At 72.5% G+C, this 113074-nt stretch carries 108 protein-coding genes, 2 tRNA genes and 1 other RNA gene (1 of these 111 cut by a window edge); 51 read left to right on the top strand and 60 right to left on the bottom strand.

Features of this window, described 5'->3' with window-relative positions; translation table 11 throughout:
- Positions 1–1319: the start of a DUF5979 domain-containing protein gene (locus tag CLV34_RS17220; protein WP_100350674.1), read on the bottom strand. Its footprint begins 8398 nt before the window's first position; only the first 1319 of its 9717 coding nucleotides appear in the window; the start codon lies at positions 1317–1319; the stop codon falls past the left edge of the window.
- Between the two features lie 226 nt (positions 1320–1545).
- Here CLV34_RS17220 and CLV34_RS12685 point away from each other — a divergent pair, with 226 nt between their 5' ends.
- From CLV34_RS12685 to CLV34_RS12655, 7 genes are all read left to right on the top strand, one after another.
- Positions 1546–2076 carry a PH domain-containing protein gene (locus CLV34_RS12685; protein WP_100350673.1) on the top strand — a complete coding sequence of 177 codons (531 nt, stop codon included), beginning with the start codon at positions 1546–1548 and terminating at the stop codon, positions 2074–2076.
- Between the two features lie 22 nt (positions 2077–2098).
- On the top strand, positions 2099–2785 hold the full coding sequence (locus CLV34_RS12680) for a hypothetical protein (protein WP_170044682.1): 687 nt from the start codon (positions 2099–2101) through the stop codon (positions 2783–2785).
- The gene (locus CLV34_RS12675; RefSeq protein ID WP_245859211.1) at positions 2782–3255 is read left to right on the top strand and encodes a helix-turn-helix domain-containing protein; all 474 of its coding nucleotides are present in this window, start codon (positions 2782–2784) and stop codon (positions 3253–3255) included. Before CLV34_RS12680 ends, CLV34_RS12675 begins: the two co-directional genes overlap by 4 nt.
- A gap of 234 nt (positions 3256–3489) precedes the next feature.
- Positions 3490–4770, top strand: coding sequence for an inorganic phosphate transporter (locus CLV34_RS12670; protein WP_245859210.1), 1281 nt, complete (start codon positions 3490–3492; stop codon positions 4768–4770).
- A gap of 11 nt (positions 4771–4781) precedes the next feature.
- Positions 4782–5039 carry a hypothetical protein gene (locus CLV34_RS12665; protein ID WP_100350670.1) on the top strand — a complete coding sequence of 86 codons (258 nt, stop codon included), beginning with the start codon at positions 4782–4784 and terminating at the stop codon, positions 5037–5039.
- 245 nt (positions 5040–5284) lie between these two features.
- The gene (locus tag CLV34_RS12660; protein WP_245859209.1) at positions 5285–6271 is read left to right on the top strand and encodes a diacylglycerol/lipid kinase family protein; all 987 of its coding nucleotides are present in this window, start codon (positions 5285–5287) and stop codon (positions 6269–6271) included.
- A gap of 157 nt (positions 6272–6428) precedes the next feature.
- Positions 6429–7517, top strand: coding sequence for a fatty acid desaturase family protein (locus CLV34_RS12655; RefSeq protein WP_100350816.1), 1089 nt, complete (start codon positions 6429–6431; stop codon positions 7515–7517).
- Positions 7518–7577: 60 nt separating this feature from the next.
- On the opposite strand, the gene CLV34_RS12650 is transcribed toward CLV34_RS12655, so the two are convergent.
- The 6 genes from CLV34_RS12650 to CLV34_RS12630 form a co-directional block, all read right to left on the bottom strand.
- On the bottom strand, positions 7578–8369 hold the full coding sequence (locus CLV34_RS12650; protein WP_100350668.1) for a phosphatase PAP2 family protein: 792 nt from the start codon (positions 8367–8369) through the stop codon (positions 7578–7580).
- Positions 8366–9076: a phosphatase PAP2 family protein gene (locus tag CLV34_RS12645; RefSeq protein ID WP_100350667.1), complete on the bottom strand. Its 711-nt coding sequence runs from the start codon at positions 9074–9076 to the stop codon at positions 8366–8368. The genes CLV34_RS12650 and CLV34_RS12645 overlap by 4 nt, the downstream gene beginning before the upstream one ends.
- Positions 9077–9140: 64 nt before the next feature.
- Complete coding sequence (locus tag CLV34_RS12640) at positions 9141–9677, bottom strand: DUF6584 family protein (protein WP_157803837.1); 537 nt, start codon at positions 9675–9677, stop codon at positions 9141–9143.
- A gap of 13 nt (positions 9678–9690) precedes the next feature.
- On the bottom strand, positions 9691–9816 hold the full coding sequence (locus CLV34_RS17215) for a hypothetical protein (protein ID WP_281255198.1): 126 nt from the start codon (positions 9814–9816) through the stop codon (positions 9691–9693).
- Positions 9817–9830: 14 nt separating this feature from the next.
- Positions 9831–10817: an aldo/keto reductase gene (locus CLV34_RS12635; RefSeq protein WP_100350665.1), complete on the bottom strand. Its 987-nt coding sequence runs from the start codon at positions 10815–10817 to the stop codon at positions 9831–9833.
- Between the two features lie 98 nt (positions 10818–10915).
- Entirely contained in the window at positions 10916–11932 is a 1017-nt protein-coding gene (locus CLV34_RS12630) for an LLM class flavin-dependent oxidoreductase (protein WP_100350664.1), read from the bottom strand.
- Positions 11933–12009: 77 nt separating this feature from the next.
- Here CLV34_RS12630 and CLV34_RS12625 point away from each other — a divergent pair, with 77 nt between their 5' ends.
- Positions 12010–13014 (top strand): TIGR00341 family protein, encoded by a 1005-nt coding sequence (locus tag CLV34_RS12625; protein WP_100350663.1) that lies wholly within the window; start codon positions 12010–12012, stop codon positions 13012–13014.
- Between the two features lie 31 nt (positions 13015–13045).
- Here the strand turns inward: CLV34_RS12625 and CLV34_RS12620 are convergent, their stop codons facing one another.
- Positions 13046–13585: a GyrI-like domain-containing protein gene (locus CLV34_RS12620; protein WP_100350662.1), complete on the bottom strand. Its 540-nt coding sequence runs from the start codon at positions 13583–13585 to the stop codon at positions 13046–13048.
- A 52-nt stretch (positions 13586–13637) separates the two neighbouring features.
- On the bottom strand, positions 13638–14426 hold the full coding sequence (locus tag CLV34_RS12615) for an SDR family NAD(P)-dependent oxidoreductase (RefSeq protein ID WP_100350661.1): 789 nt from the start codon (positions 14424–14426) through the stop codon (positions 13638–13640).
- Between the two features lie 183 nt (positions 14427–14609).
- Between CLV34_RS12615 and CLV34_RS12610 the strand changes: the two genes are divergently transcribed.
- Positions 14610–15668 carry an RNA polymerase subunit sigma-70 gene (locus tag CLV34_RS12610; protein ID WP_100350660.1) on the top strand — a complete coding sequence of 353 codons (1059 nt, stop codon included), beginning with the start codon at positions 14610–14612 and terminating at the stop codon, positions 15666–15668.
- A 9-nt stretch (positions 15669–15677) separates the two neighbouring features.
- Here CLV34_RS12610 and CLV34_RS12605 read toward each other — a convergent pair whose 3' ends face one another.
- Positions 15678–15863: a hypothetical protein gene (locus CLV34_RS12605; RefSeq protein ID WP_100350659.1), complete on the bottom strand. Its 186-nt coding sequence runs from the start codon at positions 15861–15863 to the stop codon at positions 15678–15680.
- A 320-nt stretch (positions 15864–16183) separates the two neighbouring features.
- On the opposite strand from CLV34_RS12605, the gene CLV34_RS12600 reads away from it, so the two are divergent.
- From CLV34_RS12600 to CLV34_RS12575, 6 genes are all read left to right on the top strand, one after another.
- Complete coding sequence (locus tag CLV34_RS12600) at positions 16184–17878, top strand: MDR family MFS transporter (RefSeq protein WP_211289447.1); 1695 nt, start codon at positions 16184–16186, stop codon at positions 17876–17878.
- 23 nt (positions 17879–17901) lie between these two features.
- Positions 17902–18318 (top strand): MarR family winged helix-turn-helix transcriptional regulator, encoded by a 417-nt coding sequence (locus CLV34_RS12595; protein WP_211289446.1) that lies wholly within the window; start codon positions 17902–17904, stop codon positions 18316–18318.
- An 89-nt stretch (positions 18319–18407) separates the two neighbouring features.
- Positions 18408–19793, top strand: a complete 1386-nt coding sequence (locus CLV34_RS12590; RefSeq protein ID WP_100350657.1) for a threonine/serine exporter family protein — start codon at positions 18408–18410, stop codon at positions 19791–19793.
- Positions 19794–19886: 93 nt separating this feature from the next.
- On the top strand, positions 19887–21422 hold the full coding sequence (locus CLV34_RS12585; protein WP_100350656.1) for an MFS transporter: 1536 nt from the start codon (positions 19887–19889) through the stop codon (positions 21420–21422).
- 107 nt (positions 21423–21529) lie between these two features.
- Positions 21530–22144, top strand: a complete 615-nt coding sequence (locus CLV34_RS16750) for a TetR/AcrR family transcriptional regulator (RefSeq protein ID WP_100350655.1) — start codon at positions 21530–21532, stop codon at positions 22142–22144.
- Entirely contained in the window at positions 22141–23874 is a 1734-nt protein-coding gene (locus CLV34_RS12575) for an MDR family MFS transporter (protein WP_342747226.1), read from the top strand. The genes CLV34_RS16750 and CLV34_RS12575 overlap by 4 nt, the downstream gene beginning before the upstream one ends.
- A gap of 182 nt (positions 23875–24056) precedes the next feature.
- Here CLV34_RS12575 and CLV34_RS12565 read toward each other — a convergent pair whose 3' ends face one another.
- From CLV34_RS12565 to CLV34_RS12545, 5 genes are all read right to left on the bottom strand, one after another.
- Complete coding sequence (locus CLV34_RS12565; protein WP_100350652.1) at positions 24057–24989, bottom strand: ABC transporter ATP-binding protein; 933 nt, start codon at positions 24987–24989, stop codon at positions 24057–24059.
- On the bottom strand, positions 24986–25831 hold the full coding sequence (locus tag CLV34_RS12560; RefSeq protein ID WP_100350651.1) for an ABC transporter ATP-binding protein: 846 nt from the start codon (positions 25829–25831) through the stop codon (positions 24986–24988). Before CLV34_RS12560 ends, CLV34_RS12565 begins: the two co-directional genes overlap by 4 nt.
- Complete coding sequence (locus CLV34_RS12555; RefSeq protein ID WP_100350650.1) at positions 25828–26916, bottom strand: ABC transporter permease; 1089 nt, start codon at positions 26914–26916, stop codon at positions 25828–25830. Before CLV34_RS12555 ends, CLV34_RS12560 begins: the two co-directional genes overlap by 4 nt.
- 61 nt (positions 26917–26977) lie before the next feature.
- The gene (locus CLV34_RS12550) at positions 26978–27574 is read right to left on the bottom strand and encodes a TetR/AcrR family transcriptional regulator (RefSeq protein WP_100350649.1); all 597 of its coding nucleotides are present in this window, start codon (positions 27572–27574) and stop codon (positions 26978–26980) included.
- Between the two features lie 10 nt (positions 27575–27584).
- Positions 27585–28361, bottom strand: coding sequence for a DeoR/GlpR family DNA-binding transcription regulator (locus tag CLV34_RS12545; RefSeq protein ID WP_170044680.1), 777 nt, complete (start codon positions 28359–28361; stop codon positions 27585–27587).
- A 30-nt stretch (positions 28362–28391) separates the two neighbouring features.
- On the opposite strand from CLV34_RS12545, the gene CLV34_RS12540 reads away from it, so the two are divergent.
- Genes CLV34_RS12540 through CLV34_RS12530 form a run of 3 tightly spaced genes read left to right on the top strand, consistent with a single transcriptional unit; the run spans position 28392 to position 32051 of the window.
- Entirely contained in the window at positions 28392–29588 is a 1197-nt protein-coding gene (locus CLV34_RS12540; RefSeq protein WP_245859208.1) for an MFS transporter, read from the top strand.
- A gap of 59 nt (positions 29589–29647) precedes the next feature.
- Positions 29648–30637 (top strand): phosphotransferase family protein, encoded by a 990-nt coding sequence (locus tag CLV34_RS12535; protein WP_100350648.1) that lies wholly within the window; start codon positions 29648–29650, stop codon positions 30635–30637.
- Entirely contained in the window at positions 30624–32051 is a 1428-nt protein-coding gene (locus CLV34_RS12530; RefSeq protein ID WP_100350647.1) for an MATE family efflux transporter, read from the top strand. The genes CLV34_RS12535 and CLV34_RS12530 overlap by 14 nt, the downstream gene beginning before the upstream one ends.
- Here CLV34_RS12530 and CLV34_RS12525 read toward each other — a convergent pair.
- The 4 genes from CLV34_RS12525 to CLV34_RS12510 form a co-directional block, all read right to left on the bottom strand.
- Entirely contained in the window at positions 32027–32389 is a 363-nt protein-coding gene (locus CLV34_RS12525) for a VOC family protein (protein WP_100350646.1), read from the bottom strand. The genes CLV34_RS12530 and CLV34_RS12525 overlap by 25 nt on opposite strands.
- 92 nt (positions 32390–32481) lie before the next feature.
- Positions 32482–33354: a CPBP family intramembrane glutamic endopeptidase gene (locus CLV34_RS12520; RefSeq protein ID WP_211289445.1), complete on the bottom strand. Its 873-nt coding sequence runs from the start codon at positions 33352–33354 to the stop codon at positions 32482–32484.
- A gap of 131 nt (positions 33355–33485) precedes the next feature.
- Positions 33486–34184 carry a response regulator gene (locus CLV34_RS12515; RefSeq protein ID WP_100350644.1) on the bottom strand — a complete coding sequence of 233 codons (699 nt, stop codon included), beginning with the start codon at positions 34182–34184 and terminating at the stop codon, positions 33486–33488.
- A complete protein-coding gene (locus tag CLV34_RS12510) occupies positions 34181–35287 on the bottom strand; it encodes a sensor histidine kinase (protein WP_100350643.1) in 1107 nt (368 codons plus the stop codon). The genes CLV34_RS12515 and CLV34_RS12510 overlap by 4 nt, the downstream gene beginning before the upstream one ends.
- Positions 35288–35371: 84 nt before the next feature.
- Between CLV34_RS12510 and CLV34_RS12505 the strand changes: the two genes are divergently transcribed.
- Positions 35372–35977 carry a sugar O-acetyltransferase gene (locus tag CLV34_RS12505; RefSeq protein ID WP_100350642.1) on the top strand — a complete coding sequence of 202 codons (606 nt, stop codon included), beginning with the start codon at positions 35372–35374 and terminating at the stop codon, positions 35975–35977.
- Between the two features lie 11 nt (positions 35978–35988).
- Positions 35989–36735, top strand: a complete 747-nt coding sequence (locus CLV34_RS12500; RefSeq protein ID WP_100350641.1) for a VOC family protein — start codon at positions 35989–35991, stop codon at positions 36733–36735.
- Here the strand turns inward: CLV34_RS12500 and CLV34_RS12495 are convergent.
- The gene (locus CLV34_RS12495) at positions 36722–36970 is read right to left on the bottom strand and encodes an SRPBCC family protein (protein WP_100350640.1); all 249 of its coding nucleotides are present in this window, start codon (positions 36968–36970) and stop codon (positions 36722–36724) included. The two genes, CLV34_RS12500 and CLV34_RS12495, sit on opposite strands and share 14 nt — an antisense overlap.
- Between CLV34_RS12495 and CLV34_RS12490 the strand changes: the two genes are divergently transcribed.
- Positions 36953–37567, top strand: coding sequence for an MOSC N-terminal beta barrel domain-containing protein (locus tag CLV34_RS12490; RefSeq protein ID WP_245859207.1), 615 nt, complete (start codon positions 36953–36955; stop codon positions 37565–37567). The genes CLV34_RS12495 and CLV34_RS12490 overlap by 18 nt on opposite strands.
- A 384-nt stretch (positions 37568–37951) precedes the next feature.
- Here the strand turns inward: CLV34_RS12490 and CLV34_RS12480 are convergent, their stop codons facing one another.
- Positions 37952–38230, bottom strand: coding sequence for a hypothetical protein (locus CLV34_RS12480; RefSeq protein ID WP_100350639.1), 279 nt, complete (start codon positions 38228–38230; stop codon positions 37952–37954).
- Positions 38224–39747, bottom strand: a complete 1524-nt coding sequence (locus CLV34_RS12475; protein ID WP_100350638.1) for an SDR family NAD(P)-dependent oxidoreductase — start codon at positions 39745–39747, stop codon at positions 38224–38226. The genes CLV34_RS12480 and CLV34_RS12475 overlap by 7 nt, the downstream gene beginning before the upstream one ends.
- Before the next feature lie 383 nt (positions 39748–40130).
- On the opposite strand from CLV34_RS12475, the gene CLV34_RS12470 reads away from it, so the two are divergent.
- From CLV34_RS12470 to CLV34_RS12460, 3 genes are all read left to right on the top strand, one after another.
- Positions 40131–41117: an aldo/keto reductase gene (locus tag CLV34_RS12470; protein ID WP_100350637.1), complete on the top strand. Its 987-nt coding sequence runs from the start codon at positions 40131–40133 to the stop codon at positions 41115–41117.
- Between the two features lie 65 nt (positions 41118–41182).
- Positions 41183–42166: a cold shock domain-containing protein gene (locus tag CLV34_RS17210; protein WP_100350636.1), complete on the top strand. Its 984-nt coding sequence runs from the start codon at positions 41183–41185 to the stop codon at positions 42164–42166.
- Between the two features lie 83 nt (positions 42167–42249).
- Entirely contained in the window at positions 42250–42831 is a 582-nt protein-coding gene (locus CLV34_RS12460; RefSeq protein WP_100350812.1) for a GNAT family N-acetyltransferase, read from the top strand.
- A 24-nt stretch (positions 42832–42855) separates the two neighbouring features.
- Here CLV34_RS12460 and CLV34_RS12455 read toward each other — a convergent pair whose 3' ends face one another.
- From CLV34_RS12455 to CLV34_RS12445, 3 genes are read right to left on the bottom strand one after another with little or no spacing between them, the layout of a single operon-like run.
- The gene (locus tag CLV34_RS12455) at positions 42856–43863 is read right to left on the bottom strand and encodes an ABC transporter permease (protein WP_157803835.1); all 1008 of its coding nucleotides are present in this window, start codon (positions 43861–43863) and stop codon (positions 42856–42858) included.
- A complete protein-coding gene (locus tag CLV34_RS12450; RefSeq protein ID WP_100350634.1) occupies positions 43860–44756 on the bottom strand; it encodes an ABC transporter ATP-binding protein in 897 nt (298 codons plus the stop codon). Before CLV34_RS12450 ends, CLV34_RS12455 begins: the two co-directional genes overlap by 4 nt.
- Positions 44753–45151, bottom strand: coding sequence for a GntR family transcriptional regulator (locus CLV34_RS12445; RefSeq protein ID WP_245859206.1), 399 nt, complete (start codon positions 45149–45151; stop codon positions 44753–44755). The genes CLV34_RS12450 and CLV34_RS12445 overlap by 4 nt, the downstream gene beginning before the upstream one ends.
- Before the next feature lie 225 nt (positions 45152–45376).
- On the opposite strand from CLV34_RS12445, the gene dnaK reads away from it, so the two are divergent.
- From dnaK to CLV34_RS12420, 5 genes are all read left to right on the top strand, one after another.
- Positions 45377–47257, top strand: a complete 1881-nt coding sequence (gene dnaK / locus CLV34_RS12440) for a molecular chaperone DnaK (protein WP_100350633.1) — start codon at positions 45377–45379, stop codon at positions 47255–47257.
- Complete coding sequence (locus CLV34_RS12435; RefSeq protein WP_100350632.1) at positions 47254–47916, top strand: nucleotide exchange factor GrpE; 663 nt, start codon at positions 47254–47256, stop codon at positions 47914–47916. The genes dnaK and CLV34_RS12435 overlap by 4 nt, the downstream gene beginning before the upstream one ends.
- A gap of 31 nt (positions 47917–47947) precedes the next feature.
- Positions 47948–48964 carry a DnaJ C-terminal domain-containing protein gene (locus tag CLV34_RS12430; protein ID WP_100350631.1) on the top strand — a complete coding sequence of 339 codons (1017 nt, stop codon included), beginning with the start codon at positions 47948–47950 and terminating at the stop codon, positions 48962–48964.
- A gap of 22 nt (positions 48965–48986) precedes the next feature.
- Complete coding sequence (locus CLV34_RS12425) at positions 48987–49403, top strand: heat shock protein transcriptional repressor HspR (RefSeq protein ID WP_100350630.1); 417 nt, start codon at positions 48987–48989, stop codon at positions 49401–49403.
- 151 nt (positions 49404–49554) lie between these two features.
- The gene (locus CLV34_RS12420; RefSeq protein WP_100350629.1) at positions 49555–49863 is read left to right on the top strand and encodes a DUF1540 domain-containing protein; all 309 of its coding nucleotides are present in this window, start codon (positions 49555–49557) and stop codon (positions 49861–49863) included.
- A gap of 139 nt (positions 49864–50002) precedes the next feature.
- On the opposite strand, the gene CLV34_RS12415 is transcribed toward CLV34_RS12420, so the two are convergent.
- On the bottom strand, positions 50003–50773 hold the full coding sequence (locus CLV34_RS12415) for a hypothetical protein (RefSeq protein WP_100350628.1): 771 nt from the start codon (positions 50771–50773) through the stop codon (positions 50003–50005).
- Positions 50774–50898: 125 nt separating this feature from the next.
- On the opposite strand from CLV34_RS12415, the gene CLV34_RS16590 reads away from it, so the two are divergent.
- Positions 50899–54891, top strand: coding sequence for a sigma-70 family RNA polymerase sigma factor (locus tag CLV34_RS16590; protein ID WP_170044678.1), 3993 nt, complete (start codon positions 50899–50901; stop codon positions 54889–54891).
- 75 nt (positions 54892–54966) lie between these two features.
- Here CLV34_RS16590 and CLV34_RS12395 read toward each other — a convergent pair whose 3' ends face one another.
- Together CLV34_RS12395 and upp are read right to left on the bottom strand one after the other, a co-directional pair.
- Positions 54967–55647: a winged helix-turn-helix domain-containing protein gene (locus CLV34_RS12395; RefSeq protein ID WP_100350625.1), complete on the bottom strand. Its 681-nt coding sequence runs from the start codon at positions 55645–55647 to the stop codon at positions 54967–54969.
- Between the two features lie 292 nt (positions 55648–55939).
- Positions 55940–56575: a uracil phosphoribosyltransferase gene (gene upp, locus CLV34_RS12390; RefSeq protein WP_100350624.1), complete on the bottom strand. Its 636-nt coding sequence runs from the start codon at positions 56573–56575 to the stop codon at positions 55940–55942.
- A gap of 138 nt (positions 56576–56713) precedes the next feature.
- Between upp and CLV34_RS12385 the strand changes: the two genes are divergently transcribed.
- Positions 56714–57202 carry a nucleoside deaminase gene (locus CLV34_RS12385; RefSeq protein ID WP_245859224.1) on the top strand — a complete coding sequence of 163 codons (489 nt, stop codon included), beginning with the start codon at positions 56714–56716 and terminating at the stop codon, positions 57200–57202.
- A 19-nt stretch (positions 57203–57221) separates the two neighbouring features.
- Here the strand turns inward: CLV34_RS12385 and CLV34_RS16450 are convergent, their stop codons facing one another.
- Complete coding sequence (locus CLV34_RS16450; RefSeq protein WP_157803834.1) at positions 57222–57785, bottom strand: collagen-like protein; 564 nt, start codon at positions 57783–57785, stop codon at positions 57222–57224.
- A gap of 242 nt (positions 57786–58027) precedes the next feature.
- Positions 58028–58948, bottom strand: coding sequence for an NAD-dependent protein deacetylase (locus tag CLV34_RS12370; RefSeq protein WP_100350809.1), 921 nt, complete (start codon positions 58946–58948; stop codon positions 58028–58030).
- 162 nt (positions 58949–59110) lie between these two features.
- Between CLV34_RS12370 and CLV34_RS12365 the strand changes: the two genes are divergently transcribed.
- Both CLV34_RS12365 and CLV34_RS12360 read left to right on the top strand, forming a co-directional pair.
- Positions 59111–59200 (top strand) — tRNA-Ser (locus CLV34_RS12365).
- Positions 59201–59325: 125 nt separating this feature from the next.
- Positions 59326–59559, top strand: coding sequence for a hypothetical protein (locus tag CLV34_RS12360; RefSeq protein WP_100350621.1), 234 nt, complete (start codon positions 59326–59328; stop codon positions 59557–59559).
- On the opposite strand, the gene CLV34_RS12355 is transcribed toward CLV34_RS12360, so the two are convergent.
- The 5 genes from CLV34_RS12355 to CLV34_RS12335 all read right to left on the bottom strand — a co-directional run bounded on the left by CLV34_RS12355 (position 59522) and on the right by CLV34_RS12335 (position 64546).
- Entirely contained in the window at positions 59522–60673 is a 1152-nt protein-coding gene (locus tag CLV34_RS12355) for a tyrosine-type recombinase/integrase (RefSeq protein WP_157803833.1), read from the bottom strand. The two genes, CLV34_RS12360 and CLV34_RS12355, sit on opposite strands and share 38 nt — an antisense overlap.
- 99 nt (positions 60674–60772) lie before the next feature.
- A complete protein-coding gene (locus tag CLV34_RS12350; RefSeq protein WP_100350619.1) occupies positions 60773–60994 on the bottom strand; it encodes a helix-turn-helix transcriptional regulator in 222 nt (73 codons plus the stop codon).
- Positions 60995–61045: 51 nt separating this feature from the next.
- Entirely contained in the window at positions 61046–62566 is a 1521-nt protein-coding gene (locus tag CLV34_RS12345; protein ID WP_100350618.1) for a replication initiator, read from the bottom strand.
- A 16-nt stretch (positions 62567–62582) separates the two neighbouring features.
- Positions 62583–64109 (bottom strand): FtsK/SpoIIIE domain-containing protein, encoded by a 1527-nt coding sequence (locus tag CLV34_RS12340; protein WP_157803832.1) that lies wholly within the window; start codon positions 64107–64109, stop codon positions 62583–62585.
- Positions 64110–64111: 2 nt separating this feature from the next.
- Positions 64112–64546 carry a plasmid replication, integration and excision activator gene (locus CLV34_RS12335; RefSeq protein ID WP_100350616.1) on the bottom strand — a complete coding sequence of 145 codons (435 nt, stop codon included), beginning with the start codon at positions 64544–64546 and terminating at the stop codon, positions 64112–64114.
- A gap of 136 nt (positions 64547–64682) precedes the next feature.
- On the opposite strand from CLV34_RS12335, the gene CLV34_RS12330 reads away from it, so the two are divergent.
- Both CLV34_RS12330 and CLV34_RS12325 read left to right on the top strand, forming a co-directional pair.
- On the top strand, positions 64683–65522 hold the full coding sequence (locus CLV34_RS12330; RefSeq protein WP_100350615.1) for a winged helix-turn-helix domain-containing protein: 840 nt from the start codon (positions 64683–64685) through the stop codon (positions 65520–65522).
- Positions 65519–66187 (top strand): HAD family hydrolase, encoded by a 669-nt coding sequence (locus CLV34_RS12325; protein ID WP_100350614.1) that lies wholly within the window; start codon positions 65519–65521, stop codon positions 66185–66187. Before CLV34_RS12330 ends, CLV34_RS12325 begins: the two co-directional genes overlap by 4 nt.
- A 14-nt stretch (positions 66188–66201) precedes the next feature.
- Here CLV34_RS12325 and CLV34_RS12320 read toward each other — a convergent pair whose 3' ends face one another.
- Both CLV34_RS12320 and CLV34_RS12315 read right to left on the bottom strand, forming a co-directional pair.
- Positions 66202–67554 carry an HNH endonuclease gene (locus CLV34_RS12320; RefSeq protein WP_157803831.1) on the bottom strand — a complete coding sequence of 451 codons (1353 nt, stop codon included), beginning with the start codon at positions 67552–67554 and terminating at the stop codon, positions 66202–66204.
- Between the two features lie 32 nt (positions 67555–67586).
- On the bottom strand, positions 67587–68408 hold the full coding sequence (locus tag CLV34_RS12315; RefSeq protein WP_281255201.1) for a DNA adenine methylase: 822 nt from the start codon (positions 68406–68408) through the stop codon (positions 67587–67589).
- Between the two features lie 183 nt (positions 68409–68591).
- Here CLV34_RS12315 and CLV34_RS12310 point away from each other — a divergent pair, with 183 nt between their 5' ends.
- On the top strand, positions 68592–69926 hold the full coding sequence (locus CLV34_RS12310) for a site-specific DNA-methyltransferase (RefSeq protein ID WP_211289444.1): 1335 nt from the start codon (positions 68592–68594) through the stop codon (positions 69924–69926).
- A gap of 425 nt (positions 69927–70351) precedes the next feature.
- Here CLV34_RS12310 and CLV34_RS12305 read toward each other — a convergent pair whose 3' ends face one another.
- The 4 genes from CLV34_RS12305 to CLV34_RS16440 all read right to left on the bottom strand — a co-directional run bounded on the left by CLV34_RS12305 (position 70352) and on the right by CLV34_RS16440 (position 75398).
- A complete protein-coding gene (locus CLV34_RS12305) occupies positions 70352–70603 on the bottom strand; it encodes a PASTA domain-containing protein (RefSeq protein ID WP_100350611.1) in 252 nt (83 codons plus the stop codon).
- Between the two features lie 770 nt (positions 70604–71373).
- Positions 71374–73641: a hypothetical protein gene (locus tag CLV34_RS12300; protein WP_100350610.1), complete on the bottom strand. Its 2268-nt coding sequence runs from the start codon at positions 73639–73641 to the stop codon at positions 71374–71376.
- A gap of 201 nt (positions 73642–73842) precedes the next feature.
- Positions 73843–75225, bottom strand: a complete 1383-nt coding sequence (locus CLV34_RS16445) for a glycosyltransferase family 2 protein (RefSeq protein ID WP_157803830.1) — start codon at positions 75223–75225, stop codon at positions 73843–73845.
- Positions 75222–75398, bottom strand: a complete 177-nt coding sequence (locus tag CLV34_RS16440) for a hypothetical protein (protein ID WP_157803829.1) — start codon at positions 75396–75398, stop codon at positions 75222–75224. The genes CLV34_RS16445 and CLV34_RS16440 overlap by 4 nt, the downstream gene beginning before the upstream one ends.
- A gap of 172 nt (positions 75399–75570) precedes the next feature.
- Between CLV34_RS16440 and CLV34_RS16435 the strand changes: the two genes are divergently transcribed.
- Together CLV34_RS16435 and CLV34_RS12290 are read left to right on the top strand one after the other, a co-directional pair.
- Entirely contained in the window at positions 75571–76695 is a 1125-nt protein-coding gene (locus tag CLV34_RS16435; protein ID WP_157803828.1) for a sensor histidine kinase, read from the top strand.
- Positions 76692–77375, top strand: a complete 684-nt coding sequence (locus CLV34_RS12290) for a response regulator (protein WP_100350608.1) — start codon at positions 76692–76694, stop codon at positions 77373–77375. Before CLV34_RS16435 ends, CLV34_RS12290 begins: the two co-directional genes overlap by 4 nt.
- A gap of 6 nt (positions 77376–77381) precedes the next feature.
- Here the strand turns inward: CLV34_RS12290 and CLV34_RS12285 are convergent, their stop codons facing one another.
- From CLV34_RS12285 to CLV34_RS12270, 4 genes are all read right to left on the bottom strand, one after another.
- Entirely contained in the window at positions 77382–77702 is a 321-nt protein-coding gene (locus CLV34_RS12285; protein WP_100350607.1) for an STAS domain-containing protein, read from the bottom strand.
- A 123-nt stretch (positions 77703–77825) separates the two neighbouring features.
- Complete coding sequence (locus CLV34_RS12280; RefSeq protein WP_157803827.1) at positions 77826–78926, bottom strand: chitinase; 1101 nt, start codon at positions 78924–78926, stop codon at positions 77826–77828.
- A gap of 158 nt (positions 78927–79084) precedes the next feature.
- Entirely contained in the window at positions 79085–80671 is a 1587-nt protein-coding gene (locus CLV34_RS12275; protein WP_100350605.1) for an AMP-binding protein, read from the bottom strand.
- A 133-nt stretch (positions 80672–80804) separates the two neighbouring features.
- Positions 80805–82160 carry a glycosyltransferase 87 family protein gene (locus CLV34_RS12270; RefSeq protein WP_100350604.1) on the bottom strand — a complete coding sequence of 452 codons (1356 nt, stop codon included), beginning with the start codon at positions 82158–82160 and terminating at the stop codon, positions 80805–80807.
- A gap of 76 nt (positions 82161–82236) precedes the next feature.
- Here CLV34_RS12270 and CLV34_RS12265 point away from each other — a divergent pair, with 76 nt between their 5' ends.
- Entirely contained in the window at positions 82237–83181 is a 945-nt protein-coding gene (locus CLV34_RS12265) for an LLM class F420-dependent oxidoreductase (RefSeq protein ID WP_100350603.1), read from the top strand.
- 253 nt (positions 83182–83434) lie between these two features.
- On the top strand, positions 83435–86338 hold the full coding sequence (locus CLV34_RS12260; RefSeq protein ID WP_100350602.1) for a discoidin domain-containing protein: 2904 nt from the start codon (positions 83435–83437) through the stop codon (positions 86336–86338).
- A gap of 86 nt (positions 86339–86424) precedes the next feature.
- Here CLV34_RS12260 and CLV34_RS12255 read toward each other — a convergent pair whose 3' ends face one another.
- The 9 genes from CLV34_RS12255 to CLV34_RS12215 form a co-directional block, all read right to left on the bottom strand.
- Positions 86425–87072 (bottom strand): GNAT family N-acetyltransferase, encoded by a 648-nt coding sequence (locus tag CLV34_RS12255; RefSeq protein ID WP_100350807.1) that lies wholly within the window; start codon positions 87070–87072, stop codon positions 86425–86427.
- A gap of 58 nt (positions 87073–87130) precedes the next feature.
- Positions 87131–87772 (bottom strand): LytR C-terminal domain-containing protein, encoded by a 642-nt coding sequence (locus tag CLV34_RS12250; protein WP_157803826.1) that lies wholly within the window; start codon positions 87770–87772, stop codon positions 87131–87133.
- A gap of 57 nt (positions 87773–87829) precedes the next feature.
- Positions 87830–88132 (bottom strand): type II toxin-antitoxin system VapB family antitoxin, encoded by a 303-nt coding sequence (locus CLV34_RS12245; RefSeq protein WP_100350600.1) that lies wholly within the window; start codon positions 88130–88132, stop codon positions 87830–87832.
- 64 nt (positions 88133–88196) lie between these two features.
- Positions 88197–89819 carry an ABC transporter permease gene (locus tag CLV34_RS12240; RefSeq protein ID WP_100350599.1) on the bottom strand — a complete coding sequence of 541 codons (1623 nt, stop codon included), beginning with the start codon at positions 89817–89819 and terminating at the stop codon, positions 88197–88199.
- Positions 89816–90796: an ABC transporter ATP-binding protein gene (locus CLV34_RS12235; RefSeq protein ID WP_100350598.1), complete on the bottom strand. Its 981-nt coding sequence runs from the start codon at positions 90794–90796 to the stop codon at positions 89816–89818. Before CLV34_RS12235 ends, CLV34_RS12240 begins: the two co-directional genes overlap by 4 nt.
- Positions 90797–90831: 35 nt before the next feature.
- On the bottom strand, positions 90832–92049 hold the full coding sequence (locus CLV34_RS12230; RefSeq protein ID WP_100350597.1) for a sensor histidine kinase: 1218 nt from the start codon (positions 92047–92049) through the stop codon (positions 90832–90834).
- Positions 92050–92081: 32 nt separating this feature from the next.
- Positions 92082–93821, bottom strand: coding sequence for a SulP family inorganic anion transporter (locus tag CLV34_RS12225; protein WP_211289443.1), 1740 nt, complete (start codon positions 93819–93821; stop codon positions 92082–92084).
- Positions 93822–93924: 103 nt separating this feature from the next.
- Positions 93925–95718 carry a carboxypeptidase-like regulatory domain-containing protein gene (locus CLV34_RS12220; protein ID WP_100350596.1) on the bottom strand — a complete coding sequence of 598 codons (1794 nt, stop codon included), beginning with the start codon at positions 95716–95718 and terminating at the stop codon, positions 93925–93927.
- A gap of 231 nt (positions 95719–95949) precedes the next feature.
- Positions 95950–96035: transfer RNA gene (locus CLV34_RS12215), tRNA-Ser, on the bottom strand.
- 151 nt (positions 96036–96186) lie between these two features.
- Here CLV34_RS12215 and add point away from each other — a divergent pair.
- Positions 96187–97218 carry an adenosine deaminase gene (gene add, locus CLV34_RS12210; RefSeq protein WP_100350595.1) on the top strand — a complete coding sequence of 344 codons (1032 nt, stop codon included), beginning with the start codon at positions 96187–96189 and terminating at the stop codon, positions 97216–97218.
- Between the two features lie 17 nt (positions 97219–97235).
- Positions 97236–97332, top strand: an RNA gene (gene ffs / locus CLV34_RS12205) — signal recognition particle sRNA small type.
- A gap of 20 nt (positions 97333–97352) precedes the next feature.
- Here the strand turns inward: ffs and CLV34_RS12200 are convergent.
- Positions 97353–97979 carry a TetR/AcrR family transcriptional regulator gene (locus CLV34_RS12200; RefSeq protein WP_100350594.1) on the bottom strand — a complete coding sequence of 209 codons (627 nt, stop codon included), beginning with the start codon at positions 97977–97979 and terminating at the stop codon, positions 97353–97355.
- An 89-nt stretch (positions 97980–98068) separates the two neighbouring features.
- On the opposite strand from CLV34_RS12200, the gene CLV34_RS12195 reads away from it, so the two are divergent.
- The gene (locus CLV34_RS12195; protein WP_100350593.1) at positions 98069–99511 is read left to right on the top strand and encodes an MDR family MFS transporter; all 1443 of its coding nucleotides are present in this window, start codon (positions 98069–98071) and stop codon (positions 99509–99511) included.
- A gap of 46 nt (positions 99512–99557) precedes the next feature.
- Here CLV34_RS12195 and ppk2 read toward each other — a convergent pair whose 3' ends face one another.
- Positions 99558–100412: a polyphosphate kinase 2 gene (ppk2, locus tag CLV34_RS12190; RefSeq protein WP_100350592.1), complete on the bottom strand. Its 855-nt coding sequence runs from the start codon at positions 100410–100412 to the stop codon at positions 99558–99560.
- Between the two features lie 366 nt (positions 100413–100778).
- Between ppk2 and CLV34_RS12185 the strand changes: the two genes are divergently transcribed.
- From CLV34_RS12185 to CLV34_RS12175, 3 genes are all read left to right on the top strand, one after another.
- Entirely contained in the window at positions 100779–103505 is a 2727-nt protein-coding gene (locus CLV34_RS12185; RefSeq protein WP_100350591.1) for a DNA polymerase III subunit gamma and tau, read from the top strand.
- 40 nt (positions 103506–103545) lie between these two features.
- On the top strand, positions 103546–104145 hold the full coding sequence (gene recR, locus CLV34_RS12180; RefSeq protein ID WP_100350590.1) for a recombination mediator RecR: 600 nt from the start codon (positions 103546–103548) through the stop codon (positions 104143–104145).
- A 106-nt stretch (positions 104146–104251) separates the two neighbouring features.
- Positions 104252–104785 (top strand): DUF5063 domain-containing protein, encoded by a 534-nt coding sequence (locus CLV34_RS12175; protein ID WP_245859222.1) that lies wholly within the window; start codon positions 104252–104254, stop codon positions 104783–104785.
- A gap of 57 nt (positions 104786–104842) precedes the next feature.
- Here the strand turns inward: CLV34_RS12175 and CLV34_RS12170 are convergent, their stop codons facing one another.
- Together CLV34_RS12170 and CLV34_RS12165 are read right to left on the bottom strand one after the other, a co-directional pair.
- Positions 104843–106105 (bottom strand): ABC transporter permease, encoded by a 1263-nt coding sequence (locus CLV34_RS12170; RefSeq protein ID WP_100350589.1) that lies wholly within the window; start codon positions 106103–106105, stop codon positions 104843–104845.
- Entirely contained in the window at positions 106102–107085 is a 984-nt protein-coding gene (locus tag CLV34_RS12165; protein ID WP_100350588.1) for an ABC transporter ATP-binding protein, read from the bottom strand. Before CLV34_RS12165 ends, CLV34_RS12170 begins: the two co-directional genes overlap by 4 nt.
- A gap of 211 nt (positions 107086–107296) precedes the next feature.
- Between CLV34_RS12165 and CLV34_RS12160 the strand changes: the two genes are divergently transcribed.
- Positions 107297–108067: a sulfite exporter TauE/SafE family protein gene (locus CLV34_RS12160; protein ID WP_100350804.1), complete on the top strand. Its 771-nt coding sequence runs from the start codon at positions 107297–107299 to the stop codon at positions 108065–108067.
- On the opposite strand, the gene CLV34_RS12155 is transcribed toward CLV34_RS12160, so the two are convergent.
- A complete protein-coding gene (locus CLV34_RS12155) occupies positions 108064–108651 on the bottom strand; it encodes a hypothetical protein (RefSeq protein ID WP_100350587.1) in 588 nt (195 codons plus the stop codon). The two genes, CLV34_RS12160 and CLV34_RS12155, sit on opposite strands and share 4 nt — an antisense overlap.
- A gap of 193 nt (positions 108652–108844) precedes the next feature.
- On the opposite strand from CLV34_RS12155, the gene CLV34_RS12150 reads away from it, so the two are divergent.
- The 3 genes from CLV34_RS12150 to CLV34_RS12140 are packed head-to-tail and all read left to right on the top strand — an operon-like array spanning position 108845 to position 112322.
- Positions 108845–110179 carry an aspartate kinase gene (locus CLV34_RS12150; RefSeq protein WP_211289442.1) on the top strand — a complete coding sequence of 445 codons (1335 nt, stop codon included), beginning with the start codon at positions 108845–108847 and terminating at the stop codon, positions 110177–110179.
- A 33-nt stretch (positions 110180–110212) separates the two neighbouring features.
- On the top strand, positions 110213–111334 hold the full coding sequence (locus CLV34_RS12145) for an aspartate-semialdehyde dehydrogenase (protein ID WP_100350585.1): 1122 nt from the start codon (positions 110213–110215) through the stop codon (positions 111332–111334).
- 40 nt (positions 111335–111374) lie between these two features.
- Positions 111375–112322 (top strand): Fic family protein, encoded by a 948-nt coding sequence (locus CLV34_RS12140; protein WP_100350584.1) that lies wholly within the window; start codon positions 111375–111377, stop codon positions 112320–112322.
- 18 nt (positions 112323–112340) lie between these two features.
- On the opposite strand, the gene CLV34_RS17010 is transcribed toward CLV34_RS12140, so the two are convergent.
- Entirely contained in the window at positions 112341–112685 is a 345-nt protein-coding gene (locus tag CLV34_RS17010; RefSeq protein WP_100350583.1) for a hypothetical protein, read from the bottom strand.
- Between CLV34_RS17010 and CLV34_RS17350 the strand changes: the two genes are divergently transcribed.
- On the top strand, positions 112575–113074 hold a 500-nt coding region (locus tag CLV34_RS17350), incomplete at its 3' end, for a helix-turn-helix domain-containing protein (RefSeq protein WP_425436243.1). The two genes, CLV34_RS17010 and CLV34_RS17350, sit on opposite strands and share 111 nt — an antisense overlap.

Below are 113074 nucleotides of genomic sequence, written 5' to 3'. Positions count from 1 at the left end.
GCGCCCGCGGGCCAGGCGGCGTCGTCGGTGAAGCCACCGAACGTGAGGCCCTGGGCGGCGAGGTCGGGCTCCCCGTCCGTGGGCTCGGAGATCACCATCTCGGAGACCGGACGGTCGCCCACCACCGGGCGGATGGTCGCGGTGGTGGAGTCGCCCGCGAGCAGGTGGTCGTCGTCGAACTCCTTGGTGGTCTGGACGGTCGGGGGCTCGCTGATGATGTCGACGGCCGCGTCGTCGGTCGCGGTCGCGTCCCCGTCGTCCGACGTCACGTCCGACTGCGCGGTGTTGGTGACCGTCTCGGTCGTCCCGTCGGGGATGTCGGCCACGTCGTCGCGCGTCTCGGTGGCGAGGACGATGTTCGCCTCGCCGTCGATCGGGATGCCGTCCGGCCCCGTGAACGTGAACGTGAGTCCGTGGACCTCGTCGAGCGGGACTCCCGCGAGCAGCGCGTTCGGGTCGGACGGGATCGGGGACACCGGGTCCAGCGTGGTGACGGTGCCGTCGGCGTCCGTCCAGGCGACCTGGACGGTGTCGGCACCGTCGGGCGGGGTGAACGACGAGATGCCCGTGAGGGCGAGGAGCGCGAAGGGGTCCGCGCCGTCGTCGGACGGGTCGGAGACGACGAGGGAGTCGACGGCCTCGTTCGACGTGTTCGTCGCGTCGATCGTGAAGCTCACGGGCTGGCCGGGTACGGCGGGGACGGAATCGGTGCTCGCGGTCTTCGTGACCGTCGTGGCGATGTCCGGCTCGACGTCGATCTGGACGTCCGCCGTGTCGGAGTCGGAGTTGCCGCCGTCCTGTGTGACGTCCGCCGTGTTGGTGACGGTCCCGTTGTAGTCGGCGGTCGCGTCTGCGGGGACCCGCGCACGGATCGTGATCTGCGCCGTGGTGCCCGGTGCCATGCCGGGGTTGCCGTCTTCCTGGACCTGTGTCGCGTCGACGACGACGTGCGTGCCGCCGTCGCCGTCGCTCCCGGAGAGGTCATACGTGCCACCACCGGCAGCGCTGACCTGGACGGCGTCGTCGCCGTCCAGCACGAGCGGAGGCGGGAGCGTGTCGGTCAGCTCCGCACCGGCGCACGGTGAGGACTGGCACGTCACAGCGACGGTGAAGGTCATCGTCTGTCCCGGCGCGTACGGACCGGGGCTGTCCACGCTCTTCGTGACCTCGAGCGTCCCATTCACCGCCTCGGCCGGCGCGAAGAGCACCCCCGCAAGCGTCAGCGGCAGCGCCAGCGCGAACGCCAGGACGGACGAGATCAGCGCGCGCGAACCGCGCGACAGGCGGGTGTGGTGCGGTGAGCTGGCCCTTTTCGACACGTGTTCCCCAGACGACGGTCCTGCGACCGGTCCCCGAGATCCGGCCGTTTCCTGACCACTCTCACCACAAAAGGGCAGGTCCACAACCGGAAGCGGGGGCGAATGGTACGGCCGCGCCGACATGATCCCTTTCCGTGACCCTGCGGCACGCCGGAGGCCGTTCGTCGTGCGATCCGTGCCGGCTCGTCACGTTCCCGCCGGCGCGCGCGTCTGGAAGGATGCCGCCATGACGCTGCAGGACAAGCACCTGGCCCCCGACGAGCACGTCGTCCTCGAGCTGCGTACGCACGCGAAGGTGATGTTCTGGCCGATGATCGTGCTCGTCCTCCTGGCGGCGGCGGTCGTCGCCGGGTGGGTCCTGTGGCCCGGCGCGGGGGCGTGGGTGGTGACCGGCGTCGTGGTCGTCGCGGCCGTGATCTGGGTCGGCGCCCCGTGGCTCCGCTGGATGAGCACGTCCTACACGGTGACCAACAAGCGCGTGGCGACGCGCTCGGGCCTCGTTGCGCGCAAGGGCCGTGACATCCCGCTCTACCGGATCAACGACATCTCGTTCGACCAGGGCCTGCTGGACCGGGCGTTCGGCTGCGGGACGCTGATCATCGCGGACGCGAGCGAGAAGGCCGGCATGAGCCTGCACGACGTCCCGGACGTCGAGGCCGTCCAGGTGCGCATCCAGGAGCTCCTCTTCGCGCACGACGACGGCACGGACGACGGCGAGCACCCGCCGACAGAGCCCCCGCACGGCGCGCGACGCTGATGTTATCAGTTATGATAATTCTGTGACGGAAGTCAGTGGCCAAGATGTCGACGATCTCCTGGAGTCGGCAGCCCGGCTCCAGGAGCTGGTGCCTGATGCCGTTCTCGTCGGCGGCAGCGCAGCCGCGTTGTACGCGCACCACCGGTTCTCGCTCGACCACGACCACGTCGTCGCACACCTCCGCGACCGGTTCGACGCGGTGCTCGAAGCACTGGAGCGTGAGGGCGACTGGATCACCAACCGGGTGACGCCAGGCACGATCATCCTCGGCGAGCTGGGTGGCATCGAGTCGAGGGTGCGCCAGCTCATCCGGACGAGGCCGCTCGAGGTCGAGGAGGTGCGTGTCCGCTCCGGCCGAGCACTCCGGGTACCGACCATGGACGAGACGCTGCGCATCAAGGGCTACCTCGTGGTCAAGCGCAACCAGGCTCGCGACTACCTCGACGTGGCGGCGCTCGCCGACGCCGCGGGCCTCACGCACGCGGGTGCGGTGCTCGCCCAGATCGACGACTACTACGCGGACGGCGTGCACGACGAGTCTCCCGTCGCATCGCAGCTCGCTGCACAGCTCGCCGACCCCCGGCCGCGTGACGCGAGTGTCGTCCGGACCTTCGCGTCCTACAAGGGTGTCGCGCCGAAGTGGCAGCGCTGGGAGAACGTCGTGGAGACCTCCCAGGTGCTGGCGGACCTCATGACAGGAGGGCAGTGACCGTGCTCTGCTTCCGGAACATCGACGTCTCCCCGGACGACCCGGTCGAGGCATGGGGCTTCGAGGGCCTTCTCACTGCGGTCGAGCGGGGTTCGCTGCCGCACTGGCGACGCATCGTCGCGGCGGTCCGGCGCGACCCGCAGGGCAAGGTGGCGACCGAGCTCGAGGAGGTGCTCGCCGTCGCTCAGCGCGAGGGCGTGGTGGATTCCCTCCAGCGCAACCTGGCCCGAGCCCGCGCGGGGGACGAGGCCCTGGTCGCGGCTCGCGTGCGGCGCGCGGTGATCCGGTCCGACACCACGGCGAGCGCCCTCGCGCGAACAGTCGGCACCTCAGCGTCGCGCATGTCCACCTACGTGTCCGGCAAGGTGACGCCGTCCGCCGCGCTGCTCGCGCGCATCGAGCGCACAGCCGACGCCCTCGCGCTCGACTCGTACGCGCGAGCGAAGAACGCGGCCCGACCGCACCGCTGACGCCGGTCAGCGCTGCGTCAAACGCTCCCGTTCTCCGGGGTCAGACGCAACCGTTCTTCGGATCGTGGGTCCCGTCGGCGCCCTGGTCCGCGCACAGCCCGCCCCGACCTCCGCGACACGCCGATGCGCGACACGCCGGGTCCAGGTGAACATCAGGTGAACGACGACCGAAAGGTCGCCCCAGATGTCACCGAAGGGTTCCCGGGCGTTCTCCCGCACCTCATAGTTGTCGCCGTGACAACGACCCTCCCCCTCGTCCTCGTCATCATCACCGCACTGTCCTTCGACTTCACGAACGGCTTCCACGACACCGGCAACGCCATGGCGACGTCCGTCGCCACCGGTGCCCTGAAGCCTCGCGTCGCCGTCGCGATGTGCGCCGTCCTCAACCTCGTCGGAGCCTTCCTGTCGCTCGCGGTCGCCGCGACCGTCGCCAAGGGCCTCGTCGACGCGGACGTGGTGACGCTGCCCGTCGTCCTCGCCGGCCTCGTCGGCGCCATCACCTGGAACCTCGTGACCTGGCTCAAGGGCCTGCCGTCGAGCTCGTCGCACGCCCTCGTGGGCGGCGTCGTCGGCGCGGTCCTCGCCGCGGTCGGGACGCACGGCGTCCTGTGGTCCGGCCTCGTCTCCAAGGTCCTGCTGCCCGCCCTGCTCGCGCCGCTCGTCGCGATGCTGGTCTCCGCGACCGGCACCTGGATCACCCACCGCGTCACCCGGGGCGTGCCCGAGGGCACGACCCGCCGCGGCTACCGGTTCGGCCAGATCGGCGGCGCCGGCCTCATCTCCCTCGCGCACGGCACCAACGACGCCCAGAAGTCGATGGGCATCATCCTGCTGGCCCTCATCGCGGGCGGGAAGGTGTCGCAGGACGCCGGAGTGCCGCTGTGGGTCGTGGGCTCGTGCGGCCTCGCGATGGCCGCCGGCACCTACCTCGGCGGGTGGCGCATCATGCGCACGCTCGGCAAGGGACTCACCGACGTCGACCCGCGCCAGGGCATGGCCGCCGACACCGCGTCCGCCGCGATCATCATGATGTCCGGCCACTTCGGCTACTCGCTGTCGACGACGCACGTCGTCTCCGGCTCGGTGCTCGGCACCGGCCTCGGTGCCCGCCGCACCGTCCGCTGGTCCGTCGCCGGCCGCATGGTCGCGGGCTGGGTCGTCACCCTCCCGGCCGCCGCCGCGGTCGCAGCGGTCTGCTACGGCATCGAGCACCTGTTCGGTGCCGCCGGCTCCGTCGTCGTGTTCGGTCTCCTGCTCGTCGCCTCCGGCGTCATCTGGAAGCTGTCGCGGCGCGACGCCGTCGACGCGTCCAACGTCAACGACGAATGGGTCGGTGCGACCGCCAACGCGGCCGCCGACGCCCCCGTCGTCGTCATGGCCGACGCCGCCGGGATGACCGACGTGCTGACCGACATGCCGGCCGACGCCCCTGCGGTGTCGTCCGCGAGCCAGCACACCGCCGGCAGCCAGCCGTCCACGACGCCCGCCCCGCGCCCGTTCGCGACGGTCTGAGGAGGACCACCATGAGCCAGTACATCGACCTCGCCGCCCTCGGTCGCGTCGTCCTCGTGTCCCTGCTCGTCGGCGCAGGGCTCCCTGCCCTGTTCGCCGTCGGGATCAAGATGCTCGCCCCCGCTGCGCCACCGCAGCAGGGCGCACCGGGCACCGCCGTCGCCGCCACCCGTCCGTCGCCCGCGCGCCTGCTCGTCGCGAGCGTGTGCTTCGGCATCGTCCTCGCGGCGATCGCCTGGGGCGTCTGGTACATCGCGGCAGGGAGCTGAGCACTCACAGAACTCGCCGGCCCGCTGAGCCGGGCCGGCGGCACGAACCTCCCGGCGGTGCGGAAAAGGGGTCACGGACCCGCCGACCACTCACCGGTCACGTGGGTCACGTGGCACGAGGGGCCGCACCGCCGGGAGTACCTCGTTGCGCAGGGCGTTCCGGCCGCCCGACGCGCCGGGCGCCGCAGTCGTCGTCCGGGCGGCCGCGGCGGGCGACGGGCGGCGCCATGCCCCATGATCGGGCAGTGCCCACGACACCCCCGACGCCCGCGCCCCGCCAGAGCGTCCAGGACGACGACGCCGTCTCCCGCCGCCGAGACCTCCACGTCGACGCGCCCCCGGCGTCCGTCGCCGTCGTCCTCAACCCGAACCGGCTGAGCGACCCCGACGCGCTGCGCTCACGGATCGCGGAGCGTCTCTCCGACGCCGGCTGGCCCGAGCCCGTCTGGCTGGAGACGACGGCCGACGATCCCGGCACCGGGCAAGCCCGGCAGGCGGCGGAGGACGGCACGGAGGTCGTCCTCGTGTGCGGCGGCGACGGGACCGTGCGTGCCGCCGTCGAGGGACTCGTCGGGACCGGCACGGCTCTCGGGATCCTGCCCGGTGGCACGGGCAACCTGCTCGCCGGCAACCTCGACATCCCCACCGATCTCGACGACGCCCTCGACGTCGCGCTGAGCGGCGACCGCTGCCGGATCGACGTCGGCGAGGTCGACGGCATGTCCTTCGTCGTCATGGCCGGGATCGGCCTGGACGCCGCGATCATGGACGACGCCCCGACGCGCCTGAAGAACGCCGCCGGGCCGGTCGCCTATGTGGTGTCCGCGCTCAAGCACCTGTTCGACGACGGGCTGCACGTCGAGGTCGTCGTGGACGACGGCGAACCGCTGCGGCGGCACGCGCGCACGGTCGTGGTCGGCAACGTCGGGCGGCTGCAGGGCTCGTTGGACCTGCTGCCCGACGCCGAGCCGGACAGCGGTGTCCTGGAGGTCGCCGTCCTCGCACCCCGCACCCTGTGGCACTGGTTGCGCCTGCTCGTCGGCGTCGCGCTCCGGCGGCGTCACGTGCGGGAGCGGGAGGTGCTGCGCGGGTCGCACGTGGTGGTCCGGGCGCACCGGCCCGAGCGTCGCCAGGTGGACGGCGACGTCATCGAGTCGTCGGCGACGCTCGACGTCACGGTCCGTCCAGGGGCGCTGACCGTCTGCGTGCCGTGCGGGTGCGAGACGTCCTGACGCCTCAGGGTTCACCTCCCGGCGTAACCCCGTAGGGGTTTCGCCGGTGCCTGCGCGCGTAGTGTCGAAGGCACCACCCGGGCGGTGCACGAGGTGCCGCGTGCCGGCGTCGGTCGGTCCGGCGGGCCGGGTGGGTTCCGACCGATCGGAGGGCGTCATGGGCGACGCACAGGTTCTGGCACCCGCGGAGCAGCCGCCCGGCAACGCTCGGCGGCGGATGACGAACGACTACTCGGCCCTGGCCGCGATGGTGCGGCCGACGGGCCTGATGCGTCGTCGGTACGGCTACTACTGGACCCGGCTGGTGCTCACGGTGCTCGCGTTCGCGGGCGTGTGGACCGCTGTCGCGCTCGTGGGCGACTCCTGGTGGCAGCTACTGGTCGCCGCGGTGATGGCCGTCGTGCTGACCCAGCTCGCGTTCCTCGGCCACGACGGTGCGCACCGTCAGATCTTCCGCTCGCGTGCCTGGAACGACTGGACCGCGCGCGTCGTCGCGGGCGGCTTCGTCGGCCTCAGCTACGGCTGGTGGACCGACAAGCACGATGCCCACCACAGCGCCCCGAACCAGGTGGACGCGGACCCCGACATCGGCGTCGGCGCGATCGCGTTCACCCGAGAGGTGATCGAGGAGCGCCGCGGGCTGCGGCGGTGGTGCGCCGAGCGCCAGGGCTGGTTCTTCTTCCCGCTGCTCATGCTCGAAGGCCTGAACCTCCACGTCTCCAGCGTGCGCACCGTCTTCGGACGTCGGCCGCTGGCGCACCGCGGCGTCGAGGCGTCCCTCGTGCTGGCGCGCATCGTGCTCTACCTGGTCGTGGTCGTGTGGATCATGCCGGTCGGGCTGGCAGCCGCGTTCGTCGGCGTCCAGCTGGCGTTGTTCGGCGTGCTGCTCGGCGGTGCCTTCGCGCCCAACCACAAGGGCATGCCCATCGTCCCGCGTGACGCGAACCTCGACTTCCTCCGACGGCAGGTGCTGATGTCTCGCAACATCCGTGGTGGTGTCGTCGTGGACTTCCTCATGGGCGGGCTCAACCGTCAGGTCGAGCACCACCTGTTTCCCGGGATGCCGCGCCCGAACCTCGCACAGGTGCAACCGCTCGTGCGGACCTTCTGCGAGCGCCTCGGCGTCTCGTACACGGAGGTGGGGCTCGTCGCCTCGTACCGGATCGTGCTCGGGTACCTCAACGACGTCGAGCACCGCATGACCGAGCCGTTCACGTGCCCCGTCGCGAGCGCGTACGGGCGGTGACGCCCGGAGGAGCGGCGACGGGTCACCACCGCCGCGGCGGGGCGCCGACCGACGGGCGTGTCAGGCGGACGGCGACCTGACGGGCGCGGGCGCCGCGCTCGCGGTCACCTGGGGGTCCGTGGTGCGCCGGGCCCCGGCGGTCTCGGGCGTGCCGTCGGACGTGCTCTCGCGCACGTCGCGCCGCAGGTAGCGCCACGCGAGCACGGCGCACACGCTCCCGTTGAGGAGTCCGACGGTCACGTCGGTCGGGGCGTGCATGCCGCGGTAGAGGCGTGCGGTCGCGACGCACAGCGGCACCAGCAGCACGAGCACGGTCAGGGTCCGGCGCAGCACGGTGTGCTGGATGCGCTGGAACACGAGCGCGAGCGTGACGTACAGGGCGGTGCTCGCGGAGGTGTGGCCGCTCGGGAAGCTCGACGTCGGGGGCGAGACGTCGAGCTTCTCGACGTCCGGGCGCGTGCGTCCGACGAGCGTCGCGGACGTCACGAACACGAGCGCCTGCAGGGACAGCGCGAGCGCCGGCACGAGGGAGAACCACCACTGGCGGGTGCGCCAGAGCAGCACGAGGCACACGACGACGCACACCCCGATCGCGTACCCCGTCGAGCCCACCATGCTGAAGAACCCCGAGACGGCGGTCAGCGACGCCGTGCGCTGCTGGACGAACCACCGGTCGACGGCGTCCTCGCCGCGGAGCTGGTCGAAGACGTGGACGATGACGAGGCCGGTCGCGGCGACCAGCACCCACCAGACGACCGCCGGCGCGAGGGCGCGCACGGCGACGTCCCGCAGCGCGGCCTTGACGGGGGGACGGCTCTGGTCGATCTCGTAGCGGTGGACGAACCGGTTCACGGGGCTCCTCGGTGTGCGGCGGGGTCGGCAGGTTCGGCAGGTTCGGCAGAGTGGTCGGGGAGCGGGTTCCACCCGCTCCACCCGAGGTAGGACGCCCCGGCGAGCGCGCCGCCGACCAGGACGCCGGCGACCACGTCCGACGGGTAGTGGACGCCCAGCAGGACGCGGTCGGCGCCCGTGAGGACGATCAGCGTCCCGGCGGCGACGGGGACGATCACGCGCCCGCGCGGGCCGAGCAGCGGCCACACGAGCAGGGTGAGCGTCACGGCGGTCGCGGTCATCTGCGTCGTGTGGCCGGACGGGAAGCTCGACCCGGGGGCGTGCGCCACGGCGTCCTCGACGACGGGCCGGGCTCGACCCACGAGCGTCTTGAGCCCGATCTGGACGCCCCAGGCCACGAGGATCGTGCCGAGCGCCCACAGGGCGCGCGACCGCATCCCGTAGCGACGCCACACGGCGACGCACACGACGACGCCGCCCAGCACGACCCAGCGGACGTTGAAGACTTCCTGCCAGACGAGGAGCGCGTCGTGCGCTGCGGGGTGCTCGCGGGTCCAGTCGGTCGCCGCGCGGATCACCTTCTTGTCGCGCTCGACGACGACGTCGGACTGCGCTCGCACCAGGTAGGCGAGGACCGCGACGGGGGCGGCGAACAGCAGACCGAAGCCGGCGGCCCGCAGGAGGGCGTGTCGTCGGTGGCGGTGCATCCCGGGAGGCTATGCGAGCGCCGCCCCCGACGCCCGCCGGGACGGACGCGTCAGCCGGACCGGGTCAGGACCCGATCAGGAGCCGGGCGCCGTGCACGACGAGCCACGCCACCCCGACCACGGCCGCGCCGACGAGCCCCGCCAGGGCGACGAAGATCAGCCCGACGCCGACGCAGCCGGCGGTGTCGCGCAGGCTCGTGGCGGGCCAGGGCGGGTCGTGCGCCATCGGTCCCTCGAGGGTCACGCTCCTGTGCTCGGACGCCGTCGCCGCGTCGACGAGGGCGGTGAGTCGCGCCGCAGCGACCGGTCCGGCGACGTCGACCGGGCCGCGCCACTGCATCGACCGCATCCGGAGGAAGGGGTCGGGGTAGCACCGCTCGAACGCGGCGACCTCGCGCGGGTCGCGCTGCTCGGCGAGGTAGGACCAGCGTCCCGCCTGGGCGGCGTCGCCCCCGCGGCGGTAGGCCTCGGCGAGCGCGAGGCGCAGGTCGAGCCGGTCGGGGCACGACCGCACCAGGCCGCGCAGCCGTCTCCGAGCGAGCGCGGTCCGGCGCGCGGCGAGCTCCGCCTCGGCAGTTCGGAGGGTCTCTGGCCACGGCACGCGGCAGAGCATCTCAGGGTCCGGTGGTCGGGTGCACCTTTCCGGTGAGGCCCGCGCGACCGATCTCCTGGACGGACTCGCGCAGCGCTCGTGCTGCGGCGTCGGCGTCGGACGCGCGCAGGTTGCCGTAGCCGAGCACCCGCGAGGAGACCGTCAGGCGGCGTCGAGGCGGGCACGGACGTCGGCGTCGAGCTCGAGGTCGGCGGCGCCGAGCAGCTCGTCGAGCTGCTCGACCGAGCCGGGACCGATCACCGGGACGACCGGAGCCGGGCCGCCTGTCATCCACGCGAGGGCGACCTGGTTCGGGGTGGCGCCGAGCTCCTGGGCGACGTCGCGCAGCCGAGCGCGGCGCTCGTGCGTACCGGGGTGGTCGAAGCCGTCCCACAGCGGCTTGTCGTCGCGGGTCAGGGCGCCCTGCATGAGCGGGGAGTAGGCGACCACGGTCAGCGGATGCGTCCCCTCGGCAGTCGCCGCGCGGGCGTAGTGCAGGAGCTCGTCGGACGCGACGTTCGTGCGGCCGGGCTGCGGCACCGGGTAGAGGTAGCTGTGCTGCTGCTGGACGAGGCCGTACGGGGTGACGCCCTGGCGGACCGCCTCGGCACGCGCCTCGACGACCCGGTGGAGGGCGACGTTCGAGATGCCGGTGATCCCGACGAGCCCCTCCGCCTGGAGCTTCCCGAACGCTCCCACGGTCTCGCTGAGCGGGGTGTCGAGGTCGTCGACGTGCCCGTAGAGCACGTCCACGTGGTCCAGCCCGAGGGCGGTGAGGCTCGCGCGGGCGGCCCGGTCGACGGTCGATGCCGACAGCCCCTCGAAGTTGGTCGGCGGGGTGCTCGAGAGCGGGAGCGCGGGGTCCTTCTTGGCGGCCCCGACCTTGGTCGCGACGCGGACCCGGTCGCGCGCGCCGCGGTCGCGGAGCCAGCGCGCGAGCACGCCCTCGCTCCCGTGCGCGCGGCCGTCGGGCGTCCACTCGCCGTAGTTGTTGGCGGTGTCGAGGAACGTCCCGCCGGCGTCGACGTACCGGTCGAGGATCGCCCGGGCCGTCGCCTCGTCGGTGCGGTTGCCGTAGTGCATGGTGCCGAGGCAGAGGACCGAGACGTCGAAGCTCGTGGTGCCGTCGGACAGGGTGCGGTAGCGCATGGGGTTGCCCTCTCGTGGTCGGACCTCCACCGTACGGACGAGCGGCCCGGGGCGACAGGCCGATCCGGCGGGACTCGACCAGGCCAACGCGCTCGCGATCAGGCGCCGGGGGCCCATCCCAGCGCGGGGCCGAGGCGCTCGGCCATGTCCGTGAGGATCTGCACGTAGTCGTCGTGCGCGAACGTGAACGGGAGCGCGAACGCGACCTCGTCGACCGCCCGGAACGCCGCACGGGCGCGCAGCCTCTCCGCGATCTCGTCGGACGGCCCGACGAGGTCGGGGGCGAACATCATGCGGGCGGGGCCCTGCGGCTCGCGGGTGCGGGGCAGGCGCGACGCAGCGTACTCCTCGTAGCGGGCGCGCTGCTCGTTCGTCGCCGAGTCCGTCGGCACGACCACGAGCCCCTGGGACACCCGGGCGGCGGCCCCGGCAGGGTGCGCGGCGCGGAACGCGTCGATCTGCGCCCGCTGCGCGGTGTCGAAGTCGTCGGACGCCTCGGCCTTCACGACGCTGCTGGTCAGCAGGTTCAGGCCGTGCTCGCCCGCCCAGCGCGCCGACCGCAGGCTCGCGGCGCCGTACCAGACGCGGTCGACCAGCCCGGGCGCGTGCGGCTCCACCCGCTCCGAGAACGTCTCGATGCCCTGGGTGCCGGAGAACGACGACGCCCGCCGGCCACGGAGCAGCCCGAGCAGGCGCTCCACACGGCCGTACGTGAAGTCCTCCGACGCGGCGCTGTCGGGGTAGAGCGCGTCCTTGACGTCGTCCCAGTGGGCGGGCGGCCCGATGCTGACGCCCGGGTTGAGGCGTCCGTCCGCGAGCACGTCCACCGTCGCGAGGTCCTCGGCGTACCGGAGCGGGTTCTCCCAGCCGAGCGGGGTGACCGCGGTGCCCAGCTCGATCCGCGTCGTGCGCTGCGAGGCGGCGGCGAGCACCGTGAGCGGCGACGAGATGCCGTGCTGGAGGTGGCGGTGCCGCAGCCACGCCGAGTCCAGCCCGAGACGTTCGCCCAGCTCGATCAGGGCGAGCGTCGACTCGTGCCCGGCCCGCGGGCTCGCCGGGTCGAACAGCCCGATCGTCAGGAAGCCGAGCCGGCGCAGCGGGAGTCCCGAGGTCATGCGGTCACCCTACTGACGCGGTGCCACGCCCGGGGTGTCGTGGCGGCCCGCGTCGCGCTGCGTGGGACAGTGCGCAGATGGCGCGCAACGTGCTCGGTGCTGTCCTCCCGGCGTCGCAACGCAGGACGCTCGACAACCTGTCCGACGAGCTCGACCTGGGTGCCGGGGACGTCGCGTCGAAGCGGTCCGCCTTCTGGACCATGCTCGTGCTGTCGGCCGTCATCGCGTCGGCCGGCATCGTCTCGGACTCCACCGCCACGGTCATCGGCGCCATGATCATCGCGCCGCTCTCGACGCCGATCATGGGCGTCGCGATCGGGCTCGCGCGAGGGTCGTCCGCGACCGTGTGGCGGTCGCTCGGCTTCGTCGCGGGCGGCATGGTGGTCGTCGTCTCGATCGGCGTGCTCGTCGCGTGGCTCCTGCCCAACGACGCGAACATGCTGACGAACTCGCAGGTCACCGGCCGCACCTCGCCCGGCCTGTTCGATCTCGTGTCGGCGCTGGCGACCGGGTTCGCGGGGTCGGTCGCCCTGGCCCGCCGCGACGTCGCGGCGGTGCTGCCGGGGGTCGCGATCGCGATCTCGCTCGTGCCGCCGCTTGCCGTGGTCGGCGTCTGCCTGGGGTCGGGCGCCCCCGTCTCGGCGGCAGGTGCCCTCGTCCTGTTCCTGTCGAACCTGCTGTCGATGGTCCTCGCCGGCACCCTCGTCTTCACCGCCGCGGGCTACACCGTGGAGGCGCTGCGGCGACGCGAGCACCGCCGCGCCTACACGGCGATCACGCTGCTGCTCGTCCTCGTGACCGTGCCGCTCGTGGCGAACGCGGTGCTCACCGGGCTCGTCTCGAACGCGGCGCACCACACCGAGCAGGTCGCGACGCAGTGGGTCTCCGCCGTGCCGGGCGCGGAGGTCACCGACGTCTCGGTGGTCGGGCGGGACGTGCAGATCGCGGTCAGGACCCCCGACGGAACCGTGCCGCCCACGGACGACCTGCTCACCGCCCTCGACGGCGAGCTCGTCGACGGCTTCCACGTCAGCGTCGTCACGACGCAGGGAGCCACCGTCGACGTCGGCACGACCGACTGACCGGGGCCGACGCGGGGACGGCAGCCCGGCGTCAGTCGGCGAGCCGGAACGCGAGCTCGGTCTCCCAGCGGTCCATGTCGGGCTCGTCGCGCGGGTCGGTGAGGTACCACTCGATGCGAGAACCCCACACCTCCCCGTCGTCGCCAGGTGCCGCGTCGAAGGTGAGGCCCTGGCTGGCCGCGTACCCGAGGAACGCCCCGGTGGCCGCCTCGAGCGAGTCGGGGTGGCCCACGTGGACGACGGTGAGGTACCGGCCGGCCGGGATCTCCCCGAGCTCCAGACCGTCGGGGGCGGAGAGGGAACCGGTCCCCGGGTCGGGGCCGAGGACGGGCACCCCGGCTTCGACGACGAGCGCCCGTTCCATGTCGATGACGCGGTACCGCAGGAGCGGCGGGCCGGCGAGTGCAAGACCGGCGTCGAGCGCGTCGCCGACCACGCGTCCCATCTCGTGCGCCAGCTCGTTCAGGCCGGCCATCGGAACGGTGCGGCTGAGGTAGACGTAGGGGAGAGCGGCACGCTCGTCCACCCGGTAGGTGCCGGGCGGCGCGCCCGCGGTCGAGTAGGTGCTCATGCCCTGGTTGACCGCGGGGGCGCCCCGAACTCGTCGGCTGCTGCTCGCGGGTTCAGTCGTCCAGGCTCCCCATCGTGAGGTTCACGATGGTCCCGGTCATCCCGCTCGCCCGGTCGGACGCGAGGAACGCCGCGACCTCGGCGACCTCCTCGACGGTGGACGACCGTCTCGGGTGCGTCGACCCGGCGAGCCGCGCGACGAACTCGTCCCAGGTGAGCCCCGACGCCGGCTTGGCGGCGAACACGGCCGCCATGGTGGGGGAGTCGGGGATCGCGTGCGGGCGCACCCCGACCACGCGCACGCCGCGCGGGGCGAGCTCGAGCGACAGGTCGCGGACCATGGCCTCCTTCGCGGCCTGCGCCGGCCCGTACCCACCGTTGAGCGGGGAGCCGGCGCGGGCGGGCAGGGCGCTGACCGTCATGATCACGCCGGAGCCCTGGGGCACCATGCGCCGTGCCGCGAGCCGGGCCGTCACGAACCAGGTGCGCGCGTAGGTCACGACGGGCAGCAGGAACCGGTCGACGTCGAGGTCGGTGAGCGGGCTGCCGAGCACCGACCGGTCGGACAGGCCGACCGCGTTGAACGAGACGTCGACGCGCCCGGCGGCGGCGACCACGTGGTCGAGGTGGGCGTCGACGGCGTCCTCGTCGAGGGCGTCGACCTCGGCGGCCTCAGCGCGCCCGCCCGCCTCCTCGATCGCGGCGACCACCTTCTCGGCCGGGCCGAGGCGGTGGCCCGTGACGAACACCCGGGCGCCCTCGCGCGCGAAGGCGCGGGCGACCGCGCCGCCGATCGTCCCGCCGCCTCCGTAGACCACCGCGACCTTGTCGTCGAGCAGCATGATGCGTCCTTCCGTCGGTCCGCCGGACGGTCCCGACGGTGTGCGCTGGTGCAGACACCGCCGTCGCGCCAGAGTGGGCGCGGGCCAGCAGCGCGAATCGGCAGGGCGCTCGCGCCCCGTTCGACGGCCGGGCGGTGTCCGTACCCGTGCGCGCGTGGGGCGCGCCGGACCAGAGGGAGCGGGATGAGCATCGAGGACGCGGCGACGGATGTGCTGGAGCGGGCGCGCGGAGGGGACGAGACGGCGTTCGAGCGGCTGGTGCGACCGCACCGCCGTGAGCTCCAGGCGCACTGCTACCGGATGCTCGGCTCGTTGCAGGACGCCGAGGACGCGCTCCAGGAGACCCTGCTCGCCGCGTGGCGCGGTGTCGGCGCGTTCGAGGCGCGGTCGTCGGTGCGCACGTGGCTCTACCGGATCGCGACGAACCGCTGCCTCAACGCGCGGCGGGCGGCGGGGCGTCGTCCGCCGGCGGCCTGGGCCGTCCCGGGGCTCGAGCCACCTCCGCCGACACGGTTCGGGGAGGTCGCGTGGCTGGAGCCGGCGCCCGCGTCCTGGACGGACGGGCTGACCGACGTCTCTGCCGGTCCGGCCGGCCCGGAGGGTCGGTACGTCCAGCGCGAGACCGTGTCGCTCGCGTTCGTCACCGCGCTCCAGCAGCTCACCCCGCGCCAGGCCGCCGTGCTCGTGCTGCGCGACGTGCTGGGGTTCCCGGCGCGCGAGGTCGCAGACCTGCTCGGCACGTCGACCGAGTCGGTGACGAGCGCGCTCAAGCGGGCGCGGGCGGGGATGGGTCGGTACCGCGAGACGGTCGCGGGACGGGAGCCGTCGCCGGCCGCGGGGTCGCATCGTGAGGACGCCGTCGCGGCCCGGTTCGCGGCGGCCTACGTCGCGGGGGACGTCGAGGGCGTCGTCGCGCTGCTCACCGACGACGCCTTCATGGCGATGCCGCCGGTGCCGTTCGAGTACGTCGGGCGCGCGGCCGTCGGGGCCTTCTGCGCGGCGCTGTTCGCGATGCCGCGCGAGCTCGGGCTGGTGCCGACGCGGGCGAGCGAGCAGCCGGCGTTCGGGCAGTACGCCCGGATGGACGACGGGTCGTGGCGCGCGGCGGGTCTGGTCACCGTCGCGCTCGCGGGCGACCGCGTCTGCGAGCTGTCGCGGTTCGACCCCGCGCTGCTGGAGCGCTTCGGCCTGCCGTCGACCCTCCCGGCGGACGACGCGCGGGTCGTCCGCCGGGGTCGTTGAGCCGTCGCGTCAGGCGCGGGCGCTCAGGTGGGCGACGACCGCGTCGGCGGCGCGGTCGATGCCGTCCGCGAAGCGCGTGGTCTCGTCGCCGTGCAGGAGCGGTGCGCCCCAGACCTCGGTCGCGACGTTCGACGCGATGAGGCTGGCGATCTCGTCGCGGAGGGTGTCCTGCGAGGAGGTGATGGTGTCGGTCATGACGGCGTCCCTTCGGATGGTGTTTCTCGGTGGGGGCACGCCGTTGTGTCGCAGTGCTCTTCCAGGGTAGGACGGCGCCGCGGTGCGTGGGCGGGAGGGTGACGCAGGTCTCGCGTGACCTCCGACACGCCCCAGAAGATTGCCTGTAGCAATCAGATGCGATTATGGTTACCCAACGCAATCAATCTGCGGAGACCGGTCCAGCGACGCATCGGCACGTGACCGGGCAACCCCCGGCGCACCGCGCACCCCTGACCCCACCGTCCCGCAGCCCCGCACCCGGGGTGATCGGGCACGGCCCTGCCCTGCGAGGAGCACCCATGTCCGACACGCCCGTGTCGACGCCCGCCGGAAACACCGTCGCGCCCACCGTCCACCCTGCCGCCGACGCGCCGATGAGCCACCGCCAGATCATGGAGGCGCTCAGCGGCCTCCTGCTCGGCCTCTTCGTCGCCATCCTGTCGTCGACCGTCGTCTCGAACGCGCTGCCGACGATCATCTCCAGCCTGCACGCCAGCGAGACCGCCTACACCTGGGTCATCACGGCGACGCTGCTCGCGATGACGGTGTCCACCCCGATCTGGGGCAAGCTGTCGGACGTCATGAGCAAGAAGCTGCTCGTGCAGCTCGGCCTCATCGTCTACGTCCTGGGCTCCTGCCTCGCCGGGATCTCCCAGAACGCCGGGACGCTCATCACCGCCCGCGCCATCCAGGGCATCGGCGCCGGAGGCCTCACCGCCCTGGTGCAGACGATCATCGCGACGATGATCCCGCCGCGCGAGCGCGGCCGGTACGCCGGCTACATGGGCGGCGTGTTCGCCCTCGGGACCATCGCCGGACCGCTCATCGGCGGCGCGATCGTCGACACGTCGTGGCTCGGCTGGCGCTGGTGCTTCTACGTCGGCATCCCGTTCGCGCTCATCGCGCTCGTGGTGCTGCAGAAGACCCTGCACCTGCCCACCGTGAAGCGCGCCGTGAAGATCGACTGGGCGGGTGCGACGCTCGTCGCCGCCTCCGTCTCGCTGCTGCTCGTCTGGGTCTCCTTCGCGGGCAACAAGTACGACTGGATCTCCTGGCAGACGGCCGCCATGGTCGGCGGCTCGATCGTCCTCGGCGTCGCGTTCGTGCTAGTGGAGCGCCGGGCCGCCGAGCCGATCGTCCCGCTGCACCTCTTCGCGAACCGCAACATCACCCTGGCCGTCGTGGCCTCCCTGCTCGTCGGCATCGGCATGTACTCGGGCACGACGTTCCTCAGCCAGTTCTTCCAGCTGGCCCGCGGCGACTCGCCGACGGCTGCCGGCCTGCTGACGCTCCCGATGATCATCGGGCTCGCCGCGATCTCGCTCGTCTCCGGCCGGTACATCACCCGCACGGGGACCTGGAAGCCGGTGCTGGTGCTCGGCGGCGTGGTCACCGTCGTCGGCCTGGTCCTCATGGGCACCGCCCGCGCCGGCACGAGCTACGGCCTGCTCGCGCTCTACATGTTCCTCATCGGCGCCGGCCTCGGCATGACGATGCAGAACCTCGTGCTCTCCGTGCAGAACCAGGTGGAGCGCAGCGAGCTGGGCTCCGCGAGCGCGTTCGTCGCGTTCACCCGCACCCTCGGCGGGGCCGTGGGCGTCTCGGCGCTCGGCGCCCTCCTCGCCACCAAGGTCGTCGACTACGTGACCGACGGGCTGGCGCAGGCCGGCATCCCCGCGGGCGCCATGTCGGGCGACAGCGTCCCGAAGGTGTCCACGCTCCCCGAGCCGGTGCGCGGCATCGTCGAGAGCGCCTACGGCCACGGCGTCGCCGACACGTTCCTGTGGGCCGCCCCCTTCATGTTCCTCGCGCTCGTCGCGATCGTGTTCATCAAGGCGGTGCCGCTGCGCACCAGCAACGACGAGGCCGTGGTCTCGCCCGTCGAGGAGCTGGCCGCGGACGCGGGCGTCGCCCTCATCGAGGAGGACCTCGCGGGCGTCGCTGCCGACGAGCCCGTCGCCGCCGGCGCCCCCGGCCGGCACGTCAAGGGCTGAGGCCGACGCCCACCATGGACGGCATGGACGCCGTCGAGCGGGAGCTCGCCCTGCTCGCCCGTCGCTCGCGCAACGCGTCACGCCGGATGGCGCGGGACGTCCACCCTGACGTCGACGCCGCCGCGTACGGCCTGCTCGCCCGGCTCTGGGAGGCCGGCGCGGGCAGGCCGAGCGAGCTCGCCGCACACTTCGGCGTCGGGAAGCCGACCGTCGCCCGCCAGCTCGCGTGCCTTCAGCAGCTCGGGCTGGTCGAGCGCCGGCCCGACCCCGAGGACGGCCGCGCGCACCTCGTCGACCTGACCGAGCAGGGTCGCGGTCGGGTCAGCGTGCAGCGCGAGGAACGGCAGGCCGTGCTGCGGGACCGGTTCGGTCAGTGGTCGGACGACGAGCTCGCCGAGCTCGTGCGCGTGCTGGCCCGGCTCAACGACGTCCTCGTCTGACGGGTCCGACGACTGCCGCGGTCGGCGCCCGGTCACGAGGTCGCGGGTCCGGTCGCGCGGCCGGGCGCGGGCTGCGAGAGCATCGACGCATGTCCGACGTCCCGCCCGAGCACGGAGCGCCAGAGCCTGCACCGCCGCCGACGGTGCACGGGCCCGTGGTCCGTCGCCCCGACTGGCGCGACCGGTTCGTCCGGGCGCTCACCGAGGGGCGCCGGCGGCCCGGGCCCGCACCCGTCGACCCGCCGACGAGCGAGGTCGACCCGGACCTCGTCCCTCTCCTGACCCGCCTCGGCGCGGGCCTGCTCGACGCGGGCCAGGCGACCAACGAGGTCGAGGACGCGCTGCGGCAGGTCTCCCACGACCGGGGGGACACCGAGATCAGGTCGTTCGTGGTGCCGACCGGTGTCCTGATCCAGGTCGACGAGCCTGCGGGCGTGCGCACCTACTACGAGGGGTCGACGGGCAGCGGGTTCCGGCTCGACCAGGTCGCCGCCCTGGACCATCTCGTCGACGACCTCTCGGCCGACCGTGTGGGCCTCCACGACGCCCGCATGCGGATGGCAGCCATCGAGGTCTCACCGCCACGGTTCGGTCCGGTCGTCGCGGTGCTCGGGCACGCGCTCCTGTCGATGGGATTCGCGCTCTGCCAGCAGCCGACGCTCTCGGCCGTGCTCGGGGTGGCGCTGCTCGGCGCGCTCGTCGGCGCGGCGCGGGTCGCGGTGCCGGGGGGAAGCTCGATCGCCACCGCGCTGCCCGTCCTGGCGTCGTTCGTGGTGACGCTCCTCGCGATCGGCGTCCTCGGACCCTGGCTCCACGCGGGGGCGATCGACCTGATCGTCCCGCCGCTGATCAGCCTGCTGCCCGGCGGCGCGCTCACGACGGCGACCCTCGAGCTCACGCACAACCAGATCGTCTCGGGGGCGAGCCGGCTCGTCTTCGGCCTCGCCCAGCTCCTGCTGCTCGCGTTCGGCGTCGTCGCCGGGATCACCGTGCTCGGAGCGCCCGACCACACCGTGGGCGAGTTCCTCCCGGCCTGGGTGCCGTACGTCGGCGTCGCGCTCGTCGCCTGCGGGGACGTGCTGTACCAGTCGGCGCCGCGCCACTCGCTCGGCTGGATCGCCCTGACCCTCTACGCGGCCTTCGTCGCGCAGGCCGTGGGAGCCGTCGTGCTCTCGCCGCAGCTCTCGGGGTTCCTCGGCGGCTTCGCGCTCGTCGTCGTGGCACGGCTGATCGCCCGTTCGCCGGAGCGTCCGTCGCGCCTGGTCACCGCCCTGCCCGGCTTCTGGCTGCTCGTGCCGGGCAGCCTGGGGTTCCTGGGAGTGTCCGAGGTGATCACCTCGGGGGCCGAGGCGATCACCCAGCTCGTCGACATGGTCCTGGCGCTGTTCTCCATCGCGCTGGGCATCCTGACCGGGACAGCGGCGTCCCGGCAGGCGTCGACCATCACGCGCAGCCTCACCGGTCGCCGGCGCTGAGCACGGCTCGTCGCGACGTCTCGCCGCTCGTCCGGCAGGCTGGGGACGACACCCGCGCAGGTGTCGTCCGGACTGCCCGTGGGGAGTGCTGCCGTGACCGCTGAGACATCCGCCGTCGGGCGGGACGCCGCGAAGCAGCCGTCTGCCAAGAGCGTCATGCTCGTGATCGCGCTCGCCGTCCTCGTGACGTCGTCGGCCGCGAGCAGCCTGAACCTCGCGCTGCCGTCTGTGGCGGAGAGCACCGGCGCGACGCAGACGCAGATGCTGTGGATCGTCGACGCGTACACCGTCCCCATGGCGGGGCTCCTGCTCGCAGCCGGCGCGTTGGGCGACCGGTACGGCCGCAAGCGGGTGCTGCTCACCGGGCTCTCCCTGTTCGGCGTGGCGGCCCTCGTCGCGTGCTTCGTCGACGACCCGGGCGTCCTCATCGCGTGCCGCGCGCTCATGGGGATCGCCGGCGCTCTCGTCCTGCCGACCACGCTGTCGATCATCACCACGACGCTGCCGCCCGAGCGGCGCGGCACCGCCGTCGGCACGTGGAGCGGTCTCGCGGGTGCCGGCGCGGTGCTCGGCATGTTCGCATCGGCGTTCCTGCTGCAGTTCTTCGCCTGGAACTCGGTGTTCGTGCTGACGGTGGCGCTGGTCGTCGTCGCGGTGGTCGGGGCGGTCCGGGTGCTCCCCGACAGCCGGTCCGAGGACGAGTCCCGGCTGGACCTCCTGGGCGCGCTGCTGTCGCTGCTCACGATCGCGGCGCTCGTCGTGGCGCTGCTGGAGGGGCCCGACCGCGGGTGGACCGACGGGCTCGTCCTGCTGCTCTTCGCCGTCGGCGTCCTCGCGGGCGCGCTGATGGTGTGGCACGAGCTGCGCACGCCCCATCCGATGCTCGACCCGCGCTGGTTCACGATCCGCGGCGTCGAGACCGGTGCGGTGACGAACCTCGTGCTGTCGATGGCGGTCTACGGGTTCATGTTCCTCACGACCCAGTACCTGCAGTTCGTCGGCGAGTTCACGCCGCTCGAGGTCGTGTGCACCATGGTGCCGTTCGCTCTCGTCATGATCCCGCTGTCCCGGGTCACGCCCCGCCTGAGCGTCCGGTACGGCGCCAAGGCGACGATGACGACGGGCTTCCTGGTCGCGGCGGCCGCGTTCGCCGCCTGCCAGCTGCTCACGGTGGACGTGCAGGTCGTGCTGGTCCTCGCCGGGCTGATCGGTCTGGGCGTCGGGATGGCGGCCGTGTCGCCCCCTGCGACGGCCGCGATCGTGCAGTCCCTCCCGGCGGAGCACCAGGGGGTCGCGTCCGCCATCGGTCAGACCGCGCGCTCGGTGGCAGGTGCGCTGGGCGTCGCGCTCATCGGCGCGCTGCTCAACTCCGGGTACGCGTCGTCGCTCGGCGACCAGCTGCCGCCGCAGGCGCCACCGGACGCCGCGCACGCCGTCGAGGCGTCGATCGCCGCGGCGAACGCGATCGCCGACCAGGTCGGTCCGAAGGGGCAGGCGCTCAGCGACGCCGCTGCCCACGCGTTCGTCGACGGGTACGGCGACGCGCTCCTCGGCGCGCTCGTCATCGCGCTGGTCGGTGCGGCCTACGCCCTGTGGCGCGCCCCGGGGCGTGCGGCCACCGTCGACTGACCCGCCTGCTCGTACCTCCCGCTCGCCGGTCGGCGTCCCTCCGCGTGTGTCACGGCTCACGCGGAGAGCCCTGACGTCGAATAGTGCAGACATGCAATAATGCAGGTGTGCAAGTACATTCCCTCCGCGAGCGCAAGCGCCTCGAGACGCGTCGTCGCATCGCTGACGCAGCCCTCGACCTCGCGCTCGAGCACGGCCTCGACGGCGCGACCGTCGAGGCGATCGCCGCGGCCGCCGACGTCTCGCCGCGCACCTTCTTCAACTACTTCGAGACCAAGGACGACGCGCTGCTCGGCATGCCCGACGCGCGCGACACCGTCGACGTCGTCGCGCGCGTCGTCGCGGCAGCCGACGGGCTGACGCTGCGCGAGGTGGCCGTGCGCCTCCTCGTCGAGCGGATCGGTCCCGGCTTCGACGCCGAGGCGCGCCACGAGCAGCGGCACGAGCTCGTCCACCGTCATCCGCAGCTCTTCGCGACCGCGTTCCGTCGCATGGCCGACGCCCAGGACGCGTTCGCGTCCGCGGTGCGCGCCGTCGCGACGCAGCGGGCCGTCCCGCAGGACGCCGGCCCGGCCTGGGCCGACGTCCTCGTCGCTGCAGCGGTCGGTGCCGTCCGCGCCGCAGCCAAGGAGCAGGCAGCCTCCGACGCCGGGCTGCCCGTCAAGAACCTCGAGGAGCGCGCGAACGCGCTCCTCGCCAGTGCATGGGAGAACCTCCAGTGACCAGCAAGAAGCCTCTGCTGCCGCAGGCGTCGTCGGCGTCGTCCGCATCCCGGGTGTCATCGCCCGCGACGACCGCGACGACACCCCCGGACGAGACGTCGCACCGCGGCGTGCTGCTCGTCTTCTCGGGCCTGCTCATCGCGATGCTGCTCGCGTCGCTCGACCAGACCATCTTCTCGACCGCGCTCCCGACGATCGTCGGCGAGCTGCACGGCGTCGAGCACATGGTGTGGGTGACCACCGCCTACATCCTGGCGTCCACCATCGTGATGCCGGTGTACGGGAAGCTCGGCGACCTCGTGGGGCGCAAGTGGCTGTTCGTGGGCGCGATCTCGATCTTCCTCGTGGGGTCCGTGATCGGCGGCCTCGCGCACAGCATGCCGACGCTCATCGCCGGGCGTGCCGTCCAGGGCCTCGGCGGCGGCGGTCTCATGATCCTCGCGCTCGCGATCATCGCGGACGTCGTCCCGGCGCGGGAGCGCGGCAAGTACAACGGGATCATGGGCGCAGTGTTCGCGGTGTCGTCCGTCGCCGGCCCGCTGCTGGGCGGCTACTTCACCGAGGGGCCGGGCTGGCGCTGGGCGTTCTGGATGAACGTCCCCCTCGGCGTCCTCGCGATCCTCTCGGCCGTGAAGTTCCTCCACCTGCCGCACCGCGCGACGGCGAAGCCGCGCCTGGACTACGCGGGCATGGTGCTCATCGCCGTCGCCACGACGTGCGTCGTCCTCACGACCACCTGGGCGGGCTCGACGTACGACTGGGCCTCGCCGCAGATCGTCGGCCTGCTCGTCGGTGCCGTGGTCGCGGGTGTCGCGTTCGTGCTCGTCGAGCGTCGTGCGGCCGAGCCGGTCATGCCGATGGACCTGTTCCGGAACCGCAACTTCAACCTGGCAACGGTGGGCGGCCTGCTCGTCGGCATCGCGATGTTCGGCGCGATCGCGTACATGCCCACCTACCTGCAGATGGTGACGGGCGCGTCGGCGACGAAGGCCGGCCTGCTCATGATCCCGATGATGTTCGGGCTGCTGCTGACCTCGACGATCACCGGCGCGCTGATCTCCCGCACGGGGAGGTACAAGTGGTACCCGGTGGCCGGGATGGTCGTCACCGCGGGGGCGCTGCTGCTCATGTCGACGATGACGCCCGACATGGCCGTGTGGGTCATCTGCTCGTTCATGGCGCTCATGGGCGTCGGGCTCGGCATGACGATGCAGAACCTCATCCTGGTCGTGCAGAACTCGTTCTCGATCAAGGTCGTCGGGACGGCGACGTCGTCCAACAACTACTTCCGCCAGATCGGGGCGTCCATGGGCTCCGCGATCGTCGGCTCGGTCTTCGCGAGCAACCTCGCGAACCTGCTCGCCGAGCGGATGCCGGCATCCGCGGCGGCCGGCGCGGGGAGTGCGAACGACTTCACGCCCGAGGCCGTCCACCAGCTGCCCGCTCAGGTACAGGACGTCATCGTCGGTTCGTACAACGACGCGCTGACGCCGATCTTCCTGGTCATGGCTCCGCTGGCCCTTCTCGCGGCGGTGGTGCTCGCGTTCATCAAGCACAAGCCGCTCGCGCAGCGCATCGAGCGGGAGGCGGTGAGCGAGGCGCTCGAGATCGACGGCGCGACCCACCAGGCGCTCGAGCCGGTGCTCGAGGTCACGGCCGGAGGGGCCGAGGCCGCCGAGCCCGCAGACGAGGGTGCAGGACCCAGCAAGGTCGGCGCCGGCGCGGTCTGACGCCTCGCTGGGGTCAATGCCCGTCAGGCGCGGCGGCCGGGCGGGCGCGGCGGCCCAGCTCGGCCGCTGCCAGCAGCAGGAAGGCCGTCAGCAGCAGGCTCGCCACCATCACCGTGACGAGCACCTCGGGGGTGTCGATGAACGAGGTGCCGGCGATGAGCAGCGCCGCCGACAGCGCGACGCTATCCCGAGTGTGCGCGCCGGTCGTCCGCGGCGGGAGCCGCCCCGCTCGCCCGGTCGGCGTCACCCTCGCGCGCCAGAACGAGCATCCGCTCCTCGATCGTCGCCGGGACGCTCTCGACGTCGGCACGAAGCCCGGCGGCTGCGAGCAGCGCACGGACCTCGCCGGGCGCGGCGTCGGCGACCCGGACGGCGCGACCGTCGAGGATGACCGCCACCCCGGCGGCGTCGAGCGCCGTGAAGGCGGCCGCCCAGTCGTCCGTGCGCACCGCGAGCGCGCGCGTGTCGCCGATGACGTCCTTCTCGCTGCCCTGCGCGACGAGCCGGCCGTGCGACATCAGGAGCAGGCGGTCGCACTGCTGCGCCTCCTGCATGTAGTGCGTCGTGACGAGCACCCCGACCCCGGCGTCGGACTGCTCGCGGATCGTGTCCCACAGGCGCGCGCGGGCCAGCGCGTCCACCCCCGACGTGGGCTCGTCGAGCAGGACGGCGCGCGGACGGTGCGACAGGGCGGCGACGAAGGCAGCCTGCCGCTGCGCGCCCAGCGGCATCGACCCGACGAGGACGTCGGTGTAGCGGGCCAGGTCGTCGTCCAGGCGCGGGACCGGCGTGCCGTAGGTGCCCGCGACGAACTGGAGGTTCTCGAGCAGCGTCATGTCGCGGTACAGCCCGAGGTTCTGGGGGACGTAGCCGATGTTGCGGCGCCGTTCGCGGTTCGGAGGACCGCCCAGCAGGCGCACCGTTCCCTCGCTCGTGGGCAGGAGGCCCAGCAGCATGCGCATGAGCGTGGTCTTCCCGGCACCGTTCGCGCCGAGCAGCCCGACGACCTCGCCCGGCTCGACGGTCATCGTCACGGCGTCGACGGCGGTGAAAGACCCGAAGCGACGGGTGACGGCGACCGCCTCGACGGCCGCGCGGTCCTCCGGGGCGCTCATGAGGCGGTCCCCGCGTCGGTCCTGCCCACTTCCTCAGCGCGGTGGACGAGCGAGAGTGCGATCACGATGTCCTCCAGGTCGGGTTCGACGCGTTCGAGGCCACCGGGCGGGTCGTCGCCGGGCCAGTACTCGTGCCGGGCCCGGCCGCGCCGCCACGACCACTGCGGGCGGACCGCGAGCTCCGCGCGGGTGACGGCGCCCGTGAACCCGGCACGTACCTCGTCCCACGAGCCCTGCACGAGCACCCGCCCGCCGTCGAGCACGACGAGGTGCCCGGCCCGCTCCGCTTCGTCGAGGTAGGTGGTCGACATCACGACGGCGGCACCTGCGGCGGCGGTCTCGGAGATCATGCGCCACAGGTCGATGCGGCTGACGGGGTCCACGCCGGTGCTGGGCTCGTCGAGGACGACGAGGTCGGGCGTGTGCACGATCGCCATGCAGAACCCGAGCTTGCGACGCATGCCGCCGGAGAGCTGTGACGCCAGCCGGTCCGATGCGGACGTGAGGTCGGCGCCGGCGAGGAGGTCTGCGCGCCGGGCGGCGAGCGTCTCGCCCGACAGGCCGTACACACCGCCGGCGAAGTCCAGGTTCTGCGTGACCGTGAGGCCCGCCCAGCTCCCCGCCGACGCAGGCAGAAAGCCGAGCCCTGCCTTCGCCGGGGCCCGCACCACGCCGGAGTCGGGGAGCACCTCGCGTACGAGCGTGCGCAGCAGGGTGGTCTTGCCGGCGCCGTCCCCGCCCACGACCGCGACGACGGTTCCTGGCCGCGCCTCGACGGTGACGTCGTCGAGCGCTGAGATGTCACCGAAGCGAACCGTGACCGATTCGACGCCCGAGGTCATGCCGCACCACCGGTCGTCGGCGTCGCCCCGGCGGCCGACGACGTCGGGTCGTCGGTCGTGCGGTTCTTCTTCGCACGGCGTTCGGGGGCGAGGTCGCGGCGGAACCGCAGGGTGGCCGCCGTGAACACGACGACGGCCATGAGGGCGAGGACGACGAGCGGCAACCACAGCGAGCTGATCGGCGCGCCGCGGAGCATGATGCCTTGCGAGAGCATCGTGAAGTAGGTGAGGGGCAGCAGGTAGCCGATCCATCGGACTCCGGCCGCCATCGCTTCGAGCGGGAAGATCATGCCGGACAGCAGGATCTGCGGCATGAGGACGAAGAAGGCGGTCTGGATCGCCTGGCCCGCTGTCTGCGAGATGGTCGAGATGAAGACGCCGATCCCGAGCACGACGAACAGGAAGATCGCGGCACCGAGCGCGAACGTCAGGACGTTGCCGTTGAACGGGACGTCGAACAGCCACATGCCGAGCAGGGTGACGACCGTCATGTCGAGCGCCGCCAGCAGGAAGTACGGGGTGATCTTGCCCAGGATCACGGTGCTGGGCTTGATCGGCATGACGGCAAGCTGGTCGAGCGTCCCGGCCTCGCGCTCCCGGACGAGCCCGATGCTCGTGATGATCGTGCCGATGAACGTCAGGATGAGGCCGATGATGGCGGGCACCATGACCCACGCGGTCGTGAGGTCGGGGTTGAACAGGATGTCGACGTCGACGTCCTTGCCGGACGTCTTGAGGGCGGCGACGCTCGACTGGGCGGCAAACAGGTTGGAGCCGTCGACGAGCGCCTGGACCGACGACCCGCCGGTGACGAGCGCGACGTCGACCCTGTCGTCGCGCAGCAGCTCCGTGGCGTCGGCCTTGTCGTCGCCGGGTTCGACCGTCGTGACGTCGAAGTAGTCGGGCAGGGCCTTCGCGACCTGCTCGGCCTGCGGGCCGACTACCGCTGTCGACACGCTGTCGACGTAGAAGTTGGCTGCGTATCCGAAGATCACGAGGAGCAGCAGGGGGAGCGCTACCAGGAGCGCGACGGTCCGGCGGTCGCGGACGAGCTCACGGAACTCCTTGACGATCATCGCCTTCATGGACAGCACGCTAGGGCCGCGCGGCCCGTTCTTCAACCGTTGTTGAACGACGGCGTGTCCGTCAGCTGTCCGCGGTGTCGAGGTGCGCCTGCACAGCGGGTGCGACGCGGGCGACGAGCTCGTCGAACGGCAGCGCGACCATGACGGGAAGTCGCGCGACGTAGCGCGTGACCGCGACACCGGCGAGGTGGCTCATCGCGAGCGCGAAGCCAACGGTCCGCCCGGCGACCAGCGCCGCGACCGTCGGGCCGCCGAGGAGCGTCGAGATCAGGGTCCGCACCCGGTCGGACGCGGCCTCGCTGCCCAGCGCGGACCGGGTCAGGACGAGCATCTGGCCGCTCGTCGCCGGGTCCTCCCAGAGCGACAGGTAGGCACGCGCGAGCTGCTCGCCCTGCTGCTCCGCCGGTGCCGACAGCGCAGATGCCACAGCGTCCGGGCCCTCGTGCGGGAGCTCGAGCGTGGCGGCGAACAGACCGTCCTTGCTGCCGAAGTAGTACGCGACCAGCGCGACGTCGACGCCCGCGTCCGCGGCGATCGAGCGAAGCGTCGTCGCCCGCAGCCCGCCCGACCCGAACCGGCGTCGCGCCGCAGCGAGGATGCGGTCACGGTTCGCGCCGTCGCGCGCGCTCGGCTGCCGCGCAGCCCGGTCGGTCGGCATGGTCGCGATCCTAGGCACAGGGCACGTCACGCACGTCGATGCCCAGCTCGCGCGCCTCGTGCGCGACCGTGACGGGCACGCCGGTGCTCACGACGACGTCCAGGTCCGCGAGCGTGCCGAACCGGTAGGCCGCGGTCCGGGCGAACTTGTCGGCGGTGGCGACCAGCACGACCCGCTGCGCTGCGGCGATCGCTGCCCGCTTGACCTGGGCGTCGTCCCACTCGGCGACGGTGAGGCCGCTGTCGGGGTCGGCGGCGCACGCCCCCAGGATCGCGACGTCGAACCGCATGCCGCGCACGGCCTCGAGGGCGGCCGCGCCCGCGAACGTGAGGTCGTCGGTCCGTAAGGTCCCGCCCGGGACGACCACCTGGTTGCCCGGCTTCGACGCGAGGGCGGCCGCGGCGTGCAGCGAGAGCGCGAGGGCGGTCACGCCGACGCCGGCGAGCTCGCGGGCGACGGCGAGCGCGGTCGTCCCGTTGTCGACGAGCACGGAGTCGCCGGGGCGCACCAGCGTCGCGGCCTCGCGGGCGAGCGCGTGCTTGGCGTCGGCGTCCTCGGTCTCCCGGAGACCGAAGGGGTACGGGGTGCCCCGCGTGGGTGCGGGGGCGGCCCCGCCGCGGACACGCCGGACGGCGCCCTGCGCGGCAAGCTCGGTGAGGTCGCGCCGGATCGTGACGGGGGAGAGCCCGGTGAGCTCGGCCAGCTCGGCGATCGTCCGTGTCGTGCCGACGCCCGAGCCGCCGCCGACAGCCCGGATGATCACTCGGTGCCGTTCTGATCGTTGCACGTGATCATTGTGGCTCCTAGCGTGCGCGGCGTGACGACCGAGACGCAGACGACGACCGGGGGCCTGCGCCCCGCCCTGGGCGTCGGGACGATGTTCGCGAGCAACGGCGCGGTGTTCGCGGCGCTCCTGCCGTGGTACCCGATCATGGTGGACCGCCTGCACCTGAGCCCCGCGGAGTTCGGGTTCGTGGTGGCGTCGTTCGCGGTCGGGGCGCTGGTGTCGTCGGCTCTGCCCGCGCCGCTCATCGCCCGCTTCGGGCCGGTCCGCGTCGCGGTGGTGGGCACGGTGCTGCTGGCGGCTGCGATCGCGAGCGCGGCGTGGGCGCCGAGCGCCGCCTGGTTCGCGGTCGCGATCTTCCTCGCGGGCTTCTTCGACGCCGTCGTCGACGTCGCGCAGAACGTCGCGGGCATCCGGGTGCAGGACGCGGTGGGCCGCTCGATCCTCTCGTCGATGCACGCTCTGTGGAGCCTCGGCGGTGTGGCGAGCGGTGCGCTGTCCACCGCCGCCGCGGCGAGCGGGCTGAGCATGCGCGGCTACCTCGTCGGGGTCGCGGTGGTGTGCGTCGGTCTGGTCGCGCTCGGCGGCGTCCTCATCGGGCCGTGGGCGAGCGCCCCGGAGCAGGCGCCCGAGCCCGCGGACGACGCGCCTGCCCGCGGACGCGTGTGGCGCACGGCGCTGCTCGCGGCGCTGCCCCTCGTCGTCATCGCGATCTGCGGGACCATGGTCGAGGACGTCGCGAACAACTGGGCGGCGCTCGCGGGCGTCCGGATCGGCGGGCTCTCGGTGGGCGTCGCGGGCCTCGCGTTCACGGTGACGATCGGCAGCCAGTGCGTCGGACGCTTCACGGGCGACCTGCTGATCCACCGGTTCGGCCGGTCCCGGGTCGCGTTCGTGGGTGGCGTCCTCATCGCGGTGGGCGGGCTCGTCGTCGTGACCGCGCACTCGCCGGCGGTGCTGTTCGTCGGGCTCGCGCTCGCCGGGTACGGGTCGGCGACCCTGGTGCCGAGCGCGCTGACGGCAGCGGCGCGGCTCCCGGGGGTCAGCCAGGGTGCGGGGGTGACGATCGTCAGCTGGCTCATGCGCGTCGGCTTCCTCGTGACGAGCCCGATCATCGGCTCGATCGCGGGTGCCGTCGGGCTGCGGTGGGGGCTGTGCACGCTGGTCGTCGTCGGCGTCGCGGCGGTCGCACTGTCGGGGGCGCTGCGGGAGCGACGCACCGTCAACTAGAGTGTCGAATCGATTCGATCCTGTCGTCCGACGAAGGACGACCGACCCAGGAGCACGGCGTGGAGAGCATCACCAAGAACCGCCAGACGTACGACACCCTCGCCGCCATGGTCGAGCGTGCGTACGGCCCCGACGCGGTGCCGACCGAGCCCGACGGCTGGGCCGACGAGCTCGGCCACGGCTGGTTCAACGTCGCCTACCGGATCCGGCTGCGCGACGGCCGCGACGTCGTCCTGAAGATCGCGCCGCCGCCCGGGGTCGAGGTCATGACCTACGAGCACGGCGCGATGGGCATCGAGCTCGCGTCGCTCGCGATGATCACCGCGCAGACCGACGTGCCGGTGCCCCCGGTGCACGTCGCCGACACGTCGTGCGAGCTCGTCGACGCGCCCTACTTCTTCATGCCGTTCGTCGACGGCGACAACCTCGGCATCGTCAAGGACACCCTCGACCCCGCCGTGCGCGAGGACTGCATGGAGCAGCTCGGCACCGCGAACCGCGAGCTCAACAGCATCCGGGGCGACTGGTTCGGCCCGGTCGCCGGCCCCGGCCACACCACCTGGCGTGCCGCGTTCGGGCAGATCATGGACGACGTCCTCGCCGACGGCGAGCGCCGCCGCGTCGACATCGGCCACTCCTACGACGACGTGCGCGCCGTCGTCGCCGCCCACGCGGACGCGCTCGACGCCGTCACCGAGCCGCGGTTCGTCGAGTGGGACCTGTGGGACTCGAACGTCATGGTCCGCGACGGGAAGATCGCGTGCATCATCGACCACGAGCGCGCCCTGTACGGCGACCCGCTCATGGAGGCGGGGTTCGTCGGGACGCAGCTGCCCGCGTTCGGCGACCCGGCCCCCTTCGTCCGCGGCTACGGCTGGGGCGAGCTCACCGAGAACGAGACGGTCCGCCGCCGGCTCTACTGCCTGCACCTCGTCCTCATCATGGTGATCGAGACCGTCTATCGCGGGCACACCGACACCCAGCAGTACGACTGGGCGCGGGGACAGCTCGACGAGACGCTCGCGCTGCTCGGGCATGGCGCCGCCTGACGACGCCCCCGGGCGGCCGGCCCGCGACGCGCCGGCCGTCCGACCCGGCACCGCCGCTGCCGCGCTCGGGACGCAGCCCGTCGGACGCCTGCTGTGGCACGCGTGCTCCCAGACGACGCTGTCGGTCGGCGTCTACGGGATCTACGCGCTCACCAACGCGTGGTTCGTCGCACGAGGCGTCGGGGCGACCGCGGTGGCCGCGGTCAACCTCGTCGCCCCCGTGCTCCTCGGGCTCGGTGCGGTCTCGACCGCCGTCGGGGTGGGCGGAGCGTCCCTGGTGTCCCGCGCGCTCGGCGCCGGGCGAACCGAGCGGGCAGCCGTCGCCGCCGGCAATGCGTTCGCGGTGTTCTGGGCGGCTGCTCTCGCGACCACCGTCGGCGGGCTGCTGCTGCTCGACCCGCTGCTCGCGCTCCTCGGCGTCGACGCCGCCACCCATGACCTCGCCCGGGACTACGCGGTCGTCCTGCTCGCCGGTGCGGCCGTGTCGACGGGCTTCTCGTCGCTCGTGCGCGCGGAGGGCCGCATGCGGTTCTCGACGATGCTGTGGGTCGTGCCCGTCGTCGTGCAGATCGTGCTCGACCCGCTGTTCATCTACGGGATGCACCTCGGCGTCCGCGGGGCCGCGCTGGGGACCGTGGGCGGGCAGGCCGTGTCCGCCGGGATGAGCGTGTGGTTCTTCTTCGTCCAGCGCGGGCGGCCCTATCGCGTCGGGCTGCGCGAGCTGCGCCCCCGCGCGGCCGTCGTGCGCGCGCTGTTCGGCGTCGGCGCGCCGTCGTTCCTCGCGGGCTTCGGGGCGACGCTGCTCACGGTGCTCGTCAACACGAGCCTGTCGCACGCCGGCGGGGCCGCGGGGGGAGCGGTCGCGCTCGCCGCGTACGCGGTGTGCGCGCGGCTCCAGACGTTCGCGACCATGCCGCAGGTGGGCATCAGCCAAGGGCTCCAGCCCGTCGTCGGCTACAACGCGGGCGCCGGGCTGCGTGCGCGCGTCGGACGCGCGCGCACCCTCGCCCTGCGCTCGACCGTCGTCTACAGCGTCGCCGTCGCGGTCGTCCTCGTCGCGCTCGCCCGGCCGCTCGTCGGTGTGTTCGTGGACGCCCCCGCGGTCGTCGACACCGGGGCGGACGCGCTGCGCGTCCTCGCGGTGGGCATCGCCGCGGCGGGAGTCGCGCCGCTCGTCTCCGCGTACTTCCAGGCGATCGGGCGCCCCCGACCGTCGTACGTCATCTCGCTCGGCACGCTGCTCGTGCTCAAGGTGCCGCTCGTGGTCGTCCTCGGGCGGCTCGGGGTGATCCAGACGTGGGTGGCGCTCGCGGCCGGCGAGGCGGCGGCGGCCGCCGTCGCGCTCGTCGTCCTGCGGCGGCTCGTCGGCCGAGACGCTGCGGCGGCGCGTCAGACCTCGGTCGTCCCCTCGTAGAGCCCGATCGCGTTGCCGTCGGCGTCGGCGATCACGGCCCACCAGCTGGTGTCCGTGATCTCGGACTTCGCCATGAGGACGGTCCCGCCGAGCTCGGTCGCCTTCGCGAGCGTGTCGTCGATCGAGTCCACCTCGACGTAGCTGCGGGGCTGCGTGAACCCCTCGCTGCGCGGGGCGAGCCCACCGCCGCTGATCTGGTTCGGTGCCCGCCACATGGGGTAGCCCTCGAAGCCGGGCGGTGCCGCGATCTGCCAGCCGAACAGGCCGCTGTAGAACTCCGTCGCCGACGCGAGGTCGGTGACGGGGATGTCGATGTGCGTGATGTCGCCGTGTGCCATGACGCCTCCACCGGTCGGGACGGACGTCGGTGCCCGCCGTCCTCAGCGTAGGACGACGGGCACGGCGGCGTGAGGGCAGGGTCCGGGCAGGTTCAGGCTCGGCGTGGGCGGGGCACGATCCGGCCGCGCCGGTGCGCGACGACGAGGAGCAGGACCGTGACGAGCGAGCACACGACCACCGCGACGACGCCGGCCTCGGGGCCGAACGTGCCGCCCGTGAGCCACGTGGCCCCAGGCGTCTCGGACCGCACGAGCCCGTCGGTCGGACCGTCCCCGGAGCCGATGGTGCCGAAGACACCGACGGTCGTGGCGTTCCAGCCGAGATGCAGCCCGATCGGCAGCCACAGGTTTCCGGACGCGACGTACGCCGCGCCGAGCATGAGCCCCGCCTCGATGGCGACCGCCACGGCGCCGGCGAGCGTCGCACCGGGGTTGAGCAGGTGGATCCCGCCGAACAGCACCGCCGACGTGGCGAGCGCGACGACTGTGCCCCACCGCTCCTGGAGCAGCCGGAGCACCACCCCGCGGAACAGGACCTCCTCCGTCACGGCGACCGCGCACATCGTCCCGACGACGGCGACCGCGCCGCCCACCGAGCCCCACCCGGTGATCCGGTAACCGCCGGCGAGCGCGAGCCCGCCGATCATGACTGTCGCGAGCGTGCACCCGCCCGAGACGCCGCGCAGCAGCGTGGACCGGCGATGCGTCCGGGGCAGGTCGGTGGCCTCGTGCCCCTCCACGCGGCGCACGGCCACCCGGTAGAGCGCGAGGACGAGGACGCCGAGGAGCGGTCCGACGACGAGGCCGGCCACGGGGTCGTCCAGCGCCGCGGCGACCGCGTTCACGGCCAGCATCACGACGAGGAAGCCGGTGACCATCGCGGTGACGCGCAGCCCTCGTCGTCGCGTGCCGGGACGTCCTGGGGTGGTCGGGTGGATGGGGTGGGTGCTCGCCGTGCTGGTCATGATCGCGCTCCTGTCGGGTCGTCGTGCCGTCGACGACGACGCTACGGAGCGGTGGGGTGCGCGGGCATCGCCCTGGTGGGGACACCTGCGGTAGCTCTCGCGGGGGATGCGGCGTCCCGGACGATGCCGGGTCAGGCCGGGTTCGCGAGGCCGGACCGGTGCGCGAGCACGACGGCCTGCACACGGTCCCGCAGGTCCAGCTTGGTGAGGATCCGCGAGACGTACGTCTTGACGGTCTCAGTGCTGATGACGAGCGCGGCGGCGATCTCGGCGTTCGACAGCCCGTCGGCGATCAGCACGAGGACCTCGCGCTCGCGGGCGGTGAGCGCGCCGACGACGTCGTCGTCGGAGTGCGAGGGACGGACGCGTTCCGCGAACCGTCCGATGAGCTTCCGCGTGATCGCGGGGGACAGGAGCGACTCCCCGGCGGCGACGGTCCGCACGGCGTCCAGGAGCTGTGCGGGTCGCGCGTCCTTGAGCAGGAAGCCGCTGGCGCCGGCGCGCAGCGCGTCGAAGACGTGCTCGTCGAGGTCGAAGGTCGTGACGACGAGGACCTTGACCGGGTCGGTCGCGCCCGGCCCGGCGATGCGGCGGGTCGCCTCGATGCCGTCGAGCACCGGCATCCGGACGTCCATGACGACGACGTCGGGCCGGAGCCGCTGCGCGAGCCGGACCGCCTCCTGGCCGTCGGAGGCCTCGCCGACCACGGTCATGTCGGGCTGGGCGCCGAGGATCGTGACGAAGCCGGTGCGGACGAGCTCCTGGTCGTCGCACACCAGGATGCGGATCAGCGCGCCCCCGTCGACGGGGGCGTCGGTGGGGCCGGTCATCCCGGCACCCGTGCGCGGACGAGGAACCCGGTGCCGTGCGGCGCGGCGGTCAGCTCTCCGCCGACGAGGTCGACCCGTTCACGCAGCCCGATCAGCCCGCGTCCCGAGCCGCGTCCCAGCCCGGGTCCGTCGGTGCCCTCGGTCGTGACCTCCACGGTGACCTCCTGCGCTCCGTAGGTGATGGCGACGCGCGTCGGAGCGCGCGGTGCGTGCTTGATCGCGTTGGTCAGGCTCTCCTGGACGACGCGCGTGACGACGAGGCCGGGTGCACCCGTCAGCGGCCGCGGGTCGCCGTGCTCCACGAGGTCTACCGGCTGGCCGGCGGCGGCTGCCCGCTCGACCAGGGACCGCAGGTCCGTGGCGGCGGGGTCGTCCATGGGCTCGGGGCCGTCGAGCGCCCCCAGCAGGACCCGCAGGTCGGCGAGCGCGGCGCGGCCCTCGTCGGCGATCGTCTCCAGGCCGGTCCGGGTGCGCGCGGGGTCGTCGACACCGTACTGGGCGGCTTCGGACTGCACGACCATGGCGGTGACGTGGTGGGTGACGACGTCGTGCAGCTCGCGGGCGATCCGACGCCGTTCGGCGTCGACGGCCGCGCGTTCGGCGTCGTGCCGACGCTCGACCCCCGCGTCGGCGCGCACCCGGGTGAGGGCGCCCGTGGCGAACAGGGCGGCGAGGAGCAGGCCGAAGACGACGAAGTCGCCGGCCGTCACCGGCGAACCCGCCGCCGACAGTCCGGCGGCGAGCAGCACGTAGGCGGCGAGGGCGGTCAGCGCGGTGACCCGACGTCGGCGCTGTCCCGGCATCGCGCCCGCTCCCACCAGCGCGACGAGCAGCCCCAGGGCGGCGAAGGTCGTCGGGTAGCCGAGGAGCTGGTCCACCGAGAACGCCACGCCGACCACCGCAAGACAGGTCGCAGGCCGTCGCCGCACGGCGGCGATCGGGGCGCCCTGCGCGACGATCAACAGGGCCCCGAAGGCGTCGAGCGGTCGGTCGTGCAGCTCGCCCAGGTCGACGCCCTGGTGCGCGATCCCGGGGACGAACGAGAGGCCGACGAGCAGCGCGGCTGCCACGGCGTCCCACCGGTAGCGGCGCACCCCCTCCATGTCCCGGCACGCTACCGGACGCCCGTTCGGGCGGGCCGCACCGCCCGAGCGGTGGGAGTTGGTGACCGTCCCTAGGCTCGTCCCATGACTGCTGAGGACGGCGCGGACACCAGGACCATGCGTGAGCGGATGCTCGCGGGCGACGACTACATCGCGGACGACCCGGAGATCGCGGCCGACATCGTCCGCCGGGCCGAGCTGCAGCACCGCATCAACGCGCTGCACCCGCTGGCCGACGACGAGCGCCGCGCCCTGTTCACCGAGCTGCTCGGGGGGTTCGGGGAGGGCGCGGACATCCGGCCGCCGTTCGTGTGCGACCTCGGCTTCCAGACGCGCATCGGCGCCCGGTCGTTCGTCAACTACGGGATGGTGTGCCTGGACGTCGCGGCGGTGACGATCGGTGACGACGTGCTCATCGGGCCGAACGTGCAGCTCCTCACCCCGACGCACCCGATCGCTCCCGAGCCGCGCCGCGCGAAGTGGGAGGGCGCCAAGCCCATCACGATCGGTGACAACGTGTGGCTCGGCGGCGGGGTGATCGTCTGCCCGGGTGTGACGATCGGCGAGAACACGGTCGTGGGGGCGGGGTCCGTCGTGGTGCGGGACCTGCCGGCGAACGTCGTCGCGGTCGGCAACCCCGCGCGCGTCGTCCGGACGCTGGGCGAGCCTGAGGGCACGGCCGGCGCCTAGGGTCGACAGCTATGGCGACGCGGCTGGTACAGGTCAACGTCAAGGCGCGCGACGAGGTCGCGCTCGGGCAGTTCTGGGCGGACGCGCTCGGGTGGGGCACGTCGAGCGAGGGCCCGGGCGTGATCAACGTCGAGCCGCCCGGTCTCGACTGGCCGGACCCGCGTGCGCTGTTCGTGGACGTCGTCCGCGTGCCCGACCCCGAGACCGTGCGCTACCGGGTGCACCTCGACCTCGCGACGTCGTCCGCCGAGCACCATGCCGCGCTCGTCGCGCGGCTCGTCGGGCTCGGGGCGGCCCCCGTCGACATCGGTCAGGGCGACGTCCCCTGGACGGTCCTCGCCGACCCGGAGGGCAACGTCTTCTGCGTGCTCGAGCCGCGGGACCTGTACGCCGACACCGGACCGGTCGCGGCCGTCGTCGTCGACTGCGACGACCCTCGTGCGCTCGCCCGGTTCTGGGCCGGCGCAAGCGGCTGGACGGTGCACGAGGTCGACGACGAGCACGCCTCGCTGCGGTCGCCGGCGGGTGTCGGCCCGTACCTCGAGCTGCTCCGCGCGCCCACGGGCGACTCGCGCCGCTGGCACAACCGCGTCCATCTCGACGTCAAGCCCGAGGCCGACGACGACCAGGACGCCGAGGTCGCGCGGCTGCTCGCCCTCGGGGCGGTGCGCGCCGACGTGGGGCAGGGGGACGACGTGTCCTGGGCCGTCCTGGCCGACCCGGAGGGCAACGAGCTCTGCGTGCTCAGCCCAGGCTGACGGCGCCGCGCCCGTCGTCGCTGTCGTCGGCGGAGAGCTGCGCGGCCAGGCGCTCGCGGTAGTGGGGGACCAGCTCGCCCCATCGTGCGGCGATGTCGCAGCGCGCACGGCCGGCCAGGTGCGCCGCCAGGTCTTCGACGTGGGTCTGCCAGCCTGCGCCATATTCGGCGAGCTGACGCAGGGGGACACCTCGCTCCTCGACGACGAGGAGGGTTCCGTGATCGAGCGCCCGCACGTGGCACCGGACGTCCTCGCGGTCCGCACGGTCGCCTTCACCCCCGTGAAGGGCATGCGCCACCTGCCGCGGCCGGACGCGACGTTCGACGCGCACGGGCCCGTCGACGACCATCGCTGGTGCGTCGTCGACGTGGACCGTCGCCGCGTCCTCAAGACGGTGCAGAGCCCGGCCCTCCTGGCGGTCGAGGCGCGCCTCGACGGCGACCTGCTGGAGCTCGTCCTGCCGGACGGCCGCGTGGCCTGCGCCGCCCCGGAGCGGGCAGGGGAGACGGTGACGTGCAGCTACTGGGGTCGGCCGGTCGAGGTCGCGCTCACGCAGGGGCCGCACGCGGCGCTGCTGTCGTCCTGGCTGGGGCGTCCGGTGCGGCTCGCCGAGGCACCGCGGGGCGGCGTCGTCTACGGCGCGCCGCTGCGCCGTCGTCGACCTCGACCCGTTGACCGGGCGACGTGGCGCGCGGATTCTGCACGCCCTCGCCGGTTACCGGCGGACGAACGGTGCCGGCGAGCCGTGCTTCGGCGTGTCCGCGGAGGTCGTCGGCCCCAGTGCTCCGACGGCGGAACCGGCACCGTCACGCCGATGATGCGCGGAAACTAGCCTGGACCGTAGGAGAACCACGGTGTCGATCGACGACGAGCTGCTCCGGCTCGCGAAGACGGCTGCTGCAGCGGGGTGAGGCCCTGGGGTCGTACGTGGAGGAGGCCTTGCGTCGCCAGCTGGCCGACGTGTCGGCGCGGCGTGCACGCGTGACCCCGCCGGTGTTCGACGGGGGTGGCGGGCCACACCCGGGGATCGACCTGACATCGAACGCGGCGCCCGCGGACGTGATGGACGACAAGCTCCCCCTCGTGAAGCAGCGGTGAGCGCCTACCTCGCGGCGTACTCGATCGCGCTCGGGGCGCGCCTCGCGACCTTCGACCGGGACTTCCGTCGGTTCCCGCACCTGGCGACGGTCGAGCTCACGGGTTGACGCTGCACGGCTCAGGCGAGCGCGCGCGCCTTCCGGGTCGTGGCGTCGACCCCGCGCAGCACGCGCGACGTCGTCGTGGCTCCGTCGTGCCTGGCCTCCGACCGTTCGGCCAGGCGGCGAGCCAGCCACCCGACGAGCGGGACGAGGACCGCGAGCACCACGAGCGTTCGCAGGCGCAGCTTGAGCAGCTTCCACATGGTCGGACCTTCCGTCGGGTGCCGGTCCTCGACCGTAGGCACGGCCGGGCCGCCGACGCCCGCCGGGGTCACGACGCCGGGCAGCCTCACCACTGGCTGGGCGCGTAGTCCTTGAGGAAGCAGCCGTACAGGTCCTCGCCGGCCTCGCCCCGGACGATCGGGTCGTACACCCGTGCCGCCCCGTCGACGAGGTCGAGGGGCGCGTGGAACCCCTCCTCGGCGAGCCGCACCTTGGTGGTGTGGGGGCGCTCGTCGGTGATCCACCCGGTGTCCACGGCCGTCATGAGGATGCCGTCCGCGAGCATCTCGGACGCGCTGGTGCGCGTCAGCATGTTGAGCGCGGCCTTGCTCATGTTGGTGTGCGGGTGCCCGGCGCCCTTGTAGCCGCGCGAGAACACGCCCTCCATCGCGGACACGTTGACGATGTACGTCCGGCGGGCAGGCGACGCGGCCATCGCCCCGCGCAGGCGGCTGATGAGGATGAACGGCGCCGTCTGGTTGCAGAGCTGGACCTCGAGCAGCTCCATCGCGTCGACCTGCTCGACCGTCGCGACCCAGCTGTTCGTCGTCGTGACGTCGGGGATCAGCCCGCCCGCGTCGATCGAGGTGCCCGCGACGAGGCGCTCCAGGCTCGCTGCCTCCGCCGTGAGGGACTGCGCGACGAGCTCGTCCGCGGACGCGCGCGCCGCGTGCTCGATCGCGAGCGTGGGGCTCGTCAGCTCCGTCACCGACCCCGCGAGGGCGCGGGGGTGCGCGTCGCTCGTGTGGCCGAACGTCGTGATGAGGCGCTCCGCGTCGGGCGCGAGGGGCGCCTGCTCGGCGTCCGCGATGCGCGTGTACGCGCCGGGGGACCGGCGCACCGTCTGCGCGGCGTTGTTGATCAGGACGTCCAGCGGGCCCTGCGCGGCGACGTGGTCGGCGAGTGACACGACCTGCGCAGGGTCGCGCAGGTCGATCCCGACGACGTGCAGCCGGTGCATCCAGTCGGCGGCGTCGTCCATGGCGCTGAAGCGTCGGACGGCGTCGCGCGGGAACCGCGTCGTGATCGTCAGGTCGGCGCCGTCGCGCAGCAGCCGCAGCGCGATGTACATGCCGATCTTCGCGCGCCCGCCCGTCAGCAGCGCGCGCCGGCCGGTGAGGTCGGTGCGGGCGCCGCGCTTGGCGTGGTGGGTGGCCGCGCAGGACGGGCACAGCTGGTGGTAGAACGCGTCGACGACCGTGTAGTCCTGCTTGCAGACGTAGCACGGCCGCGCGCGGCGCAGCGTGCCGGCGACGGCCCCGGTCGTCGCCGAGGAGATCGGAATCCCGTTCGTCTCGTCGTCGATGCGCCCCGGGCTGCCCGTCGCGGTCGCGGCGACGACCGCCGCGTCCGCCTCGTTGATGACACGCCGCCGCTCGGTCCGCCGGTGCTTCTTCGCCGCCTTGAACAGGCTGGACGCGCCGCGCCGCGCCGCCGCGTGCTGCGGGTGCGTCTGCGGCAGGACGGCCACCTGGTCGATGACGCGGAGGAACGTCGCGAAGTCTGCGGGGTCGATGCCGGCACCGGTCTCGGTCTCGTCCGGGGTCACGTCGGTGGAGTGGTCCGCCGACGCGGTCGTGTGCGCGCTCATGCGGCGTCCGTCCTGCGGGGTGGGGGGAAGCTCTCGCGATACCGCGGGCCCCTTCCATGGTACGTGGGCCCCGAGGGGGAGGGAGCGGGCGAGCCCCGTCGCCGGCCAGGCCCTCGTCCGGTACGAGCGGGGTGGGCGTCGACGCGGTCGGAACCACGCGGTCGGCCGCCGGTCGGAACGCACCAGGTGCTTGACGCGAGCAACAGTGGGTCGATTCTCCGGCGGGAGCTCGCGTGGTCTGCCTACCACGCCGGGGCACCACGAGGGAGGCCCTGACGCACCCCGGACCACGGGGACCTGCCGCGTCCGGACGCGGCCGCGTACGTTCGGCGGTATCGCTCGACGACATCGCTGGACGACCGGACGACCACGGAGGACGAACCATGCACACCCGAACCCTCGGACAGGGCCTCGAGGTCTCAGCGGTCGGCCTCGGAGCCATGGGCATGTCGCAGAGCTACGGCCCGAACCCCGGTGGACGCGACGACATGGTCCGGGTGCTCCGCTCCGCGGTCGACCTCGGCGTGACGTTCTTCGACACCGCCGAGGTGTACGGGCCGTACGTCAACGAGGAGCTCGTCGGCGAGGCCCTCGAGCCGGTGCGGGACGAGGTCGTCGTCGCGACGAAGTTCGGCTGGCGGATCGAGGACGGCCGCAGCGTGGGTCTCGACAGCCGCCCCGAGCAGGTCCGGGCCGTCGCGGAGGCGTCGCTCCGCCGCCTGCGGACGGACGTCATCGACCTCTTCTACCAGCACCGCGTCGACCCGGACGTCCCGATCGAGGACGTCGCGGGGACGGTCGGCGAGCTCGTCGCGGAGGGCAAGGTACGGTGCTTCGGGCTGTCGGAGGCGTCGGCCCGCACGATCCGTGCGGCGCACGCGGTGTTCCCGGTGACCGCGGTGCAGAGCGAGTACTCGCTGTGGACGCGCGACCCCGAGGCCGAGGTGCTGCCCACGCTCGCGGAGCTCGGCATCGGGTTCGTCCCGTTCAGCCCGCTCGGCAAGGGATTCCTCACGGGGACGGTCGACGCCGCGACGGCGTTCACGGACGGCGACATCCGGTCCACGATCCCGCGGTTCACAGCGGAGAACCGCGACGCGAACCGCGCGCTCGTCGAGCACGTCACCGCGCTCGCCGCACACCGGGGCGCGACGCCCGGGCAGGTCGCGCTCGCGTGGCTGCTCGCGCAGCACCCGTGGGTCGTGCCGATCCCGGGGACGCGGCGGACGTCCCGCATCGCGGAGAACGCGGCCGCGACGGCAGTCGCCCTGTCCGCGGACGAGCTCGCCGACCTGGACGGGCTGGCCCGCCGCGTGGGGGTGCAGGGCGACCGCTACAACCCCGTCCACATGGGGTACGTGAACCGGTAGGAGCGCCCGGGCCGGCTCGGGGGACAATGGGTCTCAGCACTTTCTGCCGAGACGAGGAGTCTTCCGTGCCCCAGGGAACTGTCCGATGGTTCGACACCGACCGAGGGTTCGGGTTCATCGACCTCGGAAACGGTGAAGAGGACCTGTTCGTCCACGCGTCCGAGATCGTCGGCGACGACGGCCCGAAGCAGCTCCGCGAGGGGCAGGCCGTCGAGTTCGAGGTCGGCGAGGGCGATCGTGGACCGCAGGCCCGCCGTGTCCGCGTGACGGGCGAGCGGGCGTCCGACGCGACGCTGGGCGTGCTCGGCACCGTCAGCTGGTACGAGCCGGCCAAGGGCTACGGGTTCGTCAACCCCGACGGCGGCGGCGCGGAGATCTTCCTGCACAGCTCCGCGATCGTCGGCGGCGGCGTGGTCTCCGAGGGGCAGCGGGTCGCGTTCCTCGTCGTCCCCGGCGAGAAGGGTCCGCAGGCGGACCACCTGCTCCCGCTCGGCGCGGACGCGGGCCGGAGCGCCGCCCAGTCCGACGGCGCCGACGGCACGGTCTCGTGGTGGGACGACACCAAGGGCTTCGGGTTCGTCGTCCCCGACACGGGTGGCGGCGACGTGTTCGTCCACGCGAGCGCGCTCGGGCGCGGACTGACCGAGCTCTTCGAGGGTGCGCGCGTGACGTTCGACGTCGTCGCCGGCGACAAGGGTCCGAACGCCCGCAACGTCGAGCTCGTGCGTGGCTCCGGCCCGCGCGGTGGCGCTGACCGCGGCCCGCGCGGTGGCGCTGACCGCGGCCCGCGCGGTGGCGCCGACCGCGGCCGGCCGGGTCGCCCCGGGGCGTCGGGCGGCGGTCCGGTGCGCGGTGGCCAGGGCGTCGTCGCGCGGTACGACGAGGAGCGCGGCTTCGGCTTCATCACCCCGGACGCCGGGGGCGAGGACCTGTTCGTGCACGTGTCCGTCGTGCGCGGCAACGAGGTGCTCGAGGCGGGCGACCGCGTCCGGTACAAGGTGCGTCAGAGCGACCGTGGGCCGCAGGCGGACGGCGTCGAGATCATCTGAGCCCTACCCCGTCGCCGCCGTGCGCCCGGACCGGCACGTCAAGAGCGTGCCGGTCCGGGCGCTCGCGGGCGGTGCTTGCCGCCGTGGACACCTACCTGCAGACCGAACGCGTCACCCTGCGTCGCTTCGGCATCGACGAGGCCGACCTGCTGATCGAGCTCGACAGCGATCCCGCGGTCATGCGCTACCTCTCCGGCGGGGCGCCGACGCCGCCGGAGCTCTACCGCGACGGGGGTGTCGCCGGCATCGTCGCCAGCTACGACCGGTGGGCGGGCGCCTTCGGTCTCTTCGCCGCGTACGAGACGGCGGACGACGCCTTCGTCGGGTGGTTCTGCCTGCGCCCCGAGCGCGACGGGCCCCTCGACGAGGTCGAGCTCGGGTACCGGCTGCGCCAGGCCGCGTGGGGCAGGGGCCTGGCCACCGAGGTGTCCGCGGCCCTGCTCGCGAAGGCGTTCACCGAGCTCGACGTCCGCCTGGTGTGGGGCGAGACGATGGCGCTGAACCACGCGTCGCAGCACGTCATGGAGAAGGTCGGGATGGTCGTGACGCAGACGGTCGAGACGCCCGAGGACATGCTGGCGGTCGAGGGCGCCGAGCTCGGCGGCTTCCGGTACGAGATCACCAGGGAGCAGTGGGACCCGGAGCAGGGCGCGCGGCGCCCCTGAGCTGGCAGCCACGGTGCTCCGCGCTCAGGTGATCCGGTGGCGCACCCACCACACGCACAGGCCCACGGCGACCGCGGCGAGCGCGACCAGGATCCCCGTCTCGACGAGCTGGAGGTCCCAGAACCGGCTCGCGGGCTGGTAGGTCACGTCCTGGCGCAGGCCGAGCGAGTCGACCCAGTCCATGCACTGCTGGCCAGGGAGGCGGCGGTCGCACTGGGTCGGGTCCGCCGGCCCGACGAAGAGCGCACCCTGGGGGGTGAGGGTGCGGTTCGTGAGGACGAGCGCACCCTTCTGGGCGAAGTTCGCGACGACCTCCATATGACCGCCGTTGGTCTCGGAGAAGGTCTGGAGGTCGGCGAGGTCGAGCGGCACGTTGGCGTGCACGGGTGGCACCAGGTGCGGGCGGAGCCAGAGAGAGAACGTGAGCATGAGCCCGCCCACGACCGCGAACGTCGTCGCCATCGCCGGCACGGTGCGCCGCACGACCGCTCCGAGGAGCGCGCCGACCGCGACGGCCAGTAGCGCGTAGCCGACGGGGACGATGCCGCGTGCCAGGTAGACCCCGGGCTGGAGCCGGCCGCCCTGGGCGGCGTCGAGGGGGTTGGCCCACCAGGTGAGCGCCAACGACGCGAGACCGGCCGCCACGGCTGCGGCCCCGAGGGCCAGGCCGAGCCGGGGCAGGAGCCACCGGGTCCGCGGGACGCTCTGGGTCCAGGCGACGCGGTAGGTGCCGGTCTCGAGCTCGCGAGCGACGAGTGGCGCGCCCCAGAACACGCCCGCGAGGATCGGGAAGCCGACCATCGCGAGCGCTCCGATCGTGTACGTCGCGCCCGTGAGTCCCGTCTTCGCGTCGGCGAGGAACGACCGGGACAGGTCGGAGCACCGGCCGCCGGTGCAGCCCGCGATCCCGCTGTCGGCGTAGGTCTGCGCGAGGTGCGGGCCGGTGGCGACGGCGAGGAGCGCGAGGCAGGCGAGCACGACGAGGGTCACGTAACCCTGGGCGCGGAACAGGCGCCAGCTGAGCCAGGTCATCGGACGGCCTCCGCAGGCGAGTCGGGACGCGGTGCCGGTGATGCGGCTCGGGCCATGTACGCGAGCACGACGTCCTCCATCCCGAGGGGTTCGACCTGGGTGCGGTCCCCGACGACGGGCAGCGCGCTGCGCACGACGACGGTCCGGTGCCGGTCCGTGCCGGTCGAGTGCACCAGCTCGGCGCCGGGCGGCAGCTCGTCGAGGTCCCGGGCGTCGCCGGTGAGCCGGTAGTGGGTGCCGGTGACCTCGTCGAGGTCGGCGGCGAGCTGCACGTGCGAGCCGGTGAGCACCACGACGTGGTCGCAGACGCGCTCGAGGTCGCTCACGAGGTGCGACGACAGCACGACGGACGCCCCGTGGTCGACGACGTGCGTCATGAGCCCCTGGAGGAGCTCGCGTCGGGCGAGGGGGTCGAGGCTGGCGGCGGGCTCGTCGAGGAGGAGGAGCTCGGGGCGCTTGGCGAGTGCGAGGGTCAGTGCGAGCTGCGCCCGCTGGCCGCCTGAGAGCCGACCTGCCTTCTGGCGCGGGTCGAGGGCCAGGTCGTCGATCCGGCGCTCGGCGAGCCGGTGGTCCCACCGCGGGTTGAGGCGGCGGCCGAGCTCGAGGTGGTCGGCGACGGTGAGGCCGGCATAGGTCGGGGCGTCCTGTGCGACGAACCCGACGCGGGCGAGCTGGTCGGGGCTGCAGGCGGGCGTGTCGCCGAGCACCTCGATCTCGCCCGACGTCGGCCGGATCAGGCCCGCGGCAAGGTTGAGCAAGGTGGACTTGCCGGCGCCGTTGGGCCCGACCAGTGCGACGACGCGCCCGGCGGGGATCTCCAGGGTGCACTCGGCGAGCGCCGTCCGCCGTCCGTACCGCTTCGTGAGGCCGCGGGCCGTGAGCGCCGACGTCACGAGGTCACCCGGAGGTGCTCGCGCAGGGTGCCGTGGACGAGCGCCTCGACGCTCTCGTCGTCGAGCCCGGCCTGCTGCGCGTCCTCGATCCAGCGCACGAGCCCGGCGCGGAGCCGCACGTACGAGGCCGCGGGGACGTCGCCCGCGAGCGAGCCGGTCACGAAGGTGCCGAGGCCCGGACGCGGGGTGACGAGCCCGGCGTACTCGAGCTCGCGGTACGCCTTGTGCACGGTGTTGGGGTTGATCGTGACCGTCGAGACGACCTCGCGGACGGTCGGCAGCTGGTCGCCCTCGCGCAGGAGGCCGAGCCGGAGGGCGTGGCGCACCTGTTGCACGATCTGGAGGTAGGGCGCGACGCCGGAGGCGGCGTCGAGGTGGAACCGGATCATCTTCATCCCATTCTGCTAGAACACTAGGACAATAGAACGACACGCCTGGCCCGGGCAAGACCGCCCCCGACGTCCTGGAATACCCGTGCTTCGAGCAGGGTTGAGTGAAGCAGACTCAACTTTGTGCGACCCTGGCTTGCATCCCGTCCGGCGCCGCGCTTACGTTGAGTGCAGCAGACTCAACCCGCCCGCGGCCCCTCGCGCCGCAGGCTTGCACAGGAGGCAGAACACATGGCACGAGCAGTCGGTATCGACCTGGGCACCACCAACTCGGTCGTCGCGGTCCTCGAGGGTGGCGAGCCCACCGTCATCGCGAACGCCGAGGGTTCCCGCACCACGCCGTCGGTCGTCGCGTTCTCCAAGGCCGGCGAGGTCCTCGTCGGCGAGGTCGCGAAGCGCCAGGCCGTCACGAACGTCGACCGCACCCTCTCGTCCGTCAAGCGCCACATGGGCACGGACTGGACGACCGAGATCGACGACAAGAAGTACACGGCGCAGGAGATCAGCGCCCGCATCCTCGGCAAGCTGAAGCGCGACGCGGAGGAGTACCTGGGCGAGCCCGTCACCGACGCGGTCGTCACGGTCCCCGCATACTTCAACGACGCCGAGCGTCAGGCCACGAAGGACGCCGGCCAGATCGCGGGCCTCAACGTCCTGCGCATCGTCAACGAGCCCACCGCGGCCGCGCTCGCCTACGGCCTGGAGAAGGGCAAGGAGGACGAGCTCATCCTCGTCTTCGACCTGGGCGGCGGCACGTTCGACGTGTCCCTCCTCGAGGTCGGCAAGGACGAGGACGACTTCTCCACCATCCAGGTGCGTGCGACGTCGGGCGACAACCGCCTCGGCGGCGACGACTGGGACCAGCGCATCGTCGACCACCTCATCAAGCAGGTGAAGAACGGCACGGGCGTCGACCTGTCGAAGGACAAGATCGCGCTGCAGCGTCTGCGTGAGGCGGCGGAGCAGGCCAAGAAGGAGCTCTCCTCGGCCACCAGCACCAACATCTCGATGCAGTACCTGTCGATGGGCGAGAACGGCCCCGTCCACCTGGACGAGAAGCTCACCCGTGCTCAGTTCCAGCAGATGACGCAGGACCTGCTCGACCGCACCAAGGCGCCGTTCCACAAGGTCATCGCGGACGCCGGCGTGTCCGTCTCCGAGATCGACCACGTGGTCCTCGTCGGCGGTTCGACCCGCATGCCGGCCGTGTCCGAGGTCGTCAAGGAGCTCACCGGCGGCAAGGAGCCCAACAAGGGCGTCAACCCGGACGAGGTCGTCGCCGTGGGCGCCGCCCTGCAGGCCGGCGTCATCAAGGGCGACCGCAAGGACGTCCTGCTCATCGACGTGACCCCGCTCTCCCTCGGCATCGAGACCAAGGGCGGCGTGATGACCAAGCTCATCGAGCGCAACACGGCCATCCCGACGAAGCGCTCCGAGGTCTTCTCGACCGCCGAGGACAACCAGCCGTCGGTGCTCATCCAGGTGTTCCAGGGCGAGCGTGAGTTCGCGCGGGACAACAAGCCGCTGGGCACGTTCGAGCTGACCGGCATCGCGCCGGCGCCGCGCGGCGTGCCGCAGATCGAGGTCACCTTCGACATCGACGCGAACGGCATCGTCCACGTCGGCGCCAAGGACCGCGGCACCGGCAAGGAGCAGAAGATGACGATCACCGGCGGCTCCGCGCTGCCGAAGGACGACATCGACCGCATGGTCAAGGAGGCCGAGGAGCACGCGGCCGAGGACAAGAAGCGTCGTGAGGACGCGGAGACCCGCAACCAGGCCGAGGCGTTCGTGTACTCGACCGAGAAGCTGGTCAACGAGAACAAGGACAAGATCCCGGCGGAGGTCGCGACCGAGGTCGAGGCCGACATCGCCGGTGTGAAGTCCGCGCTCGAGGGCGAGGACGCCGAGGCCGTGAAGTCGGCGCACGAGAAGCTCGTGGCGTCGAGCCAGAAGATCGGCGAGGCGCTCTACCGCTCGGCCGAGCAGGAGCAGGCCGCCGGCGCGACCGGCGCTGCGACCGACGACGCGGCTGCCGCGGCCGGGGCGTCCAGCGCTCCGGACGAGGACGTCGTCGACGCCGAGATCGTGGACGAGGACGAGTCCAAGTGACCGACGAGAACGCGTCGTTCCACTTCAGCGACAAGCGTCGCATCGACCCGGAGACGGGCGAGCCGCGCACCCCCGCGTCCGACGCTGCGGCGTCGGACGCGGGGGCCGCCCCCGACCCGGCGGCTCCCGAGCGCGGCGCCGCTCCCGAGGGCGCGGCCACGGGCGGCGACCCGCTCGAGGCGCTCGACTTCGAGCCCTCGGACGACGCGCTGGCCGGTGTGGACTCCGCGCTGGCCGCCGCGCAGGCGGAGGCGACGGCCCACCTCGACGCCCTGCAGCGTGAGCGTGCGGAGTTCGTGAACTACCGCAACCGCGCCAAGCGGGAGGCCGAGGCGGCGCGCTCGCGCGGCGTCGAGGACGTCCTCGCGTCCCTGCTCCCGGTGCTCGACGACGTCGAGCGTGCCCGGGCGGCGGGCGACCTCACGGGTCCGTTCGCGGCGATCAGCGAGAAGCTCGACGCGGCGCTCGCCAAGCACGGCGTCGAGCGGTTCGGCGCCGTGGGGGAGGAGTTCGACCCGAACCTCCACCACGCGCTCATGCACCAGGCGGACGCGGACGCCACGACGACCAGGATCAGCCAGGTCGTCGAGCCGGGCTACAAGGTCGGCGACCGGGTGTTCCGGCCGGCGAACGTGCTCGTCGTCGGCCCGCAGGACTGACCATCACGTACACCTTCAGGAGGGAGACGCCATGACCGGGCAGGACTGGTTCGACAAGGACTTCTACGCGGCTCTCGGCGTCCCCAAGGACGCGGACGACGCCGCGATCAAGAAGGCGTACCGCAAGCTCGCGCGGCAGTGGCACCCGGACCAGAACCCGGGTGACGCTGCCGCCGAGGCGAAGTTCAAGGAGATCGGCGAGGCCTACGCGGTCCTGTCCGACTCCGAGCAGCGCCAGCAGTACGACGCCGTGCGCGCCATGGCCGGCGGCGGGGCCCGCTTCAGCGCGGGTGCCGGCGGCCGTGGCGGCTCGGGCGGCTTCGAGGACGTCTTCGGCGGCATGTTCGGCGGGAGCGGCGGGGGCCGCACGCGCTACTCGACAGGTGGCGCGGGCAGCCCCGACCTCGACGACCTCCTCGCCAACATGTTCGGTGGCGGGGGCATGGGTGGCGGCGGTCGCCGGCAGGCCGGCTTCGGCGGCCCGCAGGTGCAGCGCGGCCAGGACATCGCCGCGTCCACCACGCTCGCGTTCCGCACCGCCGTGGAGGGCACCGAGACGACGTTCGACGTAGGCGGCCGGTCGGTGCGCACCCGCATCCCCGCGGGGGTGCGTGACGGGCAGAAGATCAAGCTCGCGGGCAAGGGCCAGGCCGGCATGAACGGCGGCGCGGCGGGCGACCTCGTCATCACGGTGCGGGTCACCCCGCACCCGGTGTTCTCCCTCGACGCCGCCGACCCGAGGAACCTGCGCATGACGGTCCCCGTGACCTTCGCGGAGGCGGCGCTCGGCACGACGCTGGAGGTCCCGACGTTCGACGGCGAGACCGTCAAGGTCAAGGTGCCGGCGGGAACCCCGTCGGGGCGCACCCTGCGGGTGAAGGGACGCGGCGCGACGACGTCGAAGGGCGCGGGCGACCTGCTGGTGACCGTGCAGGTCGTCGTCCCGCAGAAGCTGTCCAAGGCGGCCAAGGCGGCCGTCGAGACGTTCGCCACCGAGACCGCGGGCGACGACGTCCGGGCGGACCTCGCCGCACGCGCGGCCCAGTAGACCGCGGTCGGGAGGAGGCGTCGTGCGTGACGACGAGCCACAGTTCGTGATCTCGGAGGCTGCGGCGCTCGCGGGGATGCACCCGCAGACTCTGCGCCAGTACGACCGCCTCGGCCTAGTGTCGCCACGGCGCGCGGTCGGGCGGGGGCGCCGCTACTCGTTGCGCGACGTCGCGAAGCTGCGAGAGGTGCAGCGCCTGTCCCACGAGGAGGGCGTGAACCTCGCGGGCATCAAGAAGATCATCGCGCTCGAGGAGCGCGTGGAGCGCCTCGAGGCGCTGCTCGAGCTGCTCGCGACGCGGGCCGAGCCGGGCCGGAGGGTGTTCACGGCAGGCTCGACGGGCGACGTCGTCATCGTGCCCCGCGGACGACGTGCGGCCCGCGCCACGGACGAGCGCGCGGCGCTGGTCCGGTGGACGCCCTTCCCGCCCGGACGCTGAGCGGGCGACGCGGCCCAGATTAACGAACCGGTTGCATTGCTAATTAAATACAGAAATACATTCTGGTAAGGCAGTACTACCTTGCTAGCGAAATGCATTTCACGGGTTTAGTGTCGAGGGAAGACGTCCGGTCCGACCCCAGGAGGAACCCATGGCCACCCTCGAGATGCCCCAGGTCTCCGAGTGCTCCGTGCTCGGCTGCTCGTACAACGACCACAGCTCCTGTCACGCCGCTGCGGTCACCATCGGCGGCAGCGCCGCCGGCGAGGCGCAGTGCGCCACGTTCATCCCCCTCGACGTCAAGGGCGGTCTGTCGAAGGTCATGACCTTCGTGGGCGCCTGCCAGCGTGCCGACTGCCAGCACAACGACAAGCTCGAGTGCAACGCCGCGTCGGTCAAGGTCGGCCCCGGAGCCGTCGACGAGAAGCACGCGGACTGCCTCACCTACCTCGCCCGCTGACCGTCCGGGCTGGCCCGGACCTCCGGCCCGCCCCCCGGCGTCACCCTCCCGGCCCCCCCCGGAACCCCCCGCAGCACGGGCCCCCGACCCGATGGTCGGGGGCCCGTGCTGTGCGTCCAGAGGCCTCGGGCGGGTGGCCTCAGGGCGCGAGACTGCCGAAGAACGCGTCGAGCTCGTCGGCGGACTCCGGCAGCGGCTGCACCCACGCGCGCGGCGGACGGCGCAGCAGCGCGCTGAGCCCGTGGTCGACGGCCGCGCGGTCCACCGCGTCCCGCACGTCCCGCACGCGGTCCCCGAGGCGGTCGTCCCGTGGGACGAGCGCCAGGTACACGCCGTGCGACGCCACCGCGGTCGGGACGTCGGCGCCGAAGGCCCCGCGCATCACCTCGCCCATCGCCGCCGCGCGTGCGAGACGCTCCATCCGGTCCAGGCCGTCGACGAGCACGTCGACCACCACGAGGGCGTGCGTCCTGGCGGCGGACGTCCCGGCGACCGCGGCCGCCCCGTACGTCTCGCGCAGCCGGACCGTGAGGTAGGCGGACGTCGGCAGCCCCGACCAGGGGTCCACCGTCTCGCCTGCCTCCTGTGGAGCGGCGCTGCCCTCGGCCCAGCCGACGCTCACGGCACGCACCACGTCGAGGTTCGGTTCAGACCCGTGCGCGGTGAACAGGCAGGTGACGTCGTCGATGGCCTCGCCGACCCCGACGCCCGCCGCACCGCGGGCCTCGCCGAGCCGGTGGGCCGCGCCGTACAGCGGTCTTCCGTCGACCAGGCACTCGGACAGGGCGTCGACCGCAGGGTGGTACCAGTCGCCCTCGCGCAGCCACACGGACCCCAGCGTGGCGTCGCGCCACTGGGCGCGCAGCTGGTGCGCCGCGGTGTCCAGCGGCGGCAGGTCGAGGTGGCTCACAGGGAAGAGACGCTACAGGGCGGCATCTATGACGCGGTTCGAGCGGGTGAAGACTCACGCGGCCGAAAGCCCTAGGATGCAGACACAACCGCCCGGGCGCGAGCGCGCCACGACGAGGTACACGCATGACGGCGATCGAGCAGGACTGGGGGACCGCGAGCGACGCGGAACTCATCACTGCTGTGCGCGCGGGCGACGGCGAGGCCTACGGCGAGCTGTACGAGCGGCACGCCGGCGCCGCGAAGATCGTCGCCCGCCAGTACACCGCGAGCGCCGCCGACGCTGACGACGTCGTCTCCGAGGCCTTCTCCAACGTCCTCGCGGCGCTGCGCTCCGGCCGCGGCCCCGACGTCGCGTTCCGCGCCTACCTCTTCACCACCGTGCGCAACACCGCGCGCAGCGCCGGCGTCGCCGGCAGCCGCACGCGTCCCACCGACGAGACCGAGATGCTCGAGGCCGCTCTCGGGCACGAGGGCTCGACGGAAGAGCCGGCGCTCGCCGGGTTCGAGCGCTCGGTCGTCGCGCGCGCCTACCGCGGGCTCCCGGAGCGCTGGCAGGACGTCCTCTGGTACACCGAGGTCGAGGGCATGACGCCCGCACAGGTCGCGCCGCTCCTCGGGCTCACCGCGAACGGTGTCGCCGCGCTCGCCTACCGCGCGCGTGAGGGCCTGCGGCAGGGCTACCTCCAGGAGCACCTGACGTCGAGCCCCGCCGCGGAGTGCCGCAGGGTCAACGGTCTCCTCGGCTCGTACGTCCGTGGCGGCCTGGCCAAGCGCGAGACGGCGCACGTCCAGGGGCACCTCGACGACTGCGACGACTGCCGGATGCTCGTCGCGGAGCTCGGTGACGTGTCGCGCGGCATGCGCGGGATCGTCGCACCCCTCGTCCTCGGCCTCGGTGCGCTCGGCATCGTCGGCCAGGCGCTGCCCGTCGGCGGCGGCGCCGCGTCCGGCGCCGCGGGTGCGGGCGCCGCGTCCGGTGGCGCCGGAGCATCCGGCGGTGTGGGAGCCTCCGGTGCCTCGGGGGCGTCCGGTGCGGGCGCGGCAGGCAGCGCGGGGGCCGCGGGCTCGGCCGGTGCGGCGACCGCGGGGGCCGCGACCGCGGGCGTCGGCGTCGTCGGGGCAGGTGCCGCGGGCGCGACCGGGCTCGCGGCGTTCCTGGCCGCCACACCGGTGCTCGCCGTCGTGGCGACGGTCGGCGTCGCGGCCGCGGTCGGGCTGGGCGTCGCCGGCGCGCTGGGCGTCTTCTCGAACGACCACGACGACGCGCCGCGGGTGGCCGAGGTCGCGCCCACGGTCGCCACGGCCGCGCCCACCGAGACGTCGACGGCGGCCCCGTCGCCCACGAGCAGCCCGGACCTCACCTCGCCCGCGACCGTGGCGCCCACCTTCCCCGCCCTGGACGGCCCCGTCCTCCTGCCCCCGCCGGCCGTGACGCCCCCGGCGACGGCGGCTCCGGCGACCGAGCCCACCACCGAGCCGACCTCGACGCCGGCCGCACCGGCGCCCGCGCCGACCACCGACGCCCCGCCGGCGCCGCCGCAGACCACCCCGGGACCCACGGACGAGCCGACCGCGTCGCCCAGCCCGAGCTCGTCGCCCAGCCCGAGCTCCAGCCCCACGACCCCGCCCGCCCCGGACCCCGCGGCGGTCTCGATCAGCGCCGACGACGTGCCGACGCTCGACCTCGACACCGACGGCACGCTGAGCCTGACCGCGTCCAACTCGGGGGGCGAGGCGGCGGACGACGTGAGCGTGAGCGTCGGCCTCCCGGCCGGCGTCGTCGTGGCGTCCGCGGACACGACGTTCGTCCCGACGTCCGGTGGTGCCGCGCGCGGGGCCGTCTCGTTCTCCGTCCCGGAAGTGACGGCCGACTACGAGTTCCAGTGCGTCACGGTCGGCTCGGCCGAGGCGGCCGCGGTCTGCACGCTGCCGACGCTGCCGGGACACACCACCGCGTCCCTGCGGCTCACCGTGCACCTCACGGACGACTTCCAGTACGTCGACGGCAGCGGGAGCTCGTTCTCCTGGAAGCTCTCCGTCGGCCAGAAGGAGGTCAGCAGCTCCGGTGCGGACGACGCGCCGCGCTTCACGGTGAGGCGTCCGGTGCTGAGCGTCGACGTGACGAGCGCTGCGTCGGCGTACCTCCCGCTGAGCGGGACCTCGGGCAGCACCACGGTCACGCTGCGGAACAGCGGCAACCAGGACGCCACCAAGGCTGCGGTCGTCCTCGGCGTGCCCGACGGCGTGAGGATCACGGGAGTCACGGACGGCTCGGGTGCCGCCTGGAGCGGGTCGGGGACCTCGTGGTCGCGCAGCGGAGGGACGGTCGCGCCCGCACCGAACCCGAGCGCCGGGTCGGACGGGACCACGGCGCTCACGATCACGTTCGCCCGGGTCGGGACGGTCGATCCGCAGGCCGTCCTCCAGGTCGGCAGCACCGGGTACGCGGCACGCCAGCCCACCGCAGGTGGCCAGCAGGTCGCTCTCCAGGTCGAGCCCGAGTGGCACGACGACCTCCAGGCGCGGGCGCAGTGCTCCCCGAACGACGGCAGCCCCGCCGTCGGCGTGTTCTACCTGAACGAGAACTCCTTCGCGGTGACCGCGCAGCCGGACGTCGACGGCACGGCCGCGCAGTCCGTCGAGGCGGACAAGCAGGCCTACTGGTGGATCCCGCTCGACTCCGCCGAGGCAGGCGTGGTCCGTGTCCGGCTGTCCGGCCCGACGCTCGTCCACGGAGTCCGGACGACCACGCTGACCGTTCCCTACGAGGCCACGGACTGCGTCGCGTCGACCCCGACACCGACGCAGACCCCGACCCCGACGCAGACCGCGACCCCCGACTGGAGGTCGTCCGTCACGACCGAGACGCAGTGCTCGGCCACGGACGGCACGCCTGCGGTCGGCGTGTACTTCACGAACGAGAACGACTTCTCTGTCAGCGCGCGCGTCCGGACGGCCACGGCCGAGGCCGTGACCCTCGCGCCGGGGGTGAGCGGGTACTGGTGGGTGCCGCTCGACTCGGGAGCGGCCGGGACCCTCGACATCGACGTGTTCGCGGTCCCCGACGGGACGTCCTCGTTCCAGGGGTCGACGACCGTCACCGCGGCGTACGCCGCTGCCGACTGCGCCCCGACCACGCCCACGCCCAGCTCCACGCCGACCGAGCCGTCGCCCACCCCGACGACCCCGTCGACCACCCCCACGCCCACCCCGACGGACCCGTCGGGCGCGGACTGGGGTTACCGGCTCAGCGTCAAGGCGCAGTGCTCGACGACCGACGGCTCGCCCGCCCTCGCGGTCTACGTGGCGAACGACGGACCGACCACGATCCAGGTCCGGCCGTTGCTCGACGACCCTGCGGCGGACTCCCGCACCGTGGCGCCTGCCGCCGCGGCGTACTGGTGGATCCCGCTGGGCTCGGGTGAAGCGGCGACGGTCCAGGTCCGCGTGTACGAGTGGCTGGGCGGCCGGGGGTACTCCACGACCGAGAGCGTCGCGTACGACGCGGCGGGGTGCGAGACCCCGACCCCGAGCCCCACCGCGTCGGAGTCGCCCACCCCGACACCGACGCAGACGACGCCCACTCCCACCCCGACGACGCCCGCGCCCACCCCGACCCAAACGACGCCCACTCCGACCCCCACGCCCACGGTCGTCGCCCCGACGTGCCGGTCCGACCAGTGGTCGGCGACGGCGAGCTACGGGCCCGGGACCGTCGTCCGCTACGGGGGCACGTACTACCGTGCGAAGTGGGTGACGGGTGCCGGCGACGTGCCCGGCACGCAGTTCGGGGCGTGGCAGAAGCTCGCCGTCGCCCCGAGCAGCACGCCGCGGGCCTACGACTCGTCCGCCTGGTACGTCGCAGGTGACGTCGTGGCCGCGGACGGCTCGTGGTGGATCGCGCGCTTCGACACGCCGTTCGGTGCCCCGGGAGCCCGGTCGTCGACGTGGCAGCGCTACCCGACGACGGTCGGGGCCTGGGACGCCCGCACCGCCTACGGGTGGACCGACGTCGTCGAGCACGACGGGCGCCTGTGGTTCGGGGCGTACTGGTCGAAGGGCGTGACGCCGGACGCGACCCCGTTCGGTCCGTGGCGGCCCGTCACGACCTGCTGAGCGGTCCTTGAGCGGGCGGTTCCGCTGGCCCTCGTGCGCGCCGGCGGTGCCGGTCGCTGAGGGACGGCGCCGGTGTCAGTCGCGCAGGACGACGTCGGCGGTCGTCGCGAACCGGTAGCCGACGCCGCGGACGGTCGTGATGACGTGCCCGACGTCGACCTTCTCGCGCAGCCGGCGCACGTGCACGTCGACGGTGCGGGTGCCCTCCTGGACCGGCGCGCCCTGCCACACGGACGCCAGCAGCTCCTCGCGCGTGACCGTCCGTCCGCCCTGCCGGGCGAGGTGCACGAGCAGGTCGAGCTCCTTGACGGTGAGGTGCACGCGACGGTCGTCCACGACGACCTCACGGGCGGCGGCGTCGATGACGAGCCGCGGCACGCCCGAGACGCGCGCGAGCCGCTCGTGGAAGGTGCGGACGTCGTCCCGGTGGAGGCCCGGGGTGGTGTCCCCCGTGGACGTCCGGGCCGCGTCGCGCGGGATCGTGGTCGTGCGGGGCTCGGCGAGCCGGACCGACGTGTAGGTCTCTGCGTCGGGCAGGAGCTCGCGGGCGAGCTCTGAGAGCGTCTCGGCGAGCTCGACGATCTCTTCACCGTCAGGGGTGCCGTCGATGCCGACGTAGAGCACGAAGCCGGGGCGGCCGCCGGCGCTGGTGCCGCGGGCGCGGGGGCCGGCCTCGCGGCGCTCGTCGCGGACGGGGGCCGGGCGGGGTGTCGCGGTGCGGGGGTGCGCGGGACGGGAGGGGGAGACGATCGTCATCGGAGGACCTCGTGCTGTGCAGGGCCGCGGTGCGGCCGGTGCCGGCGTCGCCGGCGGGGCGTCTGGGTGGCGTCGAGGACGCGAGGGGAGGTGCGGCTGAGCAGGTCAGGCGCAACAACAGACGCGGGGGCACAGGCACATGACGACGACGGCTGCGGGGCGCAGCGCGGTGGTCGACGAGGTGCTCACGAGTGCGAGAGTGGCACGTCCCAGAGGGCGGGCCAAGACGAGACCGTGGATGTCTCGGATGGTGGGACGTCGTGACGGACCGGTGCCCGTCCGTCGCGACGGGTCAGACGACGCCGTACAGGCGGTCCCCGGCGTCGCCGAGTCCCGGGACGATGTAGCCGTGCTCGTCGAGATGGTCGTCGACCGCCGCGACGACGACGGTCACCTCCGCGCGGTGCCCGACGGCCTCCTCGACGGCCGCGAGGCCCTCTGGCGCCGCGAGCAGGCAGACCGCGGTGACGTCGTCGGCGCCCTTGGCGAGCAGGTACTCGATCGCCATGATGAGCGTGCCGCCCGTCGCGAGCATCGGGTCGATCAGGAAGCACTGCCGGCCCGTGAGGTCGTCGGGCAGGCGGTTCGCGTACGTCGTCGCCTCGAGCGTGATCTCGTTGCGGACCATGCCGAGGAACCCGACCTCCGCCTTCGGCAGCAGCCGGGACATGCCGTCCAGCATCCCGAGGCCTGCCCGCAGGATCGGCACGACGATCGGCGGCGGGGACGCCAGGTGGGCGCCCCGGGTCTCGGCGACCGGGGTGCGGATCTCACGGTCCACGACGCGGACGTCGCGCGTCGCCTCGTACGCCAGGAGCGTCACGAGCTCGTCGACGAGCAGGCGGAAGGTGGGCGACGGGGTCGCCTCGTCCCGCAGGACCGTCAGCTTGTGGGCGACGAGGGGATGGTCCACGACGATCGTGCGCATAGGCCCAACCTACCCGCCGGTACGGTGGGCTACCTGCTGGTGCGGCGTGCAGGTGCGGGCTCGGGTGCGGCGTCTGGTGGGGTGGGCGGCGCGTCGGTGCGGCAGGCTGGTGCCATGCCTGGTCCCCTGCCCGGTCCGATGCGCCGTCCCGCCGACCACCGCAGCACCGACGAGGTCGCGTACCACGACGCGCTCATGGGGCTCGCGCTGCACGAGGCGACGCACGCCCTCGCGTCCGACGACGTGCCCGTCGGGGCCGTCGTCGTGGACGGTGACGGCGCGCTCGTCGGTGTGGGGCGCAACCGGCGCGAGGAGACGCACGACCCGACCGCCCACGCGGAGGTGCTAGCCCTGCGGCAGGCCGCGCTGACGCTCGGGTCGTGGCGGCTCGACGGGTGCACCCTCGTCGTCACGCTCGAACCGTGCGCCATGTGCGCGGGCGCGATCATGCTCGCGCGCGTGCCCCGGCTCGTCCTCGGGGCGTGGGACCCGAAGGCCGGCGCCTGCGGGTCGGTGTGGGACCTGGTGCGGGACCGGCGCAGCACGCACCGCGTCGAGGTCGTCGGCGGGGTGCGCGAGGACGAGTGCGCCACCGTGCTGCGCGAGTACTTTGACTCCCACCGCTGACGCCCCGGCCGGAGCCACGTCAGGGCGTGATCTGCACGGTGTACGCGCACGTCTCGCTGGTGGTCGGTGTTCCCGCGGTGTGCGTGGACGACACGGTGACGTGGACGACTGACGTGGTCGTGTAGCCGTCGGGCGCGACCGCGACGAGGAGGTCCGCGAACACGTTCGGGGCGCTCGTCTGGGAAGGCACGGACGTTCCCCGGGCGGAGAAGCGGGTGAGTGCGGAGCCCGTGGAGTTCGTCTCCATGCCGTCGACGAACATGTAGGAGCCCCGCACGACGTAGGTCGCCACTCCGTTGCCGCAGGTGGCCCACACGGAGGTGTCTCCCAGCGACGCGACGACCTGCGTCCCGGGGTACATGAGGAGCCGCGCACCGGCGCTGCCCGGCCCTCGTGGCCCGGTCGGTCCCTGCGGCCCGGCGGGGCCGACGGGTCCCGCCGACCCCGTCTTCCCGGTGGCGCCGGTCGCACCGGTCTTGCCGGTCGCACCGGTCTTGCCGGAGGCGCCGACGGTGCGGCGAGTCGTACCTGACGGGCACACGCCTGAGGACGACGCCGAGCGGATGACTCCGTGGGACGTCACGCAGGCGACCGTGGAAGGTGGCGTCGTGGTCGCGACGGCGAGCGTGGTCCCACCCGCGACAAGGACCGTGGCGGTGGTGGCAGCGGCGACAACAGCGGTTCTGGTTCTCATGTGACCAGCGTCCGCGCTGCGGTGTTCCTGCGGGCAGGGCCCGACGTCCTCACGCCGCCCGACGTCTCCCGGGACGGTCGGGGCACTGTTCCCGGGTCGACGGGACGGTGTCGCCATCGGGCGTGCGACCGTCAGGCGAGAGCGTCCACCAGCGCCGTGAGCGTCTCGGACGTGCCGGCGTCGAGCTTGAGGGTCGCGAGGTCGTCGCCGCGGGTCGCGCCGCGGTTGACGATGACGACGGGCTGCCCGTCCTTCGCGGCGCGTCGGACGAACCGCAGCCCGCTCATCACGGTCAGGGACGACCCGACGACGAGCAGGACGTCCGCGTCGGCGACGAGGGCGAACGCCCGGTCGACGCGCTCCCGCGGCACGTTCTCGCCGAAGTAGACGATCTCCGGCTTGAGGACGCCGCCGCAGGCCTCGCAGGACGCGGGCACGAAGTGGGACGTCTGCTCGATGACGGCGTCGGCGTCGGGCGCGATCTCGATGTCGGCGACCGAGCCCGCGACGGACTCCACGAAGCCCGGGTTGAGGGCATCGAGACGGTCGGCGAGGTGGGCGCGCGAGATGACGCGTCCGCACTGGAGGCAGATGACGCGGTCGTAGCGGCCGTGCAGGTCGATGACGTTCCGGGAGCCCGCGTCCTCGTGGAGCAGGTCGACGTTCTGCGTGATGACGCCGGTGACGACGCCCGCGTCCTCGAGCTGCACCAGCGCGCGGTGGCCGGCGTTCGGGAGCGTCCGGTGCACGTGCCGCCACCCGACGTGGTTGCGCGCCCAGTAGTGGCGCCGGAAGGCTTCGTCGCCGACGAACTGCTGGTACGTCATGGGGTTGCGCGGCGGGGAGTCCGGGCCGCGGTAGTCCGGGATCCCGGAGTCCGTCGAGATGCCGGCGCCCGTCAGCACGGCGACGCGGCGACCGCGCAGCAGGTCGACGACGTCGTCGAGCGTCCCCGTGGACGTCGACGGGCCGGCCGGCGCGGGCGTGGTCGCGGGGGTGCGGGACGGCTTGGCTGAGGCGGTGCTCGGCGGAGCGGAGGACGGGACGGACACGCCTTCCACGGTACGTCGCGCACGGCGCCCCGACCGGTGACCGGCGTCACCCGGCGCGGTCACCGACGGTCCTCCGGTCGGGCCCTCCCACCGGGCTCCACCGGCGGATTCGGTTCCCGGGCCGGAAACGGGTATCCTTCCTGGGCCGGTACTACCGGCGAAGGTAGCGTGTCCGAGCGGCCTAAGGAGCACGCCTCGAAAGCGTGTGTGGGTGAAAGTCCACCGTGGGTTCAAATCCCACCGCTACCGCCACCCGAAGGGCCCCACCCGCGGAATCACGCGGCTGTGGGGTCCTTCGTCGTTTCCCGTACTCCCTTTTCACTCCGTTTTGAAGAAGACCACTCGCGATCCTTCCGCGAGGCGCTGATGATCGAGCGATGAGCCTCGACGACGAGATCGCCCCGATCACCAGGGAAGACGCCGGAGCACTCATCGGCGTCCTCGCCAACCTTGAAGGCCACTCACGATTGGGCGATGTGACGCCGCACGCGGTCGAGCACCTCCAGCGTCGCCTCGCCCGAGATCTGGGCGCTGACGCGTCGACTCCGCTCGAGGACATGCTTGCGACGCTCATCACGCGGTTGCGTCGCGCTTTGGGTGAGCCGACGTAGTTCCGCTCACGAGCGCCTTCGAGGATGCCGACTGCGCGACGAGCTGGTCGATGACCGTCCGCAGGTCCGGGGCGACGTGCGTTCGCTTCACGTAGTGCCGGACGGTCGTGCCCTCGTCGGCGTGGCCGAGCAGCGCCGTCGCGTTGCCGATCGTCGTCGCGTTGGCGACCTGCGTGGCGACGGTCCGGCGGAAGTCGTGCGGCGTGACGGACGTGCCGGCCTCCTCCTGCGCAGCCCGGAGCTGTTCGCGCACGCGACCGGGAGAGCGCGGAGTCCCCGCGGTGGACGGGAAGACGAGCCCGTCCGGTCCGCCGTCGAGCCCGAGGTCGAGCGCCTGGGTGATCGCGGCGACGACGAACTCAGGGAGTGTGATCGTCCGGCGCGAGGTGTCGGACTTCGGCTTGGCCTGCCGGACGAGCTTGCCGTCCGCCCGGACGACGGTTCCCGTGACGGTGAGGGTCGGGACGTCCGCGGCGAGGTCGAGATCCCGCTCGCGGAGCGCCAGACACTCACCGATGCGCAGCCCGGTGCCGAGCATCGTGTCGACGATCTGCGGCAGGAGCGTGACGTTCCGCCGTCCACGAGCCAGGGCAGGCCGGTCCTCCCATGCGCGGACAGCCTTGCGCAGCAGGGCGATGTCCTCGAGCCCGAGCGTGCGGACCTCGGCACGCTTCGGCTTGCGGACCGTGACCGCATCGCGGACGGGGTTGAAGGGCGCCGCGCCGTAGCGGACGCACATCATCATGACCTGCGACAGGACGTTGCGGGCCTGCCGCGCGGTGTCGTACTTCTGCGAGCTCGACAGCGCCATGAGCACGCGGTTCACCGCGACCGGCGTCACCTCCCGCACCCGCAGCGCACCAAAGGCCGGGCGGAGATCCCGCTCGAGCGTGCCGGTGTACGTCGTGAGGGACTGCGGCGTGACCTGACCCTCGGCGCGCTTCTCAGCGAGCCACTGGTCGAAGACCGGTGACATGCGGGTCTCGGGGCTGATCGCCGTACCGCCGTGGGTCGTCCCGTCGGCCGTGAGGCGGTGCAGCTTGTCCTCGAGTCGACGCTGGGCCACCGCGCCCGACGATCCCCGCGCCTCGTACTTGTGCAGGGTGCCGGTCACGTCCCGGTATTGCGCCTGAGCACGCCAGACGCCAGGGCTCAGCTCACGGCGACGGATCGTGCCCCACCGGCCCGGTGCGATCGGGATGCGTGCCACCGCTCAGCCCGCCAGCGGGTCGGTCGTGCTGTCGAGCCACGCCTCGACGTCCTCGGGCCGGTAACGCAGCCGGGCGCCGACCCGGACCACGCGGGGTCCGCCACCGCGCGACGACCACGCGTAGACGCAGTGCAGCGAGATGCCGAGGTAGTCGGCGAGGTCGTCGGGGGTCATCAGACGCGTGCGACCGGTGCCCGTGTGCCTGGCGACGTCGTTGGTGCTCATGGCGGTGCTCCTTCGTGCTGGCGGGTGGATCGTGCTGGTGGGTGGATGGGGTCATGCTCGCTGGGTGGCTCGCCACTGTGCGTACTCGCGGGCGCGTGCTGCTGCGGCGTCGGCGAGGGTCTTGTCGCCGGGGTTGAGCCAGCCGGAGCCCTGGTAGGTCCAGGAGCCGATGACGAGGGTGGTTTCGTCGTCGTCGGCGAGCAGGCGTGTTTCGAGGTCGGCGGTGTCGAGGGTGCGTCCGTCGCGGTCGGCGTCCTCGCGCAGGCGCTGGAACCGGGCGCGGGCGCGGCGCAGCTTGCCGAGGGTGACGGAGTAGCGGCGGGACTTGGTGGCGAAGTGGCCGCGGAAGCCGAGCATGTGAGCCCACTTAGCCAGGAGCCGGTATGGGCCGTCGATGCAGTGCCCGCAGGCGCACCCGTCGGTGTATTCGTCGGGTTCGACGCCGTCGGGGCGGCAGGCGGTGGCGGCGCGGGCGGCGAGGTAGCGGCATTCGCGGTCGAGACGGGCCAGGTGCGGCGACGGGGACGACGGGTCGGTGCTGGTGGACTTCGTGGCGTACTTGGCGAGGTAAGCGGCGACCTGGTCGGGGTGCAGGGCCTGGGAGTCGTCGACGGATGCGAGGCCGGTGCGCACGGTCCGGACGTCGAGCTGGGCGCCGAAGCGGAGTACGCGGGTGACGTCGTCGCGGTCGACCGGGGGTGCGGTGCATTCGACGGCGGGCGCGGCCTGGCGGACGAGGTCGGCGAGGTCGATCCCATCGACGGGTGCCGTCGAGCCCGGGCCGTCGGGTCCGTCGACGCGGATGAGGGCGTGGAAGTGGACCAGGCCGCGTGCCTGGAACTCGGCGACCTTCGCGAACTGCACCGAGGCGTGGTGCTTGAGCCGGCTCTCGGGCACGTCGAGCCGGTCGGCGAGGCGGCGCCGCAGGGCGATGGTGAAGCGCCGCCACAGCTCGGGCGCGTGGAACTGCCAGACGACCGCGGTGGTCCAGTCGTAGCAGTCCCAGCACAGCGGGGCACTGAGCTGCGGGTCGCCGGCTGGGTGGATGGTGTGGCAGGAGCGGGGGCGCCCGTGCTCGCAGACGCCGCGCTGCCCAGGGCGGCACCTGCCGGCACCCTTGTCGCGCAGCCCGTGGACGTGCCCGAACGAAGGCGCGGTGAGGGTCGCGAACACCAGGGGAGACCTCGACACGGTGTCGGGGACGGTCTTGCCGCCCAGGACGCCGGTGCGGATGACCTCGAACGTGTCGCGGGCGTAGACACGTGAGCACGCGGGGCACACGTCCGCGCGCCGGTTGCCGCACGGGCGCAGCAACACACCGAGGGGTGCGTCGGTCGAGCTGAACGACGAGCGGATCTCACCGGTCGCGGCGTCGACGGTCGTCGAGGATCCGACCAGGCGGATCGGGTGGGCGCAGTTGCCGACGCGGGCTGCGGCGTCGGAGAACGCGTCGAACGTCCCGTCGAGCAGGCGGGAGACCACGGCTCTGGACGCCGCGGCCGGCAGGTCCGTGAGGTCGAGGGGCGCGTGCTCCCCGTACCCCGGGAACCTGCCGGTCGCGGTCGTCGTCATGGGTCCGGGTCCAGGCTCAGGCGGCCAGGTCGTCGGACGTGGTGGTGCCGGCGTCGGCCTTGTCGCCGGTGGGGTGCAGCTCGACGACGGGAGCGTCCTCCGCGGTGGGCGCCGGCGGCTTGGCGTAGGTGGTGGCGTACTCGCGGATGGTGTCGTCGGAGATCCAGGGGAAGCGGATGCGGGTGGCGCCGGGGTCCCCGTCGCGGATGACCCAGGCGACGCCGGGGGTCTGGTGGCGGATCCGGTCGCACAGGGCCCCGCGGGAGCGGGCGGCGTCGCCGAGGAGCATGTCGACGTCGCCGGGTTCGTTCAGGCGCATCCCGATGCGGGTGGTGAACAGGTTGCGGTGCGTCAGGGTCTCCTTGCGGGGGTCCTGCGCGGCCGCGATCACGGAGATCGCCATGGCGCGGCCCTGGGTGAGCAGGAGCGCGAGGGCGGACTCGGTGCGCTTGCGCACCTGGGCGACGGGGACGTAGGCGGTCAGGGCGGCGAGCTCGTCGACCACGACCACGATGAACGGCTCCGCGACGGTCGGGGTGTGCAGGCGGGAGCGTCCCCGCATGGCCGCCTTGCGGCGGTTCATCACCGAGACGAGGCCTTCGAGGGCGTCGGCCATGGTCTCGGGGTCCCCGTCGACGACGTCGGTGAACAGCCCGGCGCCGTAGGGGAACTCGAGGGACTTCGGGTCGATGCCGAACAGCTGCACGAGCCCCGTCCGGGTCGCGGGGGCGAGCTGGCAGATCGTCGACCACAACGCCGAGCCCTTCCCGGCACCGGTCGCCCCACCGATCAGGACGTGGTGGCCGAGCAGGTCGAGAGTGAACCGTTCCCCGTCCTCGGTCCACGCCACGGGCAGGGCGTGAAAGTCCGGGACCTCGGCGGGTACGTCGAGGCCGATCGGCTGAGCCAGGACGTCGCGGCGCAGCATGGTCACGTCGATGAGGTTGCGGTGCGCGGCACGTCCGAACCGGCCCGGTCCGGCGGGGCGGACGCGGCACTCCATCGCGTTGAACATCGTGGCCAGCTGCTCGGTGCGTGAGGCCCAGTCCTCGAGGGTCTGGCCGGGCAGCATCCGGACTCGCAGGTACTCGGCATGCTTCGAGGCGACGATGGGGGAGCGGCCCGGGACCACGCGGTCACCGGTGGTCAGGTCCCGGACGTCGAGACCGGTCGAGGTGGTCGCGGTCGCCCACAGGCGCCGGTACGTCACCCCGCGCCACAGTCCGCGCAGCCGCCAGATGACCCGGCGGCGGAACGAGGCCGGCCACCGCCACGCCCACACCACCACGGCAACCAGCAGCGCGCCGGCGCCCGCGAGGTCCGTGGCGGGGTGCTGGTCGTACTCGACGACGAGGACGACCGGCACCACCGCGACGGCGAGACGCGACGGACGGCGAACCAGCCACCACACCAACCGAAACTGGACGCGGACGAGCCACCAAGCGAGGCGGAAGCAGCCCGTGAGCACGGCAGCCATGACCGCGACGAGCAGCGCGTCGAGCACCTCGTCCGTGGTGCGGGCACGGGGCAGGTTCGCCGACACGGTCACGCCGCCTTGGCTTCGGGCGCCTTCGCGCCCGTGTTGCCGGCCTCGCCCGGAGCAGCGACCCCGTCCGCACGGAACGACCACGCGAGACGGGGGCGGTTGCCGTTGTCGTCCACGTAAGGAAGCGCGGTCAGGCGGACGAACTCGATCGGCGTCCACGGGAACGGCGTCTTGTTCGCCGGCGGGACCGGCTGCACCGGAGCCGCGATCTTCACCGTCACGACTGTGTCCTTCTTGCCGGCCATGTCGTCCGCGTCCAGGACGACCACCTGCCACAGCAGTTCACCTGTCTCCTTGTCGCGCTGCTGCGGGCGCGAACCGTCCGGCCGCTTGTCGGCCTGGAAGTCAAGCACCGGCTCGACCTCACCACGCAGGAACGCGCCCTGCGGGAACACGTCCCGGTGCTGGACCGGGAACCGCTTCTGCATTGCCATGATGCCTCCTTGGTTGGCGTGGCTAGCATGCCTAGTCATGTGACTGACACCACGAGAGTGGACCAGCCTGGCTAGCCATGTCAAGCGACGCGGCCAAATTGGTTAGGTTGGCTGGCCGTGTCGCTACTCTGGAGGCATGGAACTCGACCCGGACGACCCGCGACCGCCGTATCTGCAGGTGGCGAGCTCGCTACGCGCCGCGATCCTGTCGCGCACGTTCCAGCCGGGGGAGCAGCTGCCATCGCAGACGGAGCTCGCCAAGACCTTCGGTGTCGCGCGCATGACCGTGCAGCAGGCGCTACGGATCCTCCGCGATGAGGGACTGACGGTCTCGCGCCAGGGATCCGGCGTGTTCGTGCGAGAGAAGACGGCCCGCGCCGTCGGGCTACGGCCACACGTTGAGCGTGCGTTCGAGGCCGAGGACGTGCGGATCGACTTCGTCGGGTTCACGTCCGAGACGCTGCACGGCGCACTCGCCGAACCGCTCGACAAGATCCGCAGCGGCCGGCTCACGCCGAGCTCCGTGCGACTCCGCATCCTGCTCCCCGACCTCTCGAGGCCCGTCGCGGTCCCCGCCGCGGCGTCAGGCGACGAGGACGAGAGCGCGCGAGCACGCGCCCGCATGGTCGCCATCAGCGACCGGAGCCTCGAAGGCATCCGCGCCACCGTGGAGGAGCTGCACGAGCTCGGTTTCATCAAAGACGCCGCGGTCGATGTGCGCCGCTACGGTGTGACGCCGCTGTTCAAGGCGTACGTGCTGAACCAGGAAGACGTGTTCTTCGGGTTCTACCCCGTCCAGGAGCACAAGGTCTCGGACAGCCAAGGGTCGTTCACCATCTACGACTCCGCCGGCAAGGACTCCGAGCTGTTCCACTACGCAGACGACGGTGATGCGGAGTCCATCGGATCGATGTTCGTCGCACAAGTGCGCGGGTGGTTCGAGAGTGCCTGGACAACGATCGCGGTCGCGTCATGAACGCCGCCGAGTTGCTCGCGGATGCGAAGGTAGTCCTCCTCGACTTTGACGGCCCAGTGACCCTGCTGATGCCACCACCCATGAATGGCGAGGTCGCGGACGCACTGCGCGACGTTCTGCGGCAGCACGGTGCCGCGACAGGGTTCCCGGAGACCACCGATCATCTCGCCGTCCTGCGCTGGACCGCCCAGCACGCGAGGAGCGCGCTCGAGGACGTGGAGCGTGCAGCAGACGAGCTCGAGGTCGAAGCCGCGCTCCGAGCAGTCCCGACCCGAGGATCGGCGGAGCTGCTGGCGCACTGTCGCGAGCAGAGGAAGCCCGTCGTCGTGGTATCCAACAACGCGGCCGTTGCCGTGCGCGCCTACCTCGAGCGCTGGGAGCTTGCCGATGCGGTGGCCGGGATCGTCGGAAGACCGCAGGGCCACCCAGAACGGATGAAGCCCAGGCCCGACATGATTCATGACGCGCTGGCGTTGCGAGGGGCCGTGCCGGGCGAAGCAGTTCTGATCGGCGACTCCGTCACCGACATCGAGGTCGCCCAAGCGACGGGTGTTCAATCGATCGGCTACGCCAAGACGCCACGCCGCGGTGAGGAACTCGCTGTAGCGGGCGCTGATGCGCTGGCAGCGACGATAACCAACTTGCTCCTCGCGAGCGGAGAGTAGAAGTCCTTCCGGGACTAATCAACCCATTTGCCTAGGCGTCTCTGCAGGAATTCTCGGTTAGGTGCGTCCCGAGTTGGAAGCCTGAGCCGCACACCATCGTATTGCCGCAACGAACCGAGCAAGGAGAGGTCATTCGCCAGTCGTTCTGTCGAAATATGGATAATCAGGTCCGTGTCGATGGTCAAGAAACCGGTGTCAAACGCGCGATCGACGAGCGTTGATAGGCAAATTCCATTCTCGGGGTCAAGGCGAATCGACTCGTCATCGGCCCAGGGCACAATATGAGATGCGACCAAAAACTCGCGCGTCATAATACCTGTAACCGCGCACCGGTATCCGTAATTGGACTTGACCAGCTTTGCAAAGGCTCGTTGAGCGCTCCCGCGGGTCTTGACCGTGGCTGTCGCATCGGGAACGGAGAAGTAGGTGTCTGAAATTTGCCTCTCAAGTGCGCTGACTTCAGATTCGTCATAATCCGCGGCCTCGGCGATGACGTCGTCATTCCGAGACCTCTCGTCCGCGAGGCTTCCCGTCGATGCGACCAGGCCAGAAGCGTCCCCGGGTGAAGGCGTCGAGACACCCGGCAAATCCTCTCCATCAAGCGTAGGGGTGGCGATGCGCCGATGTGCAGATGTGCTGGCGTGGTCGGCAGGGCCGGTCGCCGAGGAGGCGGCGTCAGATCCTAATGTGTCGGACGACAGAGAGTTCGAGGGCGTCAGTGACCATGCCGCGTGATTCTCCGTGGTGTTGAAATACAGTGCGGGCGCACCCGGCAATGTGAAGTCGCGAGATTGACAGGCCTTCCTGCGATTGAAGCCAAACGTCAAAATGCGGATCGCTTGGGGGAGGTTCTCGGTGCTCGCGTATGCGCGTGGAGATGCTGGTTGCCGCAGGTAAGCCCTAAGGTGCAGTTGATCACTCTCCCCCGCGAGTTTGACTGCAACGATCACCCCCCGCTCTCCGGAACGTCTAAAGTCTTCGAGAGCAACGTTCGCGTCAGAAGTGTTGGTGGCTGTTGGATCGCCAGTAAATGTCTCTGGGCCATGAGGGTCTGGGTTAGGCGACATCCGCCACGGTTCTGGCCCTCTGCGGGTAGTCGTGGGCCAAGCGAGGTGGTGTCGATCGGCAGAGTAGCTCAGGAAGCCCTCCATCGACCCGCCCGGCCAGCCATAGGTGACGTCAAACCTACCTGCGCCGAGTGCGGGGAATACCTTCTTAAATAGCTGACCGTGGCCCTGTGAGGCTTGAAGATAGTCCTTCGTGTAACTTCGATCGTGCGGGTCGTCTGTAAAGCGGCCATAAATGGCCTTCTGCGCCGTGACTCCGTATTCCCAGACCCAGACTGCGTCAACCTTCTTTTCAACCACTCTGCAACCCTCCGTGGTCTTTCTCTTGGAGCCTACCAGCCAACGACGATGGCTTCAGGCGACCGACGTGATTCGACTTCGCGCTTGCTCTGTGCCGCCAGCGATCGGCGTGTCGTAAAACGAACGACTTTCGCTCTCGGGAACAGGTCCCGGACACCGTCCGTGTCTCGATTCGACATGATCCAGCGCACGCCGCGGTCTGACATCTGCGCGCACAAGGCAGCCAGTTCTTCCAGATCACGTTGCCCAAAAACTCTGGCGGTGTACTTGTTAAACTTGCTAGTCGGTTCCTTCTCACCTGGGTTGGTAAATACGGGAAGATAGGGTGGATCGAGGTACACAAAGTCGCCCTCTTGGGGCCGCGTGAGTGCGATGCGGAAGTCTTCCTGGCGAACTTCGACCCCTGCGAGTAGCACCTTCAGTAGGTTGCGCGTCTCTTGGTCGAATCCTTTAAATGCGCGGTCACCCCAAGGGACATTCATTGCGCCAGTCTTACTGTTTTCGCGCCACAAATGGTTCCATGATGTGCCGTTGAGGTAGAGAAAACGGGCGGCTTGCTCTAGGGCGCCTGCGGGGTACGACGCGCGTACCTCGTAGTAGAACTCCTTCGAGTCTCGCGCCTTGTACCATTCCAGAAGTTCCTGGAGTTTGTCGGGCTCGTCGCGCATTGCAAGCCAGGCGTTCACAAGGTGGCCGTTGAGGTCGGCAAGGTTCGCAGTACCACCCAACCTTTGTCGAACAGCGAAGAACATGGCGCCGCCGCCAAGGAACGGCTCGTGGTAGTTGCGGATCGTCTCGGGAACATACGGCAGCAACTTGGGCAGAAGCCTGGTCTTGCCGCCGGCCCAGCGAATAAAGGGCCTCGGGGTACGGGATGCTGCGGCTGGTGCACCTGCGGCGGCGGTTGCTGGCGTCTCGAGGATGACGACCTCCGGGTGTCGGATGTGACCGTGTGGGCTGCAGGTGAGATCGTAGCCTCAGTTGGCATGTCGTCCCCGTGCGGCGCTCGGCACACTGCAACAACACCTGGAGGACTCTTGACTGACGCCATCGAGCTCGTGTGGCCGAACAAGGAACGGCTGCTGGTCGCCTCGGGCGCGACGGGCTACGAGTGGGTGGATCGGTCGCGTGACAGTGACGCGCCCTTTGCCCGTACGGAGCAGGTCTCGCCCGGACCCGAGGCAGCGCCAGGGACGTCCGCGTTGGTTGTGGGTGACGGACTTGATGCGGTTGATGCCCTCGGCGGCGCTGGCCTCTTCGGGCCGGACGGGGTCCGGCTCGTCTACATCGATCCACCATTCAATACGGGGAAGTCGTTCAATCAATACGGCGACAAGCTGGCGAGCCCTATGTGGCTCTCGATGCTGAAGGATCGGCTGACTGCGGTCAAGCCGCATCTTCGCCCCGATGCCTCTGTCTGGCTACACCTGGATGATTCCGAACTCCATCGGGCGCGCGCCGTTATGGACGAGGTCTTTGGCGTGTCCTCTTTCGTTGCATCCGTGGTCTGGCAGAAGCGAACCACGAGAGAGTCGCGTTCAGCGTTTAGTTCAAACCACGACACGATCCTGGTATACGCGCCAGCGGGTGCCAAGACCTGGAAGGCCTCTCGAAACCTTCTCGTCAAAGATGACGCGACGCTTCGCAATCGCGATGGTGACCCGCGTGGACCGTGGGCGGATGCCCCCTTTACTGCGCCTGGATACCGCAGTGCCCAGCAGTATCCGATCGTCACCCCATCGGGAGACGTGATTCATCCGCCACGAGGTCGCTCATGGTATGCGACGGAGGGAACATACCTGCGACTTCTTGCCGAGGACAGGATCTGGTTTCCCAAGTCTGGAAGCGGCTCACCGAGGCTCAAGCTTTTTGCGCATCAACTGCGTGGACTTGTTCCTTTTACGGTGTGGGGATCAGCGGACGTCGGTGCAAATGACGACGCTAAGAGGCATCTTCAGCAGCTCTTTCCAGAGTCCCCGTTGTTCGACACGCCTAAGCCTGAAGAACTACTTGAGAGAATCATTCACATCGGCTCGAACGTTGGCGAGCTTGTGGTCGATCTATTTGCAGGGTCGGGAACTACCCCTGCCGTTGCACATAAAATGCGACGAAGATGGATTGCGGTCGAGCGAAATGCTAAGACTGTAGTTGATTTTACGCTGCCCCGACTTAAGTTTGTCGTGGACGGCGCGGACCCCGGCGGGATCACTGGCCAAGTTTCGTGGGCCGGTGGGGGGGCCTTCAGCGTGCTGCATGTTGCCCCGCGACTAGGGCGACTCGAGGGTCTCAGTTCGGCCGCCGGACTCCGGTTGCCAATCGGGAGCATCCTCGGTGGCCCCGAAGCGTCGCTAGGGCGCCCGCTGGCGTCCTAAGCGCTCGTTCGCTCCTGCTTCCTTCGGGTTCGGCAACTTCTCCGCGGCGGGCGACGCGGAGAAGGTCCGCCTGGCTACGTTTCGTGAGAACTTTCCCTACTGACTCAAGGCGCGGCGCAAGCGCCGCGCACCACGCGCCTGGCGGGCGCGGGGCGCGCATGCGGGCTCCGCCCGTTCACGCCGCCGCGCCCGCCCGCGCGCGGCGACCGGACACAGCGACGGCCCCGGAGTCATCTCCAGGGCCGTCCTCACGAGTCCGACTGGTCAGCTTGCCGACTGCCGTGCCCCGCCAGCCACGCCAGAGCTCGCCCGCTGTTCCAGGTGCCGGCCTTCAGCCTCGACGCCGCGGCCGCCTCCGCCGACGTGAGCACCGTTCGGCTCTCGGGATGCTTCAGACGCCTCCGTGTTGCGGGCGATTGGGTTGCTCAACAGCCGTGCTTGGCAACTTCGAGGCGCACCATCTGTTCGTTCACGTACGCTTCCTTGCACACGACGAAGTTTTCCTTGACGATGATTCCAAATGCGGCGTCCGAGGCGTGCTCCGAATATCCGATCTTCGCAGAGTCGAGCGCCTTTTCGGCGTCAGGGAGACTCATGCCGCGGACGTCCGGGCCGACTGGGTCCTTTCCGCCGCAGCCAGCCAGAACGACCGTCGCGAGTGCCCCGAGAAGCACCATAGCTCCGAAGCGTCTGCGGGTGTTCGGTCGGGACGAATGGACGCCCTTAATCGTCATCAATCAATGTCCTCTCAGAAGTGGCTAGCGGAGACTATCAGTGCGGCACGGGAATGCTGCGTCCGTGGACGAATTTCACCCGCCGACGGCTGTGCGGCCCGTGAACACAGAGACGAGGGGTGCGCAAACCGTCGACGGGCCCGCGGCGTGCGTCTGCTTGGCGTGACCGTTGTCGTGTCGCCCGGCTCGACGAGTGTCTTACCGACGGCCACCCGCATCAAGGGCGCCTGCGGCGTCGCTGCGCGATGGGCGCAAGCGCCCACCCTTGACCCGGGCGTCCGCCGGCAAGGCGGGGCAGGGAGCCGGACGACGCCCAGGTGCGGGCGCGGGGCTAGGGTCACCGAATTCCCTCCGTTTTGGAGACCGAACCCACGCCACCACGTCCAACACCACCGAACCGCCGCAATCATGAACATGCAGGTCAGGAAGACTCTTGCCGAACTGCTCAGACTTGTGACAGGGCCACGTCCGAAGCCCACCGCTACCGCCACCCGAAGGGCCCCAACCGCGGAATCACGCGGATCTGGGGCCCTTCGTCGTTCCCGAGGGTTCAGGGATGAGGTCGTCGACCCGGGTGCGAGGTTGCCGTGCCGAGCGGTTGCGCTTGACGACGACCGTCACGACGACGGCGACCCGGGCTACCGCCGCTCGCGGAGCGCGCGAGGGACCCGCCACGACGTGGCGGGTCCCTCGGGTCCTGCATCGAACGGGTGTCAGCTCTCGCGGCGGCGGATCCGCGAGCCGGCGACGAGCACGCCACCCAGCGCCAGCATCGCTCCGGTGAGCCAGAGCACGGTCGTGGCGTCCGAGCCGGTCTGGGCGAGCCCTGCGGCCCGCGCCGCCTCGGACGTCGTGGCTTCCCGGGCGGGAGCCGGTGCGACGAGCTGGGTGCGGCCCTGTCCCTCAGTGCGGACTGTCGTGTTCTCGGCGATTGTCCGGGTGGCCCGGTCGACCGGGGTGGTTCCGCCGCTGGACGTCGGGTCGGTCGGGTCGGTGGTGCCGGGGTCCGTCGGGTCCGTGGTGCCCGGGTCGGTCGGGTCGGTGGTGCCCGGGTCGGTCGGGTCGGTGGTGCCCGGGTCGGTCGGGTCGGTGGTGCCGGGGTCCGTCGGGTCCGTGGTGCCCGGGTCCGTCGGGTCAGCCGGGTCGGCGTTGAGAGCGATCGTCGCCCAGTCCCACGCGGTCGACGGGCGGTCGAGCTCGCCCAGGCCGATCAGCCAGTGCTGGAACTGTGCCTGCGTCCAGTTGCCCTCGTCGTCGATCGTGTACGAGTGGTTGTTGTGGTCCCAGCCCGTGTAGAAGTGCGGGGACCCGAGCTCGGTGCCGTCTGCGGAGCCCCAGATCTGCAGGCCCTCCAGGTCGGCGGCCTTGATGCCCTGCGCGACCTTGACGAACACCTGCTGGCCGGCCTTGACGGTGGTCACGACCTTGCCCTGGGAGTCGACGAGGGTCACGCCGTCGGGGACGGTCCCGCCGCCGGCGAGCCGCAGCTCGACCGGGACAGACGTGCCGGTGGCTGCACCCGTGATGCCCACGGTGAAGCCGTAGGACGTCGAGCCGTCCTTGTTGGACACGGGCGCGGTCGGCACGAACGTCGGCTTGGGGATGACGTTGGTGGTCGACAGGGCCTTCTCGATGAGCCACGCGGCGGTCTGCATCGTGGCGAGACGGTCGCTGTTGTAGCCGTTGGCCCAGCCGCCGCCGTTGCCCGAGTCGAACTGGCGCATCGCGTAGTCCGACAGCGTGACGTGCTGGGTGACCGGGTCGACGTCGAAGAACAGGCTCATCACGTCGTTCCCGCCGGGGCTGCCGTCGTTCGACCCCGCGAAGTACCAGACCGCGAACTGCGTGGCCTCGTACGCGGTGTAGTCGGCGTACCGCTGCTGGCTCGCCGCGTTGTTCTCGGCGACGAGCTGGGCGGCCTCGTCCGCGGTCATGTACCCGTGGTCGATCTGCCACTGGTAGCTCTCGATCGTCTCGAGCCACGGGAAGTCGGTCATGGTGACGCCGGCGCGCTCGAGGAGCGCGCGGGCGTCCGCCGCGCGGGCCGCGAGGTCGTTGCCGCCCTTGTACCCGTTGACCAGCACGGTCTGCTGCGCGTCCGTGTTGCCCCAGTGGATGCCGTCGGGGTCGGTCTTCGCGGTCTCGTCGCCGGACCACACGTGGTACCAGTAGTTCGCGATGTCCCGGTCGTAGACCATACGGATGGTGCCGTCGGCCTCCGTCAGCGTGTGGTGCAGGATGTGCAGCTGCGGCGAGCCGTACCAGCCGTCCCAGGTGCGACCCGAGGTGTGCGCGGCGTCCTCGGCGAAGTACCAGTAGTCGCAGGAGAAGCCGTTGTAGTAGTTGTCGCTCCAGTGCTCGTCCTCGTCGGCGTGCTCGTCCGACGCGGAGGCGCGCAGGGCTCCTGCGAGGGCGCGCGGTGCGGCAGGCTGCGGCGTGCTCGACGTGTCGTTCGCAGCGGCACCAGCGGCCTCGGCTGCGTCGGCGCCGTCAGCGGCGTCCGACGGCACCTCGTCCGTCTTCTCGTGGTCGGCCTGGCGGTCCGGTGCGGCCGGCTCAGCCGTCTTCTCCGACGCGGTGGCGTCGTCTGCGTGCTCCGGCTCGGACGCTGGGGCCGCAGGCTCGGGGGAGGGCGCCTCGGCTGCGGGTGCCTCCTTCGCCGGCGCCTCGGCGGCCGGTGCCTCAGCTGCCGGGGTCTTGACGGCCGGTGCCTCGACGGGCGCCGGACCTGGAACGGGCGCCACGACCGGGTCGACCGGTCCGCGCGTCTCGTTGGTCTCGATCGACGTCGGGTCGGACGCCGGGGCGTCCGTGCGCGAGGTGTCCGCGGCGCGCTCCGAGACGTCGTCGTCGGTGGTCGCCGTCGCGGTCGAGCTGCTGTCGGTCTCGGGCGGGGCCTCGGCGGCGGTCGCCGAGATCGCGGGGCCGCCCACCAGGGCAGCGGCAACCGCGGTGGTGATGATCGTCGTGCGGGACTTCATGGCTTCGTTCCTTTGCTCTGGAGGGCTTTCTTTGACCTCTTCCAGGTTCTGCCCATGCGTCCGGCTGAACATCGGCCGGTCGTATCGTGCCGACGCATCCGTTCGAATAGGTGTCCGCGGTCGAGGCTCGGGCGCGGGCACTGTCGCGGGCACGTGAGAGCGGGCCCGAGGCGTTCAGCCTCGGACCCGCTCCGAGAGGACTCAGGATCCGGCAGTGACCTCGACCTGCGACCGCGTCCCCCACCCGGCCGTCACCTTGACGAACGTCGCCATCGCGTACCAGCGCAGCACCCGCAGCACCGTCATCTGCCACAGCCCGACGAGCGGCGCGACGGCGAACACGCCGAGCCGCTGCACGACCGTCTGGTCGGACCGGCGCAGCGCGAGGTACGGCGTCGCTACGAGGAGGTTGAACGCCACGACCACGACGGCGGTCCACGCCAGGACGGGAAGCTGGGTCAGCACACCGGTGCCGAGGAGCGTCAGGGCGACGCCCGTGTTGGCGGCATAGAGGGCCCACTTCGCGAGGTGCTGCCAGAACGCGTAGCGCCGGGTCGGCAGGTAGCGGAAGCGCCACGCGGAACGCACCGTCGAACCGCGCATCCACCGGAGCTGCTGACGGCGGTGGTGGGACAACGACGTGGGCATCAGCGTGAAGGCGAACGCGTCCGACTGCTGGACGACGCGACCGCACTGGAGCGCGAAGAGCGCGAGGAGGCTGTCGTCCGAGGCGTGCATCGGGCGGCCCAGGCAGGTCTCGGAGAGGTACGTGTCGATGTTGTCCTGGAGCACTCCGGCCCGGTAGAGCGCCAGGCCCCCGGAGGTCACCTGGACGGAGCCCATCCGCGAGAGGGCGGAGCGCGTGACGAGCTGCGCGTCGGTGAAGGCGAGCTCCTGGATGCGCGTGAGCAGGTTCTCACCGTAGTTCGCCGTGAGGACCACGCCGGCGACGGCCTGCACCCGGTCGTCCGCGAACGGCTGGACGCCCTGGGCGACCGCCTCGGGGTCGAGGATCGTGTCGGAGTCGACGGTGAGGTAGACGTCGGCGTGCGGCGCGGCACGAAGCCCGACCACCTGTGCCTGACGCTTGCCCCCGTTCGGGACGCGCTCCCAGTGCCCCGTCACGCCGTGGCGCACGCATTCGGCGAGGAACCAGTCGCGGGTCGCCGCGTAGTCGCCCGTGGTGGAGCCGTCGTCGGTCACGCAGATGTCGTCCAGCGGGCGGGACTGGCGCAGCATCGAGGCGAGGCATGCGCGCAGGGCGTCGTCGTCCTCGTTGTAGGCGGGGACGAGCGCGACCACGCGGAGCCGGTCGACGGTGTCGCGCTCCGCCTGCGTCCGGGGCGTGAACGTCGGGTTGGCCGAGCCGGCCACCAGGTCCCACGCGACCGCGACGAGCCCGGCGATGCAGATCGAGGTGACCGCGCGCGGGGTGTCGAACATGGCGACGAGGCGCATCGCGGCGTAACCGAGCAGGGCGAGGGACAGGACGACGAGCGTCGTCTGCATGCCGCCGCGGCGCAGCGTCGCGCGCGGTGCCGCGGGGGTCGCGGGCCAGGGGCCGCGTGCCGTCACGGTCCTCACGCCTCCTTCTCGTCGTGGTGGCGGCGCTGGAGGGTCACGCGGACGAGCAGCGCGCCGAGCACGACGAGGCTCACGGCGATGCCGGCCACCCATCCGACGGCCGCACCCGTGGTCGCCAGGCTGAGCAGGGCCACCGGGCCGGCTGCTCCGAGAGGAAGGTCGTCGCCGCTCATCGTCGTCTCCAAGAGGTCGGTGCTCGAGGGGTTGTTCCCTCGCTGTCCTGACCATCGTGCGGCGGCGGGAACCCTCCGGGGATCGGCCGGACGGATACGTCGCGCGCATCCGATCGGCGCTCCTGCGACCGTCCTCGCGCGCTCCGTCCCGAGGCGTGGTTACGTTCGGGGCGTGCAGGGTCTCGGCGTGGTCGGGAGCACGCGCCCGGGTGCGCGTGCCCTGGTCGTGCTGGCCACCGTGGTGCTCGGTGTCCTCGTGGTCGGCGTCCGGGACCAGCAGGGGTCGCTGGACCACGGCCTCTGGGTCGAGGTCGGTGCGCAGGTGCTGGCCGCAGTCCTGCTGTGGTGGGGCCCGCGCCGCCCGGGCCCGGTGCTGGTGGGCTGCTGCGCCCTGGCGGTCGTCTCCCCGACCGTCGCGGCCGGGGTGGCGAGCCTGCTCGTGGGGCTGCTCGTCCCCGGCGCGAGCGGTGTCTGGTGGCTCGTCGGCGGAATCCTCGCCGGCCCCGGCCTGGTCGCCGCCACCGCCGAGAGCTGGTCGGACGCGTTGCCGGGGCGGCTGGGCCTGGCCGTGCTGCTCGCCGCATGGTTCGTCGGGCGAGCGGCGGCGACCCGGCGCGCCGCCGCCGGCGCGCGGTCGGTCGGTCGCCGCGCGGCCGCCGAGCACCTCGTCGTCTCGGTGCGCGAGCTCGAGCGGGCCCGGCTCGCACGGGAGATGCACGACCTCGCCGCGCACCGCATGAGCGAGGTCGTGCTCCGCGCCAACCTGCTCGAGACCCGGGTGCCCGACACCCTCGCGGGCGACGTGGTCGCCATCCGGGACGCTGCCCGCGCGGCACTCGATGAGCTGCGCCAGCTTCTCGACGTCCTGCGGCGCGACGAGTCCGACGAGCATCCGGAGGCGCTCGGCCTCGGGGCGCTCGAGGCGCTCGTCGCTGAGTCGCGTTCGGTCGGTCAGCCGGTGACTCTCGAGGTCGTGGCTGCGCGCGACGCGGTTCCGGGGCCGGCTGAGCGCACCGCGGTCCGCGTCGTGCGGGAGGCCCTCACCAACGCTGCGCGGCACGCGCCGGGTGCGGCCACGTCTGTGACCGTGCGGGACCGGGCGCCCGCGACGCTCGAGGTGGTCGTGCACAACGGCGCCCCGGTGCGCGAACCGGTCGACCTGCCCACCGCGCACGTCGGTCTCACGGGCCTGCGGGAGCGCGTCGCGCTGATCGGTGGGACGGTCGACGCGGGACCGTCCGACGACGGTGGCTTCGAGGTGCGGGCTGAGCTGCCGCGGACGAGGGGGCGGGAATGATCCGGGTCGTGGTCGTGGACGACGAGCCGCTGTTCCGTGACGGGATCGCGGCCCTGCTCGACGACGCCGACGACATCGACGTGGTAGGGCGGGCCGATGACGGCGACGTCGGCCTCGACGTCGTCCTGCGCGAGCGACCGGACGTGGTGCTCACCGACATGCAGATGCCGGGCCGTGACGGCCTCGAGCTCACCCGGGACGTGGTCCGGCTCGCGCCGGGCGCCGTGGTCGTCGTGCTGACGCACTTCCAGGACGACCGGTACGTGGTGCCCGCGCTGCGCGCCGGGGCTGCCGGATACCTGCTCAAGGACAGCACGGCCGAGGAGCTGCGCCAGGGGGTGCGGGCGGCTGCGGCCGGGGAGGCGATCCTGTCGCCCGTGATCACCCGCAAGATCCTCGACGCGCTCGTCGCCTCCGACGCCTCGGCCGCCGTCGAGCACGCGAGCGAGGCTCGCACGCGGGTCGCGGTGCTGAGCGACCGGGAGCGCGAGGTGCTGGGCGAGGTGGCCCGAGGTGCGTCCAACGCGGAGATCGCACGTGCGCTGTACATGGCGGAGCCGACCGTCAAGGCGCACCTGTCGCACGCACTGGCGAAGCTGGGTCTGGTGAACCGCACGCAGGCGGCGATCCTCGCGCACGAGGCCGGCCTCGACGGCGGGGGCGAGCCCGTCGACCGGTGACCGACGTCAGACCACGGTCGCCTCGCCCGGGCGCAGGCCGAACGCCTCCCACGTCATCGTCATCTCGAGCAGCGCGTTCACAGGCTGCGAGATCGCACGCAGCTTCGTGGGGCGTTGGGACGCGGCGAGCAGGATGAGGCGCAGGCCGGCGGAGTCCATGAAGGTCACGGCGCCGAGGTCCAGGGTGAGGCGCGCGACGGTCTCGACGCCCTCGAGGAGCTCGTCGGCGACGGGGGCCGTGAGTGCGTGGTCGACGTCGCCCCACAGGACCCAGGTGGAACCGTCGTCCTCGATCCGGATGCCCCCGTGGGCGTTCTCGTGCTCCATCGTTGCTGTCCTCGGTCCCGTCTGGCCGTGCGTCCCGGTGGGACGACGCCACGCGGCGTCGGCGAAATCGTACAAGCACAGGGCCCCGCAGTCTGCAGACTGCGGGGCCCCGTCCGGGTCAGATCACGGCCACCACGAGGTGAACGGGGCGAAAGCCTTCGAGAAGGCCCAGTCGCCCTGCTCGACGCCCGAGCAGTTCCACGCGCCCTTGACGCCGACGCAGTCGGTGCCCTGGTGGTCACGCTGGACGGCCCAGAAGCCGATGTAGCCGAGATGCTTCTGCGTCGCCCACCTCTGGAACGTCTTCGCCTGGTCGACGGAGAGCGTCTCGGTCGGGCCGAAGTCGTCGATGCCGTTCATCTGGACCACGCCGATCGCGTTCCACAGCAGGGCCTTCGGCACACGGGGTGCGTAGAGCTCGTGCACCTGGTCGAGCAGGCCCGTGGCCGCGGTCTGCGCGTCGGCCACCATGTCGTGCTGGGCACCGTCCCAGTAGTCGAACGTCATGACGTTGAACGTGCGGATGACGGCACCGTGCGCCTTGGCGGACGACACGAGGTCCTTGCCCGTCTGGACGAGACCGTTCGGTGTCGACGGCAGGGTGTAGGTGACGTCGACGACGCGGTGGTTCTTCACGGCCCAGCGCTGCAGCTCGGCGATGGCCGCGTTGCGGCGCTCCACGCCGGGCGTGTTCTTGATCGAGTCGCCCTCGATGTCCATGTCGAGACGGGTCACGCCGTACGTCGTGACGACCTTCTCGTACGCCTGGGCGATCTTGTGGACGTCGGTGCAGGAGTCCGCGATCTCGTGGAGCTGCGCCGGGTCGCCCGCCCAGGTGGTGGTGTCGTTCGTGGCGTTGTAGCCACCGAACGAGATGATGACGTCGCCGCCGGCCTTGCGGATGGCCGCGATCTCGTCCTTGTAGGCGCCGTCAGCGACCGACGTCTCCTTGTTGCCGGCCCAGTACAGGTCGCACGAGCCGGGCTCGTCCGTCTGCAGGAACGCGAGCGTCATGTACTTGTTGCCCGAGTCCTTCGCGGTCTGGGCGATCGAGTCGACGGCCGTGACGTCCAGGTAGGGCGCGGAGACGTGGAGCGGCAGCGGCAGGCCGGGACGCAGGTCCCCGGAGCCGCCCTGCGCGGTGGCCGACGAGGCGAGTGGGCCGATGGCCACGAGTGCGGAGGCGGCGAGCGCCGCCCCGGAGAGGAACACGGAACGCTTCAAAGCAACTCCCTTGCTGCGCCCTCCGTAGAGGGGCATTCCGGGCGGCGCGCCACGTTGCACGCCGCGTCGTGTCTGCGCCGTCAGGGCGCAGGCACGACGCTAGCCGCGTGCCATCGGGGTTTACAAGGGCCGCGAACAATCTCGCGGGTCGAGTTGCCTCAGAGACGGCCCGCCTCGCGGGCACGCAGGTCGCGGCGCAGGATCTTGCCGGACGACGACTTCGGGATGGCCTCGACGATCTCGACGCGTCGGACCTTCTTGTGCGGGGCGACCCGCTCGGCGACCCACGCGATGATCTCGTCCCCCGAGACCGCGCGGCCGGGCTGCAGGACGACGTACGCCTTGGGGACCTCCTCGCCCTCCTCGTCCCGGATGCCGATGACGGCCGAGTCGGCCACGTCGTCGTGCGTGAGGAGCAGGGCCTCGAGCTCGGCGGGGGCGACCTGGTAGCCGTGGTACTTGATGAGCTCCTTGAGCCGGTCGACGATCGTGACGACACCGTCGGCCCGGACGGTCGCCATGTCACCGGTGTGCAGGAAGCCGTCGTCGTCGAGCGTGTCGGCGGTCGCCTGCGCGTTGTCGAGGTATCCGACCATGACCTGCGGGCCGCGGACCCAGAGCTCGCCCGCCTCGCTCTCGCCCTCGGCGGGGACGTCGATGTCCTGCCCGGTCGCGGGGTCCACGAGGCGGCACTCGGTGTTCGGGATCGTCCAACCGACGGAGTCGAGCGGCAGGTCCGCAGACGCCGGGATGACGTGGCTCACCGGGCTCATCTCGGTCATGCCGTAGCCCTGCTTGACCCGGCACCCGAGGCGCTCCGCGACGGCCTGCCCGAGCGCGGCGTCGAGCGGTGCCGCGCCCGACAGGACGGTGTGCACGGTCCTCAGGTCGTACTCCGCGACCATGGGGTGCTTCGCGAGCGCGACCGCGATGGGCGGCGCGATGAACAGGTAGGTGCAGCCCTGGTCCTGGACGAGCTGGAGGAACTGCTGCAGGTCGAACCGCGGCATCGTGACGAGCCGCGCGCGCTTCACGAGCGCGAGGTTCAGCAGCACGGTCAGCCCGTAGATGTGGAAGAACGGGAGGACGGCGAGCACGCGGTCCTCGGGCGTCATCTCGAGCAGCGGTGACGTCTGGGCGACGTTCGCGACGAGGTTGCGGTGCGTCAGCAGGACGCCCTTCGCGACCCCCGTGGTGCCCGACGAGTACGGCAGGACGGCGACGTGCGTGGACGGGTCGACGTGGACGTCGGGGGCGGGAGTGCCCACGGTGAGCAGGTCGCGCAGCGACGGGTGGCCCTCGGCGCCGTCGAGCACGACGACGTCGTCCGCTCCGAGCCCGATCTCGTCCGCGGCTGCGCCGCCCGCGGCGAGCAGCGGCGTGACCGTGAAGAGCATGCGGGCGCCCGACGAGCGGAGCTGGGACGCGACCTCGCGCGCGGTGTACAGGGAGTTGACCGTCGTGACGGTCGCGCCGGCGCGCAGGATGCCGTGGAACACGGCCACGAACGCGGGGACGTTGGGGCACAGGAGCCCGACGACGTCGCCGACACCGATCCCGCGGGCGGCGAGCGCCCCCGCGACGGCGTCCACCTGGGCGCGGAGCTCGCGGAACGTCGTCTCTCTCCCGCTGGGGCCGTCGACGAGCGCGACGCGGTCGGCGTCCTCGTCGGTGAGGGACGCGAAGAGGTAGTCGTAGACCGTCACGTCGGGGATGTCGACGTCGGGGAACGGGCTTCGGAACACGGGCGATCTCCTTCGATCCTCCCGGCCGCACCGCTGCCGCCCTCACCGTCGAGGGCCACGACCGGGAGAGCCATTGGAACAGATCAGGCTGAGCGCCGGACCGCCGAAGTGGTCCGTCCGGGTCTCGGGTTGGTCACGATCCGTCGACGGGTGCGGACGACGCCTCCGACGACGCCGTGACACCGCGGCGCGGCCGCGCGTGGCGTCCCAGCAGCACGGTGAGCCCGGCGGCGAGCGCCAGGATCGCGACGTTCCGCACCGCCTCGTTGACGACGTCGAACGGCACCGCGTAGAGCCAGTACTTCGCGTACCGCCACGGGTAGAGGATCTGGGTGAGGACCGCGACGACCACGAGGACGACGGCCACCACGCGCCACGCGCGCGCTCCCGCGACGCGCGACTCGGCCGGCCGGAACGCCGTGAGCGCGACCGCGACGGGCGGCGCGAACCACGCCACGTACTGCGGTGACCCGACCTTGTTGAACGCGAACAGCGAGAGCGTGAGCGCGGTCGTCGAGAGCAGCACGAGCTCGAGCTGGGGGAGCCGGCGCTCGTCCTCGTCGGGCAGGTCGCGGCGCTGGTTGACGGCGGCGCGCCACGTGAGGACGGCGATGGCCGCCACCGCGAGGACGAGCAGGACGTTGAGGGCGCTCGCCATCGCGTGCGTCCCCGGGCCACCGAGCTCGATGACGACGAGCGCGTCGTTGAAGTACGCCTTGTAGTCGCCGCTCCACAGCCGCGCGACCGAGAACGGGGTCGCGGCCCCCGACTCCACCTGGAGCCCCCGGGTGCCCTGCTCGGTGAGGAAGCCGAGCACGCGTCCGCCACCGCCGAGCACCGCGGCGGTCCCGACCACCACGACCGACACGACGGCCGCGGGGAGCACGACCCGGCGCCAGGGACGCTTCTCGGTCAGGGCGAGCGGCACCAGGACCGCGCCGGGCGCCACCTTGACCCAGGCGGCGTACGTCGCGATCACCGACGCGAGGGCGGGCCGTCCGCTGGTGCGAGAGCGGGACGGGAGGAGCTGCGCGAGCGCGATGACGGTGAGCGGCGCGGCGATCCCGTCGAGCCGGCACATGCCGATCGGCCCGAGCGCGAGCAGGAAGACGAGCCACCACCACGCGCCGACCGTCCGCCGCGGGCCCCGGTGGACCAGGCAGGCCACCGCGATCGCGTCGAGCGCCGTGACGAGCAGCAGGAACGTGTTCTGGTAGGCGCCCTCGTCGAGCGAGAGGAAGCCCGGGACGGTCACCGGGACCAGCGCACCGAACGGGTACACCCACGTGAAGTCGACGACGGGCCAGGTGCCGTCCTTGAGGCCCTGCTGGGCCCACGTGCGGTACAGGTCGACGTCGCCGAACATCATCCCGGCGTGCGCGTGCGCCTGCCAGATCAGCAGGGCGTGCACGACGACGAACCCCACCCACACGCCGGTGACCCCGGTCAGGGGGCGCAGGCGGGCGCGGAGTGCAGGCGAGAGCGGCATGGGCGCACGATATCGGGTGCGCCTAGGCGCCCGCCGTGCGGTCCGGGGTGCGGCCGGGGTGCGGCAGAGTGGGGTGATGACCACCACCGACCTTCCCGGCCCCGTCCGCCTCCGCGTCTTCACCGAGCCCCAGCAGGGAGCGACGTACGACGACCTGCTCGCGGTCGCGCAGACCGCGGAGCGCCTCGGGTTCGACGCGTTCTTCCGGTCCGACCACTACCTCGCGATGGGCGGCGACGGGCTGCCCGGCCCGACGGACGCCTGGACGACGCTCGCGGGCCTCGCGCGGGAGACGTCCCGCATCCGCCTCGGGACCCTCGTGACGTCGGCGACGTTCCGGCGGCCGGGCGTCCTCGCCGTGCAGGTCGCGCAGGTCGACCAGATGTCGGGCGGGCGCGTCGAGCTGGGGCTCGGCGCGGGCTGGTTCGCGCGCGAGCACGAGGCGTACGGCATCCCGTTCCCGAAGAACCGGTTCGACCACCTCACCGAGCAGCTCGAGATCATCACGGGCCTGTGGTCCACGCCCGTGGGCGAGACGTTCACCTACGAGGGCGACCTGTACCGCCTGGTCGACTCGCCCGGGCTGCCCAAGCCCGTGCAGCAGCCGCTGCCGATCGTCGTCGGCGGGAGCGGGCCGCGGCGGACGCCGGCGCTCGCGGCCCGGTTCGCGGCGGAGTACAACGCGTCGTTCCCGGAGATCGACGAGGTGCCGACGTTGTTCGGCCGGGTCCGTGACGCGGCGGCGGAGGCGGGGCGCGCCCCGGACGACCTCGCGTGCTCGGCGGCGCTGGTGCTGTGCGTCGGGAAGGACGAGGCCGAGTTCCGTCGTCGTGCAGAGGCGATCGGGCGGGAGCCTGACGAGCTGCGCGAGCACGGCATCGCGGGCACGGTCGACGACGCGGTGGACGTGATCGGCCGGCTCGTCGAGGCGGGGGCGTCGCGTCTCTACCTGCAGACGCTCGACCTGCACGATCTGGACCACCTCGCGCTGGTCGCCGAGGAGGTCGCGCCGCGGCTGTGAGCGCGGTGAGCGCGGGTGGGCCGCCTGGGCGTTCCGCTCCGCGGCGGCCAGCGTCGTAGTAGCGATCTGCCGTAGCCACGCTCTCAAACAAAACTTCTCTTGTCGACTTCTTGCGTGGTGACTGTCGACATACGTACTGTGGCCGAGTCAGGATTCGGGCACTTGCTGCGTATGCCCGAAAACACCGGGCTGTCGGCGGCGTTGCCGGCGGCCTCGCCCCTCGGGGCGCCGCACCGGACAGAGAGGTCCGACCGTGAGCAACGAAGCACACCCCTGCACACCCGCCCGAGAACCCCGAGGACGGTTCCGGGCCGTCGCCGCCGGCACGACCGCGGCGGCCCTCGCCGCGCTCGGGCTCGGCGTCGGGATCGCCGCCACCACCGCGACGACGGCCACGGCCGCGACCACCGCGTCGTCGCCGTCCCCCGTGGGCATCCCCGGCCGCGGGGCGAGCGTCCCGTTCGTCGAGCAGGAGGCCGAGAACGCCGCGACCAACGGCACCGTCATCGGCCCCGACCGCACCTACGGCAAGCTGCCGTCCGAGGCGTCGGGACGCCAGGCGGTCACGCTCGACGCCACGGGCGAGTACGTCGAGTTCACGCTCAGCAAGGCGGCGAGCGCGATGGACCTCGCCTACTCGATCCCCGACAGCGCGAACGGGACCGGCCGGGACGCGACGATCGCGCTCCTCGTCAACGGCACGAAGCTCAAGGACGTCCCCGTGACGTCGCGGTACAGCTGGTTCTACGGCGGCTACCCGTTCAGCAACTCGGTCGGCGACAACCAGCACCACTTCTACGACGACGTCCGCACGACGTTCGGCTCGACCCTCGCGGCGGGCACGAAGGTCCGGCTGCAGGTGACGTCGACGGCCCAGTCGCCGACGTTCACGATCGACGTCGCGGACTTCGAGCAGGTCGCGGCGCCGATCGCGCAGCCGTCGGGCTCGCTCAACGTGGTGACGGACTTCGGCGCCGACCCGACGGGCGCGGCGGACGCGACCCAGGCGTTCCAGAACGCGGTGAACGCCGGCGCGGCGCAGGGCAAGAAGGTCTACGTGCCGCAGGGCAGGTTCCTCGTCACCAACCACGTGATCCTCGACAACGTCACCCTCACGGGCGCCGGCCAGTGGTACAGCGAGCTCACGGGCAACCGTGTCGGCCTGTACGGCAAGGACGCGTCCGCGGGCGGCAGCCACAACGTCAACGTCTCCGACCTCGCGATCCTCGGCGAGGTCAAGGAGCGCAACGACTCCGACCAGGTCAACGGGTTCGGCGGCGCGATGAGCTCGTCGACCATCGACAGCGTGTGGATCCAGCACACCAAGGTCGGGGCGTGGATGGACGGTCCGATGGACCACCTCACCATCAAGAACAGCCGGATCCTGGACCAGACGGCCGACGGCATCAACTTCCACCTGGGCGTCACGAGCTCGACCGCGACGAACAACTTCATCCGGAACACGGGTGACGACGGCATCGCCGAGTGGGCCGAGACGGCCGAGCACGACAACGTGTTCACGTACAACACGGTGATCACCCCGGTGCTCGCGAACAACATCGCGATCTACGGCGGCACCGACATCACGGTGTCGAACAACGTGGTCGCGGACACCGTGACCAACGGGGGCGGCATCCACATCGCCAACCGGTACCCGGGCGTCCAGGGCGCGGCGGGCATCGGCGGGACCATCACGGTCGACCAGAACACCCTGATCCGCGCGGGCAACTCCGACTTCAACTGGCAGTTCGGCGTCGGCGCGATCTGGTTCGACGGCCTCAACCAGCCGATCGACGCGACGATCGACGTCACCAACATGAACATCCTCGACAGCTCGTACGAGGCGATCCAGTTCATCGAAGGCGGCACCAAGACGGTCCACTTCAAGAACGTCACCATCGACGGCACCGGGACGTTCGTCGTCCAGGCGCAGTCGACGTTCGCGGCGACCTTCGAGAACGTCACGGCGACCCACGTCGGGTACTCGAACCCGATCTACAGCTGCCAGGGCGCCGTGAACACGGGCATCACGCTGGTGGGCAGCGGCAACACGGGCTGGTACACGAGCTCGCCGTACTGCGGTCCGTGGCCCGCGCCCGTCTACACCTCCGCGGGCGGCGGCGGCTCCACGCCGACCTCCACGCCGACGCAGAGCCCGACGCAGACGCCGACGCAGACCCCGACCCAGACGCCCACCCAGACCCCCGGCTGCACCCTCGGGACGGGCGACCTGGCCCGCGGCAAGGCGACGTCCGAGTCGTCGCACGTCCAGACGTACGCGTCCGGCAACGCGGTCGACGGCAACGTGTCGACGTACTGGGAGAGCGCCAACAGCGCGTTCCCGCAGTCGCTCACGGTCGACCTGTGCGCCCCGGCGAACGTGGCGAGCGTCGTCCTCGCGCTGCCCGCCGGCTGGGAGGCGCGCACGCAGACGCTGTCGCTCGACGGCTCGACGGACGGCTCCACCTGGTCGTCGCTCGTCGCGTCGAAGGCCTACGCGTTCGCCCCGGCGAGCGGGAACGCCGTGACGATCCCCGTCACGTCGAAGACGGCGCGCTACGTCCGCGTCACCGTCACGGGCAACACCGGCTGGCCCGCGGGCCAGCTGTCGTCCGTCGAGGTCTACGGGACGGCCGCGGGCGGCGGCTCCACGCCGACCCAGACGCCCACGCAGACCCCGACCCAGACGCCCACCCAGACCCAGACGCCGACCCAGACCCCGACGCAGACGACCGCGCCGGTGACCGACCTCGCTGCGGGCCGGCCCGTCTCGGCGCCGTACGCGGACGTGTACGTCCCGTCGAATGCCGTCGACGGCAACGCGTCGACGTACTGGGAGAGCCCGAACAACGCGTTCCCGCAGTCGATCACGGTCGACCTGGGCGCGTCGAAGACCGTCGGCCGGCTGGTGCTCGCGCTCCCGCCGCAGGCCGCCTGGGCGAAGCGGACCGAGACGCTCAGCGTCCTCGGCAGCACCGACGGCTCGACGTACACGACGCTGCGCGCTTCCGCCGGGTACACCTTCGACCCCGCCACGGGGAACAAGGTCACGGTGACCGTGCCGTCGTCGTCGGTCCGCTACCTGCGGCTGACGTTCACGGCGAACACCGGCTGGAACGCCGGGCAGCTCTCGTCGCTCGAGGCGTACTCGAGCTGATCGGGTCGCCCTCGGGCGATCCCTCCAGCGAGCACGGACGCGGGGTCCGGGCCGGGTGACACCGGTCCGGGCCCCGCGTCCGTCCGTCAGCCGTCGAGGCGCATCCCGAACACGACGCCCGGTCGGTTGAGCCGCACGAAACCGACGTGCTCGTAGAAGCCCTGCGCGGCCACGTTGTCGGGCGCGACGCCGAGGTGCACTCCGCGCACGCCCTGCTGGCGCAGCGCGTCGAGCAGCGTCGCGAGGATGCGGCGACCGTTGCCGCCGCCCTGCGCCGCGGGCAGAAGGTCGACGTGCAGGTGAGCCGGGTAGTCGGCGAGCAGTGCGTCGTCCGTGACGTCGGGGTGGTGGATCGTGCGGACGCGGGCGGCGGACGGGCTGTCCTCGGGGTAGACGCCCTCGGGGTAGCGGGCGCGCAGCGCCGGCCACCACTCGGCCTCCAGCACGTCCTCGAACGACCGCGTGTCGGCAGCGCCCAGCACGTAGCCGACGACCCCGTCCTCCGGGTGCTCGAGCACGAACGCCAGGTCGGGCGCGAACCGCAGGTACTGGCCCGCGTAGACCTCGCCGATCAGCCGCGGGTCGTCGTAGTCGTCGGTCGCGTCGGCGCCCGACGCGCCCGTGCGCAGACAGATCTCGTAGACCCGGTCGACCTCCGCGCGGTCGTCGACGTCCGCACGACGGATGGGCAGCGTCGGGATCGTGGTGGTCGGTCCGCCGGCAGGTCCGGGCATGCGCTTCACGGCCTCGTTCGATCGTCGGGAGGGGACGCGCGATCGTATCGCGGGACCCTCAGCCCTTGACCTTCACGGTCGGGGTGGCCTTCGGCAACGGTGCGAGCGGGGTGACGTCCTTCAGCGGGACGCAGCCGGCGACGCTCGTCATCGACTTCCTCGGCGACAGCTCCACGTCGTCCAGCGGGACGAGGGCCGAGTACGACGCGCTGAGGACGACGTCCACGGTCCGGTTCTTGCGCGCGTCGAGGACCAGCTTCGCGTCGGGCACCTGAGCCGCCAGGGTGTACGCCGCCGCCACGCCCTTCGGCCCGAAGACGATCCGCTGGGACTTGATGTCCTGGGTGCTGTTGCCGATCGTGCCGGTCTTGAAGCCCCGGGCGTCCAGCTCCCGCGACACGGTCGTGGCGAGCCCGGCGCGCGACGACGCGTTGTAGATGTTGACCTTGATCCTCCCGTAGGAGACCGGCTTGGTCTTGGCCGGGACGCACGGCTGGGCCGTCGTCATCGCGTCGTCATCGGGGGACGCGGTCTGGATGGAGCGGTCGACGGGGGACTTGACGGCACCGGTGGCGATGCCGACGGCGAAGAGCCCGACGAGGATCAGCGCGCCGATCAGCAGGCCGAAGACCACGGCCTGCCGTTCGTGCATCCGCCGCCGGCGCAGCTCGCGCGGGGAGGGTGCCGTGCGCTGGTTCACGGCACGACCGTACACAGTCTCGGGCGGGTGTTCCTGCGGGCGCGCGACACCTCGGGGTCACGTTCCGGGAACGGTGAGGACGCGGGCGTGCAGGATCGACCGCTGCTGGAGCGCGGCCCGCACGGCACGGTGCAGGCCGTCCTCGAGGTAGAGGACCCCGCGGTACTCGACGACGTGCGCGAACAGGTCGCCGTAGAACGTGGAGTCCTCGGAGAGCAGGTTGTCGAGGTTGAGGGTGCGCTTGGTCGTGACGAGCTCGTCGAGACGCACCTGGCGCGGCGGGACGGTCGACCAGTCCTTGGGCGTGACCTTGCCGTGGTCCGGGTACGGGCGTCCGTCGCCGACGGCTTTGAAGATCATGCGGACGAGTGTACGAAACGGGCTGGACGGACCCTGTGAAAGGAGTGTGCGGACCCGTCGACCGTCACGCCGAGCCCACCTCGCGCCGGCAGAAGCCGACGAACGCGAGCGCGCCCAGGATGAGGGCCACGCCGAGCAGCACGGCGAGCGGGACCACGTCGACGTCGTCGACCGGGACCGCCGGGACGTGGGTGAACGGCGACAGGTCGAGGACCCACTGCGGCAGGTGCAGCGCGCTGCCCAGCAGCACGACGAGCACGATCGCCACGACGAGGGCCCACCCGAGCCCCACGAGGCGCGGCCGCCACCCGTACAGGACGAGCGCGACCCCGCCGACGACGAGCGCGGCGGGTGCCTGCACGGCCGCCGCGGCCACCTCCGTGACGAGCGACTCGCCCCACGTCCCGCCCGTGACGGCGTGGCCCACGCCCATGAGCAGCCCGCACGCCGCGAGCAGCACGACCACGCCGGCGACGACCAGGGACGTCCAGGCCGCCAGGTACCGGGCGCGGGACGTGCCCGTCGCGAGGACGAGCTCCGTGCGCCCCCTCGTCTCCTCGCCGTGCGCCTGCGTCGCGGCGCTCACGCCGAACGCGGCCGCCGCCGTCCCCACGAACGACATCACCACCGCGACGAGCGTGTCCTGGAGCTTGCCCGCGCCGCCGAGCGTCTCGACGTACTGCTGCGCGGCCGCGTTGCCCTGCAGCAGCGAGTCGGCGGACTCCAGCACGCAGCCCACGACGAAGCAGTACAGCCCGGCCGTCAGCGCCCACGCCGCGACCGACGCCCACTGGAGCCGCGTGACGAGCGCGCCGACCGTCCCCAGGGACGCGGACGCCGCCGGCCCCGGCCGTGGCGCGACGAGCCCGGCGCCCAGGTCGCGGTGGCCCGAGAGCACGGCGGCGAGCGCGACCCCGGCCGCGCCCAGCAGCACGCACAGCACGAACGGCCCGTACGCGTTCGCGCCGTACGCGTCCATGCGCTCCGCCCAGCCGACCGGCGACAACCAGACCAGCCACGACAGGTCGTCCTGGACGTCGCCGACGCCCCGCAGCGCGTAGCCGCCCACGAGGACGGCCAGCGCGAGCGTCCGGGCCGTGCGCGCCGTCGCGGCGACCTGCGCGCACACCGCGCCGACACCCACGGACGCGAGCCCGATCCCGAGGAACTGCGCGCCGAACGCGACCGCGCCGGCGACGTCGTCGGCCGTGTCGCCGGAGGGCAGGAGGACGAGCGTCATGACGACGGCGACCGCCCCGCTGAGCACCGACCCCACCAGCACGCCCGAGCCCAGCGGTGACAGCCGGCCCACGGGCGTCGAACGGACGAGCTCGAGCCGTCCGGCCTCCTCCTCGCCGCGCGTGTGCCGCACGACGGCGAGCGCCGCGAGGACGCCTGCGACGGCGACCATGAACAGGCCGACGCGCCACGCCGTCGTGCTCGCGACGGACGCCGGGTTCCGGAACGGGCCGAGCAGCACGAGGAACGCCGCGTTCGTGCCCGCGCCCTGGGCGAGCTGCGCGCGGTCCGCGGCCGTCGGGTAGGCGGTCTGCATCGCGCTCGCGCTGACGAGGACCGTCACGGCCAGAGCGAGCGCCGAGACCGGCACCGTGACGCGGTCGCGGCGCAGCGCGAGACGCGTGAGCCGCCCGGTCGCCGTGAGCGTGCCGCTCGCGCTCGCGCTCACGCGGCGCCGTCCTCGCCGCTGCCCTCGAGCGCCGCGAGCTCGTCCCCGTACTCCCGCAGGAACAGCTCCTCGAGCGACGGGGGAGCGATGGTCAGGCCGTGCGCGTCCAGGTCGGCGAGCACGCGGACGACGCCCGGCACGGCCGCGTCGTCGAGGTGGAAGGTCACGCGGTCGTCGTCGGCGGCGAGGTCGTGCACCCCGTCGACCCGGCCCAGGGCGTCGACCGCCCGGGGTGCGTCGGGGACGTGGGCCACCACCGCCGACCGGGTCAGGTGCCGCAGCTCCGCGAGCGTCCCCGCCTGCACGGTCCGCCCGGCCCGGATGATCGTCACGGTGTCGCAGAGCGTCTCGACCTCCGCCAGGATGTGGCTCGACAGCAGGACCGAGGCACCCCGGGAGGTGGCGTCGCGGACGCAGTCCTGGAAGACGGCCTCCATGATCGGGTCGAGTCCCGAGGTGGGCTCGTCCAGGACGAGCAGCTCGACGTCCGCCGCGAACGCGGCCACGAGCGCCACCTTCTGCCGGTTGCCCTTCGAGTACGTCCCCGTGCGGCGCGTCGGGTCGAGCTCGAACCGGTCGAGCGCCGCCTGGCGGCGCTGCGGGTCGACGGGTGCGCCACGCAGGCGGAGCAGAAGGTCGATCGTCTCGCCGCCCGTCAGGTGGGGCCACAGCGTCACGTCGCCCGGGACGTACGCCAGCCGGCGGTGCAGGGCGACGGCGTCCGACCACGGGTCGCCGCCGAGCAGCCGGGCGGTCCCCGCGTCGGGACGGAGCATCCCGAGGAGCACACGGATCGTCGTGGACTTGCCCGCACCGTTCGGGCCGAGGAAGCCCGCCACCTGGCCGGGCGCGACGACGAGGTCGAGGCCGTCGAGCGCCTGGACGCTGCCGAAGCGCTTGCGCAGGCCGTGGACCTCGACCGCGGGTGCCGACGAGCGGGGTGGGGCGGCAGCGGTGTGCCGGGGTGCGACGGTCATCGAGGGTCCTCCGGTCCAGGTCGTGGTCCGAGCGGTCAGCCGGGAGGCTGCAGGGCGATGTGCTCCGGTGCGTCGTGGGCGGCGTCGTCGGCCGCATCGTCCCGGGCGTCCGGCGTGGGCAGCGCGGCGCGCACGACGAACCTCCCGCGCGTCGACCCGTCGCCCGGTCCCGCGTCGAACGTGCCGCCGAGGGCGTCGACGCGTGCGCGCAGGCCCGCGAGGCCGCCCTCGTCCGTGTGGTCGCGTCGGGCCGCCGCGTCGGCAGCGGTCGTGTCGTCCGCCAGCGGGTTCGTGACCTCCACCACGAGCGAGCCGGGCGTGTACGCCAGGCGGACGTGCGCGGAGCCGCCGCCGTGCCTGTGGGCGTTCGCCAGCGCCTCCTGCACGACGTGGGTCGCCGCCAGGTCCGCCTCGGGCGAGAGCGGGTACGGCTCGCCCGTCGACGTCGTCGTGACGGTCAGGCCGGCGGCGCGCGCCTCGTCGAGCAGCGCCCGCAGGTGCACCGGCCCGGGCGTGCCCTCGGCGGACTCCGGGTCCTGCGGCAGGAGGAGCGAGAGCGCGGCGAGCTCCTGCACGACGGCGCGCCCGGCCGTCTGCACCTGGTCGAGCGCAGCGCGCGCGTGCTCGGGGTGGGCGGTGACGAGCTGTTCGGCGACGTCCGCCTGCACGGTCACGACGGCCGCGTGCTCGCGCGCCGCGTCGTGCAGCGCGCGCGCCGCGCGCAGGCGCTCCTCGGCGTCCGCGCGAGCGGCGGTGGCGTCCCGCGCGACGTCCGACCACGCGACCGCGTCGCGCGTCACCCGGACCGCGTCGTCCCGGACACGGACCGCCAGCGCCGCGGCCACGGCGAGCGCGAACAGGGCCGCGACCAGCAGCGCGAGGGTCCCGGCGCCGGGTGCGTCGTGCAGCACGGTCGCGGCGCACACCCACGCGGCCTCGACCCCCGCTGCCGCCAGGCCGAGCCACGGGGAGGACCGGCGCACCACGGTGAGCACCGCGACCAGCGCGGGCAGCGTCAGGACGACACCGACCGTGCCGACGACGGCGATCCCCAGGAGGCCCCCGGTGACCGCCAGGACGACCTCCGGGCGCGTCCGCCGCGCGACGAGCGAGAGCGCCCCCAGGACGGTCAGCCAGGCCGGCCAGCCGTCGTGGGGCACGGCCGCCAGGGCGACCGCCGCGAGGACCACCGCCAGGCAGGCGTCACGGAAGAGCACGGACCGGGAGCGCCACCAGGGGAGAAGACCATCCATCGTCAGCCAGCCTAACCGGGCCCCCGTGCGGACTACCCGGTGGCGCCGTCGTCGCCGGTGGCAGCGGCGAGTCGCCGCCGCTCGGCGATGGCGTAGGCCTCGTCGAGCGACTCCAGCAGGTGCGACGTCTCGGGGACGACGGAGTCGTGGCCCAAGGTGTCGAGCGCCCCGGTGCGCTCCAGGAGGGCGTGCAGGCGGGGCGGCACTCCGCACAGGACGACCTCGACGCCATGGCGGCGCAGCCGCTGGACGGCGCGCACGTAGGCCTTGACGAAGGTCGCGGACGGGATGCCCGTCGAGCCGCGCAGCGAGACCACCAGCGCGGCGTCATGGGTCGGGCGCGGGTCGGGCCACTCGCTCTCGAGCTGGTTGACCTCGGCGAAGAAGCCCGAGCCTACGTAGTGCAGGACGGTCGTGCGTCCCGACGGGAGGACGGCGGGCGGCTCCCCGAGCTCCCACCCGCCGTGGCCGTCGGGGGTGAGCTCGAGGAGCTGGCCGCGCTTCGACGACCCGACGGCGAACAGCAGGATCGACAGGCCCGCGCCGATAAAGATCGCGTCCTGGAGGGGGAGCTGCGTCGTCGCGAGGAACGTCACGATCATCGCGAGCGCGGAGAGCCACGACGTCCGCAGGACGAGCGTGATGTCGCCGACGCGCCCCGCGATGAGCTCGCCGCCGATGACGATCAGCAGGCCGCCGATGACGGCCATCGGGATCTCGCCCGCCACCGGGCCGACCGCGAGCACGATGAGCGCGAGCCACACGCCGGCGAAGATGCCCGACCAGCGCGTCTTCGCCCCGGCGCTCGTGCCGACACCCGTGCGCGACAGCGAGCCGCCCGTCGGCAGGGCGGAGAAGAACCCGCCGGCGATGTTCGCGACGCCCTGCGCGGTGAAGTCCTTCGACGCGTTCGGGCGCGACCCGTCGGGGTTGGCGACGGCCGCGCCGATGCCGGCGGCCTGCGCGAGGGCGACGAGCGCGATCGCGATCGCCCCGGTCGCCAGCTCCGGCACCGCGCCCAGGTCGGGCAGCGAGAACGGCGGAAGCGACCGTGGGATCGCCGCGATGTCCTTGACCAGCTCGATGTCCGGCTTCACGATCGCGCACACCACGCTGACGACGAGCAGCGCGAGGAGCGTCGCGTACTGCTCGAGCTTCTTCACCGCGTGGAACGCCGCCCACGCGGCCACCGTCGCCACGGCGACCACCACCGTCGGCCCGTTCCAGTCGCCCACGTGGGCGATCGAGTTCTCGACCTTCGCGAGCGTGTTGTGCGGGGTGGGTGTGTACCCGGTCGCGTCCTTGAGGACGCCCGTGACGATCTGCAGCGCGATCCCCGTCGTGAAGCCCGTCATCACCGCGGTCGACACGAACGACATGACCGACCCGAGCTTGAGCAGGCCCATGATCAGCATGACGAGCCCGACCAGCACGGTGAGCGTCGCCAGCGCCCCCAGGTCGTTCGGCTTGAGGCCCGCCGCAGCCAGCACGCTCTGCGACGACAGGGCGATCGCGCTGGTGAGCGTCGTGACCATGAGGACGGTCCGGGCGAGCGCCGACCCCACGATCGTCGGCACCACGCCCGACCACAGGCCCAGCGGCGCGGCGAACCCGCCGATGCTCGCGTAGGCCATGCCCTCCGGGATCGAGAACAGGCCGGTGACGAAGCCGGACGTGACGTCCTGCGTGGTGGGCTTGCCGAACGTCGGCTTGTCGGGGGGCGGCGCCTGCTCGGCGTCGTCTGCGGGCGTGGCGGCTGACGGTTCGCTCACGCGACCGAGCATGCCAGCGCGCGCGACCTCGAGCGCGTCGAGCGCGCCCCGGGCCCCGAGCCCCGCGGCTCCCTGCCCGGAGCCGAGCCTGGGCACGGCGCCGTCAGCGCCAGAACGTCCAGTGCCCCGAGCGGGTCGCGCTGACGGTGACGCGGTGCACCGTGGACGTCGACAGGACCTGTCCGTTGCCGCTGCGGACCAGCAAGACGCTGTGTCGCCCGGTCGGCACGTGCTGCATCCGGACGGTCGCCACCCACACGCCACCCTCGAGGTGCGCGGTCGCGCGTGCGGTGCGCGTGTAGTCGACGTCGAGGATCAGCGGGCCGGCGGGCCGCAGCGCCGTCGTCGCCCGGACGGTGACGGTGGCACCCGCGGACGTCGCACGTCCGACGGACACCGTGCCGTGAGTGGCCACCGGGGCGATGCGGACGGTGAAGGACGTGTTGACTGGGGCGTACGACGTCGTGCCGCCCCAGGTCGCCGAGATCGTGCGCGTACCGGGGAGCAACGGGGCGCTCAACCGCACGACGGCGCGGCCGTGCGTCACGCGAGCGGAGCCGATGGTCCGGCCACCGGTGCGCAGCGTGATGGACCCTCCGTCGGGCGAGGTCGCCCTGCCGTAGGGAGTGACGTGCACGATGAGGCTCCGCTGTCCGTACGGCAGGCGGGCCGAGGTCCCGGAGACACGCGCCCAGAGTCGCGGGTGGGCCTTCACGTGCGCCGTGCCGGCCCGCACGTGGAGGAGGTCGCCGACGGCCTCGCTGCCCTTGAAGTAGTAGCCCGGCGCCGCTGTCGTGAGCGCGTAGCAGTGCCCACGCTGCGTCGGGACGCTGAACGTCCCGTCCCGGTGCACCGCGCCCCAGACGCCGTATGTCAGTACGGGGGTCGCGCCGGTGCAGGGCACGTCGAACGCCGTGACCTCGCCCTCGTCGAGCACGGTCAGCGAGCCGTCGTACGCGGTCCCCGAGATCGGGGCTCCCACGGAGATCATGGGGGCGCCCAGGTCGAGGTCTCGGTTCGTCACGGTCACGGTCTTCTGCAGCGCCGCCCGCGACGTGCCCTGGTACGTCTCGACCACGCGCACGACGTACCGTCCCGCCACGATCCCGTCCAGCGAGTACGACGCCCACTGGTCACCGGCGCCGAGCCTCATCGGCACCCACCTCAGGGTCGGACCGGTCGGACTCCCGGACGACGTCGCGGCATGCAGGTCGGCGCGCCAGCTGGACAGGGAGTCGTGCGGGCCGATGGGCTCAGGAAGCTGGACCTGGCCCGAGATGTCGTACGCGCGACGCAGGGTCACCGTCCCGGTCGAGGCCGTCGCGGCACCTGCGGCGACGTCGAGCGTGCGGGTGACGGTCTCGCTCCCGCCTGCCGTCAGCGTCACGGTCGTGCGTCCGGCGGGGATGCCCGTCGTGGTCCAGGTGCCGTCGGCGGCCGCGGAGGCCGACCGCTCGACCTGTGAGCCGGGCACCGTCAACGATGCGTAGGCGACGGCGCCGTCCGGCAGGCCGCCCGCGACCACGATGCGGCCCGAGACCGTCGCTCCGGGGCGAGCAACGAGGGGCTGGGCGGCCGTCGTCGTCCCCGCGGTCAGCGTGAGGGTCCGGGGATCCGGCACGTAGTCGGCGCTGAAGTCGGCGACCCATGAGCCGCTCGCGAGACCCGCCAGCCCGTAGGTGCCGTCGGCGTCCGTCGAGGTGGCATAGCGGCTGTCACCGTGCTGGAGGACGAGCTGCGCCCCGGCGACCGGCGAGCCGGTCTCGTCGACGACGGTCCCTTGGACGGAGGCATACGTGGGGCTTGTCGCGGTCTCCGCGGTCGCGGTGGTCGCCACGGAGGAGACGAGCAGTGCGCTGGATGCGAGAGCCAAGCAGAGGCGGAGGCGAGTCGGCATCGGGTGTTGCTCCCAGGGCGGTGCTACGAATCGGGCAGACGGATCATTCGCGGCGGAACGTAGCACAGCATCGTCGGGGAACCGCACACCTGCCCGCTCGCCGAAGGCTCGCACGCCGCGAAGGCGTGTGTCCTAGGGGCTCCGTGCCCGGCGCCGCACACGTCCACAGGTCCGGGTACGACGACGGCCCGTGACCTGCGTTGTCGCAGGTCACGGGCCGTCTGAGTCCGGCGGAGGATGGGGGATTCGAACCCCCGAGGGCTTTTAACCCAACACGCTTTCCAAGCGTGCGCCATAGGCCACTAGGCGAATCCTCCTCGCTGTCGTCCGCGTCGGGGGATCCGCAGAGGGACCCGTCCGGCGCACAGCAGCCCCCCGAGGATACCGGACCGGAGGCCGTGCCCCGAAACCGGCGCCGAACCGCCTCCGGGAAACGGGCCCGCAACACCGCACGGCTACGGTCGCAGCATGACAGCACCCCGGACCACGCCTGGCCCGCTCCCCGTGGCGGAGCTCCACCTGCACCTCGACGGCACGCTCGAACCCGAGCACGTCCTGGAGCTCGCCGCCCGCAACGGGGTCGACCTGCCGTTCGCCGACATCGACGACCTGCGCAGCCGGTACGAGTTCACGGACCTGCAGTCGTTCCTCGACCTGCTCTACACGAACCTCACCGTCCTGCGGGAGCGCGCGGACTTCACCGAGATGGTGGACCGGTACCTCGAGCGCGCCGCGGCCGCCGGGGTGCGGCACGCCGAGGTGTCGTGCGACGTGCAGGCGCACACGCGCCGCGGGATCCCGCTGGAGACGGTGATGGGCGGGCTGCGTGACGCGCTCGACCGCAGCGTCGCGACCCACGGGGTGACCACCCGGCTGCTGGTCTCGTTCTGGCGTGACGGTCCCGTCGACGAGGCGTTCGACCTGCTGCGCGCGCTCGTGGCGTCCGGAATCCCGTTCGACGGGATCGGGCTGGACTCCGCGGAGGTCGGCTTCCCGCCCGAGCTGTTCACCGACGTGTTCGCGTTCGCGCGCGAGCACGGTCTGCACGTCGTCGCGCACGGTGGCGAGGAGGGCGGGCCGGAGTACGTCACGGGCGCGCTCGACGCCTTGCGCGCGGAGCGCATCGACCACGGCATCCGCTCCCTCGAGGACGACGCCCTGGTCGAGCGGCTCGTGGCCGAGCGGGTGCCGCTGACCGTCTGCCCGCTGTCGAACGTGCGCCTCCGGGCCGTCGACACGATGGCCGACCACCCGTTGCTGCGCATGCTCGAGCGGGGCCTTGTCGTGAGCGTCCACTCGGACGACCCGCCCTATTTCGGGGGACAGGTCGACGCCAACGTGGACGCGGTCGTCGAGGCGCTCGGCGCGAGCGACGAGCAGCTCGCCCACCTCGCCCGGAACTCGTTCGAGTCGGCGTTCCTCGCGGACGACGAGCGTGCCGGCTACCTCGCCGAGGTCGACGCGTGGCTGGCCGCGCGCGGTGGTCGGGCGCCCCTCTGACGTCCGGTAGTCTGGTCGCAGACCCCTCGTGCGGCGTCATCTCGCTGAACTCCCCCAGGACCGGAAGGTAGCAAGGGCAGGCGAGCTCTGGCGGGTGTGCGGGGGGTCCTTGCGTTCCCGCTGGCCCCCGTCCCTCAGCCCTGCGGCAGGCCGGAGCGCAGCCGCAGCAGCGGCAGGTAGATGTCGTCGAGCATCTCCTCGCGCACGGACACGGGCACCGGCGCCAGCGTCATGAGCCCCTCGTGGCGGAACAGGTCGACCAGCAGGCTCCGGACGCGCGGGGACAGCGGCTCCGGCCCGAGCTCGCCGCGCGCGACGGCCCGGTCGACGACGACGTCGACGGTCGTCGACCCGTCCCCGAGCAGCGAGGCGCGCAGGTCGGCGGGCGACGTCCCGGTCTCCTGGAAGTAGCCGCCGAGGTAGTAGGCGACGAGGGCGGACGTGCCCGTCATCCGGACGTTCGACTGCTCGAGCAGCGCGAGGAAGTCACCGCGCAGGGTCCCGGTGTCGGGGATGGTGGCCCGGCCCCGCCGCAGCGCGCGCTCTGCGGCGGCGCGGACGAGCTCGGGCTTGGTGGCCCAGCGTCGGTAGAGGACGGGCCGGCTGGTGCCGGCGCGGCGCGCGACGCCGTCGATCGTGAACCCGCCGTAGCCGCGGTCGACGAGCTCGTCCCAGGCGGCGTCGAGGAGTGCGTCCTCGAGCTCCGCGCCGCGGCGGCGGCGGGGGACGTCCGGGGTCGGCGACTCGTCTTCAAGATCCACTTGCGTATCTTAACCGGCCCGTCGTAGGCTCGCACAAGAAACACTGCTGCATCTAATCTCGCTTCTCCGTCTCGACCACCGGAGCACCCATGTCCGTCCCCACCGCCACATCGGCACCCCGGCCCCCGCAGCCTGCCGGCATCGACCCCGACCTGCGCCGCCTCACCGTCGCCGTCATCGTCGGCGCGGTCGCCGTCATCCTGGACACCACGATCGTCAGCGTCGGCCTGCACGAGCTCGGCACCGCGCTCGACGCGTCCGTCGCCACCATCCAGTGGGTCAGCACCGCCTACCTGCTCGCGATGTTCGTCACCATCCCGCTGACCGGGTGGCTCCAGAGCCGGCTCGGCAGCAAGCGGCTCTGGCTCATCGCCCTCAGCGTCTTCGTCCTCGGGTCGGCCCTGTGCGCGCTCGCGTGGGACGCCCCCAGCCTCATCGCCTTCCGCGTCGTGCAAGGCCTCGGCGGCGGCGTCCTCATGCCGCTCATGTCGACCGTCCTCATGCAGGCCGCGCACGGGCGCGACCTCGGACGCCTCATGGCGGCCGTCAGCCTGCCCGTCGCCGTCGGGCCGATCCTCGGTCCCGTCCTCGGCGGGCTCGTCCTCGGGTTCCTGTCCTGGCACTGGCTGTTCCTCATCAACGTGCCCATCGGGGCCGTCGGGATCTGGCTCGCCGTCCGGTACTTCCCCGCCGGGGAACCCGGACGACCCACCCGCCTCGACGCCGTCGGGCTCGCGCTGCTCGTCCCCGGCGTCGTCGCCACGATCTACGGGCTCACCCAGGTCGCCGAGCTCGGCGGCTTCGGCCACGCCCGCGTCCTCGTCCCGCTGCTCGGCGGCCTCGCGCTCGTCGGAGGGTTCGTCGCCTGGGCGCTGCGCGAGGGCGAGCGCGCCCTCATCGACGTCCGGCTCCTGCGGAACCGGCCCCTCGCAGCGTCGTCCCTGCTCATGTTCCTGTCCGGCATGGTGCTCTACGGCGCGATGCTCCTGCTCCCGCTCTACTGGCAGGAGGTCCGCGGGTACGACGCCCTCGGCGCCGGGCTCCTCCTCGTCCCGCAGGGCGTCGGGGCGCTCGCGTCCCGGACGCTCGCCGGACGCCTCACCGACGCGATCGGCGGGCGGGCGGTCGCCGTCGGCGGGTTCGCGATCCTCACCCTCGGGACCCTGCCGTTCGCGTTCGTCGGCGCGACGTCCACGACGTGGTTGCTGCTCGCCGTTCTCGTCGTCCGCGGGTTCGGCCTCGGGGCCGTCATGATCCCGCTCATGACGGGCGCCTACCGCGGGCTCGACCGCCGCGACATGCCCGACGCGAGCATCATCACGCGCGTGTCCCAGCAGGTCGGCGGATCGTTCGGCACCGCGGTGCTCGCCGTCGTCCTCGCGACCGCCGCCGGCACCGCCGCGAGCCTCGGAGACCTCGCCGACGCGTTCGACGCAGCGTTCTGGTGGGCGACCGGACTGGCGGCGCTCGCGACCGTCCTGTGCGTCCTGCTCCCCGGCCGCACGTCGGACGCGGTGGAACGCGCCGCGTGAGCGGACGGGCGCTCGACCGGGACGCCCCGGTCGAGCGCCCCGCCGGTCAGTATGAGCGCTCCGGGTCGCCCAGCAGCTGCGCGGCGACGTCGGGCACGTACGTCGACAGCTCGCGCGGCGGCCGCTCGTACCCGCGGCTCGCCGGGGGACGGTCGGGGAGCTCGATCTTCTCCGCCGGCTGGACGTCCGTGTACGGGATGCTCGAGAGCAGGTGCGAGATCATGTTGACCCGCGCGTGCTTCTTGATCTCGGACTCGACCGTGAACCACGGGCTCGCCGGCAGGTCCGTGTGGACGAACATCTCGTCCTTGGCGCGCGAGTAGTCCTCCCAGCGGTGCAGCGATTCCAGGTCGGTCGTGCTGAGCTTCCAGCGCCGCACCGGGTCGGTGAGCCGCCCCCGGAACCGGCGGAGCTGCTCGTCGTCCGACACGGAGAACCAGTACTTGCGCAGCAGGATCCCGTCGTCGATGAGCATCTGCTCGAAGATCGGACACTGCCGCAGGAACCGCGCGTGCTCCTGCGGGGTGCAGTACCCCATGACCTTCTCGACGCCCGCCCGGTTGTACCAGGACCGGTCGAACACGACGATCTGCCCGGCGGACGGCAGGTGCTCGACGTACCGCTGGAAGTACCACTGCGTCTTCTCACGCTCGGTGGGCACGGGCAGCGCCGCGATGCGGGCGACGCGCGGGCTGAGGTACTCGGTGAGCCGCTTGATCGTGCCGCCCTTGCCGGCCGCGTCCCGGCCCTCGAACACCACGACGACGCGCGCGCCGGTCGCCTTCACCCACTCCTGGAGCTTGACCAGCTCCGACTGGAGCCGGAACAGCTCGTGCTCGTACACCTTGTTCGGCAGCTTCTTCTGCTTCGCGGGGTGCGTGTGGTCCGGCTTCTTCGACATGACGGCACGCTAGCGCCGCGGCCCGGCGGCGGCGACCGGGTCAGCCACGACCGTGGTCCCGGCGTGGTGCGTCAGCCACGACCACCGCCTGGGTCTGTTGCGTCAGCCACGACCGCTCGTGCAGTGCGCTGCGTCAGCCACGACCGTCATCGCGAGCCGGCGTGACGACGCGCGGTGCGGGGCGGTGCTGCTGAGGCACCAGGCCGACGTGGACCGGTCGTGGTTGATCACCTCCTGCCCCGGGGCCGGTCGTGGTTGATCAGTGCCGGCGCCGGCCCGGTCGTGGTTGACCCGGCGCGAGAGCCGTGACGGTCACGGTGGACGGGGGCCAGGTCCAGGTGGGCGGCGGCGTCTACAGTTGCCGGGGTGAGCACCGCCCTCTATCGCCGCTACCGCCCGGACACGTTCGCGGACGTCATCGGGCAGGAGCACGTCACCGGCCCTCTCATGCAGGCGCTGCGCACGGGGCGCGTCAACCACGCCTACCTGTTCTCGGGGCCACGCGGCTGCGGCAAGACGACGTCGGCGCGCATCCTCGCCCGGACGCTCAACTGCCACCGCAACACCCCGGAGCACCCGGTCGACACCCCGTGCGGCGAGTGCCCGTCGTGCGTGGACCTGGCGCGCGGCGGCCCGGGCAGCCTCGACGTCGTCGAGATCGACGCCGCGAGCCACGGTGGCGTCGACGACGCCCGCGAGCTGCGCGAGCGCGCGACCTTCGCGCCCACCCGCGACCGGTTCAAGGTGTTCATCCTCGACGAGGCGCACATGGTGACGCCGCAGGGGTTCAACGCGCTCCTCAAGATCGTGGAGGAGCCGCCGGAGCACATCCGGTTCATCTTCGCGACGACGGAGCCCGACAAGGTGATCGGGACCATCCGGTCGCGCACCCACCACTACCCGTTCCGGCTCGTCCCGCAGGACGTCCTGCAGCCGTACCTCGAACAGCTCTGCGCGACCGAGGACGTCGAGGTCGGCGGGGGAGTGCTGCCCCTGGTGATCCGTGCGGGAGGCGGCTCGGTCCGCGACACCCTGTCGGTGCTCGACCAGCTCATCGCGGGCGCGGACGAGACGCCGTCCCCCGAGGGTGCCGACGACTCCGCCGGTGCGGCGGGCCCGCGCGGCAGGGTGCTGGGCTACGAGCAGGCGGTCGACCTGCTCGGCTACACGCACGCCAACCTGCTCGACGACGTGGTCGACGCCCTCGCCGCGCATGACGGCGCGAGCCTGTTCCGGGTCGTCGAGCGCGTCGTCGCGAGCGGTCACGAGCCGCGCCGCTTCGTCGAGGACGTCCTGGAGCGGTTGCGCGACCTCGTCGTCCTCGCGGTGTCGGACGGTGACGCGGGCGCGGTGCTCGCCGGGCTCCCCGCGGAGCAGGTCGAGCGCATGCGCGCGCAGGCGACGGCACTCGGGCTGGGCGAGCTGTCCCGCGCCGCCGACCTCGCCAACGCCGCGCTCACCGAGATGACGGGCGCGACGTCTCCCCGGCTGCACCTCGAGCTGCTGTGCGCGCGGCTGCTCCTGCCCGGTGCGGACGACGGCGCCGCAGGGTTCGGTGCGCGGCTCGACCGCCTCGAGCGGGGCTGGCAGGCGTCCGGCGGTCCGGCGTCCGCGGCACCCGCTGCTCCCGCCGCGCCGTCGCCCACAGCCTCGCCCGCCGCCGCGTCGACGGTCGCGTCGGACGACGTGCTCGGCGCCCGGCCGCCTCGCCGGGAGCCCTCCGTCCGGCTCGCGCCCGTCCCGACGCCCGCACCGGAACCCGCGGTCGCTACCCCCGAGGCGTCCCCGGGCGACGAGGTCTCGTCCGCCGCCGATCCGTCGGACGCCGCCGACCCTGCTCCCGCGGCGCCTGCCGAGGCCGCCCCGGCGCCCGAGAGCCCGGCCGCGCCCGCCCCTCCGGCCGCCGGCCGCGGTGCAGCGAGCGTCGCGCACGTCGAGAGCGAGGTCGTCCGGCGCCGCTGGGACGAGGTGCTGTCGACCCTGAGCCGGCTCAGCCGTGCCGCCTGGAGCCTGGTCCACCAGAACGCGACCGTCGCGGGCCTGGACGGCAACGTCCTGACGCTGTCGTTCCAGTCGGCGGGTCTCCAGCGTGCGCTCCAGGGCCCGAAGGTCGAGGCGGTCGAGCAGGCCGTCTACGAGACGCTCGGGTTCCCGGTCAAGGTCACCGCCGTGGTCGGGGGTGCGGCACCGGCCGCGACCGGCGCGCCGCGCGCTCGGGAGAACCGTGCGCCCGCGACGACGGTGGAGGCGCCCACCGACGACGCCCCCGGCGACCGAGGCCCGGCCTCCGCGGGCTCGCGCACGAGCCCGCCTGCTGGTGCGACGGTGAGTCCGTCCGTGCCGTCGCTGCCCTCTCCGCCGGCTGTGGCGAGCGCCGGCAGCGATCCGGCAGCAGGCGTGGCCGCCGCCGCGTCGTCGTGGGGTGACGTGGTGGTCGCCTTGCCCGGCGGCGCGTCGTCCGTGCGTCCGGCGCCGTCCGTGCGTCCGGCGCCGTCCGTCGACGGGCCGGCCGCAGACGCGCCGCGCGATGCCGACCGGACGACGGACCGACCGACGCCCGCTGCGTCGATCTCGGGGTCGGACGCACCCGCCGCAGCCACTCAGCCCGCGGGGAGCCCGGTAGACCCCGCGCCCTCCGACGGTGCCTCGGCGGTCGGCGTCGCGTCCGGACCGGACGACGACCTGCCGCCCCTCGCCGAGCCGCCGCACGACGTCGACGACCTCCCGCCGTGGGAGGACGGCGCAGCACCGTCCGTGCCCACGCCCTCCGTGCCGGCGACGCCCGCGCCTGCGACGTCGGCGCACGCGGTGTCGACCCGGGAGCCGACAGGTCAGGCGCCGACGGTCCCCGGTCCCGCACGTCCCGCCCCGGCCGGAGCCGGGAGCACAGCTTCCGTCAGCACCTCGCCTGCCGGGTCGGGACGGCCGGCTCCCGCGGTGCGCGGTGGCGGGCAGGGCTCGTCGCGTCCCGCGCCGTACGGGCGCCCGGGGCAGCAGCGGGCCCCGATCCCGCCCGACCTGGTCGGGCCGCCCCTCGTCGCGCACATGCTCGGCGGGGTGATCCTCGAGGAGATCGTCGACAACCCGGACTGACCGTGACCCGTGTGACACCCCCAGCCCGTAGGCTGACGGGGTGTACGAAGGCGCTGTCCAGGACCTCATCGACGAGCTCGGCCGACTTCCCGGTGTCGGGCCCAAGAGCGCGCAGCGGATCGCGTTCCACCTGCTGGCGTCGGACGCCGCGGACGTGCGCCGCCTGACGGACGCGCTCACGCAGGTCAAGGAGCGGGTGCGGTTCTGCGAGGTGTGCGGGAACGTCTCCGAGGACGACCTGTGCCGCGTCTGCCGTGACCCGCGCCGGGACGTGTCGGTCATCTGCGTCGTCGAGGAGCCCAAGGACGTCGTCGCGATCGAGCGCACCCGCGAGTTCCGGGGCAGGTACCACGTGCTCGGCGGGGCCATCAACCCGATCGAGAGCGTCGGCCCGGACGACCTGCGCATCAAGGAGCTGCTGAGCCGGCTCGCGGACGGCTCCGTCACCGAGGTCATCCTCGCGACCGACCCCAACGTGGAGGGCGAGGCGACCGCCACGTACCTGTCGCGGCTCATGGGCCCGATGGGGCTCCGCGTCACCCGCCTCGCGTCCGGGCTGCCCGTGGGCGGAGACTTGGAGTACGCGGACGAGGTGACGCTCGGTCGAGCGTTCGAGGGCAGGAGGGTCGTGGGTGCCTGACGAGCAGGAGTTCGTGACGGGGCTCGAGGGGGTCCCGGCGTCCGAGGACGACGTGGCGGCGGTGCTCGCCGCCGAGGCGGGTGCGCCCGAGGCCGACCTCGACACGATCGCCCGCTCGGTCGCCGCGCACGCCGGGGCGTTCGTCGCGACGGTCGGGCAGATCGCGTCCCGCACCGCTCCGGAGGCGACGTTCCCGGTGCTGCTGCTCGCGACGTCCGACCTGCTGGCCTCGGGTGCCCGCCTGGGGGCGATGGTCGACGTCGTCCCGCCCTTGCGCTACGAGCCCGACACGGGCCCGGACGCCGACCTCGACACGCTGCGGATCGGCCTGGCAGAAGCCCTCGAGGGCTTCGACGAGTACGCGGAGGTCGTCGACCCGGTGCTCGGTGAGGAGGTCGGGCGGGCGAGCCTGTCCGGTGACCTCGCGACCGTCACCGCGGCGCTCCAGCAGGGCCTCGCGCACTACGACGCCGGCGACGTCCTCGAGGCGCTCTGGTGGTGGCAGTTCTCCTACCTGTCGAGCTGGGGCGAGCGGGCGTCGTCGGCGCTGCGCATGCTCCAGCTCGTGCTGTGCCACATCCGGCTGGACGTCGAGGACGACGTCGCCGCCGAGGCCGAGTACGACGCGCTGCAGGCGTGAGACCCCCTGCGGCTCACGTCGGCTGACGCGTCGTACCCGGCCGTCCGTCCCGCGTCGTCAGGCGACGCGGGTGCCCCGGGGCAGGTTCTGCTGCGGTACGCGCAGCCGCCGCACGGCGAGCGCGACCGCCCCGGCCCCGAGGAGCACGTCGAACGCGAGCCCCCACGGCCACACGGCCGCGCCGGACGACGGTGTGCTGCGGTCCGCGCGCACGATGGCCCCGGGGCCGCACTCCTCGTGGCCGTCGTCCGGCCCGGACCGCGCCTCGCGCACGCCGTCCCGGATGGCGCGCAGCGGGTCGACCGTGCCGAACCAGACGTTCGACGGTGAGGTCGGAGCGGCGTCCGCGACGATCACGAACGGGTTCGGCGCGAGGAGCCACCAGGTCCGCTCGGTGTGCGCGCGCGACTCCGTCTCCGTGGACCAGGCGCACTTCTGCGAGGTGGACGGCTCGTCGACCTCGTCGCCGGTCTCGGGGTCGATCCACACCGTCGTGCCGTCGGCGTCCGTCTGCGGGTAGGCGTCCGACGAGACGCTCGACCAGTCGCGGACACGGACCTGGTCGTCCTGCGTCACGAGCGGGAACGTCAGTCCGAACACGATGACGGTGCCGACCACGAGCCCGAGGACCGTCAGGTAGGTCAGCAGGGCCGACGCGGTCGTGCGCGACACGAGCGCGGAGAACCCGATCCCGAGCGCGCACACCACCCCGAGCAGCACGACGAGCAGCGCCAGAGTCGTGACGAGCGAACCGATCCCGACGCCGCCTGCCGCCACCGACACCAGGACGAACGGCAGCGCCGCGACGAGGAACGCGAGGGCGGCCACCCAGCCGGCGAGCAGCTTGCCGACGACGATCTCGGCCGGGCTCAGGAGCGTCACCTGGAGGATCGCGAGCGTCCCGGACGTCCGGTCGCCGTTCACCGCGCCCGCGCTGAGCGTCGGAGCGACGAGCAGCCCGGCCAGCAGCACGAAGAACACGACGAGCCCGAAGATCAGGGGCCCGCGCTCGAAGCCCGGGCTGAGCGTGCCGCCGTCGGCCACGGCGTGGAGCCCGGTCTCACGGTCGTCCCCGAGGACGGCGGCGCTCGCGGTGAACGCGAGGACGGTGACGAGCCCGACGACGAGGAACCACGCGAGGAGGGCGATCCGCCACCGTGTCGAGCGGACGCGCTGACGCAGCTCGAGCGCGCACACGGTGGCGAGACCGCGTCGCCGCAGCGTCCACGTGCCGGGGGTGCGGGGACGGGGAGCGTGGGCGGACGGGGCGGTCGCGCCGTCGGCGCCCCCGTCGGTCTGGACGGTGACGGCGGCGTTCACCGGCGCTCCTCCTCGAGCGAGAGGTAGACCTGTTCGAGCGCGCCCCCGGCGGGGGCCGCGGACACGAGCCGCACGCCCGCGAGGACGAGGTCGCGCAGCAGCGCGGCCGCAGAGGGGTCGCCGTCGAGGGCGACGAGCACCGAGCCGTCGTCGGCCGCCGCCTCGAACGGCACGCCCGCCTGCGTCAGGAACGCGGCGAGGGGCACGGCGTCGAGCGCCTGCAGGCGCCAGCGCCGCAGACCGGTCGCGGCCCCCGCGACCGACTCGGCGCGCACCGTGCGTCCGCGCGAGACGAACACGGCGTCGTCGGCCAGCTCGTCGAGCTCGGTCAGCACGTGGCTCGAGACCAGCACCGTGCGTCCCTGCTCGGCGAGGGAGCGCAGCAGCACTCGCAGGTCGACGCGCGAGCGCGGGTCCAGGCCGCTCGCCGGCTCGTCGAGAAGGAGCACCTGCGGGTCGTGGACGAGCGCCCGGGCGAGCCCGAGACGCTGCTTCTGGCCGCGGGACAGGACGTGCGCGGGGGCGTCGGCGAGCTCGGTGAGGTGGACGGTCGCGAGGAGCTCGTCGGCCCGCGCGGCCGCGGCGTCGCGGTCGACGAAGTAGGCGGCGCCGAACGTCGTGAGCACCTCCCGGGCGGTGAGCGAGTCCCAGGTGCCGAACACGTCCGGCATCCAACCGGTGCGACGGCGCGCCTCGACACCGTCGGTGACGGGGTCGTGCCCGCCGACTCTCAGGCTCCCTGCGTCCGGGACGAGCAGGCCTGCGAGCATGAGCAGCAGGGTGGTCTTGCCGGCCCCGTTCGGGCCTACGAGCGCCGTCACGGCGCCCGGCCGGGCCGTGAACGTCATGTCGTCGACGGCGACCACGGAGCCGAAGGTCCGGCGCAGCCCCCGCGCGACGATCCCGTCGGCGGACGAGCCACGGTCTGGCGCCGGAGGGGGAGCGGACGGCATCTGCGGCGGCGCCGGAGCTTCGGTCATGTCCGGAATGTAGAGGCTTCATCGCGGTCCGCGGGCGCACGTTCGCGGCACGTCCTGTGGCGAACCTGTGTGCGCGGATTCTCGCGGACGACGGTGGCTGTGGTGGCATGGGTCCGTGCCCCTACCGTCCGCCGTGCTCCCCGCCGTGCTCCCCGCCGTGCTCCCGGGGATCCACCTCGCCGGCGGCGTCGGGGTCGGCGGCGGTCTGTCCATGGACAGGTGGACGCTCGCGCTGCTCGTCCTCGCGGGCCTCACCGCGGGCTGGGTCGACGCCGTCGTCGGCGGCGGCGGGCTGGTCCAACTGCCGGCGCTGCTGCTCGTGCCCGGCATCACGCCCGTCCAGGCGCTCGCGACGAACAAGCTCGCCGCGATCATGGGGACGTCGGTATCGGCGGCGACCTACTACCGCCGGGTGGGCCCCGACCTGCGCACCGCGGCCCCCATGGCGGCGACGGCGTTCGTCGGAGCGGTCGGCGGTGCGGCCGTCGCCTCGCACATCCCCGCGGACGCGTTCGAGCCGATCATCCTCGTCGTCCTCGTGGGCGTGCTCGTGTACACGGTCGCGAGGCCGCGGCTCGGGGCGCGGACCGACCTGCGCTGGACCGGGAACGGCCATCGGTGGGCCGCGGCGGGCATCGGGCTCGTCGTCGGCACCTACGACGGGATGCTCGGGCCGGGCACCGGCACGTTCCTCGTGCTCGCGTGCGTCAGCGTGCTCGGGTACGCGTTCCTGCCCGCGTCCGCGATCGCGAAGATCGTCAACCTCGCGACCAACGCGGGCGCGCTGTGCTTCTTCGTGCCGTACGGCGCGGTCGTGTGGGGGCTCGGCCTCGCCGTCGGCGTCGCGAACCTCCTCGGCGGCTACCTCGGCGCCCGGACGGCCGTCGCGAAGGGCAGCGGGTTCGTCCGGATGGTGTTCGTCGTCGTCGTGAGCGCGCTCGTCTGCAAGCTCGGGTGGGACCTGCTGGCCGGCCGAGGCTAGCCGAGCCGCTCGACCGGGCGCTGCCGGAGCCGTCGCCGGGCCTCGCAGAGCGAGATCTCGAGGGCGTCGTCCGGGAGGAACCCGACCAGGTCGGGGTGCACCGCGAACGTCGCGCTCAGCGTCCGGGACGACCCGCCCACGAACACCACCTCGGCCGTCACCGGCACGATCGCAGGCTCCGAGCCGGCGCTGCGCACGCCGAACCGCACCCCTGCCGACCCGACCGTGTAGTCCACGATCACCTGTGCTCCCGTGTTGCCCTCCGGGGTGGTCGTGCTGACACCGACCGCGCTCGTCGGACCGTGCAACGGGTGGTTCCCGGCGCTCCACCGGACCTCCGTCGGCGCCAGCACCGTGGGGCCGAGGCCCGCCAGTGCGACCTCGGCGGTCGTGTACATCACCCAGGTGCCGTAGGGGTACGTCCCGCACCCGCCCGTGTCGCGGTCGACGGGCTGCGTCCGCGGGCCGTAGACGCGGCTCGTGGTGGTCACCGTCAGGCGGGGTGCCGGCAGCGGGAACCGGGGGAGCGGGGTGACGACCAGGTCGGGCGCCGTGCGGCCGACCGGCTCGGGGAGTGGGTTCACGGCAGCCTCCGAGGTCCGGGCGTCCCAGGTGGACGCCGTCGCCCCGAAGGAGGTCGGCCGTGGACGACGTGATACGTCCACCACGCGGGCGGCCCCCCGGTTCGCCGGACGGGGCGTCTACCATGGGCGGGCAACCACAAGCACCCGGCGGGCCGTTGAGACAGACGGAGGCCGGCGACACATGGAGCATCCAGTGGCACTCATCGTGCAGAAGTTCGGCGGGTCCTCGGTGGCCGACGCCGAGTCCGTCAAGCGGGTGGCGAAGCGCATCGCCGCCACCCGGCGAGCAGGGAACGACGTCGTCGTCGTGGTGTCCGCCATGGGCGACACGACCGACGAGCTCCTCGACCTCGCCCAGCAGGTCACCCCCCTCCCGCCGCAGCGCGAGCTCGACATCCTCCTCACCGCCGGTGAGCGCATCTCGATGTCGCTGCTCGCGATGGCGATCAACAACCTCGGCGTGAAGGCCAAGTCGTTCACCGGGCAGCAGGCCGGCGTCATCACCGACGCCGTCCACGGCAAGGCGCGCATCGTCGACGTCGTGCCGCACCGCATCCGCGAGACCGTGGAGCGCGGTCAGGTCGCGATCGTCGCCGGGTTCCAGGGCGTCACCGAGTCGACCAACGACGTGACGACGCTCGGGCGCGGCGGCTCCGACACGACCGCCGTGGCGCTCGCGGCCGGCCTCGGTGCCGACGTCTGCGAGATCTACACGGACGTCGACGGCGTGTTCACCGCCGACCCGCGCATCGTCCCGGCGGCGCGCAAGATCGACCGCATCACCTACGAGGAGATGCTCGAGCTCGCCGCGTCCGGGGCGAAGGTCCTCGCCCTGCGGTGCGTCGAGTACGGCCGCCGCTACGGCGTGCCCATCCACGTGCGGTCGTCGTTCTCCGGCAAGGAGGGCACGTTCGTGTCCGGCACGACGCACCCCCTGGGCGCCCCCGTCGCCGCCCTCGCCCAGCCCACCGACCCCAGCAGCAGCGCAGTCCCCGAGGAGCTCGTCATGGAAGCACCGATCATCTCCGGCGTCGCCCACGACCGCTCCGAGGCCAAGATCACGGTCGTCGGGGTGCCCGACGTGCCCGGCACGGCCGCGCGCATCTTCGAGGTCGTCGCGGGCTCCGGCGCGAACATCGACATGATCGTGCAGAACGTGTCGGTCGCCCGGACCGGCCTCACCGACATCTCGTTCACCCTCCCGGACGGGGACGGCGCGGCCGCCCTGTCGGCCTTGTCGCGCATCCAGGAGGAGATCCGCTTCGACTCCCTGCAGTACGACGACCAGATCGGCAAGCTGTCGCTCGTCGGCGCCGGTATGAAGTCCCACCCGGGCGTCTCGGCGCGGCTGTTCGGCGCCCTGCGCGACGCCGGCATCAACATCGAGATGATCTCCACGTCGGAGATCCGCATCTCCGTCGTGACCCGCGCCGACGACCTCGACGACGCCGTGCGGGCCGTGCACAGTGCGTTCGAGCTGGACTCGGACACCGACGAGGCCGTCGTCTACGGGGGGACCGGGCGCTGAGGCGCCGGGTCGAACGGAAGGAACTGAGAACTGATGAGCGAGAACACCGTGAGCACCGTGAACTCTGTGGACGCTACGCACGATGGGGGCGGCGCAGCCGGGCTGACCGTCGCCGTCGTCGGCGCGACCGGGCAGGTGGGCGGCGTCGTCCGCCGTCTGCTCGACGAGCGCGACTTCCCCGTCGCGCGCGTGCGCTACTTCGCGTCGCCGCGGTCTGCGGGCACCACGCTGCCGTGGCGCGGCCAGGACGTCGTCGTCGAGTCGACGCCCGACACCGCGACCGAGGACCTGCGCGGCATCGACGTCGCGATCTTCTCCGCGGGCGGCGGGACGTCGAAGGAGCACGCGCCGCGCTTCGCCGAGGCGGGTGCGGTCGTCATCGACAACTCGTCCGCGTGGCGCATGGACCCCGACGTGCCGCTGGTCGTCGCCGAGGTGAACCCGGCTGCGCTGGCCGAGGCCCGCAAGGGGATCGTCGCGAACCCGAACTGCACCACGATGGCGGCGATGCCGGTGCTGGCGCCCCTCGCCCGGGAGGCCGGGCTCGAGCGGCTCATCGTCGCGACGTACCAGGCGGTGTCGGGGGGCGGGCTCGCCGCCGCCGAGGAGCTGCGCACCCAGGTGCTCGCGGGTGCCGACCAGGACCTCGCGGCGCTCGTCTACGACGGGGCTGCCGTGGATCTGCCCGAGCCCTCGAAGTTCGTGGAGCCGATCGCGTTCAACGTCATCCCCCTGGCTGGGTCCATCGTGGACGACGGCGAGGAGGAGACCGACGAGGAGAAGAAGCTCCGCAACGAGTCCCGCAAGATCCTCGGGCTGCCCGACCTGCTCGTCGCGGGCACGTGCGTGCGCGTGCCCGTCTTCACGGGGCACTCGCTCGCGATCCACGCCGAGTTCTCGCGCGCCATCACGCCCGACGAGGCGCGGACGCTGCTCACGGACGCACCGGGCGTGGCGCTCGCGGACGTCCCCAACCCGCTCGCCGCGGCCGGGGCCGACCCGTCGTTCGTCGGACGGATCCGGCAGGACCAGTCCGTGCCCGGTGGGCGGGGGCTCGTGCTGTTCGTGTCGAACGACAACCTGCGCAAGGGCGCGGCGCTCAACGCCGTGCAGCTCGCGGAGCTGGTGGCGGAGAAGTTCCTGGCGTCGGTCTGACCAGCTGCCGACCGGGTGTCTATCCGCCGTATGACGCTTCATGCGGTGGACAGGCACCCGGTCGGCGAGGGACAGGGGCCCGGTCGGCCTGCTCGAGGCGCAGGCGAGCTCCGAGATCGAGAACATCGTCACCACCACTGACGAGCTGTTCTCCGCGGCCGCGTCGGAGCCGACCGCGAGTCCCGCCGCGCGTGAGGCGTTGCGATACCGGTCCGCGCTGCGGTGGGGCCACGACCAGCTGGGACGTCGCCCGCTCACGGCATCGACGGCGTCCGGCGTGTGCGCGATCATCCGTGGCCACGACGAGGGGGTGCGCCGCGGCGAGGTCTTCATCGGGGACCCCGCGAGCCGTCGCCGCGTCCACACGCCGCCGGCCGGCCGCGAGGCGCTGGGTGGGCTGCTCGACAACTGGTCGACCTTTCTCAACGAGCCCTCAGACCTCGACCCGCTCGTCCGGATGGCCGTCGCCCACTACCAGTTCGAGGCGATTCACCCGTTCACGGACGGCAACGGCCGGACCGGTCGGATCATGAACGTCCTGATGCTGTGCGATGCCGGGCTGCTCCACCTCCCGCTGCTGTACCTGTCGCGGTACTTCATCGAGCACAAGGACGAGTACTACCGGCTGCTGCGCCTCGTCACGTCGGACGGCGCGTGGGAGGAGTGGGTGCTCTACGTCGTCGAGGGCGTGAGGTCGGTGGCTGCGCGCACGTGCGAGCTGATCGACCGGATCGAGGACGTCCAGGCGGGCGTGCTCGACGCGGTGCGTGAGGTGGCGGGGTCCGCGAACCACGACCTCGTGGCGCTGCTCATGGAGCACCCGTACGCACGGTCGATCGAGGTGATCGAGCGGTGTGGCGTCTCCCGGCCCACGGCGGTCAAGTGGCTCCGAGGGCTCGTCGCCGCCGGGGTGCTCGAGGAGGTCCGCGCGGGACGTCAGGTCCTGTTCATCAACCGGCCCATGATGGGCGTGCTCACGGCGTCGTAGGCAGCTGGTCCTCGAACTCTAGGCGCTGAGGTACATGACACTGTCCGCCTCGGGCCGGTCGCGGCACAGCGCGACCAGGTCGCACGTCCCGCACGTGTCGCACCAGGCCGGCAGTCGGGGCAGGTGGTTGGTGCGGAGCTGGTCTGCGGCGCCCATGATCTTCGGCTGGATGTCGTCGAGCAGTGCCGGACGAACTTCTTCGCGCACGCTTCTGCCGTCTTCGACGCCATGACCTGCAAGGAGTCGCCGAGGATCGAACGTGAGCTCGCGCTCGCGTTCGCTCGTCGTCTGCGCGATCTGCGCGACGCCGCGGGACTCGCGCAGGAACGGGCCGCAGAGCGCGCCGGGATGAGCCGGAACCACTACCAGCTGCTCGAGTCCGGGCTCTCAGACCGGGCGCGTTGTCGACGCTGTTCGAGATCGCTCGGGCGCTCGAGCGCGACCCGACCGAGCTCGTCGCGGGCCTCGCCGGCTGACCGTCGTCGCTTCGAGGCGCTCATCCACAGGGGAGTGCTCCCCATCGACGTCGGCGCCCGGCTCCGGCTACGGTGCGGGTCGACGGAGGGGGCGGTTCGTGGTCGTGAGGATGCAGGTCGGCAGGGGGCGTCGTCCGACGACGGGGTGGACGGGGCGTTCGCGGTGAGTCGTCCGTCCGATTGGTCGCCGGTGGGTCTGGATATCGATCCGACGCCGGGTGATCCGGTGCTGGTGCTGGCGGGTGGTCGGGACTACCTGGACGTCGCGACGGCGAT

The organism is Luteimicrobium subarcticum, from assembly GCF_002798015.1.
Taxonomy (GTDB): Bacteria; Actinomycetota; Actinomycetes; order Actinomycetales; family Cellulomonadaceae; genus Luteimicrobium; species Luteimicrobium subarcticum.
The sequence above is the reverse complement of the archived record's forward strand: the minus strand, read 5'-3'. Positions and strand labels throughout refer to the sequence as shown.

Excerpts from the sequence above, each read along its gene's own strand:
- CLV34_RS12595 (WP_211289446.1), top strand. The coding sequence starts at position 17,902 with ATGGACGCCGTCGAGCGGGAGCTCGCCCTGCTCGCCCGTCGCTCGCGC.
- CLV34_RS12335 (WP_100350616.1), bottom strand. The coding sequence starts at position 64,546 with ATGGCAATGCAGAAGCGGTTCCCGGTCCAGCACCGGGACGTGTTCCCG.
- CLV34_RS12515 (WP_100350644.1), bottom strand. The coding sequence starts at position 34,184 with ATGACCGGCCCCACCGACGCCCCCGTCGACGGGGGCGCGCTGATCCGC.
- CLV34_RS12420 (WP_100350629.1), top strand. The coding sequence starts at position 49,555 with ATGGCCACCCTCGAGATGCCCCAGGTCTCCGAGTGCTCCGTGCTCGGC.
- CLV34_RS12145 (WP_100350585.1), top strand. The coding sequence starts at position 110,213 with ATGAGCGAGAACACCGTGAGCACCGTGAACTCTGTGGACGCTACGCAC.
- CLV34_RS12265 (WP_100350603.1), top strand. The coding sequence starts at position 82,237 with ATGACCACCACCGACCTTCCCGGCCCCGTCCGCCTCCGCGTCTTCACC.
- CLV34_RS12235 (WP_100350598.1), bottom strand. The coding sequence starts at position 90,796 with ATGACCGTCGCACCCCGGCACACCGCTGCCGCCCCACCCCGCTCGTCG.
- CLV34_RS12195 (WP_100350593.1), top strand. The coding sequence starts at position 98,069 with ATGTCCGTCCCCACCGCCACATCGGCACCCCGGCCCCCGCAGCCTGCC.
- dnaK (WP_100350633.1), top strand. The coding sequence starts at position 45,377 with ATGGCACGAGCAGTCGGTATCGACCTGGGCACCACCAACTCGGTCGTC.
- CLV34_RS12290 (WP_100350608.1), top strand. The coding sequence starts at position 76,692 with ATGATCCGGGTCGTGGTCGTGGACGACGAGCCGCTGTTCCGTGACGGG.
- CLV34_RS12270 (WP_100350604.1), bottom strand. The coding sequence starts at position 82,160 with ATGCCGCTCTCGCCTGCACTCCGCGCCCGCCTGCGCCCCCTGACCGGG.
- CLV34_RS12245 (WP_100350600.1), bottom strand. The coding sequence starts at position 88,132 with ATGATCTTCAAAGCCGTCGGCGACGGACGCCCGTACCCGGACCACGGC.
- add (WP_100350595.1), top strand. The coding sequence starts at position 96,187 with ATGACAGCACCCCGGACCACGCCTGGCCCGCTCCCCGTGGCGGAGCTC.
- CLV34_RS12350 (WP_100350619.1), bottom strand. The coding sequence starts at position 60,994 with ATGAGCACCAACGACGTCGCCAGGCACACGGGCACCGGTCGCACGCGT.
- CLV34_RS12230 (WP_100350597.1), bottom strand. The coding sequence starts at position 92,049 with ATGGATGGTCTTCTCCCCTGGTGGCGCTCCCGGTCCGTGCTCTTCCGT.
- ppk2 (WP_100350592.1), bottom strand. The coding sequence starts at position 100,412 with ATGTCGAAGAAGCCGGACCACACGCACCCCGCGAAGCAGAAGAAGCTG.
- CLV34_RS12520 (WP_211289445.1), bottom strand. The coding sequence starts at position 33,354 with ATGACCAGCACGGCGAGCACCCACCCCATCCACCCGACCACCCCAGGA.
- CLV34_RS12645 (WP_100350667.1), bottom strand. The coding sequence starts at position 9,076 with ATGCACCGCCACCGACGACACGCCCTCCTGCGGGCCGCCGGCTTCGGT.
- CLV34_RS12560 (WP_100350651.1), bottom strand. The coding sequence starts at position 25,831 with ATGACCTCGGGCGTCGAATCGGTCACGGTTCGCTTCGGTGACATCTCA.
- CLV34_RS12385 (WP_245859224.1), top strand. The coding sequence starts at position 56,714 with ATGCGCCGTCCCGCCGACCACCGCAGCACCGACGAGGTCGCGTACCAC.
- CLV34_RS12530 (WP_100350647.1), top strand. The coding sequence starts at position 30,624 with ATGGCGCCGCCTGACGACGCCCCCGGGCGGCCGGCCCGCGACGCGCCG.
- CLV34_RS16590 (WP_170044678.1), top strand. The coding sequence starts at position 50,899 with ATGACGGCGATCGAGCAGGACTGGGGGACCGCGAGCGACGCGGAACTC.
- CLV34_RS12510 (WP_100350643.1), bottom strand. The coding sequence starts at position 35,287 with ATGGAGGGGGTGCGCCGCTACCGGTGGGACGCCGTGGCAGCCGCGCTG.
- CLV34_RS12620 (WP_100350662.1), bottom strand. The coding sequence starts at position 13,585 with ATGAGCACCTACTCGACCGCGGGCGCGCCGCCCGGCACCTACCGGGTG.
- CLV34_RS12475 (WP_100350638.1), bottom strand. The coding sequence starts at position 39,747 with ATGAGCGCGCACACGACCGCGTCGGCGGACCACTCCACCGACGTGACC.
- CLV34_RS12220 (WP_100350596.1), bottom strand. The coding sequence starts at position 95,718 with ATGCCGACTCGCCTCCGCCTCTGCTTGGCTCTCGCATCCAGCGCACTG.
- CLV34_RS12305 (WP_100350611.1), bottom strand. The coding sequence starts at position 70,603 with ATGGTGCTTCTCGGGGCACTCGCGACGGTCGTTCTGGCTGGCTGCGGC.
- CLV34_RS12330 (WP_100350615.1), top strand. The coding sequence starts at position 64,683 with ATGGAACTCGACCCGGACGACCCGCGACCGCCGTATCTGCAGGTGGCG.
- CLV34_RS12665 (WP_100350670.1), top strand. The coding sequence starts at position 4,782 with ATGAGCCAGTACATCGACCTCGCCGCCCTCGGTCGCGTCGTCCTCGTG.
- CLV34_RS12255 (WP_100350807.1), bottom strand. The coding sequence starts at position 87,072 with ATGCCCGGACCTGCCGGCGGACCGACCACCACGATCCCGACGCTGCCC.
- CLV34_RS12615 (WP_100350661.1), bottom strand. The coding sequence starts at position 14,426 with ATGCTGCTCGACGACAAGGTCGCGGTGGTCTACGGAGGCGGCGGGACG.
- CLV34_RS12590 (WP_100350657.1), top strand. The coding sequence starts at position 18,408 with ATGTCCGACGTCCCGCCCGAGCACGGAGCGCCAGAGCCTGCACCGCCG.
- CLV34_RS16440 (WP_157803829.1), bottom strand. The coding sequence starts at position 75,398 with ATGAGCGGCGACGACCTTCCTCTCGGAGCAGCCGGCCCGGTGGCCCTG.
- CLV34_RS12610 (WP_100350660.1), top strand. The coding sequence starts at position 14,610 with ATGAGCATCGAGGACGCGGCGACGGATGTGCTGGAGCGGGCGCGCGGA.
- CLV34_RS12165 (WP_100350588.1), bottom strand. The coding sequence starts at position 107,085 with ATGACCGAAGCTCCGGCGCCGCCGCAGATGCCGTCCGCTCCCCCTCCG.
- upp (WP_100350624.1), bottom strand. The coding sequence starts at position 56,575 with ATGCGCACGATCGTCGTGGACCATCCCCTCGTCGCCCACAAGCTGACG.
- CLV34_RS12445 (WP_245859206.1), bottom strand. The coding sequence starts at position 45,151 with ATGAAGATGATCCGGTTCCACCTCGACGCCGCCTCCGGCGTCGCGCCC.
- CLV34_RS12345 (WP_100350618.1), bottom strand. The coding sequence starts at position 62,566 with ATGACGACGACCGCGACCGGCAGGTTCCCGGGGTACGGGGAGCACGCG.
- CLV34_RS12550 (WP_100350649.1), bottom strand. The coding sequence starts at position 27,574 with ATGCCGACCGACCGGGCTGCGCGGCAGCCGAGCGCGCGCGACGGCGCG.
- CLV34_RS12470 (WP_100350637.1), top strand. The coding sequence starts at position 40,131 with ATGCACACCCGAACCCTCGGACAGGGCCTCGAGGTCTCAGCGGTCGGC.
- CLV34_RS12555 (WP_100350650.1), bottom strand. The coding sequence starts at position 26,916 with ATGAAGGCGATGATCGTCAAGGAGTTCCGTGAGCTCGTCCGCGACCGC.
- CLV34_RS12635 (WP_100350665.1), bottom strand. The coding sequence starts at position 10,817 with ATGCGCTACCGCACCCTGTCCGACGGCACCACGAGCTTCGACGTCTCG.
- CLV34_RS12140 (WP_100350584.1), top strand. The coding sequence starts at position 111,375 with ATGCGGTGGACAGGCACCCGGTCGGCGAGGGACAGGGGCCCGGTCGGC.
- CLV34_RS12565 (WP_100350652.1), bottom strand. The coding sequence starts at position 24,989 with ATGAGCGCCCCGGAGGACCGCGCGGCCGTCGAGGCGGTCGCCGTCACC.
- CLV34_RS12505 (WP_100350642.1), top strand. The coding sequence starts at position 35,372 with ATGACTGCTGAGGACGGCGCGGACACCAGGACCATGCGTGAGCGGATG.
- CLV34_RS12325 (WP_100350614.1), top strand. The coding sequence starts at position 65,519 with ATGAACGCCGCCGAGTTGCTCGCGGATGCGAAGGTAGTCCTCCTCGAC.
- CLV34_RS12655 (WP_100350816.1), top strand. The coding sequence starts at position 6,429 with ATGGGCGACGCACAGGTTCTGGCACCCGCGGAGCAGCCGCCCGGCAAC.
- CLV34_RS12430 (WP_100350631.1), top strand. The coding sequence starts at position 47,948 with ATGACCGGGCAGGACTGGTTCGACAAGGACTTCTACGCGGCTCTCGGC.
- CLV34_RS12500 (WP_100350641.1), top strand. The coding sequence starts at position 35,989 with ATGGCGACGCGGCTGGTACAGGTCAACGTCAAGGCGCGCGACGAGGTC.
- CLV34_RS12360 (WP_100350621.1), top strand. The coding sequence starts at position 59,326 with ATGAGCCTCGACGACGAGATCGCCCCGATCACCAGGGAAGACGCCGGA.
- CLV34_RS12395 (WP_100350625.1), bottom strand. The coding sequence starts at position 55,647 with ATGACGATCGTCTCCCCCTCCCGTCCCGCGCACCCCCGCACCGCGACA.
- CLV34_RS12605 (WP_100350659.1), bottom strand. The coding sequence starts at position 15,863 with ATGACCGACACCATCACCTCCTCGCAGGACACCCTCCGCGACGAGATC.
- CLV34_RS12630 (WP_100350664.1), bottom strand. The coding sequence starts at position 11,932 with ATGACCTCGGGACTCCCGCTGCGCCGGCTCGGCTTCCTGACGATCGGG.
- CLV34_RS12525 (WP_100350646.1), bottom strand. The coding sequence starts at position 32,389 with ATGGCACACGGCGACATCACGCACATCGACATCCCCGTCACCGACCTC.
- CLV34_RS12300 (WP_100350610.1), bottom strand. The coding sequence starts at position 73,641 with ATGAAGTCCCGCACGACGATCATCACCACCGCGGTTGCCGCTGCCCTG.
- CLV34_RS12160 (WP_100350804.1), top strand. The coding sequence starts at position 107,297 with ATGGACAGGTGGACGCTCGCGCTGCTCGTCCTCGCGGGCCTCACCGCG.
- CLV34_RS12455 (WP_157803835.1), bottom strand. The coding sequence starts at position 43,863 with ATGACCTGGCTCAGCTGGCGCCTGTTCCGCGCCCAGGGTTACGTGACC.
- CLV34_RS12285 (WP_100350607.1), bottom strand. The coding sequence starts at position 77,702 with ATGGAGCACGAGAACGCCCACGGGGGCATCCGGATCGAGGACGACGGT.
- CLV34_RS12625 (WP_100350663.1), top strand. The coding sequence starts at position 12,010 with ATGGCGCGCAACGTGCTCGGTGCTGTCCTCCCGGCGTCGCAACGCAGG.
- CLV34_RS12600 (WP_211289447.1), top strand. The coding sequence starts at position 16,184 with ATGTCCGACACGCCCGTGTCGACGCCCGCCGGAAACACCGTCGCGCCC.
- CLV34_RS12685 (WP_100350673.1), top strand. The coding sequence starts at position 1,546 with ATGACGCTGCAGGACAAGCACCTGGCCCCCGACGAGCACGTCGTCCTC.